Source organism: Methanocaldococcus infernus ME, assembly GCF_000092305.1.
Lineage (GTDB): Archaea > AGJL01 > Methanococci > Methanococcales > Methanocaldococcaceae > Methanocaldococcus > Methanocaldococcus infernus.
Window position 1 is genome coordinate 568195 of the sequence record NC_014122.1, and the last position, 115343, is coordinate 683537.

At 34.6% G+C, this 115343-nt stretch carries 122 protein-coding genes, 5 tRNA genes and 1 CRISPR repeat array (2 of these 128 only partly in view); of the genes, 48 read left to right on the forward strand and 79 right to left on the reverse strand.

Annotation, left to right across the window (positions count from 1 at the left end; translation table 11 throughout):
- Window positions 1–251 carry the 5' portion of a cation:proton antiporter subunit C gene (locus METIN_RS03175; protein WP_013100053.1) on the reverse strand. Its footprint begins 103 nt before the window's first position, so the window shows 251 of its 354 coding nt (coding positions 1–251); its start codon is at window positions 249–251; its stop codon lies off the left edge, out of view.
- Between the two features lie 129 nt (window positions 252–380).
- Here METIN_RS03175 and METIN_RS03180 point away from each other — a divergent pair, with 129 nt between their 5' ends.
- Genes METIN_RS03180 through moaA form a run of 3 tightly spaced genes read left to right on the forward strand, consistent with a single transcriptional unit; the run spans window position 381 to window position 3448 of the window.
- The gene (locus METIN_RS03180) at window positions 381–1634 is read left to right on the forward strand and encodes an ABC transporter substrate-binding protein (RefSeq protein ID WP_013100054.1); all 1254 of its coding nucleotides are present in this window, start codon (window positions 381–383) and stop codon (window positions 1632–1634) included.
- 57 nt (window positions 1635–1691) lie between these two features.
- A complete protein-coding gene (locus METIN_RS03185; RefSeq protein ID WP_013100055.1) occupies window positions 1692–2567 on the forward strand; it encodes an MraY family glycosyltransferase in 876 nt (291 codons plus the stop codon).
- Window positions 2564–3448: a GTP 3',8-cyclase MoaA gene (moaA, locus tag METIN_RS03190; RefSeq protein WP_013100056.1), complete on the forward strand. Its 885-nt coding sequence runs from the start codon at window positions 2564–2566 to the stop codon at window positions 3446–3448. Before METIN_RS03185 ends, moaA begins: the two co-directional genes overlap by 4 nt.
- On the opposite strand, the gene METIN_RS03195 is transcribed toward moaA, so the two are convergent.
- The 16 genes from METIN_RS03195 to leuB form a co-directional block, all read right to left on the reverse strand.
- Window positions 3435–4157: an ATP-binding protein gene (locus METIN_RS03195; protein ID WP_013100057.1), complete on the reverse strand. Its 723-nt coding sequence runs from the start codon at window positions 4155–4157 to the stop codon at window positions 3435–3437. The genes moaA and METIN_RS03195 overlap by 14 nt on opposite strands.
- A 5-nt stretch (window positions 4158–4162) precedes the next feature.
- Window positions 4163–4465 (reverse strand): DNA-directed RNA polymerase subunit L, encoded by a 303-nt coding sequence (locus METIN_RS03200; protein WP_013100058.1) that lies wholly within the window; start codon window positions 4463–4465, stop codon window positions 4163–4165.
- A complete protein-coding gene (locus METIN_RS03205) occupies window positions 4434–5057 on the reverse strand; it encodes a DUF2067 family protein (protein WP_048203521.1) in 624 nt (207 codons plus the stop codon). The genes METIN_RS03200 and METIN_RS03205 overlap by 32 nt, the downstream gene beginning before the upstream one ends.
- Complete coding sequence (locus tag METIN_RS03210) at window positions 5057–5527, reverse strand: YqaA family protein (protein WP_013100060.1); 471 nt, start codon at window positions 5525–5527, stop codon at window positions 5057–5059. Before METIN_RS03210 ends, METIN_RS03205 begins: the two co-directional genes overlap by 1 nt.
- Window positions 5524–7992: a DNA-directed RNA polymerase subunit A'' gene (locus tag METIN_RS03215; RefSeq protein WP_013100061.1), complete on the reverse strand. Its 2469-nt coding sequence runs from the start codon at window positions 7990–7992 to the stop codon at window positions 5524–5526. Before METIN_RS03215 ends, METIN_RS03210 begins: the two co-directional genes overlap by 4 nt.
- A 12-nt stretch (window positions 7993–8004) precedes the next feature.
- Complete coding sequence (locus METIN_RS03220) at window positions 8005–10665, reverse strand: DNA-directed RNA polymerase subunit A' (protein ID WP_013100062.1); 2661 nt, start codon at window positions 10663–10665, stop codon at window positions 8005–8007.
- Window positions 10666–10670: 5 nt separating this feature from the next.
- On the reverse strand, window positions 10671–12560 hold the full coding sequence (gene rpoB / locus METIN_RS03225; RefSeq protein ID WP_013100063.1) for a DNA-directed RNA polymerase subunit B: 1890 nt from the start codon (window positions 12558–12560) through the stop codon (window positions 10671–10673).
- A gap of 21 nt (window positions 12561–12581) precedes the next feature.
- The gene (locus METIN_RS03230) at window positions 12582–14078 is read right to left on the reverse strand and encodes a DNA-directed RNA polymerase subunit B'' (RefSeq protein WP_013100064.1); all 1497 of its coding nucleotides are present in this window, start codon (window positions 14076–14078) and stop codon (window positions 12582–12584) included.
- Window positions 14079–14092: 14 nt separating this feature from the next.
- A complete protein-coding gene (locus METIN_RS03235; protein WP_013100065.1) occupies window positions 14093–14329 on the reverse strand; it encodes a DNA-directed RNA polymerase subunit H in 237 nt (78 codons plus the stop codon).
- Window positions 14330–14455: 126 nt separating this feature from the next.
- On the reverse strand, window positions 14456–17530 hold the full coding sequence (gene ileS / locus METIN_RS03240; protein ID WP_013100066.1) for an isoleucine--tRNA ligase: 3075 nt from the start codon (window positions 17528–17530) through the stop codon (window positions 14456–14458).
- An 18-nt stretch (window positions 17531–17548) separates the two neighbouring features.
- Window positions 17549–18055: a hypothetical protein gene (locus METIN_RS03245; RefSeq protein ID WP_013100067.1), complete on the reverse strand. Its 507-nt coding sequence runs from the start codon at window positions 18053–18055 to the stop codon at window positions 17549–17551.
- A 17-nt stretch (window positions 18056–18072) separates the two neighbouring features.
- Entirely contained in the window at window positions 18073–18438 is a 366-nt protein-coding gene (locus tag METIN_RS03250) for a DUF356 domain-containing protein (protein WP_013100068.1), read from the reverse strand.
- A gap of 14 nt (window positions 18439–18452) precedes the next feature.
- The gene (locus tag METIN_RS03255) at window positions 18453–19121 is read right to left on the reverse strand and encodes an RNA ligase partner protein (protein WP_013100069.1); all 669 of its coding nucleotides are present in this window, start codon (window positions 19119–19121) and stop codon (window positions 18453–18455) included.
- Window position 19122: 1 nt separating this feature from the next.
- Window positions 19123–19773, reverse strand: coding sequence for a hydrogenase nickel incorporation protein HypB (gene hypB, locus METIN_RS03260; RefSeq protein WP_013100070.1), 651 nt, complete (start codon window positions 19771–19773; stop codon window positions 19123–19125).
- Between the two features lie 101 nt (window positions 19774–19874).
- Window positions 19875–20708: a shikimate dehydrogenase gene (aroE, locus tag METIN_RS03265; RefSeq protein ID WP_013100071.1), complete on the reverse strand. Its 834-nt coding sequence runs from the start codon at window positions 20706–20708 to the stop codon at window positions 19875–19877.
- Window position 20709: 1 nt separating this feature from the next.
- Entirely contained in the window at window positions 20710–21705 is a 996-nt protein-coding gene (leuB, locus tag METIN_RS03270; RefSeq protein ID WP_013100072.1) for a bifunctional 3-isopropylmalate/3-methylmalate dehydrogenase, read from the reverse strand.
- 70 nt (window positions 21706–21775) lie between these two features.
- Between leuB and METIN_RS03275 the strand changes: the two genes are divergently transcribed.
- Window positions 21776–22843, forward strand: a complete 1068-nt coding sequence (locus tag METIN_RS03275) for a radical SAM protein (protein WP_013100073.1) — start codon at window positions 21776–21778, stop codon at window positions 22841–22843.
- On the opposite strand, the gene ahcY is transcribed toward METIN_RS03275, so the two are convergent.
- The gene (gene ahcY, locus METIN_RS03280) at window positions 22817–24067 is read right to left on the reverse strand and encodes an adenosylhomocysteinase (protein WP_013100074.1); all 1251 of its coding nucleotides are present in this window, start codon (window positions 24065–24067) and stop codon (window positions 22817–22819) included. The two genes, METIN_RS03275 and ahcY, sit on opposite strands and share 27 nt — an antisense overlap.
- Window positions 24068–24158: 91 nt before the next feature.
- Between ahcY and METIN_RS03285 the strand changes: the two genes are divergently transcribed.
- Both METIN_RS03285 and spcS read left to right on the forward strand, forming a co-directional pair.
- Window positions 24159–25079 (forward strand): manganese-dependent inorganic pyrophosphatase, encoded by a 921-nt coding sequence (locus METIN_RS03285; protein WP_013100075.1) that lies wholly within the window; start codon window positions 24159–24161, stop codon window positions 25077–25079.
- Window positions 25080–25084: 5 nt separating this feature from the next.
- Window positions 25085–26365 (forward strand): O-phosphoseryl-tRNA(Sec) selenium transferase, encoded by a 1281-nt coding sequence (gene spcS, locus METIN_RS03290; RefSeq protein ID WP_198002847.1) that lies wholly within the window; start codon window positions 25085–25087, stop codon window positions 26363–26365.
- Here the strand turns inward: spcS and METIN_RS07440 are convergent.
- The 4 genes from METIN_RS07440 to METIN_RS03300 form a co-directional block, all read right to left on the reverse strand.
- The gene (locus METIN_RS07440) at window positions 26358–27962 is read right to left on the reverse strand and encodes a tetratricopeptide repeat protein (RefSeq protein ID WP_013100077.1); all 1605 of its coding nucleotides are present in this window, start codon (window positions 27960–27962) and stop codon (window positions 26358–26360) included. The genes spcS and METIN_RS07440 overlap by 8 nt on opposite strands.
- 69 nt (window positions 27963–28031) lie before the next feature.
- Window positions 28032–28157, reverse strand: a complete 126-nt coding sequence (locus METIN_RS07795) for a hypothetical protein (protein WP_269478998.1) — start codon at window positions 28155–28157, stop codon at window positions 28032–28034.
- 435 nt (window positions 28158–28592) lie between these two features.
- Window positions 28593–28736 (reverse strand): ATP-binding protein, encoded by a 144-nt coding sequence (locus tag METIN_RS07720; RefSeq protein WP_232156309.1) that lies wholly within the window; start codon window positions 28734–28736, stop codon window positions 28593–28595.
- Window positions 28737–28847: 111 nt separating this feature from the next.
- Window positions 28848–29297, reverse strand: a complete 450-nt coding sequence (locus METIN_RS03300; RefSeq protein WP_013100078.1) for an HAD hydrolase family protein — start codon at window positions 29295–29297, stop codon at window positions 28848–28850.
- 89 nt (window positions 29298–29386) lie between these two features.
- On the opposite strand from METIN_RS03300, the gene METIN_RS03305 reads away from it, so the two are divergent.
- The 3 genes from METIN_RS03305 (at window position 29387) to METIN_RS03315 (ending at window position 32236) form a co-directional block, all read left to right on the forward strand.
- On the forward strand, window positions 29387–30049 hold the full coding sequence (locus tag METIN_RS03305; protein WP_048203347.1) for a sugar phosphate isomerase/epimerase family protein: 663 nt from the start codon (window positions 29387–29389) through the stop codon (window positions 30047–30049).
- Between the two features lie 5 nt (window positions 30050–30054).
- Window positions 30055–30861: a hypothetical protein gene (locus METIN_RS03310; protein ID WP_013100080.1), complete on the forward strand. Its 807-nt coding sequence runs from the start codon at window positions 30055–30057 to the stop codon at window positions 30859–30861.
- 88 nt (window positions 30862–30949) lie between these two features.
- Window positions 30950–32236, forward strand: coding sequence for an alkaline phosphatase family protein (locus METIN_RS03315; RefSeq protein ID WP_013100081.1), 1287 nt, complete (start codon window positions 30950–30952; stop codon window positions 32234–32236).
- A gap of 78 nt (window positions 32237–32314) precedes the next feature.
- Here the strand turns inward: METIN_RS03315 and METIN_RS07640 are convergent, their stop codons facing one another.
- Genes METIN_RS07640 through METIN_RS03325 form a run of 4 tightly spaced genes read right to left on the reverse strand, consistent with a single transcriptional unit; the run spans window position 32315 to window position 34755 of the window.
- Entirely contained in the window at window positions 32315–32533 is a 219-nt protein-coding gene (locus METIN_RS07640) for a hypothetical protein (protein WP_157198814.1), read from the reverse strand.
- The gene (locus METIN_RS03320) at window positions 32469–33431 is read right to left on the reverse strand and encodes an RNA-guided pseudouridylation complex pseudouridine synthase subunit Cbf5 (protein ID WP_013100082.1); all 963 of its coding nucleotides are present in this window, start codon (window positions 33429–33431) and stop codon (window positions 32469–32471) included. The genes METIN_RS07640 and METIN_RS03320 overlap by 65 nt, the downstream gene beginning before the upstream one ends.
- On the reverse strand, window positions 33432–33587 hold the full coding sequence (locus METIN_RS07725) for an AtpZ/AtpI family protein (protein ID WP_013100083.1): 156 nt from the start codon (window positions 33585–33587) through the stop codon (window positions 33432–33434).
- A complete protein-coding gene (locus METIN_RS03325; protein WP_013100084.1) occupies window positions 33577–34755 on the reverse strand; it encodes an NAD(P)-binding protein in 1179 nt (392 codons plus the stop codon). The genes METIN_RS07725 and METIN_RS03325 overlap by 11 nt, the downstream gene beginning before the upstream one ends.
- 72 nt (window positions 34756–34827) lie before the next feature.
- Between METIN_RS03325 and hmdB the strand changes: the two genes are divergently transcribed.
- The 5 genes from hmdB to METIN_RS03350 all read left to right on the forward strand — a co-directional run bounded on the left by hmdB (window position 34828) and on the right by METIN_RS03350 (window position 42116).
- The gene (gene hmdB / locus METIN_RS03330; protein ID WP_013100085.1) at window positions 34828–35895 is read left to right on the forward strand and encodes a 5,10-methenyltetrahydromethanopterin hydrogenase cofactor biosynthesis protein HmdB; all 1068 of its coding nucleotides are present in this window, start codon (window positions 34828–34830) and stop codon (window positions 35893–35895) included.
- 453 nt (window positions 35896–36348) lie between these two features.
- Window positions 36349–37570: a CRISPR direct-repeat array (repeat unit 37 nt; unit sequence GTTTCCATCCTTGTTTTAATGGACTGGTGATTCAAAC).
- Between the two features lie 676 nt (window positions 37571–38246).
- Window positions 38247–39860 (forward strand): hydroxylamine reductase, encoded by a 1614-nt coding sequence (gene hcp, locus METIN_RS03335; RefSeq protein ID WP_013100087.1) that lies wholly within the window; start codon window positions 38247–38249, stop codon window positions 39858–39860.
- Window positions 39861–39890: 30 nt separating this feature from the next.
- On the forward strand, window positions 39891–40271 hold the full coding sequence (locus METIN_RS03340) for a hypothetical protein (RefSeq protein ID WP_013100088.1): 381 nt from the start codon (window positions 39891–39893) through the stop codon (window positions 40269–40271).
- A complete protein-coding gene (locus tag METIN_RS03345) occupies window positions 40252–40602 on the forward strand; it encodes a cupin domain-containing protein (protein ID WP_013100089.1) in 351 nt (116 codons plus the stop codon). The genes METIN_RS03340 and METIN_RS03345 overlap by 20 nt, the downstream gene beginning before the upstream one ends.
- Before the next feature lie 110 nt (window positions 40603–40712).
- The gene (locus METIN_RS03350; protein ID WP_013100090.1) at window positions 40713–42116 is read left to right on the forward strand and encodes an aspartate kinase; all 1404 of its coding nucleotides are present in this window, start codon (window positions 40713–40715) and stop codon (window positions 42114–42116) included.
- On the opposite strand, the gene METIN_RS03355 is transcribed toward METIN_RS03350, so the two are convergent.
- Window positions 42072–42263 carry an RNA-protein complex protein Nop10 gene (locus METIN_RS03355; protein ID WP_013100091.1) on the reverse strand — a complete coding sequence of 64 codons (192 nt, stop codon included), beginning with the start codon at window positions 42261–42263 and terminating at the stop codon, window positions 42072–42074. The two genes, METIN_RS03350 and METIN_RS03355, sit on opposite strands and share 45 nt — an antisense overlap.
- Entirely contained in the window at window positions 42260–43048 is a 789-nt protein-coding gene (locus METIN_RS03360) for a translation initiation factor IF-2 subunit alpha (RefSeq protein WP_013100092.1), read from the reverse strand. Before METIN_RS03360 ends, METIN_RS03355 begins: the two co-directional genes overlap by 4 nt.
- 34 nt (window positions 43049–43082) lie before the next feature.
- On the opposite strand from METIN_RS03360, the gene METIN_RS03365 reads away from it, so the two are divergent.
- Window positions 43083–43934, forward strand: coding sequence for a hypothetical protein (locus tag METIN_RS03365; RefSeq protein WP_013100093.1), 852 nt, complete (start codon window positions 43083–43085; stop codon window positions 43932–43934).
- Here the strand turns inward: METIN_RS03365 and rgy are convergent.
- From rgy to carA, 4 genes are all read right to left on the reverse strand, one after another.
- Window positions 43924–47253 (reverse strand): reverse gyrase, encoded by a 3330-nt coding sequence (gene rgy / locus METIN_RS03370; RefSeq protein WP_013100094.1) that lies wholly within the window; start codon window positions 47251–47253, stop codon window positions 43924–43926. The two genes, METIN_RS03365 and rgy, sit on opposite strands and share 11 nt — an antisense overlap.
- 122 nt (window positions 47254–47375) lie before the next feature.
- Entirely contained in the window at window positions 47376–48041 is a 666-nt protein-coding gene (gene rpiA / locus METIN_RS03375; protein WP_013100095.1) for a ribose-5-phosphate isomerase RpiA, read from the reverse strand.
- A gap of 2 nt (window positions 48042–48043) precedes the next feature.
- On the reverse strand, window positions 48044–51220 hold the full coding sequence (gene carB / locus METIN_RS03380; protein ID WP_013100096.1) for a carbamoyl-phosphate synthase large subunit: 3177 nt from the start codon (window positions 51218–51220) through the stop codon (window positions 48044–48046).
- Window positions 51221–51230: 10 nt separating this feature from the next.
- Window positions 51231–52280, reverse strand: coding sequence for a glutamine-hydrolyzing carbamoyl-phosphate synthase small subunit (gene carA / locus METIN_RS03385; RefSeq protein ID WP_013100097.1), 1050 nt, complete (start codon window positions 52278–52280; stop codon window positions 51231–51233).
- A 212-nt stretch (window positions 52281–52492) separates the two neighbouring features.
- Between carA and METIN_RS03390 the strand changes: the two genes are divergently transcribed.
- From METIN_RS03390 to METIN_RS03415, 6 genes are all read left to right on the forward strand, one after another.
- The gene (locus METIN_RS03390; RefSeq protein ID WP_013100098.1) at window positions 52493–53638 is read left to right on the forward strand and encodes an inositol-3-phosphate synthase; all 1146 of its coding nucleotides are present in this window, start codon (window positions 52493–52495) and stop codon (window positions 53636–53638) included.
- A 75-nt stretch (window positions 53639–53713) separates the two neighbouring features.
- Complete coding sequence (locus METIN_RS03395; protein WP_013100099.1) at window positions 53714–54127, forward strand: DUF371 domain-containing protein; 414 nt, start codon at window positions 53714–53716, stop codon at window positions 54125–54127.
- Window positions 54124–55119, forward strand: coding sequence for a tRNA (guanine(37)-N1)-methyltransferase Trm5b (gene trm5b / locus METIN_RS03400; protein ID WP_013100100.1), 996 nt, complete (start codon window positions 54124–54126; stop codon window positions 55117–55119). Before METIN_RS03395 ends, trm5b begins: the two co-directional genes overlap by 4 nt.
- A gap of 4 nt (window positions 55120–55123) precedes the next feature.
- The gene (gene truD, locus METIN_RS03405) at window positions 55124–56410 is read left to right on the forward strand and encodes a tRNA pseudouridine(13) synthase TruD (protein WP_013100101.1); all 1287 of its coding nucleotides are present in this window, start codon (window positions 55124–55126) and stop codon (window positions 56408–56410) included.
- Window positions 56388–57545 carry a bifunctional phosphopantothenoylcysteine decarboxylase/phosphopantothenate--cysteine ligase CoaBC gene (coaBC, locus tag METIN_RS03410; protein WP_013100102.1) on the forward strand — a complete coding sequence of 386 codons (1158 nt, stop codon included), beginning with the start codon at window positions 56388–56390 and terminating at the stop codon, window positions 57543–57545. The genes truD and coaBC overlap by 23 nt, the downstream gene beginning before the upstream one ends.
- A complete protein-coding gene (locus tag METIN_RS03415) occupies window positions 57542–57703 on the forward strand; it encodes a preprotein translocase subunit Sec61beta (RefSeq protein WP_013100103.1) in 162 nt (53 codons plus the stop codon). The genes coaBC and METIN_RS03415 overlap by 4 nt, the downstream gene beginning before the upstream one ends.
- On the opposite strand, the gene pyrE is transcribed toward METIN_RS03415, so the two are convergent.
- From pyrE to METIN_RS03500, 17 genes are all read right to left on the reverse strand, one after another.
- Window positions 57700–58203, reverse strand: a complete 504-nt coding sequence (gene pyrE, locus METIN_RS03420) for an orotate phosphoribosyltransferase (RefSeq protein ID WP_013100104.1) — start codon at window positions 58201–58203, stop codon at window positions 57700–57702. The genes METIN_RS03415 and pyrE overlap by 4 nt on opposite strands.
- Window positions 58204–58205: 2 nt before the next feature.
- Window positions 58206–59141 (reverse strand): hypothetical protein, encoded by a 936-nt coding sequence (locus tag METIN_RS03425; RefSeq protein ID WP_013100105.1) that lies wholly within the window; start codon window positions 59139–59141, stop codon window positions 58206–58208.
- 3 nt (window positions 59142–59144) lie between these two features.
- A complete protein-coding gene (locus tag METIN_RS03430) occupies window positions 59145–59312 on the reverse strand; it encodes a DNA-directed RNA polymerase subunit K (RefSeq protein WP_013100106.1) in 168 nt (55 codons plus the stop codon).
- Window positions 59313–59348: 36 nt separating this feature from the next.
- Window positions 59349–59425: transfer RNA gene (locus METIN_RS03435), tRNA-Pro, on the reverse strand.
- Between the two features lie 24 nt (window positions 59426–59449).
- Window positions 59450–59671, reverse strand: coding sequence for a DNA-directed RNA polymerase subunit N (locus METIN_RS03440; protein WP_013100107.1), 222 nt, complete (start codon window positions 59669–59671; stop codon window positions 59450–59452).
- Window positions 59672–59700: 29 nt separating this feature from the next.
- Window positions 59701–60111, reverse strand: a complete 411-nt coding sequence (locus METIN_RS03445; protein WP_048203349.1) for a 30S ribosomal protein S9 — start codon at window positions 60109–60111, stop codon at window positions 59701–59703.
- Window positions 60112–60121: 10 nt separating this feature from the next.
- Entirely contained in the window at window positions 60122–60538 is a 417-nt protein-coding gene (locus tag METIN_RS03450) for a 50S ribosomal protein L13 (RefSeq protein ID WP_013100109.1), read from the reverse strand.
- Between the two features lie 6 nt (window positions 60539–60544).
- Window positions 60545–60910, reverse strand: a complete 366-nt coding sequence (locus tag METIN_RS03455) for a 50S ribosomal protein L18e (protein WP_013100110.1) — start codon at window positions 60908–60910, stop codon at window positions 60545–60547.
- Window positions 60900–61487 carry a DNA-directed RNA polymerase subunit D gene (locus tag METIN_RS03460; RefSeq protein WP_013100111.1) on the reverse strand — a complete coding sequence of 196 codons (588 nt, stop codon included), beginning with the start codon at window positions 61485–61487 and terminating at the stop codon, window positions 60900–60902. Before METIN_RS03460 ends, METIN_RS03455 begins: the two co-directional genes overlap by 11 nt.
- 20 nt (window positions 61488–61507) lie before the next feature.
- The gene (locus tag METIN_RS03465; protein WP_013100112.1) at window positions 61508–61894 is read right to left on the reverse strand and encodes a 30S ribosomal protein S11; all 387 of its coding nucleotides are present in this window, start codon (window positions 61892–61894) and stop codon (window positions 61508–61510) included.
- A 23-nt stretch (window positions 61895–61917) separates the two neighbouring features.
- Window positions 61918–62469: a 30S ribosomal protein S4 gene (locus METIN_RS03470; protein WP_013100113.1), complete on the reverse strand. Its 552-nt coding sequence runs from the start codon at window positions 62467–62469 to the stop codon at window positions 61918–61920.
- 9 nt (window positions 62470–62478) lie between these two features.
- On the reverse strand, window positions 62479–62940 hold the full coding sequence (locus METIN_RS03475; RefSeq protein WP_013100114.1) for a 30S ribosomal protein S13: 462 nt from the start codon (window positions 62938–62940) through the stop codon (window positions 62479–62481).
- Between the two features lie 59 nt (window positions 62941–62999).
- Window positions 63000–63088, reverse strand: a tRNA-Ser gene (locus METIN_RS03480).
- A 57-nt stretch (window positions 63089–63145) separates the two neighbouring features.
- On the reverse strand, window positions 63146–64333 hold the full coding sequence (locus METIN_RS03485) for a phosphoadenosine phosphosulfate reductase domain-containing protein (protein WP_013100115.1): 1188 nt from the start codon (window positions 64331–64333) through the stop codon (window positions 63146–63148).
- A gap of 55 nt (window positions 64334–64388) precedes the next feature.
- Entirely contained in the window at window positions 64389–66098 is a 1710-nt protein-coding gene (locus METIN_RS03490; protein WP_013100116.1) for a DUF505 family protein, read from the reverse strand.
- A complete protein-coding gene (locus METIN_RS03495) occupies window positions 66099–66509 on the reverse strand; it encodes a hypothetical protein (protein WP_013100117.1) in 411 nt (136 codons plus the stop codon).
- A 154-nt stretch (window positions 66510–66663) separates the two neighbouring features.
- Window positions 66664–66742 (reverse strand) — tRNA-Met (locus tag METIN_RS03500).
- Window positions 66743–66808: 66 nt separating this feature from the next.
- On the opposite strand from METIN_RS03500, the gene larE reads away from it, so the two are divergent.
- Window positions 66809–67516 (forward strand): ATP-dependent sacrificial sulfur transferase LarE, encoded by a 708-nt coding sequence (gene larE / locus METIN_RS03505; protein ID WP_048203350.1) that lies wholly within the window; start codon window positions 66809–66811, stop codon window positions 67514–67516.
- 8 nt (window positions 67517–67524) lie between these two features.
- Here the strand turns inward: larE and mtxX are convergent, their stop codons facing one another.
- Both mtxX and METIN_RS03515 read right to left on the reverse strand, forming a co-directional pair.
- On the reverse strand, window positions 67525–68223 hold the full coding sequence (gene mtxX, locus METIN_RS03510) for a methanogenesis marker protein Mmp4/MtxX (RefSeq protein WP_013100119.1): 699 nt from the start codon (window positions 68221–68223) through the stop codon (window positions 67525–67527).
- Window positions 68204–69190 carry a methanogenesis marker 12 protein gene (locus METIN_RS03515; RefSeq protein WP_013100120.1) on the reverse strand — a complete coding sequence of 329 codons (987 nt, stop codon included), beginning with the start codon at window positions 69188–69190 and terminating at the stop codon, window positions 68204–68206. The genes mtxX and METIN_RS03515 overlap by 20 nt, the downstream gene beginning before the upstream one ends.
- A gap of 75 nt (window positions 69191–69265) precedes the next feature.
- On the opposite strand from METIN_RS03515, the gene ilvD reads away from it, so the two are divergent.
- From ilvD to METIN_RS03540, 5 genes are all read left to right on the forward strand, one after another.
- Window positions 69266–70921, forward strand: a complete 1656-nt coding sequence (gene ilvD / locus METIN_RS03520) for a dihydroxy-acid dehydratase (RefSeq protein WP_013100121.1) — start codon at window positions 69266–69268, stop codon at window positions 70919–70921.
- Window positions 70922–70941: 20 nt separating this feature from the next.
- Window positions 70942–72132, forward strand: coding sequence for an aconitase X (locus METIN_RS03525; protein WP_013100122.1), 1191 nt, complete (start codon window positions 70942–70944; stop codon window positions 72130–72132).
- A gap of 92 nt (window positions 72133–72224) precedes the next feature.
- Window positions 72225–72476 (forward strand): MTH895/ArsE family thioredoxin-like protein, encoded by a 252-nt coding sequence (locus METIN_RS03530; protein WP_232156310.1) that lies wholly within the window; start codon window positions 72225–72227, stop codon window positions 72474–72476.
- Entirely contained in the window at window positions 72473–72853 is a 381-nt protein-coding gene (locus METIN_RS03535; protein WP_013100124.1) for a CGGC domain-containing protein, read from the forward strand. The genes METIN_RS03530 and METIN_RS03535 overlap by 4 nt, the downstream gene beginning before the upstream one ends.
- A 52-nt stretch (window positions 72854–72905) precedes the next feature.
- Window positions 72906–73976 (forward strand): permease, encoded by a 1071-nt coding sequence (locus METIN_RS03540; RefSeq protein WP_013100125.1) that lies wholly within the window; start codon window positions 72906–72908, stop codon window positions 73974–73976.
- Here the strand turns inward: METIN_RS03540 and dapB are convergent.
- Genes dapB through METIN_RS03555 form a run of 3 tightly spaced genes read right to left on the reverse strand, consistent with a single transcriptional unit; the run spans window position 73962 to window position 76291 of the window.
- The gene (gene dapB / locus METIN_RS03545) at window positions 73962–74774 is read right to left on the reverse strand and encodes a 4-hydroxy-tetrahydrodipicolinate reductase (RefSeq protein WP_013100126.1); all 813 of its coding nucleotides are present in this window, start codon (window positions 74772–74774) and stop codon (window positions 73962–73964) included. The genes METIN_RS03540 and dapB overlap by 15 nt on opposite strands.
- The gene (locus tag METIN_RS03550) at window positions 74771–75547 is read right to left on the reverse strand and encodes an ABC transporter ATP-binding protein (protein WP_013100127.1); all 777 of its coding nucleotides are present in this window, start codon (window positions 75545–75547) and stop codon (window positions 74771–74773) included. Before METIN_RS03550 ends, dapB begins: the two co-directional genes overlap by 4 nt.
- A 6-nt stretch (window positions 75548–75553) precedes the next feature.
- Window positions 75554–76291, reverse strand: a complete 738-nt coding sequence (locus tag METIN_RS03555) for an ABC transporter permease (protein ID WP_394295974.1) — start codon at window positions 76289–76291, stop codon at window positions 75554–75556.
- Between the two features lie 205 nt (window positions 76292–76496).
- On the opposite strand from METIN_RS03555, the gene METIN_RS03560 reads away from it, so the two are divergent.
- Together METIN_RS03560 and eif1A are read left to right on the forward strand one after the other, a co-directional pair.
- Window positions 76497–76570: transfer RNA gene (locus METIN_RS03560), tRNA-Val, on the forward strand.
- A gap of 144 nt (window positions 76571–76714) precedes the next feature.
- Window positions 76715–77014, forward strand: a complete 300-nt coding sequence (eif1A, locus tag METIN_RS03565; protein ID WP_013100129.1) for a translation initiation factor eIF-1A — start codon at window positions 76715–76717, stop codon at window positions 77012–77014.
- On the opposite strand, the gene METIN_RS03570 is transcribed toward eif1A, so the two are convergent.
- From METIN_RS03570 to METIN_RS03580, 3 genes are read right to left on the reverse strand one after another with little or no spacing between them, the layout of a single operon-like run.
- Window positions 77009–77770, reverse strand: a complete 762-nt coding sequence (locus METIN_RS03570; protein ID WP_013100130.1) for an ABC transporter ATP-binding protein — start codon at window positions 77768–77770, stop codon at window positions 77009–77011. The genes eif1A and METIN_RS03570 overlap by 6 nt on opposite strands.
- Before the next feature lie 4 nt (window positions 77771–77774).
- Window positions 77775–78797: a FecCD family ABC transporter permease gene (locus METIN_RS03575; protein WP_013100131.1), complete on the reverse strand. Its 1023-nt coding sequence runs from the start codon at window positions 78795–78797 to the stop codon at window positions 77775–77777.
- A 38-nt stretch (window positions 78798–78835) separates the two neighbouring features.
- Entirely contained in the window at window positions 78836–79981 is a 1146-nt protein-coding gene (locus METIN_RS03580) for an ABC transporter substrate-binding protein (RefSeq protein ID WP_013100132.1), read from the reverse strand.
- A 158-nt stretch (window positions 79982–80139) separates the two neighbouring features.
- Between METIN_RS03580 and METIN_RS03585 the strand changes: the two genes are divergently transcribed.
- The 4 genes from METIN_RS03585 to aroC are packed head-to-tail and all read left to right on the forward strand — an operon-like array spanning window position 80140 to window position 83498.
- Entirely contained in the window at window positions 80140–80973 is an 834-nt protein-coding gene (locus METIN_RS03585; protein ID WP_013100133.1) for a serine protein kinase RIO, read from the forward strand.
- A gap of 10 nt (window positions 80974–80983) precedes the next feature.
- Complete coding sequence (locus METIN_RS03590; RefSeq protein WP_013100134.1) at window positions 80984–81610, forward strand: KH domain-containing protein; 627 nt, start codon at window positions 80984–80986, stop codon at window positions 81608–81610.
- Window positions 81607–82362: a TatD family hydrolase gene (locus tag METIN_RS03595; protein ID WP_013100135.1), complete on the forward strand. Its 756-nt coding sequence runs from the start codon at window positions 81607–81609 to the stop codon at window positions 82360–82362. The genes METIN_RS03590 and METIN_RS03595 overlap by 4 nt, the downstream gene beginning before the upstream one ends.
- An 11-nt stretch (window positions 82363–82373) precedes the next feature.
- Entirely contained in the window at window positions 82374–83498 is a 1125-nt protein-coding gene (gene aroC / locus METIN_RS03600) for a chorismate synthase (RefSeq protein WP_013100136.1), read from the forward strand.
- On the opposite strand, the gene METIN_RS03605 is transcribed toward aroC, so the two are convergent.
- Window positions 83476–83964 (reverse strand): CD3072 family TudS-related putative desulfidase, encoded by a 489-nt coding sequence (locus METIN_RS03605; RefSeq protein WP_013100137.1) that lies wholly within the window; start codon window positions 83962–83964, stop codon window positions 83476–83478. The two genes, aroC and METIN_RS03605, sit on opposite strands and share 23 nt — an antisense overlap.
- Window positions 83961–84710: an acyl-CoA dehydratase activase gene (locus METIN_RS03610; RefSeq protein WP_013100138.1), complete on the reverse strand. Its 750-nt coding sequence runs from the start codon at window positions 84708–84710 to the stop codon at window positions 83961–83963. Before METIN_RS03610 ends, METIN_RS03605 begins: the two co-directional genes overlap by 4 nt.
- A gap of 101 nt (window positions 84711–84811) precedes the next feature.
- On the opposite strand from METIN_RS03610, the gene METIN_RS03615 reads away from it, so the two are divergent.
- On the forward strand, window positions 84812–85930 hold the full coding sequence (locus METIN_RS03615; protein WP_013100139.1) for a double-cubane-cluster-containing anaerobic reductase: 1119 nt from the start codon (window positions 84812–84814) through the stop codon (window positions 85928–85930).
- 28 nt (window positions 85931–85958) lie between these two features.
- Here the strand turns inward: METIN_RS03615 and METIN_RS03620 are convergent, their stop codons facing one another.
- Window positions 85959–86516: a hypothetical protein gene (locus METIN_RS03620; protein WP_013100140.1), complete on the reverse strand. Its 558-nt coding sequence runs from the start codon at window positions 86514–86516 to the stop codon at window positions 85959–85961.
- A gap of 101 nt (window positions 86517–86617) precedes the next feature.
- Here METIN_RS03620 and METIN_RS03625 point away from each other — a divergent pair, with 101 nt between their 5' ends.
- Window positions 86618–87088 (forward strand): methanogenesis marker 9 domain-containing protein, encoded by a 471-nt coding sequence (locus tag METIN_RS03625; RefSeq protein WP_013100141.1) that lies wholly within the window; start codon window positions 86618–86620, stop codon window positions 87086–87088.
- Here the strand turns inward: METIN_RS03625 and METIN_RS03630 are convergent.
- Genes METIN_RS03630 through METIN_RS03640 form a run of 3 tightly spaced genes read right to left on the reverse strand, consistent with a single transcriptional unit; the run spans window position 87060 to window position 90617 of the window.
- Entirely contained in the window at window positions 87060–88103 is a 1044-nt protein-coding gene (locus METIN_RS03630; protein WP_013100142.1) for a M42 family metallopeptidase, read from the reverse strand. The genes METIN_RS03625 and METIN_RS03630 overlap by 29 nt on opposite strands.
- Complete coding sequence (gene hflX, locus METIN_RS03635) at window positions 88084–89322, reverse strand: GTPase HflX (protein ID WP_269479003.1); 1239 nt, start codon at window positions 89320–89322, stop codon at window positions 88084–88086. Before hflX ends, METIN_RS03630 begins: the two co-directional genes overlap by 20 nt.
- A gap of 29 nt (window positions 89323–89351) precedes the next feature.
- Window positions 89352–90617, reverse strand: a complete 1266-nt coding sequence (locus tag METIN_RS03640; protein WP_013100144.1) for a proteasome-activating nucleotidase — start codon at window positions 90615–90617, stop codon at window positions 89352–89354.
- Window positions 90618–90725: 108 nt separating this feature from the next.
- On the opposite strand from METIN_RS03640, the gene METIN_RS03645 reads away from it, so the two are divergent.
- A complete protein-coding gene (locus METIN_RS03645) occupies window positions 90726–91007 on the forward strand; it encodes a DUF2098 family protein (RefSeq protein ID WP_013100145.1) in 282 nt (93 codons plus the stop codon).
- Window positions 91007–92080, forward strand: coding sequence for a TIGR03576 family pyridoxal phosphate-dependent enzyme (locus tag METIN_RS03650; protein ID WP_013100146.1), 1074 nt, complete (start codon window positions 91007–91009; stop codon window positions 92078–92080). Before METIN_RS03645 ends, METIN_RS03650 begins: the two co-directional genes overlap by 1 nt.
- Here METIN_RS03650 and METIN_RS03655 read toward each other — a convergent pair.
- Window positions 92059–92146, reverse strand: a tRNA-Leu gene (locus tag METIN_RS03655). The genes METIN_RS03650 and METIN_RS03655 overlap by 22 nt on opposite strands.
- An 88-nt stretch (window positions 92147–92234) precedes the next feature.
- On the opposite strand from METIN_RS03655, the gene gatA reads away from it, so the two are divergent.
- The 4 genes from gatA to METIN_RS03675 are packed head-to-tail and all read left to right on the forward strand — an operon-like array spanning window position 92235 to window position 95391.
- Window positions 92235–93536 carry an Asp-tRNA(Asn)/Glu-tRNA(Gln) amidotransferase subunit GatA gene (gatA, locus tag METIN_RS03660; RefSeq protein WP_013100147.1) on the forward strand — a complete coding sequence of 434 codons (1302 nt, stop codon included), beginning with the start codon at window positions 92235–92237 and terminating at the stop codon, window positions 93534–93536.
- 14 nt (window positions 93537–93550) lie between these two features.
- Complete coding sequence (gene purS / locus METIN_RS03665; protein WP_013100148.1) at window positions 93551–93799, forward strand: phosphoribosylformylglycinamidine synthase subunit PurS; 249 nt, start codon at window positions 93551–93553, stop codon at window positions 93797–93799.
- Complete coding sequence (gene serB, locus METIN_RS03670; protein WP_013100149.1) at window positions 93796–94416, forward strand: phosphoserine phosphatase SerB; 621 nt, start codon at window positions 93796–93798, stop codon at window positions 94414–94416. Before purS ends, serB begins: the two co-directional genes overlap by 4 nt.
- Window positions 94417–94422: 6 nt before the next feature.
- Window positions 94423–95391, forward strand: coding sequence for a methanogenesis marker 2 protein (locus METIN_RS03675; RefSeq protein ID WP_013100150.1), 969 nt, complete (start codon window positions 94423–94425; stop codon window positions 95389–95391).
- Here METIN_RS03675 and METIN_RS03680 read toward each other — a convergent pair.
- Window positions 95375–96190 (reverse strand): SDH family Clp fold serine proteinase, encoded by an 816-nt coding sequence (locus METIN_RS03680; RefSeq protein ID WP_013100151.1) that lies wholly within the window; start codon window positions 96188–96190, stop codon window positions 95375–95377. The genes METIN_RS03675 and METIN_RS03680 overlap by 17 nt on opposite strands.
- Window positions 96191–96194: 4 nt before the next feature.
- Window positions 96195–96686: a multiprotein bridging factor aMBF1 gene (locus tag METIN_RS03685; RefSeq protein WP_013100152.1), complete on the reverse strand. Its 492-nt coding sequence runs from the start codon at window positions 96684–96686 to the stop codon at window positions 96195–96197.
- 78 nt (window positions 96687–96764) lie between these two features.
- Here METIN_RS03685 and METIN_RS03690 point away from each other — a divergent pair, with 78 nt between their 5' ends.
- Genes METIN_RS03690 through METIN_RS03700 form a run of 3 tightly spaced genes read left to right on the forward strand, consistent with a single transcriptional unit; the run spans window position 96765 to window position 98525 of the window.
- Window positions 96765–97499 carry a geranylgeranylglyceryl/heptaprenylglyceryl phosphate synthase gene (locus tag METIN_RS03690; protein ID WP_013100153.1) on the forward strand — a complete coding sequence of 245 codons (735 nt, stop codon included), beginning with the start codon at window positions 96765–96767 and terminating at the stop codon, window positions 97497–97499.
- Window positions 97490–98209: a 1-(5-phosphoribosyl)-5-[(5-phosphoribosylamino)methylideneamino]imidazole-4-carboxamide isomerase gene (hisA, locus tag METIN_RS03695; RefSeq protein ID WP_013100154.1), complete on the forward strand. Its 720-nt coding sequence runs from the start codon at window positions 97490–97492 to the stop codon at window positions 98207–98209. The genes METIN_RS03690 and hisA overlap by 10 nt, the downstream gene beginning before the upstream one ends.
- The gene (locus METIN_RS03700; protein ID WP_013100155.1) at window positions 98199–98525 is read left to right on the forward strand and encodes a DUF192 domain-containing protein; all 327 of its coding nucleotides are present in this window, start codon (window positions 98199–98201) and stop codon (window positions 98523–98525) included. Before hisA ends, METIN_RS03700 begins: the two co-directional genes overlap by 11 nt.
- Here the strand turns inward: METIN_RS03700 and METIN_RS03705 are convergent.
- From METIN_RS03705 to METIN_RS03745, 9 genes are read right to left on the reverse strand one after another with little or no spacing between them, the layout of a single operon-like run.
- Window positions 98518–99864: an RNase J family beta-CASP ribonuclease gene (locus METIN_RS03705; protein WP_013100156.1), complete on the reverse strand. Its 1347-nt coding sequence runs from the start codon at window positions 99862–99864 to the stop codon at window positions 98518–98520. The genes METIN_RS03700 and METIN_RS03705 overlap by 8 nt on opposite strands.
- On the reverse strand, window positions 99861–100925 hold the full coding sequence (fni, locus tag METIN_RS03710; RefSeq protein ID WP_013100157.1) for a type 2 isopentenyl-diphosphate Delta-isomerase: 1065 nt from the start codon (window positions 100923–100925) through the stop codon (window positions 99861–99863). The genes METIN_RS03705 and fni overlap by 4 nt, the downstream gene beginning before the upstream one ends.
- Complete coding sequence (gene mtnA, locus METIN_RS07645) at window positions 100910–101905, reverse strand: S-methyl-5-thioribose-1-phosphate isomerase (protein WP_013100158.1); 996 nt, start codon at window positions 101903–101905, stop codon at window positions 100910–100912. Before mtnA ends, fni begins: the two co-directional genes overlap by 16 nt.
- Window positions 101906–102481 (reverse strand): HemK2/MTQ2 family protein methyltransferase, encoded by a 576-nt coding sequence (locus METIN_RS07650; RefSeq protein ID WP_013100159.1) that lies wholly within the window; start codon window positions 102479–102481, stop codon window positions 101906–101908.
- Window positions 102478–103278 carry a polyprenyl diphosphate synthase gene (uppS, locus tag METIN_RS03725; protein ID WP_013100160.1) on the reverse strand — a complete coding sequence of 267 codons (801 nt, stop codon included), beginning with the start codon at window positions 103276–103278 and terminating at the stop codon, window positions 102478–102480. Before uppS ends, METIN_RS07650 begins: the two co-directional genes overlap by 4 nt.
- Before the next feature lie 5 nt (window positions 103279–103283).
- A complete protein-coding gene (locus METIN_RS03730; protein ID WP_013100161.1) occupies window positions 103284–104150 on the reverse strand; it encodes a damage-control phosphatase ARMT1 family protein in 867 nt (288 codons plus the stop codon).
- Window positions 104147–104935, reverse strand: a complete 789-nt coding sequence (locus METIN_RS03735; RefSeq protein ID WP_013100162.1) for an SAM hydrolase/SAM-dependent halogenase family protein — start codon at window positions 104933–104935, stop codon at window positions 104147–104149. Before METIN_RS03735 ends, METIN_RS03730 begins: the two co-directional genes overlap by 4 nt.
- Window positions 104881–106329: a methanogenesis marker 14 protein gene (locus METIN_RS03740; RefSeq protein WP_013100163.1), complete on the reverse strand. Its 1449-nt coding sequence runs from the start codon at window positions 106327–106329 to the stop codon at window positions 104881–104883. The genes METIN_RS03735 and METIN_RS03740 overlap by 55 nt, the downstream gene beginning before the upstream one ends.
- A 10-nt stretch (window positions 106330–106339) precedes the next feature.
- Complete coding sequence (locus tag METIN_RS03745) at window positions 106340–107845, reverse strand: AMP phosphorylase (RefSeq protein ID WP_013100164.1); 1506 nt, start codon at window positions 107843–107845, stop codon at window positions 106340–106342.
- A 28-nt stretch (window positions 107846–107873) separates the two neighbouring features.
- On the opposite strand from METIN_RS03745, the gene METIN_RS03750 reads away from it, so the two are divergent.
- Both METIN_RS03750 and METIN_RS03755 read left to right on the forward strand, forming a co-directional pair.
- The gene (locus METIN_RS03750) at window positions 107874–108992 is read left to right on the forward strand and encodes a radical SAM protein (protein ID WP_013100165.1); all 1119 of its coding nucleotides are present in this window, start codon (window positions 107874–107876) and stop codon (window positions 108990–108992) included.
- Window positions 108993–108996: 4 nt separating this feature from the next.
- Window positions 108997–109932: an archaeosine biosynthesis radical SAM protein RaSEA gene (locus METIN_RS03755; protein WP_083771772.1), complete on the forward strand. Its 936-nt coding sequence runs from the start codon at window positions 108997–108999 to the stop codon at window positions 109930–109932.
- Here the strand turns inward: METIN_RS03755 and larC are convergent.
- Window positions 109913–111031, reverse strand: coding sequence for a nickel pincer cofactor biosynthesis protein LarC (larC, locus tag METIN_RS03760; RefSeq protein WP_013100167.1), 1119 nt, complete (start codon window positions 111029–111031; stop codon window positions 109913–109915). The genes METIN_RS03755 and larC overlap by 20 nt on opposite strands.
- A 1-nt stretch (window position 111032) precedes the next feature.
- Window positions 111033–111974: an L-threonylcarbamoyladenylate synthase gene (locus METIN_RS03765; protein ID WP_013100168.1), complete on the reverse strand. Its 942-nt coding sequence runs from the start codon at window positions 111972–111974 to the stop codon at window positions 111033–111035.
- Between the two features lie 79 nt (window positions 111975–112053).
- On the opposite strand from METIN_RS03765, the gene METIN_RS03770 reads away from it, so the two are divergent.
- Window positions 112054–112431, forward strand: a complete 378-nt coding sequence (locus tag METIN_RS03770) for a DUF5518 domain-containing protein (RefSeq protein ID WP_013100169.1) — start codon at window positions 112054–112056, stop codon at window positions 112429–112431.
- Window positions 112432–112534: 103 nt separating this feature from the next.
- Window positions 112535–113080, forward strand: coding sequence for an XTP/dITP diphosphatase (locus METIN_RS03775; RefSeq protein ID WP_013100170.1), 546 nt, complete (start codon window positions 112535–112537; stop codon window positions 113078–113080).
- Here the strand turns inward: METIN_RS03775 and METIN_RS03780 are convergent.
- Together METIN_RS03780 and METIN_RS03785 are read right to left on the reverse strand one after the other, a co-directional pair.
- Entirely contained in the window at window positions 113077–114687 is a 1611-nt protein-coding gene (locus tag METIN_RS03780; protein ID WP_013100171.1) for a DUF128 domain-containing protein, read from the reverse strand. The two genes, METIN_RS03775 and METIN_RS03780, sit on opposite strands and share 4 nt — an antisense overlap.
- Window positions 114678–115343: the 3' portion of an APC family permease gene (locus METIN_RS03785; RefSeq protein ID WP_013100172.1), read on the reverse strand. The gene runs 417 nt beyond the window's last position; only the last 666 of its 1083 coding nucleotides appear in the window; its start codon lies off the right edge, out of view; it ends in the stop codon at window positions 114678–114680. Before METIN_RS03785 ends, METIN_RS03780 begins: the two co-directional genes overlap by 10 nt.

Below are 115343 nucleotides of genomic sequence, written 5' to 3' on the forward strand. Positions count from 1 at the left end.
ATATTTGTCAAGACAAGAGCATGGGTTAGAGGATAAGCAGAATTTTTTATGAAAAAGCTTTCTGATATGCCAGGCAACTTTATAGGGATAATTTTATTGTAGCCAATGGTTATTAACATTAGATTAACACCATTACCCAAAATTTCCAAAGCTATAATTTTTTTTATAATATTATCTACAAAAAAGACTCCATAAAGGCCAATAATAACCAAGATTCCTGACACTATAAAGCTTGCAGTTTGAAAGTCCATAGGAATCACATGAATAATTTATCATTATTTTTAATGATAAATTTTATATATAAAATTTAAAGATAAAGTTTATATACTACTATCCTATTAAAATATGAAGGAAATCCATTTCCTACTGAGGTGAGATGAATGAAGAAGTTATTTGTTATTTTCCTCTCTCTTTTTATAGTTTTAGCAACTTTCCTATCAGGTTGTACAGGAACAGGAGAAAGTGGAGAGAAGGTTATTAAAGTTGGGGTTTTAACAGATCTCTCTGGAGATTTATCAACAGATGGTAGGCAAATAAATAATATATTGAAGATAGCTAAGGACAATGTTGAGCAATACTTAAAGGAGAAAGGCTTAAACTACAAAGTTGAGCTTTATGTTGAAGATACACAAACAAATCCATCCCTATGTTTACAGAAGGTACAAAACTTAAAGGCTCAGGGTTGTAACTTAATTATTGGTCCTTTATCAAGTTCTGAAGTTAAGAACATAAAGAACTTTGTTATGTCAAATAAGTTAGTAATTATTTCCCCAAGTTCAACAGCTATCCCACAACTCTTAGGATTTGCCAGCCCAGAGGATAAGAAATATATCTTTAGAATAGTTCCTAATGACAACTTCCAAGGAAAGGCTATAGCTGGAGAGTTAAAAGATATGGGTATAAAAAATGTTGTTGTCCTCTATAGAGATGATGCTTGGGGACAAGGATTAGAATCTGCAGCAGTTACAAACATGAAAAATTTAGGAATAAATGTTATAGCAGAGATCAAATATCCAAGTCAGCCAACTCCAAGTGATTGGAGCCCATACATACAAAAGTTATTAGACTATACAAAAGGAAAAGATGCTAAGGATACTGGAATCTTAGCCATAGGCTTTGGAGAGTTAGCTACACTAATGTCACAAATTCCTGACAATTCACCACTCTTAAACTATAAGTGGTTTGGATCAGATGGATTTGCAATGAATGAGAATATATTAAAGGTTGCTAAAGCCAAGGGAGAGAAGGTTGGGTTCTATTCAACAGTGTTCTATGGAAAAAGTAAAGAAGCTGAGAAGATTGTTGAAGAATATAGAAAGAGAGGATATGGAGAAGAAGTTGGACAATATGCCCTCTGTGCCTATGATGCCTTTATGTTAGGAGTTATCTCCTATGCAGAGATGTTAAAAGAGAAGGGAAGTTATGATCCAGACTTACTAAGTAAGTTAATAAAAGAGAATGCTGTTAAATACTCAAATGGAGACTTTGGCTTCAAACCAGTTACTGGTTACATAGAGTTTAATGAGTGGAATGATAGAGCTACAGGAGACTACGGAATCTATGCAATAACCAAAGATGGCTGGAAGTTAGTAGGAATTTGGCACTATAAGGATGGTAAGATAGAGTGGCTCTAAAAGTTTATAAATCTCTTTTTTCTATTTTTTATCTTAAAGATAATTTGGTGGTAATTCTTGCTCTATCTTCCAATACTATCATTTATGTTTTCATTTAAATTTACAAAATTTTTAATTAACAAATTTATTAATTACAAGTTTGGCTATGACTTACACAAAAAAGAGAAGGTAAAGGTTCCTGAGATGTGTGGATTAGCTCCAGTTCTTTCCTCTTCTCTTTTCATCTCTCTTTTAAATCCAATCTATTCATCTATAATTCTTTTATCCTCCATGGTTGGAGTTTTAGATGATCTAACTAATTTATCTCCAAAGGAGAAGCTCTTCTTGCTATTTATTATTTCTACTGCTCTCTCTCTTTATTTTTATCATAACTTTACCCCTGATCTATTAATCTTTATTTTCTCTCTACCAATATTCTCAAACTTCACAAATATGTTAGCTGGCTTCAATGGCTTAGAGATAGGGTTAGGGGTTCTCTCCTCTTTATTTTTATCTCTTATTTTCTTGTTAGATCATAATATTTCAGCTTTTTTAATAGCTCTAACTTTTTCATCCTCTTATTTAGCTTTCCTATACTTTAATAAGTATCCAGCAAGAGCATTCCCAGGAGATTGTGGAACCCTACCAATAGGAGCTTTTTTATCAGCTTTAAGTATAGTTAATAATGAATTCCTATATTTTGTTGTAATTATGATCCCTTACTTTATAGATGCCTCCTTAAAGTATTTATCTGCTGGTGTTATGAGTAGAGATAAGCATAAGCCAACAGTGTTAGGTGAGGATGGAAAACTATACTACAAAGGAGGCTATCTTTCTCTACCAAGGTTAATATTGAAATATAAACCAATGTCAGAGAAAAGCTTAGTCTTAACCCTTTGGAGTATTGAAGTGCTCTTTGGAATGTTGGCTATCTTGATTAAGGTGACTCTATGAAAGATAGATTTGGAAGAGATATTAAATCTCTAAGAATTAGTGTTAATTGTGAGTGTAACTTAAGATGTTTCTACTGTCATAAAGAAGGGCATAAAAGTAGTGAAAGATACCTAACTCCTGAAGACTTTGAAAAGATTGTCAAAACAGCTATGAAGTTTGGGATTGAGAAGGTTAAGATCTCTGGAGGAGAGCCACTATTAAGAGAGGATATAGTTGAAATTGTAAGGAGAATAAAAAATTTAGGGATAAAAGATTTATCTTTAACTACAAATGGAACCTTGTTAAAAGATTTAGCTTATGAACTAAAAGAGGCTGGATTAGATAGGATAAATATAAGTCTATTCTCCCTAAATAAGGAAAGATTTGGTAAGTTCATTGGTGGAAACTTAGATGATGTCATTGAAGGGATAAGGATAGCTACAAAACTATTTTATCCTGTGAAAATAAACTATGTTGTGACAACAGTTAATATAGATGAGTTCAATGAAATGCTAAAATTCTGTAAAGAGGTTAAAGCTATCTTACAAGTTATTGAACTCATCCCTACAACTGAGCCATTAAAAAAATTTTACTATAGTATTAATACTTTAGAAGAGAAGATAAAGGAGAGAGCTAACAAGGTATTTGTAAGAAAATTCCAAAATAGGAAAAAGTATTTTTTAGATGGCTTAGAGGTTGAGTTTGTAAAGCCTATGGATAACACTGAGTTTTGTGCAAACTGTTCAAGGATAAGGGTTACCCATGATGGACACTTAAAACCTTGCCTCCTAAGAGATGATAATCTAATTGATATCTACAATGCTTTAAAAAAGAATGAAGACTTAGAGAAATATTTTTTAGAGTGTATATATAGAAGAGAACCCTATTTTAGGAAGAAATAATCTTTTTGAAGATTTCTTCTATAGCTTCTAAAGCCTTTCCCTCTTTTATCTCCTCTCCCTTCAACTCAGCCTCTAAAACAGCTTCATCATATGGGATAAAGCCATAGATCTCAGCATCTAACTCTAACTCCATCTTATCCCTAACTTTATTAACAATGACTCCAATCTTCTTTATTCCTAACTCTTTCCCTAACTTTATCATCCTCTTAGCTGTAACTATTGACTTCTTTGTAGGTTCAACAACAATTAACATTAAGTCTATTCCCTCTAAGGTTTTTCTACCAAAGTGCTCTAACCCAGCTTCCATATCTAAGATGACAACATCCTTTTCTTTTAAAATTAGGTGTCTTAAAAACTTTCTAAGTAGTGTGGAGGCTGGACAAACACAGCCCTCTCCACTCTTCTCAATAGTTCCCATAACAATTAAGGTTACATTTCCAACTCTATAGCCAATTTTATCAATTAAATCATCAACCTTAGGATTTATATTATAGACTCCTCCTTCTAAGACAACCCTCTCATTAATTATATCTTCTCTCTTAGATAGTGGCTTTATCTCCTCCTCTATGCCAAAGGATAGAGCTAAGGTAGGATTTGGGTCACAATCTACAGCTATAACTCTATACCCATTCTTTTCAAAGAGTTTTATCAGGTTAGAGGCTATAAATGTCTTTCCTACACCTCCCTTACCAACAATAGCTATTTTCATGATTTTTAACCTTTATATTTTTGTATATCTTCTAAAAGGGTGTCACACATCTTTATAACATCTCTTAAGCTCTCTTTTAAAACTTCTACTGGATCTGTACCTTCCTCAGTTATGATAACAAACTTTGGATTTGAAATATATCTCCCAGTCTCAGGGTTTAAGAGAGGATGCTCAATATGGTAAGATGCCATCTTTACTCCTTTTTTTGTTAACAATATATCTTTTAAAAGGTTTGGTAGAGAATGATCTTCTCCAACCAATTCAACCTCTAATAAGTTATCTTTCCTCTCCAGTATCTTTACCTCCATCTTCTCCCTCCAGGAAATATTTTTTAGCCAACTCTATACTTTTATTTAGAACTATTCTTCCTTCCTCAACTCTAAAGAAGCCCTTTTCTAAGGCTTCCTCTATAACATCCTCTGGTGGAACTCCATTTATATAGGAGACTAAGACAACCAAGTTTTTAACAGGCTTAGAGCCAAGCCTTGAAAATCTAAGCTCATTACTTATATTAAAGAGATTCTCTAAAATGCTGTTAAAAGTGTCTATATCTACATCTGTTTTTATATAGCTTTCATCCTCATTATAGATAACCTTATAGCCTAAAGCTTTTAAGGTTTCCATTACCAACTCTTTATTAACAGGATACTTTAACTCTGAAAGATAATACTTATATAACCCTCTTTTGTCAGGATTATACTTATTCTTAATTTTATAAATTAAGCTCATCACATTTCTATAGTTCTCTTTTAAGGATTCTTTATCATAGCCATAGATGGAAACCTTAACCCTTCTATCTTTAGACTCAACTGTACAATTTAAACCCATCTTTTCCAGTGCTCTACAAAGTTCTAAAATTTCCTCATCTCTTTTTACTCTAAAGGCTACATCTCTCTTTATCATGCTGTAACACCCTTATAAAGTAAATATAGTAATATAACTGTCCCATGCCTTATTAACCTTGAAATAAAAACAGCTATCATATACTTATTAAAAGGCATCTCAAAGAGGCCACAAACCCAACAGATGGCTTCAAAAGGAATAGGGGTGAAGCTAACTATTAAAACCCCTAAGATTCCATACTTCTCTAAGAACTCTGAAGCCTTTTTAAAATTATCTTCACCAACCAACTTTATTATTAAACCTTCTCCAAACCTCTTAGCTAAGAAATATGTAACCATAGCTCCTAAGTTACTTGCTACAGTTGAGATAATCAAAACTAAAAACCAGTTTAAGCCAAGTAAAAGAGCTATTGTTATAAAAATTTCAACAGGAAAGGGTTGAAAGATAGGTTCAGAGAATCCAATAATAAATATTCCCAAGTAGCCATATTCCTTAACTAAATTTAGAAAGATTTCTTTTAAATTCATTCTTTTTTACCTTCTTCATATTCCCTATCTATCTCTAACCTAACACAACCTGTTCCTAAGAATATTGGCTTTCCAACAATGACATTCTCTATAACTCCTTTTAACTTATCAACCTCTCCCTTTTCAGAGGCTGAGTATAAGTGCTTAACAGTCTCTTCAAATGCTGCCCTTGCTAAGACACTTCCCTTTTCTCCAGCCACTCCATGCCTACCTATTGGCTTAACCTCACCATCAGCTGTCATCATGTCAGCAACTAACATTAGATGCCTTATATCAACCTCTAACCCTTGCTGTTCTAAAGTATTCTTCATCTCATTTATTATAGCATTCCTTGCAGCCTCTATTCCTAAAACTTCTTGAATTTCAATAATATTATTTGTTATGGTTCTTCTTGTATCTACTCCCTCTATTTTAAACACTTCTCTTAAGTTAGATCCTTGAGTATGTATTACATACTCTCCAGTTTTGTCATCCTTTTTAACTAAAACCCTTGTTATTCCTGGGATTCCCTTTAGTAATATATTCTTAATCTTAGGAATTCTCTTTCTCAATGACTTAACTGAAGGAGTCTTTACTTTTAAGTATAGAATATTTCCTTCTCTTTCAATCTTCACTCTAACCTTCTTTCTAATGGCTTCTTCAATTTCCTCTATATCTAAGCCTCTATCCTCTATAACTTTCTCATCCAACTCAACTTTTATAGACTGTGTCCATAGATCTATTCCTATAGACTTGGCTACATCTTGTAAGGTTAAGCTCTCTATCCTCTTGGCCACTTCTTCAGCCTTCTCTTTATCATACTTATATTCATCTGTTAGATAAACCTCCATAATTGGAGTTGAAGGCTCTTTCCTTGCATCAACTATTTCTATCATCCTTGGCAAACCTAAGGTAACGTTAAGCTCAGCAACCCCTGCATAGTGGAAGGTTCTCATTGTGTTATGAGTTATTAAACCTTCAGCTGTTGTAAATGTTTCTAAACCTTCAACACTTAAGTCATAGACATAGTTGTTGCAATCAACTTCTTCAATAGAAACTATTTCATCCCAAACTACATCTGATTCTACAGCTTTTTTAAGAACTTTTAACTCTTCAACTTCAAACCCTCTCTCCTTAGCAAGTTTTTCAAGGTTTAAGAGATGCCTCTGTAAAGTTAACCTTCCTATCTTCTGATTTTTAATAAATTTCTCTACTTTACATGATGGATATCCTAACTTCTTTGATATATCTAAGAGTATTGTGCCTATTGAAGGAATCATATCTATAGGATCATAGGTAACTTTAGATTCTAAAGACTTAACCAACTTGTTAAGTTCTTCAGCTCTTTTAGGTAGAGAAGAATTAATTTCCTCTGCAAACTTCTTAGCATATATGTGAGAGATTTCAATACCATTTTCTCTCTTAACACAGAATATCCCAAATCTTGTTAGTAATAGTGAGATTCCATCAATAAGTTCTTTAAATTGTGAATAAATCTTAATTTTCTTTTTTTCAACATCCACTTTTCCATTTCCATCAAAGTATCCTTGTAATAATCCTCTAACAAATTCCTTTTCAGAGCTAAATACAAAATCAGGAATTCTCTTCTCTTTTTTATCAAAGTTTTGGATAAGTTCACTTAATACTGGAGAGTAAAGTTTTATTTCATAACCTACTTCTAACCTAATTCCAAGCTTTTCTGCAAGTCTCTTAACTATTTTAACAACTTCTCTATTTTTATTGGGTATAGATATGAAATACTTTGTTGAGTAACCATCTGCAAGATACAAGCCTAAGAAGTATCCAAAATCAAAGTCTAACTTAAGAGTTCTATTTGTTGAGTAGTTAGTGAATTCACCAAGATCAATTTCAGAGATACAGTTTAGTGGCATATATCTTATTGCTGGAATTCTGTCTCCAATTTTAAGTTCTCTACCCTCAATAGGAACTACTCTATTATCCTTCCTAACAACAAAGGAATGGTATGGAGTTGCTACTATTGTCCTTCCTGATCTTGTTTTAATCTTTATAAGCTTTCCATTGAATTTATGCCTTATAACACTTATAATTCTCTTCCAATGAACCTTTTCATCTTGGTCTAAGCTTAGTGCATAGATCTCTACAGGTAGATCGCAGATCTCATGAACTCCTTGTTTAATGAACCCAAATTTATCTATACATTCATCAACAAATTTACCTATCTCAACTATTCTAACATTCTCTCCTTCTTTAACTATTATCTTCTCATCATAAGGTAGAGACATCTGTGTACCTGGCTCTCCAATGGATTGAGCAGCTACAATTCCAACAGCTTCATAAGGTTCTATTAGAGCATTTTTATAGGATTTTACAACTTCATCAATTATCTCCTCTATCATCTCTTCAGTTAAGCCCTCTTCCTTAGAAAGTTTTTCAAAAAGTTTATTTTTTAAAGAGTCTGGGATATCTAAGCTGTAAATTCTTTCCCTTAGCTTCTCTATATCCATCATTATCCCTCTCTACTGGCTGTATTTCATCTTAACCTTATCTATAATTCTATCTATATTGACAGCCTCCCCTCTATCTGCTAACATTGGATCTACTCCATCCTCTCCATATCTAAATTGAACCACTATTCCCCTTGAATCTCTAACTGTAAAGTCAAACTCAGACTTTAAGTCTTGTAGAGCATTAATTAACCTTCTCTGCATATAACCAGACTGAGCTGTTCTAACTGCTTGGTCAACTAACCCTTCTCTTCCTCCAATAGCATGGAAGAAGAATTCAGTTGGAGATAACCCTTTCTTATAACTACTTCTAACAAATCCATGAGCCCTTGCTCCTAAGTCTCCTTTTTCAAAGTGTGGTAACACTCTATCCTTATAACCTCTGAAAATTCTCTTTCCTCTAACTGACTGTTGTCCTATACAAGCTGCCATCTGGGTTATGTTTAAAATCTTCCCTCTTGCTCCAGTTATGGCCATAATTACAGCATGGTTGTCTAAACCAAGATATCTCTCAGCAATCTCTCCAGCTTTATCTCTTGCTTCTCTTAAGACTCTCATAATATGAGCTTCCCTTGACTCCTCTGGGCTCATCCCTGGGAGTAGTTCAAGCTCTCCCTTTTCATACTGCTCTATAATTTCATCAACCTTCCTCTCAGCTTCATCTAAAACCTTCTCAATTTCTCTTAAAGCCTCTTCTGGGAGATCTTCATCATCTATTCCAGTTGTGAATCCTCTTAACATCAATGTCCTTATAGCCATCTTTGTAGAGGAATCTAAGAACTTCCTTCCAGCTTCAGGACCAAATTCTTTAACAATTGTATGCAATATTAACCCTGACTCTGCTCCATAACCTTTTTTGTCAATAACTCCTTTAACAAGCTCTCCATCCTTTATAATTACATAGGCATCATATTCACAGTTCTCCTTCTTACAAGAGTCACATTTTCTACAGATATTAGCCTTATATCTTAAATTAAGTCCTTTTGGTAAAGCTTTACTAAAGATCTTCTTCCCTGAATAGAGAGGAATACCATTCTCTACCTTATCAGGCTCCCAGAGCTCATCCTTAATTCCACCACTTCTTAATATTAAGGTGGCTTCATCCTTTGTGAAGTAGTTAGATGTCAATATATAAGCTCCTGAGATGAAGTCATGGATAGCTCCAATTATTGGCCCTCCAAATCTTGGAGAGAGGATATGTTTCTCAACAAGCATTAGGGTTTCTGCCTCAGCCCTTGCCTCTTCAGTTTGAGGAGCATGTAAGTTCATCTCATCTCCATCAAAGTCAGCATTGTAAGGAGGACAGACACAGAGGTTATGTCTAAATGTTCTATAAGGAAGAACTCTAACCTTATGCCCCATAATAGACATTCTGTGGAGAGAAGGCTGTCTGTTGTATAAAACTATATCTCCATCCATCAAGTGCCTCTCTACTATATCCCCCTCTTTTATATTCTCTACCCAAAAGTCTTTATTATTCTCATCTAACTTTATTCTATACTCATGAACCATTCCATCTCTTCCTACAATTTGCCTTATTATATACTTAGCCCCTGGGTGCTTATTTGGCCCATTCTTTATTAGCTCTTTAATCTTCTCTATATTGTACTTAGTAACCTTCTCAGGGACAGTTAGTTCCTTAGCAACAACCTCAGGAACTCCAACCTCATTAATACTTAAGCATGGATCTGGAGAAATAACAGTTCTTGAGGAGAAATTAACCCTCTTTCCTGCTAAGTTGTATCTAAATCTTCCTTCTTTTCCTTTTAACCTCTGAGCTAAAGTTTTTAAAGGCCTTCCACTCCTGTGCTTAGCTGGAGAAATTCCTGGAAGCTCATTATCAAAGTAAGTATCTATATGATACTGTAAGAGGCTCCAAACATCTTCAACAACCAAGTTAGGAGCTCCACTTTCAATATGCTCCATCAATCTATTGTTTGTTCTAACTATTTCAACCAACTTATGGGTTAGATCATCTTCACTTCTCTCTCCAGTTTCTAAGGTTATGGATGGCCTAACAGTTACTGGTGGAACAGGAAGGACAGTTAAAACCATCCACTCTGGCCTAGCTACTTTAGGATTTAAGCCAAGTAAAATACAGTCTTCATCTGGAATCTTTTCTAATATCTCCCTAACATCTGCTGGTGACAGCTTAATTTCAGCCCCTTCCTCTATTCTGTAGAAAGATGAAGGTTTTTCAAATTTGATTTCCCACTTAACCTCTCCACAGTATGGACAGACAGAAATTTTAGAAGCCTCTTGATAAGTTTCTTTACAAGCTTCCCACTTGTTTCCTCCTTCTCTCTCCAACTTCTCCATCTTTTCTAAGATCTCTCTCCTCTTATTCTCAGGAATTAATATTCTGCCACAGTGAGGACAGACAGCTTTTAAAATCTTATAGATGGTTTTAGCAAATCCAACATGAATAATAGGTTTAGCTAACTCTATATGCCCAAAGTGTCCAGGACACTCTCCTATCCTTCCTCCACAGGTTTTACATCTTAACCCAGGGTCAATAACCCCTAATCTTGGGTCCATTAAACCTCCTTCTATTGGATAACCATCTTCATCATAAGTATCAGGAGTTACAATCTTAGCTACTGACATCTTTCTAATATAGTCTGGAGAGAGAATTCCAAACATTATTTCCTTTAACTCCTTTGGGAGATCCATAATTTTCACTCCTCATTATTTTTCTTGTTTTTTATCTTTTCTATAAATTCTGGGAAATCTTCAAGCTCAACCTTGTCCTTAACTCTAAACTTAGGACTTATACACATACTCTTTAACTCATCAACTAACAATTTGAAGGCATAAGGAATTCTGATCTTAGCCATCTTTCTATCTACAAATGGGCTTTCCACTTCTCCACAAACAGGACAATATTTAATTTTTCTTCTAAAGTCAAAGATTGCAAAGTCTCCACAGTTTGAGCAAATATAGACATCATAAGGATCAGATTCATCCAATAGCCTCTCCTTTAACAACATAGCTGCTCCATGTCCAATTAAGACATCTCTCTCCATCTCTCCAAATCTTAAACCTCCCTCTCTTGCCCTTCCCTCTGTTGGTTGTCTTGTTAAAACTTGTACTGGCCCCCTGCTTCTTGCATGTATCTTTCCTGCAACCATGTGGTGTAACTTCTGATAGTAGATAACTCCAATGTAAATTTCAACCTCTAACTTCTTTCCAGTCTTACCATCATACATAACTTCTCTTCCATGGTGTTTAAAGCCCAACTTCTCTAAAGCCTCTCTTAAGCTCATCTCTTCTTCTCCATTGAATATAGTCCCATCTATCCTTCTTCCTTCTAAGGATCCAACTTTTCCTCCAATCATCTCTAATAACTGTCCTACTGTCATTCTTGATGGAATACCATGAGGATTAATAATTATATCTGGAACAATTCCACTCTCAGTAAATGGCATATCTTCCTGATTAACCAATAAACCTATAACCCCCTTTTGCCCATGCCTTGAAGCAAATTTATCTCCAAGTTCAGGAACCCTTAAGTCTCTAACCTTAACCTTAACTAACTTATTCCCCTCCTTTGTTTCAGTTATCATAACCTTATCAACATAACCCTCTTCTCCATGCCTAACACAGACAGAAGAATCTCTCCTCTGAGGCTTAATTTGAATTGTAATATCATACTCTTCCAAGAACCTTGGAGGGGATGTTTTTCCAACTAAGACTTCTCCACTCTTAACAAAGCTTTCAACAGAAACTATTCCATCCTCTTCCAAGTTTTTATAGAGCTCATCTGGCTTATTCCCTCTAACTTCCTTACTTGGAATCTCTATTTTATCCATCTGCCCTCCAGGGTATCTTCTTTCACAGGCTTCATAAGTTCTGAAGAAGGTACTTCTTCCTAAGCCTCTATCAACAGCTGATTTGTTGAAGATGATAGCATCTTCCATATTGAAACCTTCATAACTCATAATAGCTACTACAAAATTCTGCCCAGCTGGCCTTTCATCAAATCCTAATATATCTTGATGTTTTGTTTTAACAATTGGAACCTGAGGATAGTGTAAGTAATGCCCTCTTGTATCCATTCTCCACTTAATATTACTCATTGGAAATCCTAAGGATTGCTTACCCATTGCAGCTGCCATTGTAATTCTTGGAGCAGAGTTATGCTCTGGATAAGGAGCAATTCCTGCACCTATTCCTAAGATGGTGAGAGGATTTATCTCTAAGTGTGTGTGTTTCTCATTCAACTCTTCCTCAGAGACTGCAATGTAAGCATTTTCCTCTTCCTCAGCATCTAAATACTCTATAACCCCTTCCTTAACCAAGTCATCAAATGTAATTTCTCCTTTCTTTAATTTCTCTATATGCTCTTCAGTTAGCTTAGGCTTACCATTCTCAACTACAATTAAGGGTCTAACAATCCTACCAGCATCAGTATTAATATGGATATCATTGTTTTCTTCATGATAGGCAACAGTTGTATACTTAGGAATTAACCCCTTTCTTCTTGCCTCTCTAATCTGTTTAACAAACTCCTCTGGCTTATCAGTGGTTCCTATCAATTTACCATTTAGGTAAATATTTACTTCCAAGATTTTCACCTAAAAATTGTTCTATGTAAATTTCATTATTTCTATAGACTTTAAAAATTCAATGACTTCCTTCTCATCCTCTTTCTTGGTTATCTTAGCCATTATAGCAAAGTTCTTAACCAAACCACAGTTTTGCCCCTCAGGAGTTTCAGATGGACAGATCTTTCCCCAGTGTGTTCCATGTAATTCCCTTGCCTCAAAGTGTGGCTGAGACCTTGAGAGTGGAGAAACAATCCTTCTAAGCTGTGAGTTTGTTGCTAAGTAACTTGTTCTATCTAAGAGCTGGCTAACCCCAGTTCTTCCACCTATCCATGTTCCAGTAGCCATGGCTGAGTTAATTCTATCTGTTAATAGATCTCCTCTAACAGCTGCCTTAATTGAAGGCTCTTTATTCCTTGTACATTGCCTCTCCAATTGATATTTCATATCCTTAACAAGAGCTGAGAATGCATCCCTAAACAGATCTTCTAATAGATCTCCAGCTAACTTAACCCTTTTAAATGCTAAGTGATCCTTATCATCCTCAGTTCTGTATCCAAAGTGTAACTCTAAAACATTCCTTGCCATGATGCCAAGGAATTTAATTTTTTTGTAAAAGCTCTCTTCAGTATTTCCTAAGTGAGGCAGGAGATAGTTACAAAGAACAGATTTAGCCCTTGCAATTCTTTTCTCTTTTGTTTGATTTGGAACTATCTTCTTCCCTATAAAGTCAAGAGCTTCCTCCTGTGTATTTATATTATACTCCTCCCTAATCTCCTGAATATTTAAGAGAATTTCCATAACAAACCTTTCATCATTAACAGCTTCAATAATCTCTCTATCTGTCTCTGCTCCTAAGGCTCTCATGAGAATAACAAAAGGAACACTGCCAGTTACCCCTGGGAAGTTGGCATAGATTAAACCATCTGGATACTTCTCCAAGGAACAGAGGGCTCTAAAACCTGATCTTGTTGAGAAGATCTTAGCAACATCAACTAACTTCCCACTCTTCTCAGTTTTCTCACAAATAATTCTATTAGGAATTAAGTCTTCCTGTGAAATTAAAACCTTCTCAGTACCATTTATGATAAAGTAACCAAATCTATCCCTTGGATCCTCACCCATCTTTATAATTTCCTCTTCACTCTTCCCATATAAGAGGCAAATCTTAGAACCAAGCATGACAGGAAGTTCTCCAATATAAACATCTAATGTTTCCCCTTCTCTCTCCTCTCCTTCTTTCCCATAGATAGGAGTCATCTCTAAGTAGATAGGGACAGAGTAAGTTATCTCCCTAATCCTTGCTTCCATTGGTGTTATCTCTCTAATAGAGCCATCAGCTTCTTTTATTATTGGCTTTCCTAACTTTATTTTACCAAATTTAACCTTAAAACCTTCAGGAATATCTGTATCAACATATCCAATTTCATCTACTATCTTTTGTAATCTGTTCTCAACAAAATCATTGTAACTTTCTAATTGATGCTCTACTAAACTGTGTTCTTTAAAATAGGCATCTATCAATGTGTATTTATCCATGGCATCACCAAAAATTAGACAATTCTTTTTATAACTAATCTATATGCCACAAAAGTGCCAGCTGTAGGACTTTCCCTTATGATCTTAACAACATCTCCTTCCTTAGCCCCTATCTCTTGAATAACTGGATCATCCTCATAGATCTTAGGAAGCTGTTGAATTTTAATTCTTAATTTTTTTAATAGCTCTTCAACTTCTTCCTTACTCAAAATTTCATGTTTTGGCACTAATATATGATCAGTGACTTTCATAAATCCTACCTCTCTTTTAGAGATTTCCTAATTAAGAAATAAAAGAGATAAAATAGGAATTCCAAAAATGAAGCATCTAACTAAATAATTTGTTGTTATATATATTTTTTACTATCATTTGTTAATTTAAATTCTTTTTATGTGTATTCTAATCTCATATTTCTCTCCAGTTGGGGTTTTTATCTCCCAATCCTTTGAATAGTCAGAGCTTTCTATATCACTAAGTTCTCCTCTAACCTCTTTTTCAATAATTTTTATATATTTATCCTCAAATTCTAAGCCCTCTATCTTAAACTTAATTCTCTCCTCTATATCTAAGTCTAACTCTTTCCTCATGGCTTGAATTCTCCTTATAACCTCTCTCATTAATCCCTCTTTTAGTAACTCTTCATCTATCTCAGTGTTTATAAAGACTGTTCCCTTACTAAACTCAACTCCAGCTATATTGTCAGGAATCTCTACTTTAATACTTACATACTCAGGCTTAATTTCATAACCATCTATTATAACAGAGCCTTCCTTTAACTTTTCCATCAACTCTTTCCCATCAACCTTCATTAAGGCTTCAACAACCTTTGGAACTTCACTTTTGTATCTCTTACCAAGCTCTCTATAGTTAGGTTTAACAATGTATTTACCTTCAACCTCTCCAAATTTAATTTCCTTTATATTTCCTTGCTCCTTTATTATATAACCATATTTTTCAACAGCTCTCTTAACTTCTTCTCCTCCAGCTATAATAATTTCTTTTAAAGGATATCTTAAGCTATACTTTATTCTATCCCTTCCTCTATAGATGGAATCAACAATATCCCTAACAATCTCCATTTCCTTTTCTAACTCCTCACTGATAAAGTGCTCATCAACATCTATTGAATACATAAATATAGATTCTTCCATATCCTCAGTTTTTAAATTTTGGTAAATAGCCTCTCCTATATGTGGAGCTACTGGAGCTATAATTTTACAGAGCTTCAATAGGACATAGTATAAAGTTTGATAGGCTGACAACTTGTCTATATCCTCTTTTTCCTTCCAAGTTCTCTCTCTTATTAACCTTATATACCATCTACTTAGGTCATTTAATATAAAGTCCTTTATAGCCCATGTATAAGTATGGAAGTGAGGAATTTCCAAGCTTTCAATAGCCTTCTTTGCCAAGCTATTAACTCTACTGATAATCCACTTATCTTCATCTTTTAAGTGTTTAAAGTATTCTTCATTAGGTTTAAAGTTATCTAAAACCATATAATTGACTGAGAACATATAGGCATTCCAAAGGGTGTTAAATAAGCTTAAAACATCTTCAACTTCACTCCAAACAAATTTTAAATCTTCCCAAACCTTGTTAGCACTTAATAAATAGAATCTTAATATATCAGCTCCATACTTCTCAACAACATCATCAGGGTTAACAATATTTCCTAAACTCTTACTCATCTTTTCTCCATGCTCATCCAAGGTGAAGCCATGCATTAAACACTTCTTATATGGAATGTCATTGAATACTATAGCTGAGAGAGCATGCTGAGAATAGAACCACTTAGTTACTTGGTCATGTCCCTCTGTTATGAAATCTGCTTTTTTCAAGGTTTTGGAGCCAATGGAAGCATAAGGAGCTAAACCAGAGTCAAACCAAACATCTAAGACATCTGGAACCCTCCTCATCTCCCCTCCACATTCACATCTTAAAATAACTTTATCAACTGTTGGCTTGTGTAAATCATCTAACTCAATGTTGTTAATCATCCTCTCCTTCAACTCTTCAACACTTCCTATAACAACATAATTTTTACACTTCTCACAAACCCAAATTGGTAGAGGAATTCCCCAGTATCTTTGCCTTGATATGTTCCAATCTCCAACATACTTAACTCCATTAATATACCTCTGCTCAACCCACTCAGGGATCCACTCAACAGTTTTAGCCTGATCAATAATATTCTCCTTAATCTCAGATATCTTTAAGAACCACTGTTCTGTTGCTCTAAATAGTAGAGGGGTTTTACATCTCCAGCAGTGTGGATAACTATGCTTTATCCTTCCAGCATGGACTAAAAGCCCTTTATTTCTTAGAGTTTCTATAATTTCATTATCAGCATCTTTTACAAACCAGCCCTTCCACTTCCCCTCAGTGTATCTTCCCTGGTCATCTATTGGAGAGTAGATAGGAATATTATACTTCTTAGCAACCTCATAATCCTCTTCCCCATGCCCTGGAGCAGTGTGGACTAAACCAGTACCACTTTCTAAGGTTACATGCTCCCCTAAAATAACAGTATGGACATTCTCTAAGTTGTGAAGCTCTCTTAACTTCTCATTCTCCTCTAAAAGAGGAGGCTCATATTTCAACCCTTCTAATTCTCTACCTTTAACTTTCTTAATTATTTTATAGCTCTCAACTTTAGCTTTCTTTAACACATCTTCTAAGAGTTTCTCAGCAACTATCCAAGTCTCTCCTCCAACATCAACATAGACATAGTCATAGTCAGGATGGACAGCAACAGCTAAGTTAGCCATTAATGTCCATGGTGTTGTTGTCCAAATAATTAAATAAGCATTTTCTTCCTTTAACTTAAACTTAACATAAACTGATGGGTCATAAACCTCTTTATACTCCCCCCTAACCTCATGCTCAGCTAAGGCTGTTTCACACCTTGGACACCAATAAACTACCCTCAAGTCTTTAACCAATAATCCCTTTTCATGAGCTCTCTTTAATGTCCACCATCCAATCTCCATATACTCCTTAGTTATTGGCATATATGCATTATCCCAATCTAACCAAACTCCTAAGTTTTTAAATTGATTCTCCATAATTTCCTTATGCTTTAAGGCAAACTCTTTACACTTCTCTATAAACTTATCTACTCCTATCTTCTCAATCTCCTTCTTGCTCTTAATTCCAAATTCTTGCTCAACCTTAACCTCTATTGGTAAGCCATGCATGTCCCAACCAGCTTTATCTAAGACATTAAATCCCTGCATTCTCTTAAATCTTAAATATGTATCCTTAATAATCTTATTCCAAGCTGTTCCTAAGTGTATAGCTCCAGAACAGTATGGAGGACCATCAACAAAGTAAAACTCTTTATTTTCTTTATTTTTTTCTTTAACTTTCTCATATATCCTATTATTTTCCCAAAATTTCTTTATCTCTTTGTCAAGTTCTCTAAAATTTACCTGTTTCACTCTCTCCAAACCTTTCACCTCAGGGGCTTATTCCTTTAAATATTTACTAATCTTCTTAATTCTATTAACCAACTGCTCAATAAACTTATTTTCTTTACATTCCTCACTTTCACAAGTGCCATTTTCTTCAGGGATATTTTCAATCTCTTCCAAAACTTCTTTATCATCTATTTCTAACTTTTTGTAAATCTCAAGCAATGTTTTCTTTAATTTTAGATCATTTTCTAATAACATGTAGATGAGCTCTTCATAGGGAATTAAACCCTCAATTATATTAAAATGTCTCTTAAAGAGCTTAGTATTGTAGATATATTCTAAAGCTTCCAAAATCTTAATTTTATTGTCCAATCTTAAAATATCAGCAACTATTTTTTGCTCTTCCTCTTCTAATTTTTCAACTTCTTCAATATTATTCTTTAATCTTTCAGCTTCTAATTTAACTCTCAAGTTACTCAACTCTCTTAACTTGTCTTCTCCCAAATTTATTAATTCTTCTTTCTCTTTAATAATATCATTAATATCAGGATATTTCATAAATATCACAACTAAAGTTATGAGACTTTCCTCTTCTTTTTAGATTTGTAATAACCTTTTAAAATAGGTAACTTAGGAAAGTCATCAAGTAATTTATAGTATATACTTCCATATCTCTCACTTATAACCACTATATGAGCTGGGGGGTGTATCTTTCTTATCCTATCTATTGCCTTTGGAGCCTTTTCAGCTATCTTAGCTAAGCATGCAGCTTTACAAGGCTTTTTAACCTCTCCAAGTATCTGCCCAAGAATCTCATCAGCAGCCTCTGGCACTATTATCTTTGGCTTCCCTACAATTGTTAGGTTTGCATGCCTATCAACATCAGCTAAGGCATTCTTTAGCTTTTCATAACTATCTCCTCTAATTAAAATTAAGGTCATACTCATCCCATGTTTTAAATTTTGTGTTTTAGATACTCTTCAAGCATGAAAGGGAAGTCTGCAGCATTCACAAACCTTAACCCAAGCCTCTGAGCCCACTTCTCTATTCCTCCATCACTTGCCACAACAGCAGCATCCAACTCCTTAGCTAAGAGAAGGACATCAAGATCAGGAGCACTATCTAAGGTTCCAACCCTTAAAGCTTCCCTATACTTGTTTCTAAAACTACTTATGTTTTTTGTTAAAACTTTATTTATTATTTCCTCCTTCTTCATCTCAGGATGTTTTTTAGTTAAGTCATAAACCATATTTGAAGATTTTATTATATACTCTTCCCCTATCCTTAACCCTTTATTTATTCTCTCCCTTAAGTCTTTAATATACTCATAAAAAATTTCAGAGGGGAGCTTAATCTCATATCTGTTAGGAGTTTTTTTAACAAGCCATGTATCAACCTTAACTATAATATCCCTTGGACATCCCTCATTTTCTAAGAAGCCTATTAGTTCATTATAGACAGATGGATAAGGAATATGGCAAGAGATATTTAACTTAACCCTTGCCTGAGCTATTAGATCTATAATCTTATTTGTTAGCTCAGTTATACTTTCTAAACCTAAAGCCTTCCTAACTGATGGCTCAGTGAAGGCACTGGTGTCTAAGCAAAACCTCTGTCTATGCATTCTATAAACCTCTAACAAATTCTAATATCTCATTAAATCCCTCCATAGTTTTTAAACTTAACTTCACAACCTTAGCATTAGGATTTATTGTTTTTGCATCTCTAACCATCTTTTCTACATCAGCCCCAACATAGTTGGCTAAGTCTATCTTATTTATAGCTACTAAATCTGAAACCCTTACAATGTGAGGATGCTTAGCTATAATATCATCTCCCTCAGTTGTTGAAACTACCAAGATCCTTTTATGTGCTCCAAGGTCAAAGTCTGTAGGACAAATTAAATTACCAACATTCTCAATAAATAAATAATCTATTTCCTCTAAGTTTAACTCTTCCAATGCATGCTTAACAAGGTGAGCATCTAAGTGACACTCCTTTCCAGTATTTAGAGGAACTACCTCAACATCATATTTTTTAAATCTTTCAGCATCATACTTAGCTATTACATCCCCAGCTATGCAAGCTATTCTATATTCATCTTTCAAGTGCTCAATTAACTTCTCAATTAGTAAGGTTTTTCCACTTCCTATAGCTCCCATGAAGTCAATAGCTTTAACATTATACTTATCTAACAATTTTCTATTTTCTTCAGCAAGTCTCTTATTAGCCTTAATTATGTCTTTAGCAATTTCAATAACCCCAATTTTATGCATTAATATCACCTATAGTAATTTTAGGAGATAATAAAAAATTTTAATAGTTTATATTGAGCTTACCTAATTATTTAATCTTTGAGTAAAATAGTTCAAAAAATTTAATTTTTTAAAACTTTTAAAATAGATTCTCTCATCACTTCAATGTTAGGCTCAACTCCAGTCCAAATTTTAAAAGCCTCAGCTCCTTGGTAGATAAGCATGCCTAAGCCATCTATGGTTTTAGCTCCAACCTTCTTAGCTTCCTTTAGTAGTGTTGTTTCAAGCGGGTTATAGACAAGATCCATAACAACCATATCTTTCCTTAACCTCTCTTTACTAACTATTGGTTTTTCATTAACATTTGGATACATTCCAACAGGAGTGGCATTTATCACTATATCAACATCTTCTAAATCAACATTTAAGTCAGAGTAGCCAACTTCCCTATTAAGCTTTTCCTCTATCTCCTTGGCCAACTTTTTAGCCTTCTCAAGGGTTCTATTTGCTATAACTACAAAGTTATCTTTTGCAAGTTCAAAAGCTACTGCCCTTGCAGCCCCTCCAGCACCAAAGATAACTATCTTTTTATCTTTAACTTTCCCTATCTCCTCTTCTAAAGCTCTTCTTGCTCCTATTCCATCAGTGTTATAGCCAATAGCTATATCATCTTCAATCTTTACAGTATTGACAGCACCTATTAGCTTAGCTTCTTCACTCAACTGATCTAAATACTTTATTATCTCCACCTTATGAGGAATGGTTACATTAAAGCCAACCATTCCAAGAGCTTTAGCTCCATCTACAACAAACCTTAACCTCTCTGGCTTAACATCAAAGGCTAAATAAACATAGTTTAGATTTTTATCTTTAAATGCTGCATTGTGCATAACTGGAGAGAGGGAGTGTTCAACAGGATGCCCTATTAAGCCTACAAGCTTGGTTTTAGCATCCATATTATAACCTTTTTATAATTTCTTCAGCCATCTCAAAGGTTTTTAAATTCCCTCCTAAGTCTGGAGTTGTTAGTCCAAGGGCTAAAACTTCTTCTAAAGCCTTCTCTATTCTATTAGCTGTCTCATGCTCTCCAAGATATTTTAGCATAAGGACAGCACTTAATATAGTTGCTGTTGGGTTAGCTATTCCCTTTCCAGCTATGTCTGGAGCTGAGCCATGGACAGGCTCAAATAGCCCATGCTCATCCCCTATATTGGCTGAAGGAGCTAAGCCAAGTCCTCCAACAGTTCCAGCAGCTCCATCTGATAAGATGTCTCCAAATAGGTTAGAGGTAACAACAACATCAAACACATGAGGCTTTGTTATGATATACATGTTCATAGCATCTATATAGTAGTCTTCTACCTTTATGTCCTTATATTCTTGAGCTACTTTATAAAAGACTCTTTTAAATAAACCATCAGTAACCTTTAGAACATTGGCTTTATGGGCACAAGTCACTTTTCCCTCTTTCCCTTCCTTTTTTCTCTCTCTTGCTAATTCAAAGGCAAACTTAAATATTCTCTCAGAGGCTTTCTCTGTTATTACTCTTGTAGCTGTTGTTATTCCCTCATCAATCTCTGCCTCTATTCCCTTATAAAGTCCTTCTGTATTCTCCCTCACAATTACATAGTCTATATCATCCCTTAAGCACTTAACCCCTTTATAGGATTTAACTGGCCTAACATTGGCATATGTATCTAAGATGTGTCTAAGCTTAACTATAACATCAGCAGCTGTTTCTCCAGCAGCTCCAAAGAGAACAGCTTCACTTTCTAAAGCTTTCTCTATGGTTTCCTCTGGAAGAGCCTTCCCAGTTCTTTTATAAACCTCATCTCCAGCTTCAGCATAGATGAATTCAAAATCTAAGCCAGTAGCTTCTAAAACCTTTATTGTTGCAGGAACCACTTCTTTCCCTATCCCATCTCCCTCAATGACACATATCTTATGAGCCATCACTAACCACCAATAACCTTTTACTTCAAAAAAGTAAAAAGTAGGTAATAAAATTTTAGGTTGGTCTATTATGTTCTTCCTTGGAGAAACTGCTCACATCTCTGGTTTGTGTCATAGTATAGTTAGAGGAGAACTTTATAACACTTGCCCCCTATCCTGTAGATATTGTTATGCTAAGTGGTATAGAGAGGAAAAAGAAGGAGAGAATAAAAAGATTTTTAAATTAATCAATTTACTGAAGGATATTGATTTACCAATAACTCCAGTTAGATTTTCAACCCTCTCAGACCCTCTTTTAAAACCAAGATTTTTTAATAAGGTTATAAAGCTCATCTTGAAGTATGAGATTCCAATTATAATAAATACAAAGCTCTATAGAAGAGAGGTAATAGGTACTTTAAAAGAGCTCTCAGATCTCTGTGTCTTACAAGTTAGTATCCCTTCCCTAACCCAAGTAGAGGAGTTAGAGAAAGTTCCAGTAGAGGATAGATTTAAATTGATAGAAGAGCTTTCTGATTATCTACCAATAGCTGTTAGGCTACAGCCCTTTATCCCAGGAATTAGTGATAAAGAGTTAGAGAACTTTTTTAAGAGGATTGAGTTAGCTAATCTATTAATAGTAGAATTTTTAAGGGTTCCTGAAGAAGAGCTAAGTTTTTATAAAAAGTTTGAGCCAAGTGTTAGCTGGGAAAAATATTTACCTAAGGCTAACTTATTAACCCCTTCACTAAGCTACAAGATAAAAATTTTAACTAAAGTTAGAGAGCTTTGTAATGACTATGAAATAAAGCTAACAACCTGTAAAGAGGGATTATTTAACTTTCATGATAATATAGATTGCTGTGGCTTTGAATTTCTAAAAGTTCCCTATAAGAGGAGAGCTACATTATATGATGCTTATGCCCTACTTAAGGAAAAGAAGAGAGTTGAGATAGAGGAGTTTTTCAAATATTGTGAAAAAAGATTTTTGTCTGGGAAAACCTTGGAGGAATATCCTAAGTGGTATGCTAAGCCATTTATAAAGCATGAGAAGAGGTTAAGAAAGCTGTTAATGTCAGAAGTATTAAATTATTTAACTCCACTAATTAAGGTTGAAAACTCTCATCTAACATTAAGTTCCTTCTCTCCAATCTTCTAAATACTTTTTCTGCTCTTCTGTTAGTTCATCTATCTCAATTCCCATAGACCTTAGCTTTAACTTAGCTATCATTAAATCTTGCTCATAAGGAATTCTATAAACCCTTGGCTCCAACTCTTTATAATGCTCTTTTATATACTCTGCTGCCAATGCTTGGTTAGAGAAACTCATATCCATAACTTCACATGGATGCCCATCAGCACAGACTAAGTTAACTAACCTACCATCTCCTAATAAATATAGTTTTTTACCATCCCTTAATTTGTATTCTCTAACTCCATTTCTAACTTCTTTAATTTTTTCAGCCAACTCTTCCAAATCTCTCTTATTTATCTCATTATCAAAGTGGCCAGCATTTGCTAAGATAGCCTTATCCTTCATCTTTACCATATGCTCTTTTCTAATCACATCCTTACAGCCAGTTGTTGTTATAAAGATGTCTCCATACTTAACAGCCTCTTCCATCTTCATAACTCTAAATCCATCCATCCTTGCCTCTAAGGCTCTTATTGGATTAACTTCAGTAACTATAACCTCTGCTCCCAAGCCTTTAGCTCTCATGGCTACTCCTCTACCACACCAACCATAGCCAGCAACAACAACAGTTTTACCAGCAATTAGTAAATTTGTAGCTCTTATTATCCCATCTAAGGCACTCTGTCCTGTCCCATATCTATTATCAAATAAATATTTTGTATAGGCATCATTCACATCCATCACAGGGAACTTTAAAGCTCCTTCTTTTTCCATGGCCTTTAACCTTATAATTCCTGTTGTTGTTTCTTCACAGGCTCCTCTTATCTTCTCTATAAGCTCTGTCCTTTTAGTATGGACTAAAAAGATGAGATCACAGCCATCATCTATTATAATGTCTGGCTCATGGTCTAAAACTCTATTTAAGTTTTCATAATACTCTTCTCTTGTCTCTCCTCTCCATGCATAAACATGCATTCCCTTCTTAGCACATGCAGCTGCTACATCATCTTGAGTAGAGAGAGGGTTACAGCCAGTTATAGCTATCTTTGCCCCACCTTCCATTAAAGTCTCTGCTAAAACAGCTGTCTTAGCCTCAAGGTGTAAAGCCATTCCAATGGTTAATCCTTTAAAAGGCTTCTCTTCCTTAAACCTCTCTCTTATTAGTGAGAGAACAGGCATATGCTCCTTAGCCCACTCTATCTTTCTCTCTCCCTCTTTCCAGAGGTTTATGTCTTTAACCTTATACATAGTAAAGCCCTCCCAAAGTTGTTAAGTTAAAAAATTTATAAAAACTATTTTTCTAAATAATATATAAAAACAAGCATTTTAGGTGAGAGCTATGAGGTTTGTGGTTGGACACAAAAATCCAGATACAGATAGTATAGTATCTTCTATAGTCTTAGCCTATTTCTTAGACTGTTATCCAGCTAAGTTAGGGAAGATAAACCCAGAAACAGAGTTTGTTTTAAGAAAATTTGGAGTTATGGAGCCTGAAACTATTGAGAGTGCCAAAAATAAAGAAATTATTTTAGTTGACCACTCAGAAAGGAGCCAGAGCTTAGATGATTTAGATGAAGGGAAGTTAATAGCTATTATTGACCATCATAAAGTTGGTTTAACAACCTCTGAGCCAATTATATACTATGCTAAGCCTGTAGGAAGTACAGCAACAGTTATAGCTGAGCTTTACTTTAAGAAAGCTCTTGACTTAATAGGAGGAAAGAATAAGGAGCTAACTCCTGACTTAGCTGGCTTACTGTTAAGTGCTATCCTCTCTGATACTGTTCTCTTCAAATCTCCAACAACTACAGAGTTAGACAAGGAGATGGCTAAAAAATTAGCTGAGATAGCTGGAGTTAAGGACATTGAAAGCTTAGGTTTAGAAATCTTAAAGGCTAAATCAGTAGTTAGTAAGATGGAGCCAGAGGAAATTATTAAGATGGACTTCAAGGACTTTAACTTCAATGGTAAGAAGGTTGGAATAGGGCAAGTTGAAATTATAGATATAAGTGAAATAGAGGATAAGAAGAAGAGAATTAAAGAGTTGTTGGAAGAGAAGCTAAAGAGTGAAGGTTATGATCTTATCTTGTTTATGATCACTGACATCATGAAGGAAGGTAGTGAAATTTTGGTTATAGGAAATAAGGAGATGTTTGAGAAGGCATTTAATGTTAAGTTAGAAAACAACTCTATCTTCTTACCAGGAGTTATGTCAAGGAAGAAACAAGTTGTTCCTCCTTTAGAGAGAGCTTATCAGTGATTTTCATGAACTTTTCTAATTTTATCCCTGAGCACATGGAGAGAAGAGGGAAGATAGTCTTAGAGGAAAATTTAAGGATAATAGAAAGAGTTTTAGAACAAAGATCTGTCCCTGAGGAAGGGATTAAAGAAGAGCTAATAGAGTTGTTATTAACCAAGCTCTCTTTAATGGACACTGATAAAGACCCAAGGGCTATAAGGATAGGGGAGAGAGAAGCAAGAGTTTGGAGCAAGTTACAGGAGAGAAGTGTCTTCTATTTTAACCATGGAGTAGGAAGAAGTGGGAATTTAATAGACCCTCAACCTAAGGCTCCAGGAGCAAGTATTATGTATAAGCTAACTAACCAACTTTTAACAAGCTTTTTAAAAAAACTTGGCTTGAAGGTTAAAGCCTTTGCCACACCTGTAGCCACTGGCTTGTCCCTCTCTTTATGCCTCTCAGCTCTGAGAAGGAAGTATGGGATTAGAGAAGTTATTTACCCATTTGCAGGGCATAAGAGTCCAATTAAGGCCATTTCCTTAGCTGGCTTAAGGATGAGGTTAGTAGAAACTAAGATATTTGGAGACACTGTTAAGGCTCCAGTTGAAGATATAGAGAAAGCTATAAAAAAGGATAGATGTGCTGTTCTCTCTACCTTAACTTTTTTCCCACCAAGGGAAGAGGATTTAGTTGAGATTGCTAAGCTTTGTGAAGAGGAAGGAGTTCCTCATATAGTAAATGGAGCCTATGCTATACAAAATAACTTTTATTTAGATAAGTTGAAGAAAGCCTTGAAATATAGAGTTGATGCTATAGTAAGCTCAACAGATAAGAATCTATTCACACCAATAGGAGGAGGAATTATCTATAGTAAGGATGAGAAATTTTTGAAGGAAATTTCTCTATCCTATCCTGGAAGAGCTTCAGCCAACCCTATAGTAAATACTTTAATCTCTCTATTAGCAATTGGCTTTAAGAGATATAAAGAATTAATGAAAGAGCAGAAGGAGAGTAAAGAGCTCTTGGATAAGCTTTTAACTGAGCTTGCTGAGGAAAAAAATGAAAAGCTTTTAGAGGTTAAGAATCCTATAGCTTCAGCCATCACTACAAAAAAAGATCCTATAGAGCTTGCTGGAAAGCTTTACAACTTAAGGGTTACAGGCCCAAGGGGAGTTAGAAAGGATGACAAGTTTGGGACAAGTTACTTAGGAGTTTATAAGTATAACTATATTGTTATTAATGCTTCCATTGGAGTTAGGAGAGATGATATTTATAAGGTTGTGGAGAAGCTTAGGGAGGTTATTTGAAGTTACATTTTGAATATCTGAGTTCTATTTTTTCATATTTTTCAGGATTTATATTTTTGAGATATTCAAAGTATAATTCCCAATGTTCTTTGTTATCCAATCTTGGCCCAAGAGTGATATCTTCAATGTAGTCCCTTAAATCCTTTTCTATTTCAACATATAGCTTTGGTGGAGTATGAGTTTCATCTAATTTTATTTTATCCTTATGGAATTTTAAGTTATAAACCTTTACAACTCTACATTCTTTCTCTTCTTTGTAATATTTGGATTTTACTAAGTATCTAATTTCATCTAATATAGCTCTTACAATTATCTTTACCGTTTCATAGATTTCTGGGTCTTTACCAATAAGATCTTTTAATGACCCTACTAACTTATCTATGTCTTCTAAGGTTTTTAATAACTTTTTAAATCTTTCATCTTTATTGTTTTCATCTTCATAGATTACATAATATAGACAATATATATCTTTAATATTTCTTTCAAACTCAATATTTTTAGAAATTATAATATTTTTATAAACTTCGGAATAGTCATGTTCATAATCAAAAAAATCTTTTTTTATGCCTATACAAACTCCTTTAGCTTCTTCGTTATTCTCATCTTTTCCATAAGTTCTCCATAAGAATAAATTATCTCCCTCGACTACAAAACTTCCGATAAATACTTGAAACTCCATATCTTCCTTAAAATTTTGCACATCTTGTTCATTTTTAATTTCATAAATATCTTTTAAGTTTTTTAAATTTTTATTAACAATTATTCTTAAAAGTGTTTTACCTTCTTCTGGATCATTCATATAAGATACATTGTATAATCTAAAGTAAGAACCATTTAAAAGATTTTTTACAACTGTAGGTTTAGTATAGTGGTAAATTACTCCTTTATCTGAAACAATTAACTCTTTTTTAAGATCTATAATATAAAGTTGTATTTTACATAACAATCCAAAAATTTTTGTAAATATATCTTCATCAATTTTTTCTTTTGAATACAATCTTTGTTTTAAATATTTAAATATGTATATTAAAGGACTATAAAAGTTAGGATCTATTTCTAATACTTTTTTAAAACATTCTATTGCTTCTTTATATTTATCTAATGCTTTTTCATATTTTTTTGATTCCTCCTCGTGTTTACCTAATTTAGCAAGTATAATTCCTTTATAATACCAAGCGGCTGGATTATTTGGATCGAGTTTTATTGCTTTATCAAAACATTCTATCGCTTTTTCATATCTCTCTAATTTATATAACGAATCTGCTTTATAATACCAAGCGGCTGGATTATTTGGATCGAGTTTTATTGCTTTATCAAAACATTCTATCGCTTTTTCATATCTCTCTAATTTATATAACGAATCTGCTTTATAATACCAAGCGGCTGGATTATTTGGATCGAGTTTTATTGCTTTATCAAAACATTCTATCGCTTTTTCATATCTCTCTAATTTATATAACGAATCTGCTTTATAATACCAAGCGGCTGGATTATTTGGATCGAGTTTTATTGCTTTATCAAAACATTCTATCGCTTTTTCATATCTTCCTTCATTATAGTATTTTAAACCTTTTTCATAATATTTTCTTACATCCATATATTCTCACCAAATACGGATAATTAAATATGAAAGTGAAATATACTAATTTATTTAGTCAAATATATATTAAACCTCTGATTTTATTAACCCCTCTAACTTCTCCAAATCAAACAATAAATGGTTTGGCTCTAACCCTACTTCTCCATTAACTCTTTTACAAAAGACACAGTAATATTTATCATAGCCCTTCAACCCAACTAACTCAGATTTCTCTCTAAATCTTTAAAGATGCCATAAATTTCCTTAGCACTTCTCTCTCCACTTAACTTCTACAAATAAGGCTTTATTTTCACTCAACTCTTCTTCAAAATTTTCTTCCTTAAAAAGTCTAAAATACATTGGGGGTATTCCTCCAGTTATGGAGTGGATTTTAACAACTGCTTCTATATCAACATTTTCAAATATTTTCTAACATGTAAAAACTTCAATGGAGACAAACTTTAACTGAGCTATCCTTCTTCCATAGAGAGAACTTTTGTAAAACATTATACTCTTCATAAGCCCAACAAGGGAGCCACAGAGATTATAAAAAATCTGTCATCTAATATTTCATCAATCACATGCTGAAAACTGCTGAAGTATTTTTATCCTCTAACAAGAGAACTCATCAATAACCACTTTTATCAGCTAAAAAATTGAACCAATAGTTTTCATAAACTGTTTTATAAGCTCAGTCTTTCCTACTCTTCTTCTACCATATAAGATCAAAACCTCTTTTTTATCTGACTCATAAAGCTTTTTTAATAGAGCTTCTTCTCTATTTACAAACATTAGGACCACCAAGATTATCTTAGCTAAGATTATCTTGAGCAAGATAATATTTTGTAGAATATATAGAATAAATTAAAATCTTTTTTCTAAAATTTTAAAAGATTTAATGTTTTATTCCCTTATCGTTGCCTTTAATCTTTTTTCCTTTAAAATTAAATCTAAGCCGTCATCAATATTTTTAACAACAATATCAGAGTTTAAAAGTGTTTTTGTCCAAGTTCCTTCATCTCCCAAGACACATATTCCCAAATCAGCATTTTTTAATAATAGTTCGTCATTCGCCCCATTTCCAAAGGCAATGATTTTTTCATTTTTGTATTTTTTCCTAATTTCTTTCAAGATTTCATTTTTTGCTATTTTTTCACTTCCATACTTTTCTTTATCAACTTTAATTCCCTTAATACCAAGCTCATTTTCTATATCTTTTAATGTTCCAAAGGTATCTGCGGAGAGGATAAAAATTTCATGATATTTTCTTAGTTCTTTTATTCGCTTTTTTGTCGAGTCCTTTATAACTCCATCTGTTGCTATTGTTCCGTTTAGGTCTAATATAATTATCATACTCTCACCATGCTATTAGATTTTCTAATAATTATGTTTATATATTCTAATTAAGTACGTTTATATATATGGCACATAAAGGTGATTGTTTGCTTGGGGTGTGTGTTAGAATTAAAAACACGAATCTCATTGAAAAATTTAAACAATTTGAACTCATAGATTGGGGCTTACATTTCTGCCCATACAATAAAAAAATGGAAAATATCATTGGTTTTCACGCCCCAATCGTAGATTTAGGAGATCCAAATAGCAAAGCTCTAAGCGTTTTAAAACATATTGTTGATATAATTTCAGATCATGACTACTTAACACTTCATATAACCAATGGGAAAGACCCAAATATTGATGTTTTAATTTCCAACTTATCTGAATTAGTTGATTATGCAAGAAAAAAGGATGTAAAGATTTGCATTGAAAATTTAAGAACTGGATTTTCATCAAATCCGAATAATTTAATTGAGATAGCTGACGTTACTGGCTGCTTAATAACTTACGATATTGGACATGTTGATTATGAGAACAGAGTTAAATATATAGAGATATTTTCAGATAAGATATATAATGTCCATGTTTATGAATTAGAGATTCCAAAGATTGGACATGTTGCCCCAAAAAATCTTGAAAAACTAAGGCCAACATTAGACAAACTTTTGGATGTTGGTTGTGATTTCTGGCTTATTGAACTGATGGATATTGAGGAAATAATAAGGACTAAAAAGCTGTGTGAGGAATATCTAAAGGAACATAGGTGATTATAATGTATTATATAGATTTTAAAACGTCTTTTAATAAGTTGGAACTCTCAGAGGAAACATTTAAAATTATAGGTGAATTTGGAATAAATTTAAAAGATATTGCAATTGGGGAATTTGCTGGGAAAGATAGTGTTGCTGCAATAATAGAGGCATTTAAGGAATTTGATGCTATACTGCCAGTGGTTGCATTTACTGGGACAGACTATGGAGATAAAAATATATTTTACAAAAATTGGGAGACATTAAATAATAGGATAAAAAATCTCCATAAAGATAAAGTTCTATTACCTTTGCATTTTATGTTTGAACCCAAACTATGGAATGCATTAAATGGGAGATTTGTCTCATTAATTATTAAAAAATTTGGCTTTTACACACCATGCATAGGATGCCATGCATATTTGAGGATTTTGAGGATTCCGTTATCAAAGCATTTGGGAAGAGTGATAATAGGAGGAGAGAGGGTTTATCACAACAGTGATTTTAAGATTGACCAGTTGGAGATGGTTTTGGAAGTGTATGAAAAAATATGTAATACATTTGGTGTTAAATTAGAACTTCCAATAAAATATGTTAAAGAAAACAGTAAAATAAGGGAAATTATTGGAGAGGATTGGAAACAGGGGGAGAGACAATTTTCATGTGTATTCAGTGGAAATTACAGAGATAAAGATGGAAAAATTATATTTGAAGAGGAAAAGGTTAAGAAATTTTTAGATGAATTCATATATCCAGTTTCTGTTGAGATTATTAAAAGAGGATATGAAGGAGATTTTAGATATATTGAAATTGTTAAGGAGTTTATTTAATTTTATTTGTATTTGTTTAAATAAAACTTTGATTACGATTTTTCATTTTTTATTATTTTTTGCCAAAACATTAAATTAAAGTGGTATTATGAGGGCAATACTGGTTTTATTAGATGGTTTAGGAGACAGACCTTCGGAAATCTTAGGCAATAAAACGCCATTAGAAGCAGCATACACGCCAAATTTGGATGAATTTGCAAAAAGAGGGATAACGGGATTAATGGTTCCATATAAAGAGGGGATTCCATTAGGTTCTGAAGTGGCTCACCTTTTACTTTGGGGATACAGTTTAAATGACTTCCCAGGTAGAGGGTTGATTGAAGCACTTGGGGAAGGTATAGAGGTTAAAGATAACGAGATTTATTTAAGAGCAACGTTTGGTTTTGTTGAAAAACATAATGGAGAACTACTTATAAAAGATAGAAGAACAAAAGACATAACAAAAGAAGAGATTGAGGAGCTTATAGACAGTCTACCAACTTACGTTAATGGTTATGAATTTGAACTAAAATATACCCATGATGCACACTGTATTTTAATAATAAGGGAAGAAAATGGATGGATTTCAGATAAAATTTCAGATAGTGACCCATTTTATATGAACAGGCATGTTCTGCAAATCTGTCCAATAAAAAAACTCTGCAAAAGTAGGATGGAATATAACAAAGCAAAATCTACTGCTAAAGCATTAAACGAATATCTAAAAAAGTGCTTTAAAGAATTGGATAACCACGAAATAAATAGAAAAAGGGCAGAAATGGGGAAACAAAAAGCAAACATGCTATTAACAAAATGGGCAGGAAAATACAAAAAAGTAGAACCATTTAGTGAAAGATGGGGGATGAGAGGGGTTGTCATTGGTAATAGTGCAGTGTTCTGTGGTTTAGCGAAGTTTTTAGGATTGGATTATATCAAATGTGGAGATTTTAAAAAGGCAATTGAGATGGCAGTTAACTTAGATTATGATTTCATCCATATCCATACAAAAGAGATAGATGAGGCAGCCCATACAAAAAATCCAGAACTTAAAAAGAAAGTTATTGAAAAGATTGATGCATGTTTGGAACCTCTCTTAAACTTAGAGAATGATTTAATTATTATTACAGGAGATCACTCAACACCATCAGTTGGAAATTTAATTCACTCTGGAGAGAGTGTTCCTATAACAATAGTAGGAAAGAATGTTAGGAGAGATGATGTTAAGGAATTTAATGAGAGAGCATGTGCAAAGGGAAGTTTATATATAAGAGCATGTGATTTAATGAATATCATCTTAAACTACACAGATAAGGCTTTGTTATTTGGATTAAGACCAAACAGAATTTTAAGATATATTCCAGATGACAATAAAACAAAGCATTTAAAAATTGACTAATTTTTACTTTTTTTGATTATCTCCTGCAACAACAATTAGTTTATCAATCTTAAATTTATCCTTTAAAACAAAATCTCTTCAAACTCCTGTCCAAGCACATAATTTGTTTTTAGGATATATAGTTGATTGTGGAACAAGGTTATTTAAGTCTAAAGGTGTAATGTCTTGCTGAGTAAATAATTTCTGGTGGTACTTGTTGTAATCTCTACTTTCATACTCATTAGTATCAACATTAACCTCTCTTTTTCCACATTCTTGGATATGTCCCTCTCTCCATGAAAACCCTTTCCATATCAACAGCTTCCCCCTTATCCTTCTCTAAAATTTCCTTTGTGCTCATTAAAGCCTTTCCTATTCCAATAGCCTCTCCCTTCAAGGTTTCAACAACTACTAAGTCCCCTCTATTTATGTCCTTACTTAGCTTAGATATCCCCTTAACATAAACATTAGCCCCATGACAGATGGCATCAACAGCAGAGTCTTTAACAACAATCTTTTTTAAATGCTCTAACCCCTTCTCCATTGGCTTTATTATCTTTCTTAACTCTTCCTCATCCTTATCCTCTTTCCAAAAGATATAGGCATCTAATAAATCTTGTAAATAGACACAATCTTTTTCCTCAAAGTTCCCACTCTTTGTTCTCCTAAGCTCTTGCATGTGGGCAGAAACACCTAATGCCTCTCCAATGTCCTCACAGAGCTTCCTTATGTAAGTTCCTGACTGACATTTAACCCTAAAGAGAACATCTTTTCCATCTTTCTCTAAGAGTTCAAGCTCATGTATCTTTCTAATCCTAACCCTCTTCTTAACTGCAGACTTTAAAGGAGGCCTCTGATAAATCTTTCCAGTAAATTCTTTAAAAATTTCCCTAACTTTGTCTTCATCTATATCTCTATGTAAATGCATTAAACAAACATATTCCTTAGGTGGGATGTGCCAAAGGTCTATAGTTCTAACAGCTCTCTCAAGGGCTACAGGAAGGACACCAGTAACCTTAGGATCAAGGGTTCCACCATGGCCACTCTTATTAATGTTTAAAATTTTCCTAACCCAGCTTGACACCTCATGAGATGTTGGTCCTCTTGGTTTGTCAATAACTACAATTCCATACTTTATTAAATCCTCTATCTTCCTCTTCTCTGGGTAAGAACCATATTTTTCATCAGTTTCAGCTTCTTCTCTAACAACTAACATTTAAGTCCTCCTCATCAATTTAATTAATCTTAAATAAGCTACAACAATAGAGAATAGAATAAAGATAATTAAAAAAGCTACATTATTGGTTTTCTCATAAATTAAATAGCCAATTAAAAAGCCAGTGAAAATTATGATTAAGAAGTCAATAACCAATATGGTTAACCACCTTTAACACTCCCATAGCTATCCCTTCAACCTCAATTCCACCCTTTCCCTTAGCCCCATCTCCAACTAATAAGAGTTTGTCATTAACTATATTTTCTATATATATGCCACTCTTAGCATGATTCACAGGAATTCCATCCCTATATGATTGGATGTGCAAAATCTTATAATCTATTCCCTTAAATAGATTTTCAATATCCTCTAAGCCTAAGTCTATCTCTTTCTTTATGTTGTTTGTTATCTGGGCTTGGTGAGTCATAATTAGATGATAACCCTCAGGAGCTAAGCTTTTATCAACATTTGTAACCTGGTTAAGTCCATTGATCCTTTCACACTCAGGAGTGAAGAGAACACCAGAGTGTTTAATTAAACCTCTCTTAGAGGCTATACTTATCTTTATCCCTTTAGCCTCTTCAATCTTCTTATCTAAAAATTTTATATTGCTAATTCTCTCTGTTTCTTTGGGAGAGATATTACTTATAACCTTATCAAACTCCTCTCCATCAACATAAGCCTTTTCATCTATTTCAATCTTTTTAACCTCATACTCTTTAATAATCTTCCCTCCCCTACTTAAAATAATCCTTTCAAGCTCATCTATAACTCCTTTACATCCTCCAATTGGAACCCCTGGCCCTCCAAATTTATAGTAGTTCTTGGCTATCTCATAGATCTCTTCCATCTTAACATCATAGGCTGATAAGGATAAAGCCCAGCCAGTGAAAGAATTTCCAACCTTTAAAGCTAAATCTACATCTTCTAAAAATTCTCCAAAGCTCATATCTTTGTCAAAGTTCCCAATTTTTAAATTTGTAGCCATCTTTAAAGCTTTAAGCTTCTCTCTAACCCCCAAAAGAGAAAACAGTTCTTTGTATAAATATTCTTTCCCACCTATAAGAAATGTGCCATCTGGCTTAGAGTCTATAATCTTTACATTGGCTCCAGCCAACTTTAAAGCCTTGGCTAAATATCCTCTACTTCCATGAGGAATCATATGCAAAGCTCCAGTTGTTAGTTGAAAACCTTCCATCTCTATATTTGTAAATCTCCCTCCAATAAAGGGAAGTTTTTCATAGATTGTTATTTGGTGTTTCCTACTTAATATAGCTCCAGCTAATAAGCCACCTAAGCCAGAACCAACAATAGCTATTTTCAAGATCAACACCTCTAAACCTTTATAAGTGATGAGGATTAGAAATTTAATATTAAAACTAAATTTAGGATAGCTATGATAGATGAAATTTATAGAAGATTGGAAGATAAGTATTTTTTAGAGAAGGGGTTAATAGATAGAGAAGAAGCTCTAAAACTTTTTTCAATTGATAAGGTTAGAGATTATTTAGAATTATTTAAGATTTCTTCCCTTGTTAGAGATAAATTTAAAGAGAAGATAGAGATAACTTCTACTATACATATAACTAATATTTGTAAGATAAGCCCTAAATGCCTATACTGTGGCTTTGCAGCAGGAACTTCTGAAGAAGGCTACTATAAAGGGTTTAGGCTAAGTGATGAAGAGATAAAGAGATGTGCCTTAGCCATAGAGGAGAGTGGGATTAGAAGGGTTAGCTGTTCCTCAGCCCATACTGAGAGAGGAGAGGTTGTTAGAGCAGCAAGGATAGTTAAGGAGAACACTAACTTAGAGGTTTTAGTTAATGCTGGCTCTGATTTAACTGAAGAGCATATAAAAGAGCTAAAAAAGTTAAGAGTTGAAACAGTTTGCTGTAACTTGGAAACAATAAATGAAGAAATATTTAAAAGAGTTAAACCTGGAGAAGAGTTAGAAGATAGAATTAAGGTTTGTAAGTTGGTTAATAAGTATGGAATAGAGTTATCTTCTGGCCTACTTATTGGTATAGGAGAGAGTTATGAAGATAGAGTTGACCACCTATTCTTTTTAAAGGAGAACTTTGAGATTGGGGAGATCCCAATAATGGGCTTTAATCCCTACAAAGGGACACCTATGGAGCATTTTGAAAAGTGCCATCCATTAGAGCAGGGTAAGACAATAGCTATAACAAGGCTAATTTTTCCAAAGATTAGGATAACTTCTCCATCTCCAACTATTGGAGCTGAAAACATCTATCTCCCTTTAATGGCTGGAGCCAGTAATATAGCTACAGTGATCCCTAAGAACTATCCTCTATTGGTTAAAGGTGTTGGAAATCCTAAGACAGCAAACTTAGAAGAGGTTGTTAAAACCATAGAGATGTTAAACCTAAAACCAAAACTTGACCTTGAAAGGTTTAGGAGATACTATGATAGGTATAACAGAGATGTACAAAGATATTGGTGAGATGATAGGAGTTAAGTATAGAGTGGTTAACCCCTACAAGGAAAAGGTGAATTGCTCTATTTTAATAATTTCTAAGGGTTATAAGGAGAGAGTTAAAAAGTTAAATCCTGAGGCTAAGATATTTGAGGTTAGAGCAGCAACTTTTAGAGATTTAATAGAAAGCTTGGAAATGCTAAAAGAGATAGGGGATGAGAAAAAAATTGAAGAAAGTATAAGAAAAATAAGGGAGAGGGAAAGAGAAGTTAAAAAGCTCTTAAAAAGAAAAGCTAAAGTTAATCCAAAGTCTAAATTTTTGGAAAGAATAGCTTTAGATCTAAATTTAGAAATCTCTGAGGATGGGATTGAGTTAGTGCCAGACTACTTAGGGGGGAATATAAGAACTCATAGATATGACTTAGGACTAATTGAAAGAATTGAGGATAGATATAGGCAAGTTATTGAAATCATTAATTCGTTTCCATCCTTGTTTTAATGGACTGGTGATTCAAACTCAAGCCGTCCTCAATTTTTATTTTTTGATCAACAATGTTTCCATCCTTGTTTTAATGGACTGGTGATTCAAACGATACTCAAGAGAACTATATCTTGAATATGAGAAAGGTTTCCATCCTTGTTTTAATGGACTGGTGATTCAAACTTCTGGTAAGTCTTCTAATTCATTAATTATCTTTTCGTTTCCATCCTTGTTTTAATGGACTGGTGATTCAAACCAGGGCTATTACAGTTCCTACAGCTCTATCTATGTTTCCATCCTTGTTTTAATGGACTGGTGATTCAAACATAAAGAGAAAACATGAAGAGATTAAAGAAACAAAGGTTTCCATCCTTGTTTTAATGGACTGGTGATTCAAACTGATACCCCTAAAAGAGTATTCCTAAGAAAAATAAGAAGATGTTTCCATCCTTGTTTTAATGGACTGGTGATTCAAACTGAAAAGGCATTAATGAGTAGAATTATTCAATATACGTTTCCATCCTTGTTTTAATGGACTGGTGATTCAAACAAATGAATGAAATAGAATTAAGTGGGGGCATAAAAAGTTTCCATCCTTGTTTTAATGGACTGGTGATTCAAACAATGTATAGAGGAAAATTTGGTGTTAGTGGGTCAATGACAGTGTTGGGTTTCCATCCTTGTTTTAATGGACTGGTGATTCAAACAATCCGGGGAGTATCGTCCAATATCCAGAACAGGATGTTTCCATCCTTGTTTTAATGGACTGGTGATTCAAACGGAAAAAATAGAATGGTTAGAAAAAGAACAAGAAGAGAGTTTCCATCCTTGTTTTAATGGACTGGTGATTCAAACAAATGGTGATCCAATCACATACATAGATGAGTATAGCAGTTTCCATCCTTGTTTTAATGGACTGGTGATTCAAACTTATTATATGAAATAATAAGTGAAGTTGAAAAATGTTTCCATCCTTGTTTTAATGGACTGGTGATTCAAACGTGTTTTGTGGAAAGTGACAAATGATTCAGAATATTGTTTCCATCCTTGTTTTAATGGACTGGTGATTCAAACGACAGAGGGGAAGACTACTACGACATGTTGCCAAAAGGTTTCCATCCTTGTTTTAATGGACTGGTGATTCAAACGACAAAAAAGAAGTTTGAAGAGACAAGAGAAATTTTGTTTCCATCCTTGTTTTAATGGACTGGTGATTCAAACCCTTAATGTCTGCCCTTATTTTATATCAAAACTCCTATAAAAAACTTTCTTTTTAAACCCGAGTTTTCTTACTGGTTGGTTATTGAACCCCTATATAAAAGTAAGAAAGATTGTTCCCTCCATTTAAAAATACTATGCACAACCGTTAAAACAAAGCTCAACAATTAACCCATATTTCACTAAAAATAAAGTCTAACTAAACCTAAAACCTACAAAATAACAGCAAACAAGCCAAAAAACTAAAAAATCACAATTCTCCAACGAAAAAATCAGTATTACTTTTTCCCAATTTTCTCGTACCAATTTCCAACAACCCCTATATAAAAGCAAGAAAACTTAATTAAAAACATTAATAACGATATCTAAATAACTAATAACAAAAAAATAAAAACCCATCAAACTAATTCCTTTTGATGAAACTTTTTCTAAAAGTTTCAAAGAAAAACTTAATTAAAAACTTTAATAACCACAATAAACTTATTAATAACAAAAAATAAAACCTATTAAATCCACAAATAAATATTAACAAAAAGAAAATTTTTCATAATCTTTACATCCAGCTTTTTAAACCTCAAAGTTAAAAATTGGCTATTTTTCCTTTTTTAAAAAATTAAAAACTTTTATATATCCTATTTTACAAGAAGATTTATTAGAAACTCTAAAAAGGTGAAAAAGAATGTTCTGTTTCCAATGCCAAGAGGCTGCAAGAAATGAAGGCTGTACAGTAAGAGGAGTCTGTGGGAAGGATGAAGAAACTGCAAACCTTCAGGATTTATTAGTTTATACTATAAAAGGTTTAGCCTATGTTTGCAATAAGGGCTATTTAGATGAAGAAATTACAGATTATATACCAAAAGCTCTCTTCACAACAATAACAAATGTCAATTTTGATAAAAATGACATTATAAGCTATATAAAGAGAGGGGTTGAGCTAAGAGAGAAGGTTATAGAGAAGTTAAACTTAAATAGGGAAGAGCTTCCTAAGCAAGCCACTTGGACTTATGAGAGTGATGAAGATATAATAAAGATGGCTAACTCTGATGAAGTCAGAATCTTAGCTGAAAAAAATGAAGATATTAGAAGTTTAAAGGAACTTATCACCTATGGAATTAAAGGGATTGGTGCTTATCTAACCCATGCCATGAGGTTAGGATACAACAATGAGGAGATACATAAATTTATAATTAGAGCTTTCTCAAGGCTAATTGAAAGTGAAGATGTTGATGAGCTCTTTAACTTAGCCTTAGAAACTGGAAAGTATGCAGTTGAAACCCTTGCATTATTGGATAAGGCAAACACTGAAACTTATGGACATCCAGAGATAACAGAGGTTAGCTTAGAAGTGAGAGATAGGCCAGGAATATTAATAAGTGGTCATGATTTAAAAGACTTGGAAGAGTTGTTAGAGCAGAGTAAGGGGCAAGGTGTAGATATCTATACACACTCTGAAATGTTGCCAGCTCACTATTACCCATTCTTTAAGAAGTATGAGCACTTTGCTGGAAACTATGGAGGATCTTGGTGGAGACAGACAGAGGAGTTTGAAAAGTTCAATGGGCCAATAGTGATGACAACAAACTGTTTAGTACCTCCTAAGGATAGTTATAAAGATAGAGTCTATGTCACTAATGAAGTTGGCTATCCAGGATTAAAGAGAATTCCTGAGAAGAATGGGAAGAAAGACTTTAGTGAAGTTATTGAGCATGCTAAAAAGTGTAAGCCACCAACACCTTTAGAGAAGGGTAAGATAGTTGGAGGCTTTGCCCACAACCAAGTTTTAGCCTTAGCAGATAAGATAATAGAGGCTGTGAAAAGTGGAAAGATTAGAAAGTTTGTTGTCATGGCTGGATGTGATGGAAGACATAAAACAAGGGAATACTATACTGAATTTGCCAAGAAGTTGCCAAAGGATACAGTTATCTTAACCTGTGGATGTGCAAAGTATAGGTTTATAAAATTAGACTTAGGAGAGATTGATGGGATCCCAAGAGTTTTAGATGCTGGGCAATGTAATGACAGTTACTCATTAGTTAAGATAGCCTTAGCCTTAAAGGATGCCTTTGGATTAGAAGATATTAATGATCTCCCTATAGCCTATAATATAGCTTGGTATGAGCAGAAGGCTGTGGCTGTGTTATTAGCACTACTATACTTAGGAGTTAAGAACATAGTCTTAGGCCCTACATTGCCAGCATTCTTATCTGAGAATGTAGCTAAGGTTTTAGTTGAGAAATTTGGAATCTCTCAAATAACTACTGTAGATGAAGATATTAAAAGGCTGGTTGGCTAAACCCACTTAAAAATTTTTTTGTGATTTACTATGAAAAAGTTAGATGAGATAAAGGAGAAGGTTGAGAGAATTATAAATTTAAAGGCTAAGCTTACTCTATTGGCTAAATTTGAGAATATAAAAAGATATGATAGTAAGATTATCTCTGACTTAGCAAAAAATCAGGAGGAAGCTTTACTCTTACTATATAAGAAGTTCTTGATCTACTACAATGAAGAGCCAAAAATAACTATAGAAATTGAAGGGAAAATAAAAGAGATTTTAGAGGAATTGGTTAAATTAGAAAGAGAGTTAGCTAAAACCTGTGGGCCAAATTTTGGAATAAGACAGCCAATAATCCACTGTCTAAATGATGATGAGGAATTTTTATTTTATATAGAAGGTGGTAATAGTGATAGAGAAGGTTTATAACTTTACAACCAATGCTAATAAGAAGTTAATTGAGAAGATAGTTAATACTGAGCATGTTATTATAAATCATATGGTCTTACCAAAGGGAGAGAAGATTCCTAAGCATATATCTAACTCCTATGTCCATCTAATTATAATTAAAGGAGAGATGACACTAACTTTAGAGGATCAGGAACCTAATCTTTATAAAGAAGGAAGTATAGTTTATGTCCCATTCAATACAAAGATGCTAATTGAAAATAAAACCTCTGATTTGCTGGAGTTTTTTGTTATAAAGGCTCCACATCCTAAAAAGTTAGGGGCTCCAGAAGAGGCTATAAAGTGTGAATAAACTTTTTTATTTTTCTATTTTATCATAAAATTTAAATCTTTAACAAACAAATTTATAAAGTCTAATTTTTATTTATATCTCTTTTAAACTTCTAAATGAGGGAAACACCTATGAGAGTTTTAAAATTTGGTGGAACTTCTGTAGGCTCTGGAGAGATGATTAGGAGAGTAGCAAACATCATAAAAGAGAGGAAAGAAAATGATCAAGTTGTAGCTGTAGTTTCAGCTATGAGTGAAGTGACAAATGCCTTAATAGACATTTCTCAGAAGGCTCTTAATATTAGAGACTTGAATAAGATTGATGACTTTATAAGGTTTGTTAAAAAGAAGCACTATGATGCTATAAACATGGCTATAAAAGATGAGAGAATAAGAGAGCATGTAAAGAAAATTATAGACAATAGAATAGAAGAGTTGGAGAAGGTTTTAATTGGGGTAGCCTACTTAGGAGAGCTCTCTCCAAAGTCAAGGGACTATATCTTATCATTTGGAGAGAGGCTATCAGCTCCAATTGTTGCAGGCTCTTTAAGGGATTTAGGGTTAAAAGCTATAGCCTTAGAGGGAGGAGAGGCTGGAATAATAACTGATAAAAACTTTGGGAATGCTAAAGTGATAAAGCTAAGGGTTAAAGAATTTTTAAGCCCACTGTTGGAGAATGACATAGTTCCAGTGGTTACAGGATTCATAGGAGTTACTGAAGATGGGGAGATAACAACCTTAGGAAGGGGAGGAAGTGATTACTCAGCTGCTCTTATAGGTTATGGCTTAGATGCTGACTTAATAGAGATATGGACAGATGTTTCAGGGGTTTATACAACTGACCCAAAGTTGGTTAAGGAGGCTAAGAGAATTCCAAGGTTAAGTTACATTGAAGCTATGGAGTTGGCTTACTTTGGAGCTAAGGTTTTACATCCAAGAACAATAGAGCCAGCCATGGAGAAGGGAATTCCAATTTTGGTTAAGAATACATTCAAGCCAGAGGAGGAAGGGACAATAATAAGTAATGATGTTGAATACAGTAATAATGTGGTTAAAGCAATAACAACAATAAAGAATGTAGCCCTCATAAATATCTTTGGAGCTGGAATGGTGGGAGTTAGTGGCACAGCAGCAAGAATTTTTAAAGCCTTAGGAGAAGAGGGGGTTAATGTCATCTTAATAAGTCAGGGTTCTTCTGAAACCAACATATCAATAGTGGTTAGTGAGGAAGATGTTGAAAAGGCAATTAACAGCTTAAAAAGAGAGTTTGGGTCCTTTGGAAAGAGAAGCTTCTTAGAGAGTAGTATAATTAGAGATGTTGAAGTTGACCATGATGTCTCTGTTGTATCTGTAGTTGGTGCTGGGATGAGGGGAGCTAAGGGAATAGCTGGGGAGATCTTTACAACAGTCTCTGAGAGTGGAGCTAACATAAAGATGATAGCTCAAGGTTCTTCAGAGGTTAATATTTCTTTTGTCATAGACAAAAAAGACTTAATTAACTGTGTCAGAGCTTTGCATAGGAAGTTTATTTCTTAGAGCTCTTTTTAGCTTTCTTCTATACTCTCCCCATCTATCCTCCAAGGAAAATTTTGGAGGTTTTGGATAGAAGGTTTTTCCTCCACAGACTGGACAAATCTCTTTTAGAGTGTATCTTCCACACCTTTCACACTTCCTTATCTTCATGATTCTACCCTATAGTACTTTCCTTCTCCACCATACTTTTTAATGAACTTTATAGCTCTCTCACAAACCTTTTTAAACACTTCCTCCCCACTCTTATAGTCTGGAGCTATAACCTCAACCCTATACTTAGGAGCTCCAACATAAGTTATTTTAACCTCAACATCCTCATAAGGATTAGCCTTTAAAGCATTTGTTAGGGCTCTTTTTATCTTCTTAATTCCATCTGGCTCAAAGCATGTCATCTCTATGATTCCTTCAACCTCAACATTTGTTAGCTCTATACTCTCCTTAGCCACTTCATAGAGAGTCTCTTTCCACTCATCACTTATCTCTAAGTCATCTAAGGCTTCTTTACCCTCTATAACCAAGGTTTCAAAGGCATTATATAGCTCTCCAAACTCATCCTCTAACAAGTAGCCAACCTCATCCCAAGCTTGCTCTAAACTTTTCCCAAGCTTTTCAGCTGCTCTTTCAAGCATCTTCACTGCTCTCTGGAACCTCTTCCACTCCTGAACCTTCTCTCTCCTTTGTTGATCACTAACTCTCTTAAGGGATAAGTCTATATGCCCCTTCTCCTTATTTACCCTTAAAACCTTAGCTACAACCCTCTGGCCAACCTTGACATGATCCCTTATATTCCTAACCCATCCTGAAGTAACCTCTGAGATATGAATTAACCCTTCTTTCCCAGGATACTCTAAAAGCTCAACAAATGCTCCATAAGGTTTAACCTCTTTCACAGTTCCTATAACTATGTCTCCCTCTTCAGGGAAATCCTTTCTCATGTTTCTCACCTTAAATTTGTTTTTGGTGTTCCTCATGTTAGTTATTAAAAAGCTTGGAAATGTTAAAAGTTTAAAGGAAATTGTTGATGAGCTAATAGACTTTACTGGAGTTATTGAGGTTGATAAGTATCTACTAATCTATAGAAACTCAAAGTTAATAAAGGTAATTGATGAGACTGGGGAGAAAGATTTACTATATGTTATTAAAGAGTTAAAAAGTAAGGATAGCTTTTATATAAAGGTGTTTGAGTTAGAGAAGGATCTCTCAAACTTAAGCTATAATAAAATCTTAGAGTATTTAAATCATTTAGAGGTTGGAGATTATATAATCTTAAACTCTTACTCTAACCTCCTCTCCTTGGACGGATTCTTTGAAATAGTTCCAAAGAGATTTAAGGATGAAAAAGGATATGTTGGAGTTAAAGATAAAAATATAATTTTTTGTGTCTATAAAACAAAGAGAAAGTTATACTTTAAAGAGAAGGCTTTAACCAAGATAAAAACTTTATTTGCAGTTAGCTTAGTCTATGCTAAAAAAATTTCTGATGAGATTGTTAATGAGTATAAGGAAGGAAAGCTTTATAATGTTTTATCTTTTGAAGAGCTTATAAAGAATATTGAAAAGAGAGAATTTAAAACTTTTTATGGACCATTAAGTGAGGCTCTAACTGAAGAGCCTTCTTTAATTAAGATTGATGAAGGCTATATAGTTTCAAGAGCTAAGAAACCAATCTATGCCTTCTATAAGGAGTATGATGGAAATAAAGCATATAGATATCTAAAGAACTTGTGTATTGTTAATGACATAGAGTTTAAGATCTATCCAATAACAGAAGAAGAGTATAAAAATTTTAGCTTATTTTCAAAAAATAGGGTTAAGTTATAGAGAGAATTTCCTTGTAGAGTTCATTTAGAACTTCTATGTAGTCAATTTCTCCATTCTCTATCTTATCCATAATTTCCTCTAACTCCCTTGTCCTCTTCTCTGATATAAGCTCAGGATAGTTTGTTATTAAATAGTTATAAACCTCTATTCCTAACTTTGTTGGAACCAACTTACCCTTATCCTTACTCTTTATTACATATCCCCTATCCAGTAACTTTTTAATAATTTGAGCATAGGTTGATGGCCTTCCTATCTTCCTCTCTTTCATGAGTTTAACAACCTCTCCCTCATCATACAGTGGAACCTTTGGAATTCTTCTAACACTCTTCTCTAAAACTTTTAACTTATCTTTCTCAACCCTTGGCAATTTTTTTAACTTCAGCCAATAAAGCTTAGACCATCCATCAAACTTAACCTCTATATATCCTTCAATTTTCTCATCTAACTCTTTAATATATATTTCTTCATACTCCACTAAAACCTCTTTCATCTGAGAGGCCATAAATCTCCTAAATATTAAGTCATAAACCTTAATATGATTCTTTGTTAACCTAATGTTGTTCTCTTTTATGAACTCTATTAGCTCTTCAGTATCCATAGGCTTTGTTGGTCTAATACACTCATGAGCTCCTTCCATGAAGAACTCTCTATTTTTTAGATAATCTTCTAAGCCATTTAATTTTAAATATTCCTTAGCTACTCTCATCCCATCTAAAGAGACCCTTGTTGATGAAGTTCTATGATATGTACAGAGACCAAGCTCAAACAAGTCTTGAGCTATGCTCATAACCTCATCAACACTTAGGTTAAACCTCTTTGTAGCCTCTTCTAATAAAGTGTCTGTGGTAAATGGAGGCTGTGGCTCTATCTTCCTCTCATAAATTTTAACTTCTATATTAACCTCTTCCCTGTCAAACTCTCCATCAAAAACCTTTGACACATAGATATCTTCTTCCAATCTTAGGGAAAGTAAGTTAACTTTCTCCCTGTGCTCATTATATCTCTCTATAATCCAACCTAAAACAGGAGTTTGAACCCTTCCAGCAGATAGGTAGTTTTTCCCAAACACTTCCCAAAGTTTTTGGCTCAATCTAAAGCCTATCCATCTATCCTCAATTCTTCTAACCACCTGTCCCTTAACCTTGTTCTCATCAAGCTCCAACTTCTCCTTATTTTTAAAGGCTTCAACAGCCCTTAAGATAGCTCTCTTGGTAATTTCATTGAACCCTACCCTATATATAGAGTTGTTAAAAGGCATTACATTTAGAGCTATGTCATAACCTATCTTCTCTCCCTCTGTATCTATATCAGTGGCTATAAAGATGGCATCAACTTCATCAGCTATCTCTCTAATTATCTCTATATTCTCCTTAGAATCCATGAAATTGACATTTTCTTTTATAAGCTCTTCAATATCCTTCTGGTCAGTGAATTGCTCTCCATCAACCTTTTTTATTGAGCAATAAATTGGAATATATAAATTGTCTTCAATCTTAACCCCATAAAACCCTTCCTTTGTAACAAGATCAAAGACATGCCCTCCACTTGCAGTTATAATTAAGTTTAAATCTCCAACACAAACCTCATAGATATTCCTATTATTTATCTTCCTAACTGAGGGCTTACCAAAGAAGCTGGCTATAGTTCTTGCTTTATTAGGACTTTCAACAACCATTAACACAGACTTCAATAAATCAGGAACCTCTTTCTTCCTCTTCTCTCTCCTTAACCTCTCTCTATCTTCATCAATCTCTTTAATAATTTCTTCTAAATTAACCTCTGAAACATGTTTAAACTCACTCTCATACATGAAAATCATATATTTACTCAAATATTCCAATAACTTTTTATCATCACTCAACACTATAGATAAACCCTTGGTTAAGCCAAACTCTGTCATCCTTGAGGTTCTACCTGATGCTTGGATATAGGTTTTAACATCAGGAAGTAAGAGATAGATATCATCTTCCTCTCTTAAAGAGAAGTTTCTTATCTTTAATTTCTCTCTAACAATATTCTCAATTTCCTCTAAGCTCTTCCCCTCTATCTCTATCTCTTCCTTTAACTTCCCCTCCTCAACTAACTTCCTAACATACTCCCTTAACTTAATCTTAAACTTTGGAATTCCATAAAATAGAGAGTATCTAACTCTCTCAGGCATGTCTAAGCCTCTAACTAAGACACCATAGTAAGAGGCTACCCCTATTAAAACTTCTAACTTACCCTCTTTAAAGTCTTCAAATCCTTTCTTATCCTTTGAATGTATAAGCTTAGCCTTAACTCCCTCTTCTAATAATCTTTCCTCTATTTCCTTAGCCTTCTCAACCCCATAATCCATAGAGACAAAGATTAAGCCACCATCTCCCAACTTTTTAACATATCTAACTATTTCTTCTACACTCAGTTTATCATCATAGAGATCTGTAACATCCCTCAACTTGTTCATCCCAAAGCCAACCTCAAAGTTTAAAAGCTCTCTGTAGAGCTTAACCCTATCCCCATAACTCTTCCCTGTGGCTGAGGCTATAACTAAACAGCCATGCTTAACATCTTTAATTTTCTCCTTTAATTCCTCTCTAAGTTTCATAGCATCTTCAAATTTCCCAATCCTTATAAGGAAAACAATTTTTGAAGCTAAGTTAATATGCTCCTCTGAAAATCCTAAGAGCATTAAAGTCCTATCTATATTTTTTGAAGATTTTAAGAGAGCATCAACATCATCAACAAAGATAAAGTCAAATTTAGCCTTTGGCATGTTTTTTGTTAAATAACTTGAAGTAGTTATTAAGATGTCAAACTCATTATTCTCTATCTTCTCCTTAGCCTCTCTCTTTTCCCTATTCTTTAGCTCAGAGTGGTAAGCAACTACATTAATCTTTAAATTCTTCTCTTCTATGATCTTTGTTATTCTCTCATATGTTTGCTTAACTAAGAGTGTTGTTGGTAGAATGATATAGCATCTTTTTCCCTTACTTGCTAAGTATAGAGAGATGAGAACTCCAAAGAAGCTTTTCCCTACACCAGTTGGAGCCACTATAGAAAAACTTTTATTCTTTAAAACCCTCTTAGCCCACATCTTTTGAATACTTAATAACTTATAACCTAAACTCTTAACAAAATCTTCAAACTCTTTAAATTCTCTCCAAACCTTACAGTAGTTCTTTAAATTCTTAACCTCTATTTTTTTACAGAGCTCTAACTTCTCTAACCTTATATCCTCTGGAAGACAGTTTTCACAAACTCCTATAGTTAGTCTTTCACTACTTATTTCTCCCCCACAGTTTGGACACATCTCTTTAAATATCATTGGAACTGGCATTCTATCACATTTTAAATTTTAAATTAATTCAATTATTCCATAAAAAAGAGTTTAAAAAGTTTGTGGTTAGTATCAAAGTTTTAAATATTTAAATCCCTATTGATATAAAAAAATAAAAAATTTTATTTTTTAAGAGCCTTAACTCCCTTCTTTGTACCAACTAAAACTTTATCAACTCTACTGAAGATTCCATTCTCTACAACTCCAGGGATATTATTTATCTTTTCCTCTAACTCTTCAGCATTCTCAACTTTTATATTAACATCTAAGATAAAGTTCCCATTGTCAGTTATCACTGGCCCCCTTTTCCTCTCCCCAAGCCTTATAACTGATTCTCCACCAAGCTCTTTTAGCCTTTTCATCACAACCCTGTAAGAGTGAGGAATTACTTCAACAGGGACAGGGAAGGAGAGAGAGTCTTTAACCTTGCTCTCATCAACTATAACAACAAATTCCTTAGCATTGTAATCAACTATCTTCTCCCAAGTGTGGCATCCTCCTCCTCCTTTAATTAAGGCTAAGTCTTTTTTTCTAACCTCATCAGCTCCATCTACAGCTATGTCAACATCATAATCCTCTATACTTACTATAGGGATTCCATAGTGAGAGGCTAAAAGCTTAGCCTCATAAGAGGTTGGCACTCCAAAGATGGCTATATCCTCATTTTCCATCCTTTTGGCAAGCTCTTCTATAAATAAAGCTGCTGTTGATCCACTTCCCAAGCCAACAACAGAGCCATCTTTGATTAACTTAGCTGCTTCCTTAGCTACAGCTCTCTTTAAATCCATTTTTATCCCTCAAAGAAATCATTTATGCAATAGACATCAATATCCTTCTCCCTTATACTCCTTATAGCCTCTAAGGCTGCTCTTGCTCCTGCTACAGTGGTTATATAAGGAATTCTTAAGTCTATGGCTGTCTTTCTAATTAATTGCTCTGCTTCCTTAGCCTCTTTACCCTTAGAAATATTTATAATTAAGTCTATCTTCCCAGATTTCATTAGGTCTATGATGTTAGGCCTACCTTCAAAAACCTTATATACTCTCTCAGCATCAATTCCATGATTTTTTAACACCCTATAGGTTCCTTCAGTGGCTAAAATTTTAAACCCTAACTCTTTAAACCCTTTAGCTATATCAACAATTTTCTCCTTATCCCTTCCAACTGTAAATAGCACTGTCCCCTCGGTTGGCAATTTATAACCAGCTGCTAACTGAGCTTTATAATAGGCTAATCCAAAGTTTTTATCTATTCCCATAACTTCTCCAGTAGACTTCATCTCTGGAGATAGCTCAATCTCAACCCCTGGCCACTTTTCAAATGAGAACACAGCCTCTTTAACACAAACCATTTTTGGCTCTCTCTCTTTAACATTTAACTCTTTTAACTTCTTTCCTAACATGACCTTAGCAGCTATCTTAGCAAGAGGTAAGCCTATAGCCTTACTTAAGAATGGGACAGTTCTTGAAGCTCTTGGGTTAGCCTCTAACACATAAACCTTGTCATCCTTAATAGCATATTGAATATTTATTAACCCTTTAACATTCAACTTTAGAGCTATCTTTCTTGTATAGTCTTTAATTATTTCAATAACTTCCTTTGACAATGTTTGAGGAGGGATAACACAGGCTGAGTCTCCACTATGAACCCCAGCTTCTTCAATGTGCTCCATAATTCCTCCTATTAGTACAGATTCCCCATCGCAGATGGCATCAACATCAACCTCTGTAGCATCTTCTAAGAACTTATCTATTAAGACAGGATGCTCTTCAGAGACTTCAACAGCCTCTTTTATATATTCTTTTAACTCCTCTTCATTGTACACTATTCTCATTGCCCTTCCTCCTAAGACATAGGAAGGCCTAACCAAAACTGGGTAGCCAATTTCCTTAGCTATCTTTAAAGCCTCTTCCTCATTGTATGCTATCCCATTTGGGGGCTGAGGAATATTTAACTCCTCTAAGATCTTAGCAAACTTCTCCCTATCCTCAGCTAAGTCTATAGACTCCTTAGAAGTCCCTATAATATAGTTCTCTAAGTACTTTGCCAAGTTTAATGGTGTCTGTCCACCAACTTGAACTATAACCCCATCAGGCTTTTCATTCTCAACAATATTTAGGACATCTTCCCAGTATAGTGGATCAAAGTAAAGCTTATCAGCTGTGTCATAGTCTGTTGAAACTGTTTCAGGGTTACAATTAACCATTATAGCCTCATAACCTTCCTCTTGAACAGCCTTTATAGTATGGACACAACAGTAATCAAACTCTATCCCTTGTCCAATCCTATTTGGCCCAGAACCAAGGATGATAATTTTCTTTCTCTTTGAAACTCTTGACTCATCCTCTCTATCTGTGTAAGTTGAATAATAGTAAGGTGTTTTAGCCTCAAACTCTGCTGCACAAGTATCAACAAACTTATATTTAGCTTTCACTACCTCTTTTCTAAACTTTCTAAAGGTTAGGGGCTCTATATTATAAATATTGGCTATCTGTGTGTCAGAGAAGCCATAGTATTTAGCCTCTCTAATTATGTCTTCACTTAACCTACTTCTCTTCATCTTTTCTTCCATATCTACAATATTCTTAATTTTTCTGATAAACCACTTGTCTATCTTTGTCAGCTCAGCTATTTCTTCAACACTAAAGCCATTCTGTAAAGCATACTTTATATAAAAGATTCTCTCAGGTGTTGGAATTCTTAGTTTCTTCTCTATCTCCTTCTTCTCCAACTTTCTATATCCATCTAACCCATGAACCCCTATTTCCAAACCTCTTAAGGCTTTTTGTAAAGCTTCTTCAAATGTTCTACCAATAGCCATTACCTCTCCAACACTCTTCATCTGTGTAGTTAGTGTTGGATCAGCTCCTCTCAACTTTTTAAAGTCCCATCTTGGAACCTTAACAACAACATAGTCAATAGTTGGCTCAAATGCTGCTGATGTCCCAGTTATCTCATTCTCTATCTCATCAAGTGTTAGACCAACAGCCAACTGAGCAGCAACCTTAGCTATTGGATAACCAGTAGCTTTACTTGCCAAGGCTGAGCTTCTTGAAACTCTTGGGTTCATCTCTATAGCTACAATTCTTCCATCCTTTGGATTGAGGGCAAACTGAATATTACTTCCTCCAGTTTCAACACCAACAGCTCTAATAATCTTTATTGAGTAATCTCTCATCTTCTGATATTCTTCATCACTTAAAGTTTGAGCTGGAGCTACAGTTATAGAGTCTCCTGTGTGAACACCCATAGGATCCATATTTTCAATGGTACAGATGATAATGACATTGTCATTTTTATCTCTAATAACTTCATACTCAAACTCTTTCCATCCTAAGACAGATTCTTCAATTAGAACTTGATTCTTTAAACTGTACTCTAAACCCTTACTTACAATCTCCTTTAACTCCTCTGGATTGTAGGCAATTCCTCCACCAGTCCCTCCTAAGGTGAAGGCTGGCCTAACAACTATAGGGTAGCCAATCTCTTCAGCAAACTCTAAGGCTTCATCAACACTAAAGACTGTTTTACTTCTTAAAACCTCAACTCCAGCCTTTTTACAGCACTCTTTAAATAACTCTCTATCCTCTCCTCTCTTTATAGCCTCTAAGTTAGCTCCTATAAGTTCAACATCATACTTATCCAAGATTCCCTTTTCAGCTAACTCAACAGCTAAGTTTAAGGCTGTCTGTCCTCCTAAGGTTGGTAGAATAGCATCAGGCCTTTCTTTTTCTATAATCTTTTCCAACACTTCAGAAGTTAATGGCTCAATATAAACCCTATCAGCCATGTCTGTATCAGTCATAATTGTAGCTGGGTTAGAATTTACTAAGACAACTTCATAACCTAACTTCCTTAAAGCTTTACAGGCCTGAGAGCCAGAGTAGTCAAATTCACAGGCTTGACCAACAACTATAGGCCCAGAACCAATAATCAATATTTTTTTAATGTCTTCTCTTTTTGGCATTCTCTTCACCTTAGTACTCTCTAACAATCTTTTTAAACTCTTCAAAATAGCTTAATGTATCATGTGGCCCAGGTCTTGCCTCTGGGTGGTATTGAACCCCTTTTATTGGCAGTTCCTTATGCTTAATTCCCTCAATGCTCTTATCATTTAGATTTATCTGAGTCACTTCTAAACAGTCAGGGATTTCATAAACAGCATAGTTGTGGTTTTGTGAGGTTATATAAACTCTTCCAGTCTCAAAGTCTTTAACTGGCTGATTTATTCCATGATGACCAAACTTTAACTTCTTTATCTTTGCTCCTAAGGCTAAGGAGAGGAGTTGATGCCCTAAACAGATTCCATAGATTGGTAGCTCATTGATAAGTTTCTTAATGTTCTCTATAATTTCTTTTAAAACCCTTGGATCTCCAGGACCATTGGAGATAAAGAGGCCATTTGGATCATAGTCCAAGATCTCCTTATAGGAAGTGTTGTAAGGAACTATGATAAGTTCAATATTATTATCTAACAAGTTATTGACTATCCCTCTCTTAACTCCACAGTCTAATAAAACCACTCTTCTCTTCCCCTTCCCTATAACCTTTGGCTCTTTTATGCTAACTTCCTCAACAAGGTTAAGCTCTGAGATGTCTTTATGTTTCTTAACCTTCTCCAACAACTCCTCTTTATCCTCCCCTATCCCAGCCTTCATGGCTCCATAAACTCTTATCCTCTTAGTTAGCTCTCTTGTATCAACTCCATAAATCCCTGGAACATCATACTCTTTAAGTAAGTCATCAAGCTCTTTCTTACCCTTGTGATGAGAGGTAAAGTTAAGCTCTTTTATCACTACTCCCTCACACTTAACTCCATCAGATTCAAACCATTCCTCAGAGACTCCATAGTTTCCTATTAAAGGATAGGTGAAGGTTAAAATTTGTCCCTTGTATGATGGGTCTGTTATAGCTTCAACATAGCCAACCATGGCTGTACAAAAAACAATTTCTCCTAAGCATTCTTTTTCAGAGCCAAATCTCTTGCCTTCAAAAATAGTTCCATCTTCTAAAACAAGATAAACCATTTTATACACCTATTTATTTAAATATTTGATTATAAACTTTCAAAATTTTTTAATTCTGGGCTTGTGCTAACATCTAAATGCTCCTGAGGGTATTTAAAATTTTGTTATATTAAGTGTTTCCAAATTTATTAATCTTAGAAAAATATAAATATAGGATGTTTATATAATAGACATCAAAGAACTTTTTTAAACAAATTTTTTTAGGTGGGAGGATGAAAGTAGCTATTTTAGGACAGGGGTATGTTGGAAGTATCTTCTCTATAGGGTTGGAGAGAATAAAAAATGGAGAGATAGAGCCTTATGGAGTACCTCTTTCTAATGAGTTACCTATAAAAATTGAAGATATAGAAATAGTTGCAAGCTATGATGTTGATAAGAGTAAGATAGGAAAGACAGTTTATGAAGTTTGTAAAAGATATTATGACAAAGTTCCAGAGAGCTTAAAAGATATTGTTGTAGAGAAGGGAATTCACTTAAGAAGCTTAAGAAACTTGCCAATAGAGGCTGAGGGATTAGAGGACAATTTAAGCTTATCAGAGGCTGTTGATAAATTAATAGAGAGCTGGAAAGAGAAAGGAGTTGAAGTTATTGTCAATGTCTGTACCACAGAGTCTTTTGTCCCATTCAATGATAAAGAGGAGTTAATAAAGGCTATTGAGGAAGATAAGAAGGAGAGGGTAACAGCTACTCAAGTCTATGCCTATGCAGCTTGTAAGTATGCTAAAGAGGTTGGAGGAGCAGCATTTATAAATGCCATCCCAACTTTAATAGCCAATGATAAAGCCTTTGTAGAGCTTGCTAAGGAAAGTAACTTAGTTATCTTTGGAGATGATGGAGCCACTGGAGCTACTCCATTAACAGCTGATGTTATAACCCACTTATGCCAAAGAAATAGGCATATAAAATATATTGTTCAGTTCAACATAGGAGGAAACACTGACTTCTTAGCTCTAACTGATGAAGAGAGAAATAAGAGTAAGGAATATACAAAGTCAAGTATTGTTAAAGATATACTTGGCTATGAGCCTCCTCACTATATAAAGCCAACTGGTTACTTAGAGCCAATAGGAGATAGGAAGTTTATATCTATGGATATTGAATATATTTCCTTCAATGGAGCTATTGATGAACTAATTATAAATGGAAGGATAAATGATAGTCCAGCCTTAGCTGGTTTATTGGTAGATTTAGTTAGACTTGGTAAGATGGCTATTGAGAGAAAAGAGTTTGGAACTGTTTATGAGGTTAATGCCTTCTATATGAAAAATCCAGGACCAATAGAGAAGAAGAATATCCCAAGAATAATAGCCTATGAAAAACTAAGAATGTGGGCAGGCTTAAAGCCAAGATGGTTATAACTCTTTTTTTTTAGCAAAGTTTTTATTTTTTATAGACTTTAAAAATATTTTAAAAATCTCTTTTTGTAGATAACCATGGAGTTCATAATAAAGGCTAAGGGGCATAGGAATGTTTCAGCAAGGCATAAGGGAACTATTGAAATAACTAAAGAAGATTATTTAACTCCAACAGGAGACTGTATTATTGGGATCTCTGCAGATAAGTCTATGTTAGACTTCCCAGAGGAGTTTAAAGAACTATTAAGGAGAGCTAAGAAGATAGTGGTTGAGATTGAAGTTGATGGGATTAAAGAGAGAATAGAGGGAGAAGGGCATAAAGAATTAATTTTAGAGCATCCTACTGATATAGTTATAAGAAAGAGCTCATATATTTGTCCAAGAACATTAATGATTAAAGCCAATAAGGGAGCTAAGGATATAAATAGAGAGATAGTTAAAAAATTAAAAAAGGGGAAAGAGCTAATTTTTAAAATAAAGGTAGAACCATGACTAAGTGCATAAAGGTAGAGAAAAAGAGAGGAGAGGAAGTTAGAAAAATCTTAGTTAGTAATGACTTACTTAATAAGGAGTATAAGATAGATAGGGATGAAAAATATTTATACATTCCAATAAAGGAAGTGAATGAAGATTTATTAAACAGCTTAATTAAGGATGTTGAAGTTGTTGAGAGAGAACTTGAGAAGGTTAAGAAAAAGAAGAGTTTTAGAGATGTGATAGAGGAGAGATATAGAGAGTTGGTAGATAAAAAATTATTGGCTCTTGGTTATGATATAATAGGAGACCTTGTCATTTTACAAATTTCTGATGAAGTTCCATACAACATAAGGAAAGAGATAGGAGAGCTTGCTTACAAGTTGATCCCATGTAAAGGAGTCTTTAGAAAAAAGAGTGAAGTTAAGGGAGAGTATAGAGTTAGAGAGCTTGAACACTTAGCTGGAGAGAATAGAACTTTAACTATTCATAGAGAGAATAACTATAGGTTGTATGTAGATATAGCCAAGGTTTATTTCTCTCCAAGGCTTAGTGGAGAGAGAAAGAGGATAGGAGAGTTAGTTAATATTAATGATGTTGTCATAGATATGTTTGCTGGAGTTGGACCATTCTCAATAGCCTGTAAGATGGCCAAAAAAATTTATTCTATAGATATTAATCCTTATGCTATTGAGCTATTGAAGAAGAATATTGAGCTAAACAAGGTTTATAAAATTGAGCCTATTCTGGATGATGTTAGAAATGTTAATTTAGAGGGCTCAAGGGTTATAATGAACCTTCCTAAGTATTCATATAAGTTTGTTGATAAAGCCTTAGAGCTTGTTAAAAGAGGAGGGGTTATACATTACTACACAATAGGGAAAGATTTTAATGAAGCTATAAAGTTATTTGAAAGTAAGTGTAACTGTTCTTTATTGTTTAAGAGAGTTGTTAAGAGCTATTCTCCTAAGGAATATGTTTTAGCCTTAGATTTTTTAATTGAAGAGTGAAATAATGAAATTCTTAGAAAAGATTAGAAAAGAGGAGAGCTTAAAAAACTTAATTGAGAGAAGAAAGAGAATTTTTAAGAGAGTTAGGGATGAAGTTATTAAAGAGTATTTAAGGGAGATGCCCTTAAATCTAAATAAATTTTTATATAACTATTATACAGGAGGAATTATAAAGAAGTATCCTGAGGACTTTATAGTTGAGGAGATAACTCCTGACAAGAAAATTTTAGAGGTTGGGAAGAGTATAGAGTTTAAAGATGTTGATAACTGGAAAGGAAGCTTTATACACTTCACCTTAGAAAAGAAAAATTGGACTACCTTAGATGCTATAAGGGAGATAGCCAACAGGTTAGGGGTTCCAAGGAAACACTTTGGCTTTGCTGGGAATAAGGATAAGTATGCTGTAACCACTCAAAGAGTTGGCTGTTTTAACATAAAGTTGGAGAAGTTGAAGAGCTTAAAAATAAAGAATATAGTGTTAAGGGACTTTCAAAAGGTTAATTGGAAAATCAAGTTAGGAGATTTATGGGGAAACAGATTTACAATAAGGGTTAGAGAGCCTGAAAAGGATTTAGAAAATTTAGAGATGAGCTATTTTTTAAACTACTATGGAATTCAAAGGTTTGGGACAACAAGGCCTATAACCCATGTTGTAGGCAAATTTATCATTGAGAGAGATTGGGAGAGAGCTTTTTATTTGTACTGTGGAACTCCATTAAGATTTGATGATGAGAAGTCAAGGATAGCAAGGGAGTTAGTTGATGAAGGAGAATTTAAAGAAGCTTATAAACTTTTCCCAAGATGCTTTTTTTATGAGAGGAAGATGATTAAGAGGGTTATAGAAACTGGAGATTACAAAAAAGCTTTTCTAATCTTACCTCCATATCTTAGGTGTATGTTTGTTAATGCCTACCAATCTTATTTATTCAATGAGTTAATAAATAGAAGATATGAATATGGCTTCTCCCCCTATGAAGGGGATATTTTAATTAATAATATTCCCACTGGAGCCTTATTTGGCTATAAATTTGAGTTTGCCTCTGGCTTACAGGGGGAGCTTGAGAGAGAGCTATTTGAAGAAGAGAACTTAAGCAGGGAGAAGTTTAAAATAGAGGACTTTGGCTATTTCCAAGGTGGAAGGAGGAAGATGTTAGAGAAAATATATAACTTAACTTACAAGGTAGAAGAGAATTCATATATTTTAAGATTTTGCTTAAAGAGAGGTTGCTATGCCACCTCTGTTTTGAGGGAACTGTTGAGGGAAGACTATGCATCCTACAAAGTTGCTTAGGGGAAGTAAGACAAGATACTTAGAAAATAAAAAAATATTGGTTGGCTTAACCTCTTCTATAGCCATCATTGAAGCTCCTAAGCTTATGAGAGAGCTAATAAGACATGGAGCTGAAGTTTACTGCATAGCCACAGAGGAAACTAAAAAGATCATTGGAGAGGAAGCTCTAAAATTTGGATGTGGAAATAAAGTTTATTATGAAATTACTGGAGATTTAGAACATATTTCTCTTTATAATGAGTGCGACCTCTACTTAATAATTGCTACAGCCAATACTATAAGCAAGTTGGCAAATAAAATAGCTGATAATATTGTAACTACCACATATTTAATGTTTAAAGATAAGCCTGTATTAGTGGTTCCTGTAATGCATATAAACATGTATGAGAGCATAAAAGAAAACTTGGATAAGTTGAAGTATATTACTCCTAAAATAGAGGAGGGAAAAATAAAGATAGATATTGAGAGAATTGTTAAAGAAGTGATAGATAAAATTGGGAATAAATTTGAAAAGAAGGTTTTAATCTTGAATGGCTCAACTGTAGAATTTATTGATGATGTTAGAGTTATAACCAACCTCTCCTCTGGGAAGATGGGAATAGCTTTAGCTGAAGCCTTTTTAAGAGAAGGTTATGAGGTTTATATAATCATGGGCTTAGGAGAGGAGGTTCCTTACTATATAAAGAGCTTCAAGGTTTTAACATCTGAGGAAATGTTGAAAAAAGCTTTAGAGCTTGGGGAGGAAGTAGATATTATAATTTCTTGTGCTGCAATCTCTGACTTTGTGCCAGAGAAAAAAGAGGGGAAGATAAGTTCAGATGTTGAAGAGATAACTATAAAACTAAGGAGAAATATAAAAGTTTTGAAGAAGTTGAGAGAGAGGTTTAAAGATAAAATAATAGTTGGCTTTAAGGCAGAGTATAATGTTGATGAGAAAGAATTAATAGAGAGGGCTAAGAGAAGGTTAGAGGAGTATGGCTTAGATATAATTATAGCCAATGACTTATCAAAAAACTACTTTGGTAGTGACAATATAGAGGCTTACATTATTAAGAAATATGGTGAAGTTAAAAAGTGCCATGGATCTAAAAAAGAGGTTGCTAAACTTATAGTTAGTGAGGTGAAACAGTTATGAGTAGAAGAGAAGAGAGAGGCTTAGCCACAAGTGCAGGTTTAATAAGATATATGGATGAGAGCTTATCAAAAATAAGAGTTAAGCCAGAGCATGTTATTGGAGTTACTGTTGGAATAATAGTGTTAGAGGTTATCTTAACCTATGGAAGATTTTTCTAATCTTTTATCTCACTAACCCTAACCAATGGCTCTAACTTAACTCCAATCTTTTTTAAATTTTCTTCAGCTCCTTCCTCTCTATCAACAACAACTATAACCCTCTCAACTATCCCTCCAGCCTCTCTAACCTCATTGATAGCTTTTATAACACTGTTTCCTGTTGTTGTAACATCCTCAACAATTAAAACCTTCTCTCCCTCTTTTATCTCTCCCTCTATCTTGCTCATAGTTCCATAATCCTTAGGTTTCTTTCTAATAATAACTAAAGGTTTCTTGGCAAGGACAGAAACTACTGAAGCTATAGGAACTGAGCCAAGCTCTATCCCAGCTATCTTATCTTCATAAACTCTCTTAGCTATCTCCTTCCCAATCATTTCCAAAACTTCAGGGTTTGTTATAGCCTTCTTTATATCAACATAATAGCTACTTCTCTTCCCAGAGGATAAAATAAAGTCTCCAAATTTTATACATCCTATTTCCTTCAATAGCTTTGATAACATGGCTAAAACCTTGTTATACTTGGGTTAGCTATATTTCTCTCAATATTCCAAAGCTCATTTAAGATATTTGACATTATTGAAGTTCTTACTATTGGAACCTTAAATCCAGCTGCTATGTGTGAGATAGAAGAGTTTTCTCCTGAGATGATTGGGCTTAGCTCTTTTTCATTTATATAATTTATATAGTAAGATAACTCTGAAATGGTGCCTAACTCATAGGGATTTACCTTAATGAAGTCACTTTCTTCATAGAAGCCTTCAGTGCATAAGAAGCCATCAAAGTCCAAAGGCTCATTAGTCTCTAAGAAATCTATATTTTCTAAATTTTTTCCTTCAATCTTATCTTTTTCAGCCTTTAACCCTAAAAGAATCTCTAAATCTTCATCTTCCTTAATTTTGTTTATTATTTCACTAACTTTACTGATCTCATTGAAGATATTGTCACAGAGATATGAGTCATAGGCTAAGATGTAGTTATTTTTTAACTCTTCTCTTATCCTTAAATAGAACTCAACAATTTCCTCTATGGATTCTGCTGAAATTATTGGGAATAGAGAATTGTTTTCTTTATCCTTTAAGATGTCACAGGCTACTGTTGGGAGATCAGAGATAAAAGAGCCCCCAATAAATTTAAAGAGAGGCATATCTAAAGCATTAGATGCAGCCCTTGCCACACTAACAGAGATTGGCATAGTTATAGAAGAGCTTAAATTTAACTCTGAGAGAATAGTATCTATAACCTCTATATCCTTAGCAGAATAGCCAATAATCTCAGGAGCTACAACATTCTCTATCTCTGCTATAGTGTCTCTTGGCTCCTTAACCTTAACTATATCATAACCAACAGATAAATTAGTTATAATAGAAACCATTATCTTTAGCTCTCCTCTTTTAAAAACCTCTTTTGCATTAACTTGCTCTATGATAACATCTATCATTTTTTACCTCTCTCTAATAGGTTTTAAAGGAATTTTTCCTCTCTTAAACTCTTCAAAGGCTATCTTTAAAGAGCTTAACTCCTCTATATCAATGGTTGAGTAAGCTCCATCTGCTATCTGTAAGCTTCTTGCTCCTATAATTCTTGCAACTTCAAACTTTGTTAGCTTCATCTCCCCTCACTTATTTAAAGTTTTAAAATAAAAAATTGGTGGGGCCGCCGGGACTTGAACCCGGGTCGCACGCCCCCCAAGCGCACAGGATAACCAGGCTACCCCACGGCCCCTTGGAAAAAGGTTAAGAAAGATAGTTATAGATAAGTTTCATCATGTTTTATCATTTCATCTATTATCTCTTCTCCATTCTTTCCAATTCTGTATGAGATGAACATCCTTCTACAGCAGTATTTTTTAATTCCTAAGTCATCTAAAACCTTTCCTGGATCTTCTCCTTTTAACACTCTCTCTTTATACTCTTCAAAAACTTCAGCAATAACATTACCACAAGAAAAACATCTTATAGGAAACATCATAAAAATCACATAAAAAAGTTTTTAAGAATTTATCTATAGGATTTTTGTCTCTTAGCTCTTGGTCCTTTTGTAGACCTACTTGGCTTGTGTGGTTCAGTCCTTCTTGCATCACTAACTAATAGAGTTCTGTCATAGGCTAAGAACTTATCCCTTAACTCCTTACTTCCAGTGAATTCAACTATTGCCTTTCCTATAGCTGTTCTTGCAGCATCCATTTGCCCCATTACTCCTCCTCCTTTAACAGTAACATCTATATCCATCTTGCTAATAACCTCCTCTCCAGCCAATAAGATTGGCTCCATTAATTTCATTCTCTTATATTTTGGTTCTATTAACTCAATTGGGATCTTATTTATTCTTATTCTCCCTTTCCCCTCTCTTGCTACAGCCCTTGCTATAGCTCTCTTCCTTTTCCCTACAGTCATCACTATCTTACTCACACCAATCACCTTAGAACTTTGCTCCTAAGTGTTTGCTAAGCTCTCCTAAGGTTATGTATTTAACTGACTTAAGCTCTCTTTTCATTGTTTCATCAGGTTCTAAATTTAAAGGATTTCCAACATAAACCTTAACTCTCTTAAATGCCTCTCTTCCCTTAGCTTTCTTGTAAGGAAGCATCTTTCTTATGGTTCTTCTTAATATATCATCAGGTCTTCTTGGAAACTTAGGCCCAAATCTTCTTGGGTTGGCTACATTTTTCTTAGCTCTCTCTTCTTGGTAGTGTTTTATAACCCACTGCTTGTTTCCTGTTATAATAGCTTTCTCAGCATTTATAATAATTATTTCCTCTCCTCTTAAAACTCTCTTAGCAACATTAGAGGCTAACCTTCCTAATATTGCTCCCTCAGCATCTATTACTGTTGGCAAAGTGTTTCACCTCATAATTTTTACATTACTTCCCTTAGGATTTCTTTTTATAAGCTCTTCTATTGTAATAGCCTCTCCTCCTGCAGCCTCTATTAATTTCTTAGCTGTTTCACTGAAGGAGAAGGCTGCAACAACAACCTTATGCTCTAACTTCCCAGCTCCTAAGACTTTCCCAGGAACTACAACAATATCTCCTTCTTTTGTATATCTGTTAATTTTACTTATATTAACCTCAGCTCTTCTTCTCCTTGGCTTAGCTAACCTTCTTGCTAAATCCTTCCAGATCTTAGCATTGTTTTTATAGCTCTCATACTTAAGTGTTTCAATCAGCTTAACCAATCTTGGGTCTGTTGCTCTTGTTTTAATTGCCATCCTCTCCCTCCAACTCTTCCAGTTGTTTCAGAAACTCTTGAGCCTTATTTTTTAAAATTTTTGTAGCCTCTTCTAAAATTTCTAAGCTATCCATTTGCCCAAAACTCTCTACAAGAAACTCAACTTCATCCTCAGATAGTTGTTTATAAACAGCATTACAGGGTTGCCACTTGGCATGAACCTTTCCAATCCCAGGAACAGCTTCACACTCAATTTTTATCCTTTGTTTTTCTCCCAATTTTACAATAGGGATATTTTTAAAAGCTACTTCTCCATTATCAGACTTTAAATCTGAGGAATAGACTACACAAGGACCTTCTTTTTCTAAGGTAAATAAGATGGTTTCATTTTCAAATGCAGGCTTTCCCTTAATTGGAATTAAACCAAGTCTATGGGCTAAGATTTCATCATCCATAGATGAAGAGTTCTCATATATAAAAACATCTTCAATAGCAAAAGTTGGGACTTCAGAGATCATAATTCTTCTTATGGCATTAGAAAAAGAAATAGGGGCTTTTAGGGAGAAGATAAACTCTTCCCCTATTCTTGTTTTTTTCTTCTCTTTAATATTTAACAAAGAAAATCCCCCTTTACAAATTATTTCTTGAATCTCTTCTTTGGAGTGGTTCCATCATGAGGAATTGGTGTAACATCTTCAATTCTTCCAATTCTTAGCCCAGCTCTTGCTAAAGCCCTAATTGCTGCCTGTGCTCCTGGTCCAGGATTCTTTTGCCCACTTCCCCCAGGAGCTCTAACCTTTATATGTATGTTGGTAACTCCTCTCTCCTTTAAAATTTCTGCCAATTTAAAAGCTGCCTGCATAGCTGCATAAGGAGATCCTTCATCTCTCTGGTTTCTTGTAACCATACCACCAGAGACTCTTGCTATGGTTTCAGCTCCTGTTATGTCTGTAGCATGTATAATGGTGTTGTTGTATGAAGAATAGATATGAACAATTCCCCACTTCTCTTTTTTCTCTGTCATGAGTGTTTCACCTTAAAATTTTATTATTCTTGTTGCTCTTCCTCAACTAATCCAATAATCTTAGCTCTCTCAGGATGATCTTTATTTACAAATGGAGAGTTTTTATAGTAATCTATACTATCCTCTTCCTCAACTGTAACTAAGTAGCTTGGAACTGTAACCCTTCTACCATTGATAGCTATGTGTCCATGGACTATTAACTGTCTTGCCTGTCTTGGAGTTCTTGCTAACCCCTTTCTGAAAACTAAGGTTTGTAATCTTCTCTCTAAGATATCTTCAACAGTTAAAGCTAAGACATCATCCAATGTTGGGTTATCCTTTCTTAAAATTCCATATCTTCTTAAGACATTGAATAACTGCTGAGCCTCCTTAGCCCCTTGTTCTGTTGTGTCACTAATTAACCTTCTTGCCTGTCTTCTGTACTTTCTTAAGATTGTTTCAGCTTTCCAAACTTCTCTTTTTCTCCTTAAACCATACTTTCTACAAAGTTCTTTTTCTCTCTCAATTCTCTCCTTAATCCATGGGTGGTTAGGTGTTTCATACTTCTTAGGAAATCTTCTCCTTGGGTCTCCCATCTTTTCACCTTACTTTTTCCTTCTTGAAACTCCAACTGTTGGACCTCTTCTAAATGTACTCTTTGTTCTCTGTCCTCTACATGGTAATCCTAATTCGTGTCTAATTCCTCTGTAACACTTGATTCTCTTCAATCTGTTAATATCTTCCTGCTTAACAACAATTAAGTCTCCTTCAATAACGTGTTTATCTTCTCCTGTAACGTAATCTTTCCTTCTATTAAACATCCAAGAAGGAATTCCAAACTTAGCAGGATCTTGTAAAACCTCTTCTATCTTTTTAACCTCTTCATCAGTTAAGTAACCGGCTAACTTGTTTGGGTCGATGTTGGTTACTCTAACGATAGCTCTTGCCATCGCCTCTCCAATTCCGTAGATGTCTTGGAGAGCCATGATCACTTTTTTATTACCATCAATATCGGTTCTTGATATTCTAATTAAATATTTAAATTCAGAATTTTGGACTTCTGCCAAGTTATCCCCCTTTCTCAGTTATCAGAAACACGTGTTTGAAAATAAAATAAAAAAATAAGTGGCGCGGAGGGGGGGATTTGAACCCCCGCGGGGCAAAGCCCCATGGGATCTCCAGTCCCACGCCGTAGCCGGGCTTGGCTACCTCCGCACTTTACAGCATCATTTAATAGTTACCAATGATTATATATTATTTTCGGTTCAAAAATTATAAATTTATCAATCTTTTTATCTCTTTCAACTTCTTAGGTAAGTGTTTCCATCTCCAAAATCCCCTTAATATCTCTTCTTCAGAGTAACCAAAGCTCTTTAAAGCATTTACCCACTTATTGAAGAGTTCAGGATAGAGCTCTCTAACTCTTAAAAACTCAGCATTTAGCATAGCTGGGCATAGATAACAGCCAATCCTTTCAAAGCCTTTATCATAGAGAGGATTGTAAAGGATGTCATTAAGATAGATCCAAGACCAAACATCAACCCCTTTCCAGTCCAAGATTGGGAAGACATTTATCTGATTCTCTATCAGCCCTCTCTTCTCATAACTCAACCTTTCCCTTGAAAAGCTTTCAGCTCTTCTACTTCCATTTATTGTATAAACTAACTTGTATTTTTTTAAGTATTCCCTTAGAGGGTTAAGCTTACAAATAGTGTTACACCACCTATTATCCTTGGTTGGAACTCCTCTTTTATTAAGCTCTTCCCAAAAGTCTCCTCCTTTTAAGATTGTTAAGTTTAAGTCATATTTCTTAGCAAAGTCTTTAACAAACTTTATAGTTTCAGGAAACTCTAAGCCAGTGTCTATAAAGATGACTTCTATATCTTTAATAATTTCATTGGCTAAGAGTGTTGAGACAGAACTATCTTTCCCTCCAGAGAATGAAGCATTTATCTCCTTACCCTTATAATTTTTAATTAAATTTTTAGCTTTTTTTTCTAACTTCTCTATCCTATTTTTATTCTTTTTTATGTAACTATCAAGTTTTTCAAGGAAAACCTCTCTTTTTAGTGTTAAGTCTTTAATTTTAATTTTATCTCCCTTCTTAATCCCAACTCCTACATAATTCCCCATCTCAAAGCCAAAGTATCCCTCTTCTAACTCCTCTGGATTTTCAATTAGCTCTAAATTTATCTTTTTCCCTTTAATTTTTCTTCTTGTTGGCTTTAACCTTATTTTAGGCTTCTCTATTAAGTAGAAGTTGGCTGAGGGGTGAAATTCCCACTGTAGAGTGATTAAATTAAATTCTAATATGCCAATATATAAGTTATCAATATAAACCTTCTTCCTATAATCAAGGCCTCCAATCTTTTCCAAGATGACAGCTAAGTCTTTAAAATCTTTTCCTGTTAACCTTTTTAAAATCTCATTTTCATAGGGAGAGAGGAATTTGTTGTCCATTGTCATCCCTTAATCTAAATCTTTAAATTTAGGTTGAAAATAAAAAATTTTAAAATTAAGCCCAGAAGGTTAGATAAGCTTCAACTAACTTCTTACCAGCATCTGTTAAACCTCTCTTTCCAATGAAGCCAGTGTTTTTAAGTATAACCAAAGATTTTTTAATCTCATCTATTGTTAAAGGTAAGAGCTTAGCCAATAAAATAATCTCATTCTCCTTATGCTCCTTACCCTCCTCTTTCTCCTTCCAAACTCTATCAAACTCCTCTCTATTCTCATAGATAGCTCTTAGTATATTAAAGGTTGTTGGGGTTACAGCAAATTTAGTATTTAAAAGTTCTGGGACTCTTGCCTCTTCTACAGCATCTTTAACATCTTCTCCTAACTTGGTTAGCTTTATCATCTTGTTCTGTAGCTCAACTATAAACCCTTTAGATTCAGCCTCATTGATAGCTCTTATAATCTCTTCTTCCTCTCCTCCAACATGCTCCATAATTAATTTAACAAGCTCATCTCTGTGGATATATTTCTTCTTAGGAACCTTTACTAAGGCTGAAACATCATACTTTGTTAAGTATGGCTTTCTCTTAATAGTTTTAGATAGGTTCATATAGAACTTTCCTTTCTCAGTGATTCCTCTCTTCACTGTCCCCTCTTCCTTTCCAACCATTACCCACTCAGCTATTGGCACATCTCCAGCTTCTGGGTAGGTTATAGCTTTCATTCCATCAGTTGTTACCTTTCCAAACTCTTTAGCCTTCTCTCCAAATTCTGTCATCCAGTAAGTATCTTTATTATCAACAACTTTCCTCTCAATTAACTCCTTAGACTCTAAGATGTGTAAAGTCTCTCCTAAGTCTTTAATATTAACTCTCTTTTCAATCTCTTTATATGTTGGTATAACCTTTGGATTGGTTTCATATATCTTCTTAATCTCTTCTATAGCCTTTAAAACCTCTAACTCATCCTCTAAAACATATATTGGCAGGGTTTTCTCTTCAACCTTCCCCAACCCTTTATAGGTTTCCATCATCTCCTTACCTAACTCTGTAACCCCTTCCTTATAGAAGCCACTTTCCTCTAAGCTCTCACTACCCTTTCCACTCTCTAACAATTCAAAGTCCTCCTTTCTCAAAATTAAAGCTCTTGATATATTTGGAACCATGTTTGCTATCTTAATAACATTGGCTAAGGTTTTTGTTGTTGAAAAGGCTTTATCAGATGTCTTTGGAGAGATCATCAATAATCTCATAGCCTGTAGAGCATTTATTATGTAGTCCCCAAAATTCTTAGAATTTTTGTAAGTTATGAGTTCATCATACAATCCTATCTTTGGCATGTTTCTAACAAAGCTTAATATTTGTGGAGTTAAATAAACTATTGGGTGTGTTTCTCTGTAGATCTTTAATATCTCTTTCCCTATCTCATTTAATCCATTGTCATCAGCTAACTGTCTCTCCTTTAGTAAGGCAAGCCAATCCTCTGGAACCTGTCCAGTCTCTTCAAGTAACTCCATAATTTTTATAATTTCACTGTCAATAAAGATTTCTGGCAAGTTCTCAATGTCTAACTTTTCAACAAGCTCTAACAACCTCTTCCCAGCTTCAGTAAATCTTATGCTATCTCCTTCAAGCTCAACAAATCCTAAGATGTAAAGCTCAACTACTCTATTTTTAAAATCTTCTGGTAAAGCTTTTTCAATCTCTTTCTGACTCTCTGTCTCTTTCATCTTTTTTAATATCTCTAAATGTCTCTTTTTCAAGAACATCTATTCCACCTCTACAAGTTTTTGAAACTCCCTTATAGCTTTAAACTTATAATACCAAAGGATTAGCATAAAGAGAGTAGCTCCAAAGAATGGAGACCAAACAAGTAATGATAGCTTAGGGACTATAAATAATGTTACACTAATAATAAATAGAACCATATAACCAACTTCTAAAGCATACCTTAACCTCTCAATCTCAAATAAAAAGGTTGATGCCACTATCAACTTTGTTAATTTTTCTACCCCTTTTAGTAAGATACTCCTCTCTAAGATCTTGCTCTCTAACCTTTTATATTCTTCATCTTCAGCCTTTAGGAAGGCTATAACTAACTTGTATCCTAAAACTATGTGCCAACCTAAGGCTAAGAATATAAAGAATCCTGTGAATATTAAGAAAATATATAGGAACATTTATTCACCTTAAGAGTTTCTTATAATATGACTTAGAGGTTCTATAAAAACTTTACTATAATTAGTATATTTAAATCTTTTGATTAAATGAATAAAAAATTATTAAAAAAGATAAAAAATAAAAAAAATTAAGATCAAAAAAAGAAGAGAAAAATGGTAGCGGGGGGAGGATTTGAACCTCCGATCTCCGGGTTATGAGCCCGGCGGGATGGACCTGGCTACCCCACCCCGCTTCCCAAAACAGGCATAAGTTAGATATAGGTAAGTTATATATAAAAGTTATGGAGTTGTGCATAAACATGGAACATATTGAGAAACTCTTACAAACTTACAAAGGAAAGAAAGTGATTCTGGCATTTTCTGGAGGAGTTGATAGCTTAATCTTAGCAATATTGTTAAGTAGAGTAGCTAAGGTTAAGTGTGTCTTTATAAAAACTCCATACATTCATAAATATAAAGAAGAAGATGCCAAGGCTTTAGCTAAGAAGTTTAACTTAGATCTTGAAATTCTTTATGTTGATAAGATTGTTGAAAATAGTAAGTTAAGATGCTACCATTGTAAAAAGATGTTTTTCTCAATTTTAAATAAGATGAAAGAGGAGTTAAGTTATGACTTAGTAGTTGATGGAACACACTATGATGATCTCTTTGAGGATAGACCTGGACTAAAAGCTTTAGAAGAGCTTAATATCTCTTCTCCTTTTGCAGAGTTTAAGGTTAGAAAAGGGGATATTTTAAAATTAGCTAAAGATTTAAATATAAATATTCCAAAAGAAACCTGTTTATTAACAAGATTTGATAGAGATGTTGATGAAAAAGAGCTTAGAAAAGTTGAAGCCTTGGAAGAGTTTCTAAGAAAGTTTCTTAAGGGATCAATAAGGTTAAGGGATCGTGGAGATAAAGCTATATTGGAAATTGAGGACATAAAAAACTTTGAACATAATAGAGAAGTAATTTTAAGTGAGTTGAGGAAGTATTATGATGATATATTGGTTATAAAAAAATAGTTCTTGCTTTACTTAAAGTTTCCTAAAAGTAGCTTGGCAGCATTATAGTATCTTCTCCAATCCCCACTCCTTGAGGTGTCAATATAATTAACCTTCTTTTCTGAGAGTAAGATGGCCCCATAGCCTTCTAATTTACAAACCAAGGCTAAGCATCTAAATATTAAATTTCCACTTATCCCATCTGGAGCCACTATTAAATTAAAATCTTCTTTTAAATACTCTTCAATCACTATCCCCCTATGCTCCACAATATAAGAGACTCTCTTTTTTACTTCCTCAGCTTCTTTTATTGTTCTATCAACTCTCTCATCCCTTCCTAAGTCCTCTAACCTACCTCCTGAGAGTAAGGCTATTTTTGGCTCAATCTTAAGCTCTTCCAAAAATTTGGCTCCATAGTTTATAATATTAATTTTATCCTCTAAACCCTTAACCTCATCTATGCCAACAGGAGATAGTAAAAAAATGTTCTTTGTAAAAGGGTTCTTCAATATTGAGGCTCTATAAAATTTCCCTAACCTTTCTCTAAGTAATGGAATAACTTCTGAAGAAGGTAGAGAGCCTCTTATAACTCCTTTAACATCCTTATCAAAGAGATAACTTATAAGTTCCTCTGGATCCTTAACAATTTTAACCTCTATCCCTTCCTCTTTTAATTTTTCATAGGCTTTTAACACTTCTTCATTCCCTCTATATCCTATTATTATCATAGCAAATTCCCAAAAAGTCTTTTTTTCCTCTTAGTATATCTTCAGCTATCATAGCTAAGCCTATAGAAGCACTTTCTCCTTCTAAGATATACAAATTAACATTTGGAAGAAGCTCTTTTATCATCTCTCCTATATTTGGCTCTTTTAATGAACCAATGGAGCCTGCTAAAACCACATTCTTCTCCTTAGTTAAAATTAAGAGAGAAGAGATTTCCATAGCTACACTTAGCACTAAGCTATCTATTGCCAATTTACAATTTTCATTAGTATAGTAATTTTTAATAATCTCCTCCTTGGTTTCCTCTGGTCCTTTATAGATCTTAGCTATCTTCACAGCTCCAGCTCTGGAGAAGGCCTCATTTGCTGTCATCTTTTTCATGTCAATAGCTCTAATAAACTCTAAGTCTAATGGGCCATGTAACATACCAATAGCTCCAATACAGGCATCAAAGCCCCCAACTATTTTTTTATCTTTAATTAAGAGTGTGACAGTATTTGATGAAATGTCTGAGAGTATAAAATTATCTAAATTAAATAATTTATGGGCATAGTAAGCTATTCCAATCTTCTCAGGGGAAGAGATGTGAGAATATAAAGCTCTAAATCTCTTGTCTAAGCATTCTGTCTCTCTATGTAAGCCAGGGATAACAACAGTTGGAATTCCACTATCCTTAATCTCATCATAAACCTTAGTTCCTCCTCCTATCTTCTCTCCAGCTCCTTCTAAGCTCTTAACTCCTCTATTTTTAACCTTCTCAATTGGCATTATCTTGTTAATCCCATCCCCCATAGAATAGGTTAGAGCTATTAAATCTATTTTTTCAAGATCAACATGTTTTTTAAGCTCTTCTAAGTAAGATTTCTTTAACAATTCTTTCCTCCTTAGCTTAAATATCCTATTTTTTCCATTCTCTCTTATACATGTAACAATGCCAGAGGTTCCATGATCTATGCCTATGGTTATCATCTCAACACCAAAACAGAGAAACTATATTTAATGATGATGACATTCTATATTTTAAAATTTGTTGGAGGGACATAAATGATAAGTGATAGTGTCAAAAAAGGGATTGAAAGAGCTCCACATAGGAGTTTATTAAAAGCCTGTGGTTATAGTGATGAAGATCTTGAAAAGCCCTTTATTGGAGTTGCTAATAGCTTCACTGAAGTGGTTCCAGGACATATACATCTAAGAGAGATAGCTAAGGCTGTTAAAGAAGGAATTTACTCAAATGGTGGGACAGCCTTTGAGTTCAACACCATGGCTATCTGTGATGGTATAGCTATGGGACATGAGGGGATGAGATATTCACTACCTTCAAGGGAGATAATAGCTGACACTGTAGAAAGCATGGCTAAAGCTCATGGATTTGATGGCTTAGTTTTAATTCCAAGTTGTGATAAAGTTGTCCCTGGAATGCTAATGGGAGCTATAAGAACAGGCCTACCTTTCATAGTGGTTACTGGAGGAGCCATGCCTCCTGGAGAGATTAGAGGGAGAAGAATAGATTTAATAAGTGTCTTTGAGGCTGTTGGAGAATATAAGGTTGGAAAGATCTCAGAGGAAGAGCTTAGAGAACTTGAAAATCATGCTTGCCCTGGAGCTGGAAGTTGTGCTGGGCTATTTACAGCCAACACTATGGCATGTGTAACAGAGGCCTTAGGCTTATCTCTTCCATATTGTGCCACTTCCTTAGCAAAAACTGCAGAGAAGATAAGGATAGCAAGGAGAAGTGGAAGGAGGATAGTTGATTTAGTTAAAAATAATATAACTCCTGACAAAATACTAAGCAAGGAAAGTTTTGAAAATGCTATTTTAGTAGATTTAGCCCTTGGAGGTTCTACAAACACAACCTTACACATTCCAGCTATAGCCCATGAGTTGGAAGAGAAGTTAATAACCTTAGATGACTTTGATAGGCTCTCTGATAAGGTTCCTCACATAGCTTCACTCAGACCTGGAGGAAAATACTTTATAGAGGATTTACACAAAGCTGGAGGAATTCCTGGAGTATTGAAAGTTTTAGAAGGAGTGATTAATAAAGACTGTCTAACAGTTAGTGGCAAAACCATAGGAGAAATAATAAGTGAAGTTAAATATATAGATTATGAGGTTATTAGGCCAATAGATAATCCTGTACATGAAACTGCTGGAATAAGAATTTTAAGGGGAAGCTTAGCTCCTAATGGAGCTGTTGTTAAAATCTCAGCAGTGAAGCCAGAGATGTATAAATTTGAAGGAGAGGCAAGAGTTTTTAACAGTGAGGAAGAGGCTGTTAAAGCTATACTAAATGGAGAGATAGAGGGAGGGGAGGTTGTAGTTATAAGATATGAGGGCCCTGCAGGGGGGCCAGGGATGAGGGAAATGTTAGCTCCAACCTCAGCCATCTGTGGGATGGGGTTGGATGATAAAGTGGCATTAGTAACAGATGGTAGATTTAGTGGAGGTAGTAGAGGGCCATGTATTGGCCATGTATCTCCAGAAGCCATGGCTGGAGGGCCAATAGCTATAGTTGAGGATGGAGATCTTATAAAGATAGACATGATCAATAAGAGGTTAGACCTTTCCCTCTCAAAGGAGGAGATTGAAGAAAGATTAAAGAAGTGGAAAAAGCCAGAGTTGAAGGTTAAGAAGGGATGGTTAGCAAGATATGCTAAGTTGGTTAGCTCAGCTGATGAAGGAGCTATCTTAAAATAAAAAATTTTTTGGTGTCTAACTTGTATTTAACAAAGGAAGAGGAGAAAATTTTAGATGGAGAGAGAGGGGAGATTTTAAGAAGGTGTTTGAATCTCTTAGTTTCCCTTGGAGAGATCTATGGAGCTGAGAGGTTAATAGAGATAAGGTCAGCTCAGATCTCAGGAGTTTCTTACAAAACTATTAGAGATGTTGGCTTAGAGTTCATTGAAGACTTAGCCAGGGAAAATGTTAAAGTTAAGGTTATCTCTACCCTAAACCCAGCAGGGATGGACTTAGATAGATGGAGAGATCTTGAAATAAGTGAAGAGTTTGCTGAAAAGCAATTAAGGATTATAAAAGCCTTTGAAAAACTTGGGGTTGAGCTTAGCTGTACTTGCACTCCCTATTTAACTGGCAACATTCCAACCTTTGGAGACCATATAGCTTGGGCTGAAAGCTCAGCTGTAGCCTTTGCCAACTCTGTCTTAGGAGCCAAAACCAACAGAGAAGGAGGCCCATCAGCACTGGCAGCAGCTATATTGGGGAAAACTCCTTACTATGGCTATCACTTAGATGAGAATAGGAAAGCTAACTATATAGTGAAGTTAGAGCTTTCAAAAAATTGGGGAGAAAGCCTTTATGGAGCTTTAGGTTATCTTATAGGAAAGATGGTTAAGAATGGAATCCCTTATTTTGAAAATCTTTATAAGCTTAAGCCAAGCTTAGACAGCTTAAAAAGCTTAGGAGCTTCAATGGCAGCCTCTGGAGGAATAGCTCTATTTCATGCTAAGCATCTAACAGCTGAGGCTAAAGTGAGAGATGTTATTGGAGAGGCTGAGAGGATAGAGATTGATGATAAGGAGATAGAAGAAGCTTACAGTTCTCTCAACTCAACTGAAGATTATGAGCTAATTTGCTTAGGCTGTCCCCACTGTAGCTTAGAAGAGATAAAGAAAGTGGCTAACTTATTAAAAGATAAAAAATTAGATAGGGAACTTTGGGTCTGTACCTCTCTACAAGTAAAGGCTATTGCTGATAGAATGGGATACACCAAAATTATAGAAAAAGCTGGGGGAAAGGTTATAAAAGATACTTGTATGGTTGTAGCTCCAATAGAAGAGCTTGGCTATAAAAGTGTGGCAACAAACTCTGGAAAGGCTTCTGTCTATTTACCAAGCTTCTGTAAAAGTAAGGTTTATTTTTCAGATGTAGAAGATATCCTTAAGCATTAAAATATTTAAAATCTTTTGAAATATATTAAAATTAATTGATTAATCAAAAACTATAAATATTAGTTGAGCCATGTTAAATGTTTGGTGATAACTTGGTAGTAATAAGAGTGTTTGGAACTGGCTGTCAGAAATGTCAAGAAGTTTATGAGAATGTTAAGAAAGCTGTTGAAGAACTTGGAATAGATGCTGAAATTATAAAGGTTACTGATGTTGATGAGATAGCCAACTGGATCTATGTAACCCCTGGAGTAGCTTTTGATGACTATATTATCTTTGAGGGAAAGGTTCCAACAGTTGAGGAAATTAAGGAAGAGTTAAAAAGCTATTTGGAGGAGAAAGAATGAAGGTAGCAATAATAGCATGTGAAAAGATGGTTTTATCAGGATGTCCTGGAAAAGAAGCTTGTGTCTCCTGCTTTAAAGCTATAAATGAGAAGAGTGGAGCCTTTGAGAGATATAAAGATGTTGAGTTAGTTGCCTTTACAACCTGTGGAGGCTGTCCAGGGAAGAGATTTACAAGTAGAGTTAAGCTATTAAAAAATGCTGTTGGAGCTGAGGCTATACACATAGCTAACTGTACCTTCTTAGAGCCAAAATGTCCATACTTAAACTTTGAAGAGCTTAGTAAGAAGTTAATGGAAGAGCTTGAAATCCCCATAGTCTTTGGAACCCATAAGTTAATTAAAGGCTTAGAGCTTGTTTGCACCTGTGATAAAAAATAAATCCTAAAATTTTTTTAGATATTTAGATTAATAAACTTAAATAGGTGAGAATTTGGATTTTATAATGATTATAATCAATACAGTTATTGATTATTTAACCCCAAATAGGGTTATAGCCTTACTAACAGCCTTCCTTATGGCTGGAGGGATATCTGCTTTAATAGACAAGGAAATAATATTAAGGTACTTTAGCTCAGAGAATAGGGTAGTTTCTTACTTAGTGGCTTCAGTGAGTGGAGCCATCTTAACAGTTTGCTCCTGTACAGTTATCCCTCTCTTTGCCTCCATATATAAAAAAGGAGCTAATATAGGGCCAGCAGTAACACTTCTCTACTCCGCTCCAGCTATTAATATCTTAGCCATCTTCTACTCAGCAGCTGTTCTTGGCTGGGACATTGGGATATTAAGGGCTGTATTTGCTATTGTTATTTCAATAGTTATAGGCTTAATTATGGAATTTATATTTAGGGAGAAGAAAGAAGAGAAAAGAAGAGTTAAGAGGTTATCAAGAAAGAGAAAGATGGAAATGAAAAAGTTATTAATTTTCTTTGCTCTACTGTTGTTAATGCTACTTGATATAACAGCATCTCCTAAGTTCTTCCCTCAACTTTCCTATTCCATATATGGCTCTTTCTTAGTGAAGCATTTAATATTTGTTATATTAGCCATAATCTTCTCTATCTATGTGAAATTAAACTTTGACAAAAGAGAGATAAAGAGCTGGCTCTTAGAAACTAAGATTTTACTTAAAATTATCTTCCCTCTCCTAATCTTAGGGATTGCTATAGCAGGAGTTATTAAAGCTCTAATTCCTCCTGAGTATGTAGCCAACTATGTTGGGCAAAATACAATATTCTCTAACCTTATAGCCTCTCTAATTGGAGCTACTATGTACTTTGCCACCCTAACAGAGGTTCCAATAGTTAAGTCTCTTATGGATCTTGGAATGAATGTAGGCCCAGCTATGGCCTTACTACTTGCTGGACCAAGTTTAAGCATTCCAACAGTCTTGGCTGTATCTAAAATTATGGGATATAAGAAAGCTCTAACATACTTCTCCTTAGTTGTTATCTTTTCAGCCCTCTGTGGTTATCTCACAGGATTTATATTATCTCAACCCTAAAACATCAAAGGTGTCATAAATCCCTTCTTCTTTATCTTTGATAAACCTTATAGCTAAGATAACCCCATTAACAAAGGCTTGCCTACTACTTGCTTTATGGGTTATTTCCAACCTCTCCCCATCTCCAGCAAAGATAACTGTATGCTCTCCAACAACATCTCCACATCTAACTGCATGTATCCCTATCTCCTCTTTTTTCCTCTCTCCAACTAATCCCTTCCTTCCATAGATAAAATAGCTCTCTCTACTTCTGTTACTCTTTATTATCTCAGCAGCCTTAAGGGCTGTTCCAGATGGAGCATCTTTTTTATATCTGTGATGAATCTCTATAATTTCAATGTCATAGTCTCCCAACTTCTTAGCCAAAATTTCTAAAATTTTGAAGAAGATATTTACTCCAATGGCAAAGTTCTCTGAAATAACAGCTGGAACTTTATTCTCTTCTATGGACTTTAACATCTCTTTCCTCTGCTCTTCAGTAAAGCCTGTAGTTCCAATAACCAACTTAACCTTATTTCTTGCAGCTATCTTAACATTCTCAACACATGCATGGGCTATAGTGAAATCAACTAAAACATCTGGTTTAACTTCCTTTAAAACCTTGTCTAAGTTTTCAGCACTCTCTAACTTAATGTTTAGTTTTCCTAAGCCTAATAACTCTCCTACATCCTTCCCTATATTTGGATTGTTTGGAGCTTCAAAGGCAGCCACTAATTTCATATCCTCTTGCTGTAAGATAGTTTTTATAATATTGCTCCCCATCCTTCCTAAGGCTCCAGTTACTACTACTTTTATCATGCTACCCCTCTTTTAATTGTCTTTAAAACCTCTTCTTTTAATATTTCAACTATCTTCTTTCTATATTTTAAGAATTCTACACTATTCTTATCCCTTGGCCTCTCCAAGTCTATCTCAACAATCTCCTTTATCCTTCCAGGCCTTGCTGTCATTATAGCCACTCTGTCAGAGAGGTAGATGGCTTCATCAATACTATGTGTAACAAAGAAAACAGTCTTCTTATCTTTCTCCCAAATCTTTAATAACTCATTCTGTAATATAGCCCTTGTCTGAGCATCTAAGGCAGCAAAAGGCTCATCCATTAAAACAATCTCTGGATTGTTGGCTAAGGTTCTTGCTATTGCCACCCTCTGCTGCATTCCCCCACTTAGCTGGTGAGGATAAGCATTTTCAAATCCTTTTAGCCCAACAAGTTCTATAAACTTCTTAGCTATTCTCTCCCTCTCCTCTTTAGGAAGGCCTTTAAGCTCTAATCCAAAGGTAACATTTTTCAAAACAGTTCTCCAAGGCATTAATGTATACTGTTGAAATACAACCCCTCTATCAGCCCCTGGTCCTTTAACTTCCTTTCCATCCAATAAAACCTTTCCAGAGCTTGGCTTTTCCAAGCCTGCTATAATTCTTAATAAAGTTGTCTTTCCACAGCCAGAGGGGCCCATGACAGTGAAAAACTCATTCTCCTTAATTTCTAAGTTTATGTTATCTAAGGCTTTAACCTCCTTATCTTCTAACTTAAACACTTTACTAACATTCTCTATAATTAACTTTGACATGAAGAATCACTTCATTGCTGTTCTCCAGAAGAAATATTTCTTTTCAATGTATCTTAACCCTCTATCTAAGATAAGGCCAATTAACCCTATAACAATCATTGCAGCAATAACTATATCCATTCTACTTAATGAGTAGGCATAGGTTATAAGATAACCAAGCCCTGAATTACTCCCTGGAAGCATCTCAGCAGCAACCACACACATCCAAGCTATTCCTATTCCCACCCTTAAGCCAGTTAAGATGGATGGAGAAGATGCTGGAATAACAACCTTAATTAAGATGTCTCTTTTCTTAGCCCCTAAGGTTAGAGCAGCTTCAATTAATGGCTTAGGAACCCCTTTAACTCCTGAGATAGTGTTAATTAAGATAGGGAAGAATGCTCCAATGAAGATAATGAAAACCATGGACACTTCTCCAATCCCAAACCATGCAAGTGAGAGAGGAACCCATGCAAGTGGAGGAATTGGTCTAAAGAGTTCTATAACAGTGTCAAATAAAGCATTAATAACAGTGAAGTAACCCATCAGTATCCCTAAGGGGACAGCTAAGAGAGAGGCTATAATAAAACCTGAGAGAACTCTCTTTATACTAATGAGGGCATTACTAACCAAACTTCCAGTTCCTAAGAGATCTACAGTAGGATGAAGAAGAATTTTTAGAACATCTTCAACCCTTGGAAGGATAACAGGGTTATTAATATAGATAGCTAAAAGCTCCCAAATAACTAATAGGGTTAAGGGCATGGCTAACTTTATTAAGATACTAACTACACTATCTTTTAATCTCAACTCCATTCCCCTGTTTTCATTTTTTGGTAAAATTCTGTGAATATAGAGTTTAAAATAAGGCTATAGCTAATATATAATTTTCCTTTTAATGTTAATGGTTTATGTAAATTCATAAAATCATAAGCTTTATATACCAAAAGAAATTTTTTATAATTCCCGAGGGCCCATAGTCTAGCTGGCTATGACGCCGCCCTTACAAGGCGGAGGTCGCCGGTTCGAATCCGGCTGGGCCCACTATTTTTTACTTTCAAATTAATGAAATTTGATAATACTGACTTTTACTATTAATTTATATTTTTAAATTAATGAAAATTTCACTCAAAGCTTATATAAGATAAGCTATTAATTGTATTAAAAAACTTGAAAAAAGGTGAGAGGTTGGAAGAAGAGCAACAAATTAGGGTAAGAATACCAAAAAAAGAAGAAAATGAAATTTTGGGAATTATAGAGCAGATGTTAGGAGCAAGTAGAGTTAGAGTTAGATGTATGGATGGGAAAACAAGGTTAGGAAGAATTCCAGGAAGATTGAAGCATAGAATATGGATAAAAGAGGGAGATGTGGTTATAGTTAAACCCTGGGAAGTTCAGGGAGATGAAAAATGTGACATTATTTGGAGATACACAAAGACACAGGTTGAGTGGTTGAGGAGGAAAGGATACTTAGATGAGATCTTATAATTTTGGGACTACTATTTTAAATTTATCAATATTCTTAATCTCACAGATATCTCCATATAGTGATTTTAGAACTTCCTCAGTTAAAGTTTCCTGAGGGTTTCCATAAGCAAGTATTCTCTTTTTATGCAACACAATAACCTTATCACAGAACCACATCATTAGGTTAGGGTCATGAACACTAACAATAATTGACATCCCACTCTTAGCCAACTTCTTTAAAATATTCCAAATCTTTAATTGATTTCTAAAGTCCAATGCTGAGGTAGGCTCATCTAAAACCATAACCTCAGTTTCCTGAGCCAATGCTCTGGCTAATAAAACTAACTGTCTCTGGCCACCACTTAAGTCAGTGTATGGTTTATCAGCAAGGTTTATAACACCAATGGCTTCCATAGCCTTAATAGCCTTATCAACATCTTCCTTTTTTGGTCCAAATATTCCATTTAAGTGGGGAGTCCTTCCCATTAAAACTACTTCTTTAACTAAGTAGGGAAAAGGAGGTTTATGCTCTTGAGGGACATAAGCTATTAACTTAGCAATCTTCTCTATAGGCATTTTTGTAATATCTTGCCCATTAACATGTATTTCTCCTCTATTTGGCTTTAAAAAGCCAATTATGCACTTAAATAAAGTTGATTTTCCAGCTCCATTGGGGCCAAATATAGCACACAGTTCTCCTTTATTCACTACAAAGGATATATCTTTTAAAACTTCATGCTCTCCATAGCTATAGCTTAAATTTTTAACTTCTAACATATCATTAATCTCCTCCAAAAAATTGGGTTTTCTTTGATCTCAACAAGTATATTAAATAAGGAGCTCCTAAAATAGAGGTTACAATCCCTAAAGGAACTTCTCCAGTAGTTATGGTTCTTGCTATGGTGTCACAAATTATTAGAAAGATTCCTCCAAGTATTGCAGACATTGGTAGCAAAAATCTATGATCTGGCCCAAGTATTAAACGAGAAGCATGAGGGATCATTAATCCTACCCATCCAATAATCCCAGCAACAGAAACAGCTAATGAAGTTATAAATGTTGATAAAATAATTAAAATTATCTTTAGCCTTTCAGTATTTATTCCCAAAGCTCTTGCTTCCTCATCTCCAAGAGATAAAATATTTAATTTCCAAGAGTAGGACATTATTGCCAAAATTCCAAGAGGGATTAGTAGGCCCACACTATAAACATCCTTCCAACCAACATGGTAGAGCCCTCCCATTATCCAAAATACTATAGCCTTTAGTTGGGCCTCACTTGCAAAATATTGGAAGATAGCTACAAGTGCATTAAAGAATGATCCTAAGATGACTCCAGCAAGTAGTAAGGTTACTAATGGAGTTCTTCCTCTAACCCTTGCTAATGAATAAGTGGCAAAGACTGCAATCATTCCAAATATAAAGGCTGAAATCTGTGCTGATAGTGGAATAAAAGAGTACATAATGGATAAAGCTGCCCCAAAGGCTGCTCCAGCTGAAACTCCAAGTATAAAAGGGCTAACTAATGGGTTTCTAAAAACTCCCTGATAAGTAGCTCCTGAAGTGGCTAAAGCCATTCCTATTAACATTCCAACAATAACCCTTGGTACTCTAATGTCCCAGACTATTGTATTGTAAATTCCTGTAATTTCCTTACCAAAAATATGGGCTATTAAAACTTTAAATACTTCATTTATTGGGACATTATAAGCTCCAACACTTATGGAAATTAACATAGTTGCAAATAAAAGAAAAGCTGAGAAACCAATTATAAAAATTTTTGATCTGTAACTAAAATCAACCATTCTATGTCACCAAAAAAGATTTTTTTGAAAAAAAGAGATTAGTGAGGATTTCCTCTATATCTTTGAGCTTTTATAGCCTCTTGTAATGTATTATCATCCAGCTTATAGAGCTCTTTATATAGCTTAATCTCCTCTTTATCAGGGTCTATATCTGTAAATCTCTCTGGGTAGAGAGTTTTAGCTTCTCTTAATAAGCCTATAGGGAACTCTATTGTTGCTCTCCATTCAGTGATTCCTAAGCTACCAACTTTCCTATTTTTAATAGCATTTATATCCTGAACTAATTTCCAGTTAAATCCAGTATCTTTACCTTCATAAACTTCTTCTGGACTTACATATCCAGCATGGCCTAAGATAATTAAAGCATCAGGGTTTAATTTTAAAACTTGCTCAGGAGATGTTTTTAACCATCTACCCTCTTTTAGAACATTCTTCCCATGAACTATTTCCTCTAAGAAATAGGACTGGATAGTTCCAGGTCCTAACATGTAGTCAGGAGTTGCAAATAGCAAGACCCTTGGTCTTTTGTCTTCAGGAATATCCTTTGTTCTGTCAGATATTAGCTTAACATAATTGTTTAAATAGTTGATTAGATCATCAGCTTCTTTCTCTTTGTTAAAGATTTGTCCCAATATTCTTATCTCTTCCCACATGGTTTTTACATCTGGCTTGTCAAATGATGTTGGATGGAGTAATATAACAACTGGAATATTCATTTCATCCAACTTCTGAATCATATCTTTGTATCTATCTTCCCTTTCCTTATTGGTGACAAATGCTCTAATTATTACAACATCAGGCTTTGTAGAAGCTAAGGTTTCATAATTTATCTCTTTTGAACTTCCAACATCAACTATATTTTCAATTCTTGGACAAATAACTCTTAAAAATTCATTTTTCTTTTGTGAGTGATCAACAGCTACAACTCTGTCATCCATATCCCAGATCTTTAAAACCTTAATATATGTTCCTGTGAAGTCAATTAGAGCTACCCTTTCCACATTATTTTTAATTTTAACATCTCTTCCCCACATGTCTTTAACAACTTTGTAATTCTCCATCTCTACCTTATTTCCAACTTGTTCTTTAGTATCTATAGCCTCTTTTTCTTGGGTTGTGCATCCACATAACATACCTATAAGAGCTCCACATAGTAATAATATTATTAATGCTCTTATGCTCAAAAATCTCACCTTTCTCTCATATTATAAGAAAAAGTATGAGAAAATTAATGATTATTATTAAATATAAACCTTACTATTTAGTTTAAATAATAATTAGTTATTTTAAATTCATCAGTATAGATTTTTATACTTCAAAAGAGATTTAATTATTAATAATATTGGAGGATGATAAGATAGAAGAAGAATTTAAATTAGATGGAAAGGAAGAGCTTAAATTAGATAGAGAATATCAAAAGAAGATTATTGAGAGGGAAAGAAAATTTTTTGAAGAATTTAAGACTTTTAATGAAGTGTTTGATCAGAGGACTTTAAAAACTCTCTTCAGTTTATTAGCTGGGAAGCACTTAACAGAGTTTATAGGGGTTGTTAGCTCTGGGAAAGAGGCTGTAGTTTTTAAAGCAAGGAAGGGAAAATTTTACAGGGCTGTTAAGGTTTATAGGGTAGCTACTTGTGACTTTAAAACTATGATCAAGTATTTACAAGGGGATCCAAGGATACATGTTAGGAGAAGTAGTAGAAGAATGATAGTTCATGCCTGGGTTGAGAAGGAATTTAGAAATTTAAAGAGAGCTTCAGAAATTATAAATGCTCCTAAGGCAAGGTTAAGGAGAGAGAATGTCTTAGTTATGGACTTTGTTGGCTATAGAGGAGAGCCAGCTCCTAAGTTGAAGGATGTAACTCTTGAGTGGGAGGGATGTTTTAAAGAGATTAGGGAGAGTATGAAAAAGCTATATGAAGAGGGGGAGTTAGTCCATGGGGATTTAAGTGAGTATAACATTTTAGTTAAAGATAACTCTCCTGTCTTCATAGACTTCTCTCAGAGTGTTACTATTCAACATCCTTTAGCTCAGCCCTTACTAATTAGAGATTGTATAAATATCTGTAGCTTTTTCAAGAAAAAGGGAGTTTCTTGTAACTATAAAGAGCTATATAAATATATAACTGGGAAGGACATAAATCCTGTAGATGAGATGATGATTAAACAACTTTAAGGTGATTTTTATGGTTTTTAATAGAGTTGGTGAAGCTACAAATGTTGAAATTATTAAAGTTCCTAAGGATAGGATAGGGGTTTTAATAGGAAAGGGTGGAGAGGTTAAAAAAAGAATTGAAGATGAGCTAAAGGTTAAAATAAAGATTGATGCTGATGGCACTGTTACTATTTACTCTAAAAATAATGAAGATCCCTTAGCCCTTTGGAAGGCTAAAGATATTGTTAAGGCTATAGCAAGAGGCTTTAATCCAGAGATAGCCTTAAGGTTGTTAAGTGATGACTATGTCTTAGAGATTATAAATATTGAAGACTATGCTAAGTCAGAGAATAGCTTAAGGAGGTTAAAGGGAAGGGTTATAGGAAAGGAGGGAAAGTCAAGGAGATACATAGAAGAGCTAACTGGAGCAAGTGTTTCAGTCTATGGGAAAACTGTTTCTATTGTAGGGGAAGCTGATCAGGTTCAGATAGCTAAAGAAGCTGTAGAGATGCTCTTAAGAGGGGCCTCTCATTCAAGAACTTACAAGTTCTTAGAGAGAGAAAGACAGAAGTTGAAAGAAGCTAACTTCAAGCTCTGGAAGAAAAAGAGTGAAGTAGATGAATTATATGAAAAGCTTTACAAGGGTGAGGAGGAATGATTGATACACATACACACTTAGACACAAGAGGGTTAGAGGATTTGGAGTTAATGGCTCTAACCTTAGAGAAAGTTGTTACTTTAGCCCATGATCCCTTTGAGATGAAAACCTTGGATGTTTGGGAAGTTCATTTAAATAAAGTTTTGAGTGAGATAAAGAGAGGGGGAAAGGTTGGCTTAGATGTCTATGTATGCTTAGGGATACATCCAAGGGCTATTCCTCCAAGTGTTGATGAAGCTATAAAGCTCTTGGAGAAGTATATAAAGTTGGATAAAGTTGTAGCCATTGGAGAGATAGGCTTAGAGAAAGGGGATAAGAAAGAGGAGGAAGCCTTTATAAAGCAGGTAGAGTTTGCTAACAAAGTTGGCTATCCTATAGTTGTCCATACTCCAAGAAGAAATAAGGAAGAGATAACAAAGAAGATTTTAGAGCTTCTACAAACTTTTAATTTAAAGGTTGATGTTGTCATTGATCATTGTAACAAGGAGATAATAAATAGTGTATTAGACCAAGGATACTATGCTGGCTTAACAGTCCAGCCAGGGAAATTAACAGCTGATGAAGCCCTTAACTTAATAAAGGATAATTTAGATTTCTCAGATAAGATTATGTTGAACTCTGACACTTCCTCAAACTATTCAGATGTCTTAGCTGTTCCTAAAACAGTGTTAAAGATGAAGTTAGAGGGGATAGATAAAGAGGTTATAGAAAAAATAGCTAAGAAAAATGCTGAATCATTCTTCAAATTTTAGAGTGGGAAATTATGAACACCTATGGAGATATGTTTAGAGTTACAGTCTTTGGAGAGAGTCATGGAAAAGCTGTTGGAGCTGTTGTAGATGGCTGTCCAGCTAACTTACCTTTAAGTAAGGAGGATATACAGAAAGAGCTCAACAAAAGAAGGCCTGGGCAGAGTATATTTACAACTCCAAGGAAGGAAGAGGATGAGGTTGAAATTCTTTCTGGCCTATTTGAAGGGAAAACTACAGGCTCTCCAATCTGTGCTTTAGTTTATAATAAACATATGAGGCCAAAGGACTATGAAAAATTAAAAGATACTCCAAGACCAGGACATGCTGACCTAACTTACAAATTAAAATATAAAAATTATGACTACAGAGGTGGAGGTAGAGCAAGTGGAAGGGTTACAGTTGGACATGTCATTGGTGGAGCTATAGCTAAGAAGCTCTTACAATACACTTACAACATAAAGATATTGGCTTACACCATAAAGGTGGGTAAGATAGAGGGAGACTTTAGTTATTACAAAAAGCCAGAGATCTTTGAAAATCAGGAATCTTTAAAGAGTTTGGAAAGTAAGATATGGGAAAATCCTTTAAGATGTCCAAGCTCTAACTATAAGGAGATGGAAGAGTATGTTTTAAAAGCTATGGAAGAGAAGGATAGTGTCGGAGGAGTTGTAGAAATTGTTGCTTTAAATGTGCCTATTGGAGTTGGAAACCCTATTTTCAATAAGTTAAATGGAGAGTTAGCAAGAGGATTAATGAGTATAAATGCTGTGAAGGGAGTAGAGATAGGAGTAGGATTTAAATGCTCTGAACTCTATGGTAGTGAGATGAATGATGAAATGTACTTTGATGATGAAAAAAATATTAGATTTAGAAGTAATAACTGTGGTGGAACCTTAGGAGGAATAAGTTGTGGAACTCCAATAGTGTTAAGAATTGCTGTTAAACCAACCCCATCTATTGGAAAAAAGCAGAGAACTATCAATTTAAAAAGCTTTGAGAATACTGAGATAGAGATTGAAGGAAGGCATGACCCTATTATAGTCCCAAGGATTGTTCCAATAGCTGAGGCTATGGTTGCTGTAACACTGGCTGATCTAATGATAAAGGGAGGCTTTATTCATCCATGCTGCTTATAATTCTCTCAAGCTCTTTTAAGAAATCTTTATAATTATTTATCCCTACAGGAATCTCAATTTTATGCTTAATATTAACATATTTTAAGAGCTCTTCCATTAATATTCCTCTTCCCTCTCTTAATCCATCCTTTGTTTCAGTTTTAAAGATCCCACAGGTTGGAGAGCCTTCAATTCCTATTAATAGGAATTTATAGCCATCTTTCTCATATTCTCTTATATACTTAAATATATTTTTTAGTAATTCTCTACACAGCTCTCTATACTCTTCAGTATCATACTCCTCTTTAACCCTTCCCTCTCTATTGATTCCTAAGTATATAAGTTCAGGACAGGGTAATTGAATAATTCCAAAATCATTTTTTATTAATAGGCTAACAACTTCCTTAAAAGAGCCTTTAACTCTTCTTAGGGATTTTACTACACTATTTTGGTTTAATATGCAGTGTGAAACTATAGCTATCCTCATCTTATCCCTTTTTTAGCTTCTAAGATGGCTCCAACACAACAAACTATTTGTGGCTCTTCTGGGATTAAAAGATGTCTATCTAACTTCTCCTCAAGAAGCTCAGCTAAAACCTTATTCTTTGCCACTCCTCCACTAAATACTATATTATTTATCTTTAATTTCTTAACCATAGGAACTATCCTATTACAAATACTTTCATAAACTCCCATTAGTATCTCTTCCTTAGGAACATTCTTAGCCAATAAGGAGATAATTTCACTCTCTGCAAAGACTGCACACATTGAAGAGATCTTAGCTACATTTTTAGATTTGTATTTATTTATATTGTCTATATCTATTTTTAAAATCTCTAAGACTTTCTCTAAAAACTTCCCTGTGCCAGCTGCACACTTGTCAGAGAGGATAAAGTCTTTAACACTTCCATCCTTGTCAATTTTTATAACCTTACTGTCCTGTCCTCCTATGTCAATAACTCCATCAGCTTCCTTAAAAAAATAGTTAGCCCCTCTTCCTAAGGCAATAACTTCAGGAACAACCTTATCAGCAAACTCTACCTTATGCCTTCCATAACCAGTAGCTACTACCTTTTTAACATTATATTTAGCTTTAAATTTATTAACTTCTTTTAAAAGTTCTTCTTCATTGAGGGAAACACCAAAATTCTCTATTTTATAGTCAACAATTTTATTGTTATCCATAACTACCATCTTTGTGGTTGTAGAGCCAACATCCACTCCTAAGATCATTATAACCACCTTGGATATTAGAAAATCTAATAGCAAAATTTAAAAATATTGCTAACATTTATCAATATAGAAGTTACTTAAAAATTTTTTGTGTGATAGTGATGGAGCTAAATGCAATCAAAAAATTGATGGAAAAATTTTCCAAAAGAAAGGAACAGTTATATAAGCAAAAAGAAGAAGGAAAAAAAGTTTTTGGAATGTTCTGTGCTTATGTACCCATTGAGCTAATCTTAGCCTCTAATGCTATTCCTGTTGGACTATGTGGAGGGAAAAATGACACAATTCCAATAGCTGAAGAAGACCTTCCAAGAAACCTCTGTCCTCTAATAAAATCTTCCTATGGATTTAAGAAAGCTAAGTCTTGTCCTTATTTTGAAGCTGCTGATGTCATTATTGGAGAAACTACATGTGATGGGAAAAAGAAAATGTTTGAACTTTTAGGAAGAATGGTTAAAATGCATGTTATGTTCCTCCCATGCATGAAAACAGAGAAGGCTAAAGAATTGTGGGTTGAAGAAGTAAAAAAATTAAAGGAACTAATTGAAAAAGAAACTAAAAATACAATTACTGAAGAAAAATTAAAAGAAGCTGTTGAGAAAGTAAATAAAATGAGGAAGCTCTTTTATAGGCTATATGAGTTAAGGGCTAATGTGCCTACACCAATTAGAGGATTAGACACTTTAAAATTATTCCAATTTGCCTACCTCTTAGATATAGATGACACTATTGAAATCTTAGAAGAGCTTATAGAAGAGTTAGAGGAGAGAGTTAAGAGAGGAGAAGGATATAGTGGTAAAAGAATCTTAATAACTGGCTGTCCTATGGTTGCTGGGAATAGTAAGATAGTTGAGATCATAGAAGAGGTTGGTGGAGTGGTTGTTGGAGAAGAGAGTTGTACAGGAACAAGATTCTTTGAGAATTTAGTTGAAGAGCCAACTATTGAAGGTATAGCAGAGAGATATTTAAAAATCCCATGTGCTTGTATGTATAACAATGATGAGAGAATAGAAAATATTAAAAGGCTGGTTAAGGAGCTAAAAGTTGATGGAGTTGTTTATTACACCTTACAGTATTGTCATACCTTCAATATTGAGGGAGCAAGAGTTGAAGAAGAGCTTAAGAAGGAGGGAATCCCTATTATTAGGATAGAAACAGACTACTCTGAAAGTGACAGAGAGCAGTTAAAAACAAGATTAGAGGCATTCATTGAGATGATCTAATTTTTATTTTTTATAAAAAATAAAAAATTTATCCAAAAATTCCTGAAGCTTTTAAAGATAAGAATAAATTTATTATTCCCATAATCAAAGTGGCATAAATCAACAACTTTAGTTTAAAAACTTCTTTAGTAATTAATTCTTGATTCTTTGATAAGGTTTTTAAGGATGTAAATAGAGTTTCTATTTTTTTACTATTGTTTTTTAAAGTGGTTTCAAGTATGTTATATTTATTATTTATGCTCTTTGATGTAAGGTCAAAGTTGTTCTTTAAGTTGTTGAACTCATTTTTTATCATTAGGACATCATCTTTAGTATTTTCCAAAGAGTTTTTAACCTCATCTAAGATAGAGAGATAATAATTTAATTTTTTTGAGAGAGAATTTATTTCATTCATTGATATATCTATCTTTTCATTAGTTATCTTTAAACCATAGTGAATTTCATTAATATATGAATTCAAATCTGAAATAAGACTATCTAATTTTGATATTATATCATCTAAAATAAACTCTGTTTCAGACACCTTTCTTTTGTTATCAATTTCTTCTAACAACTTTGATATCCAATCCACATCTTTTTGAGCCATACAACAACCCCCTTAAACAAGCAGTACAAAAAAGTAAATTTAAATAATTGTTCAATAACTCAAATTGTTCAAACAAATATATATTTTTTAAGGTGAAACCTATGGGTTGGGATAATGCTCCATCTCACATCTGTAGAGGAGGAGATCTAAGAGGTTTAGCTTTCTGTTGCCCTCCTATAAAGTATTGTCCAATACACCAAGCTCTTCAGATACTAAAGATAAGCCCTGAAGAGTTTATAAAGATAAAGGAAGAGTTTGGGAAGAGAACAAAATTAGGAGTTGGAGAGAACACTTGTTTCCACTCTTTGGTTTGGTGTTGTAAGATAACAAAGCCATGCCCATATAGAGATTATGAGTTAAAGAGAAATAATATCTCTCCAGATGAGTATATGGAGTTAAAGAAGAAGTTGGCTGAAGAAATTTTAAGAAATAGTAGATTCTTTAAAGAGGCTGTTGAAGCCTTTGTTAAGAGAGGAGTTAGTAGGGAGTTAGCTGAAAAAGCCTTATTAGAAACAGGAGATTTAAAAAAAGCTTATGAGTTAATTAAAAGAAGTTTGGGAACTCAAGAATAGTTTTTAAGACTAACTCAGATGTCTTCTTTAAATCTCTTTTGTCAATAACTTCAACTGGAGTATGTATATACCTTGCTGGCACTGAAATAACTCCTGTAGGAATTCCCTCCCTTGCTAAATGTATGGCTGTAGCGTCAGTTGTTCCTCCCTCTCCAACTTCCCACTGAACCTCTATATTATACTTTAAAGAAACCTCTTCTATAAGCTCTAAAACCCTTGGATGAGCTATTAAACCTCTTCCAGAGGCATCAACTATGCCAACAACTGGCCCCTTGCCAAGCTCAACAGGAGCATCTTCTTTTTTAATCCCTGGATGATCCCCAGATATAGTAACATCTAAAGCTATAGCCATGTCTGGATTAAGCTTAAAGGCTGAAACCTTGGCTCCCTTTAGTCCAACCTCTTCCTGAACTGTTCCAACAGCATAGACTTTAAAGTCTAAGTCATCAGGTAAGTTTCTCATAACATCAAGTAAGATTGAGCATCCAACTCTGTCATCAAAGGCTTTCCCTGTTAACCTATGCTTTCCAAGCTCATGAACCTCAGTTAAGAAGGAAACCCATGTTCCTATTCTAACCCCCATCTCCATGGCTTCCTCTCTACTCTCTGCACCAATGTCTATGAACATGTCTTCATATTTTATTAATTTATTTCTCTCTTCCTCTTTCATTCTATGAGGAGGCTTAGAGCCAAGAACCCCTATTATATCTCCTTTCCTTCCATGAACTACAACCTTCTGGTTTAGAATTGTTGGATCATAGATTCCTCCTATCTTGGTGAACTTTAAAAATCCATTGTCATCAATATACTTAACCATTAATCCAATCTCATCCATGTGTGCAGCAAGCATTAAGCTCTTCTCTCCTTCTCCCTTCTTAGCTATTAAATTTCCAAACTTATCTATTTCAACTTCACAATATTTTTCAAGCTCTTCCTTCATGAACTCTCTAACACTGTCCTCTCTTCCAGAGATCCCATGAAGCTCTGAAAGTTTTTTAAGATACTCTATAACCATCCTCTCTCACCACCCTATGAATCTTTAAAATTCTATTAACTTCCCTCTCCTTGGCTCTAAATGTTATTATCCTCTTCCCCTCTTCCTCAATATCTTCAATTATCTCAGTATTTTGATATAAGAAGGAAACAACCTTAGGATTGTTTGTTTCAATAACTCCAATTGATAAGTTCAATTTATCTAAAATAAGGTTCTTTAACCTCTCAATTCCCTCTCCAGTCTTAGCTGAAACAAAGATAGGATTAACTATATATCTTTCTAATTTAGTTAATATCTCTTCCCTCTTCTCCTCAGTTATTAAGTCACACTTGTTAAAAACTGTGATTATTGGAGATTTACAATTAACCTTCTCTAAGATTTCATGGTTAACCTTTAACTTCCTCTCTATCTCTTCAATGTCTTCAGAGGCATCAATAACCAATAAGATTAAGTCAGAGTCTGAACTCTCTTCAATTGTGGATAAAAAAGCCTCTATCATGAATGGAGGTAGGTCATCCATAAACCCAACTGTATCAGTAACTAATATCTTCCTCTTTATTCCTCTTATTCTCCTTGTTGTTGTAGACAGTGTAGTAAATACTTGATTTTTAGCCTCTTTTTTTTCTCCACATAGTATATTTAATAAAGAGGTTTTCCCTGCATTTGTATATCCCACTAAGCCAACAGAGTCAAACTTTTCCCTTCCCTTTCTTGCTATCCTTCTATGCTCTCTAAGCTTTTCCAACTTCTTTTTTATACTTGCTATTTCTCTCTTAACCTTTTGGTAGTATCTCTCAACTTCATAATCCCCATATCCCATAAACCCTGGCTGTTCTCCTTTCTTAGCTAACCTAACCTTTTCCTTAGCCCTTGGAAGTTCATACTGTAGCTCAGCTAACTTAACCTGAAGCTGAGCCTCTTTAGTCCTTGCATGCTTCTGGAAGATTTGTAAAACTAACTCTATCTTATCAATAACTTCAACTTTAAACTCCTTAGCCAAATTATATTTCTGAGTTGGAGACAGTTGGTTACCAAACACAACTATGTCAATGTTGTTCTCTCTAACATAATTTTTAATTTTCTCCACCAAACCCTTACCAATCTGAAACTTAGCATCAGGCTTTCTTATCTGAACAAAGCTCTTAACAGGATTGTAGAGAACTTTAACCAACTCTTCTAACTCCTCTAAACTCTTCTTATCCATCTTATTATCTTTCCTTAAAACAATGACTGCTTTAATAAGCTGATCACCTCAAAAAATAATATTATTTATCTGTAAAGCACTTCTAAGTGCTTTGGCTCCTTCTTCTCCTTCTTCTTGCCCATAACCTTATCAATAGCCTTTAAGAAGTCTTCCATTGTAACATAGTCCCTTAACTCTCTAATAGCATTCATCCCTGCCTCTGTACAGATAGCCTTTAACTCAGCTCCAACACATCCCTCTGTCAGCTTAGCTATCTTCTCTAAATCAACATCCTTCAAGTTCATCTTTCTTGTATGTATCTTTAAGATTTCTAACCTTCCTTTCTCATCTGGTGGAGGCACTTCTATAATTCTATCAAACCTTCCAGGTCTTAAGATAGCTGGATCTAAGATATCTAACCTATTAGTTGCTGCTATAACCTTAACATCTCCTCTTGGGTCAAAACCATCCATCTCTGCCAAGAGTTGCATTAGGGTTCTTTGAACCTCTCTATCTCCTCCAGTTAAAGCCTCAGTTCTCTTAGCAGCTATAGCATCAATTTCATCAATGAAGATGATGGAAGGAGCTTTCTCCTTAGCCAACTTAAAGATATCTTTAACTAAACTTGCTCCCTCTCCAATGAACTTTTTAACCAGCTCTGAACCAACTACTCTTATAAATGTGGCATTTGTTTCCCTTGCTACAGCTTTAGCTAATAAAGTCTTCCCTGTTCCTGGTGGACCATAGAGGAGAACTCCTTTAGGTGGCTCAATTCCAATCTTTTCAAAGAGTTCAGGATGTTTTAATGGTAGCTCAACAACTTCCCTAATCTCTTGAATTTGCTTATCTAAACCTCCAATATCTTCATATCTAACATTTGGCCTCTCTTCTATCTCCATAGCCTTAGCTCTATAATCCTTAGTCTCTGGAAGAACGTCAACTATTGTCAATGTCTGCTGATTTAAAGCTACCCTTGTTCCTGGTGTAAGGTCATCAGGATTTACAAAGTGAGAAATATTAACTAAAAAGCTTGGCCCTGAGGAACTTTTAACTATAGCCTTCCTCTCACCAATTTTATCAACAATTGTCCCTACCAATAAAGGAGGAACTCTCATTCTATCTAATTCTCTTCTTAAAATTTCAACTTCCTTAGAAAGTTGGATGTTCTCTCTCTCTAATTCTCTCTTTTCAATCTCTAATTTTAAAATTTTACTTTCCAGCTCAGCAATTTTTGCCTTTTCATGTAAGTCTTCAACATCCTTTTTAATCCTATCCTCTAATTCTTTAAATTCCTCTTCTCTAAATTCTTTTTTCTCCTTCTTATCTAAATTTAGTATTTCATCAAAAACCATCTACAACACCAGAAAATCTTTTAAAGCTGTTCCATGTAATTTAAATGTAGTTTGTCTTAATATAAATAGATTAAAATTAAATTATAAATTTAAATTGAGTGATAAGGGATGATAGTTAGGGATGCTGAAGGCAAGGAGATAAAGATAGGAGACTATGTTATTTATATAAATACTGGTAGTAAGGGAAGGGTTGTAGATATTGTTGAGAGAGAAGGCTATGATAACAATATCTGGGTTCTCTTAGACAATGATCTATTATATAAGCCCTCTCTTTTAAGGGTTATTGAGGTTAAGGAAGAGAAGGAGAAGAAAGAAGAGGAGAAGATTGAGATTGAGGAAGAGATTAAGATAGATTCAACTGATCTCTCCGAAGCTGGAGGGGCTGGATAATGGAAATTGATAGGATTAGGAAGGCTCAAGAGTTGGTTTTAAAAATTTTACATGAAAAGGGTAGAGAACATTTATATGACTTAAGTGGCCTCTCTGGAGGGTTCTTAATAGAGGATGAGGATAAAGATTTACTAAATACTTATATAGGCTCATCTTACTTCTCTAAGAAGGTTGATGAGCTTGGAAGGGAACATTTAAAAGGAGAGAGATGTGTAGCATTTAATAGAACAACATCAGCTATATTAAGTACAATACTAACCTTAAAGCCTAAGAAAGTTATTCACTACCTCCCAGAGCTTCCAGGACATCCATCTATAAGGAGAGCTTCCTCCCTTGTAGATGCTCAATACATGGAAGACAATAACTTAGAAATACTTGAAAATTTAGATAAAGGAGATTTGTTAGTTATCACTGGCACAACTATGGATTTAGAGGTTATAAATCTTAAAGACTTTAAGGAAGCTATAAGGATTGGGAAAGAGAGAGAGGCCATAATATTAGTTGATGATGCCTCTGGAGCAAGGGTTAGGCTTCTCTATAACCAACCTCCAGCCCTTGAGCTTGGAGCTGACCTTGTTGTTACAAGCACTGACAAACTAATGGATGGACCAAGAGGAGGCTTATTAGCTGGAAATGATATAGAGTTAGTTGAAAAAATCTATGAGACTGGATTAAAATATGGGTTAGAGGCTCAGCCTCCAGCATTGGCTGGCATCTATAGAGCTTTACAAAACTTTAGCTTGGAAAGGTTAAGGAAAGTTTTTGAGAGAGCTAAGAAGATAAATTTGGATAAGATAAAGTGGGCTAAGAGGACAGCTACAGGTTTTGTTATAAAGAAGGTTGTTGATGATGAAAAGAGGAATAGGGAGATATTAGAAGAAGCTGCCTTTTACTTGCTAAAGAAGTATGGGATCTTAACCATAACTGCCTTAGGGTCTCCAGGAGCAAGTAGAAGTTTAAGAATTGACTTATCATCAAGAGATGCTGAGAGGTTAAGTGATGAAAAAATCGTTGATGCTGTTTATGATAGCTTAACCTACGCCTTAAAAAATGGTGCGGGGGACGGGATTTGAACCCGCGAACCCCTACGGGACCAGACCCTCAATCTGGCGCCTTTGGCCAGGCTTGGCGACCCCCGCACGGCAAAGCATTTTTTATATTTGTTGCAAGGTATTTAAAATTTACGCACTTTAAATTAAATAATCAAATAATTAAATAGGTGAGATTTTGATAGTTGAGAAGGCTGAAGAATACTTAGAGAGGATAGAGAAGAATAAAGATTTAAATGCCTTCATTGAGGTTCAAAAGGAGAGGGTTTTAAAAGAAGCTGAAAGGTTAGAGAAGGATGAGGAGGCTAAGAAAAAGCCTTTATATGGAAAAATAGTAGCTGTAAAGGCTAATATAAATGTTGAAGGCTACACTATTTCCTGTGCTTCCAAAACTTTAGAGAACTATGTAGCTCCTTACAATGCCACTGTTATAGAAAAGCTTTTAGATGCTGGAGCCTTAATTATTGGAATTACAAATATGGATGAATTTGCCTGTGGAAGTTCTGGGGAAACCTCTTACTATGGACCAACAAAAAACCCTGTAGCTAAGGATAGAATCCCTGGAGGTTCTTCCTCTGGCTCAGCTGCAGCTGTTTCAGCTGAGTTATGTGACATAGCCTTAGGTAGTGACACTGGGGGAAGTATAAGAAATCCCTCATCCCACTGTGGAGTCTCTGGGTTTAAGCCAAGCTATGGAGTTGTAAGTAGACATGGGCTATGTGACTTAGCCATGAGTTTTGATCAAATAGGGCCAATAGCTAAGAGAGCTGAAGATCTCTTATTGGTTATGAACATCATTAAAGGGAAAGATGTAAGGGATACAACAACAGTAGAAACTCCAGAATTTAAGAAGTTAGATGTCTCAAAGTTTAAGGTTGGAGTTGTTGAAGAGTTTATGGAAGCTGCAGATGAAAAAATAAGGAAGGAGATTGAGAAAGGAATAGAAGTTTTTAAAGATATGGGATGTGAAATAGTTCATTTAAACTATAAATATTTAGATTTAGCTCTACCAACTTACTATTTAATAAACTATGTTGAGTTCTTCTCAGCCACAAGGAGATATGATGGTAGAAGATATGGTTATAGGATAGAAGAGGTTTGTGGAGAAGAGGTTTTAAGAAGAATAACTATAGGGTCAATGATAAGTCAGAAAGAATATAGTGGAAAGTATTACAAGAAAGCTTTAAAGGCAAGAAACTTGTTAAGGAAGGAGATGATAAAGTTAATGAAAGATATTGACATTATTGTCTCTCCAACTGTTCCTAAACTTCCTCATAAGTTAGGGGAGAAGTTATCTCCTATGGACATGTATAACTATGATGTCTTAACAGTCTTAGCTAACATCTGTGGAGTTCCAGCTGGAACTGTTCCATGCTCAGCCATCAATGGCATTCCAATTGGGCTACAGATAATGGCTAAGCCCTTTGAAGATGAGAAGGTTTTAAGTGCAATGATTGAGTTTGAGAACTTAAATAAATAACAAAGAGGGAGAGCTTGAAATATAAGGCTACAGTCACAATAAAGTTAAAAAAAGGAGTTCTAAATCCTGAGGGAAGGACAATAAAGAGAGCTTTAGAATTTTTAGGCTATGAGGTTGAGGATGTAAATACTTACAAGATGATAGATCTTATCTTAAATGGGGAGAGTGAGGAAGAAGTTTATAAGAAAGTTGAAGAGATGTGTCAAAAACTCTTAGCCAACCCTGTTATACATGACTATAGGATTAAGGTAGAAAGGCTATGAGGAAAAAAATTATCTTTTTTGATTTTGACAGTACATTAATTAACAATGAAACCATAGATGAGCTTGCTAAAGAGGCTGGAGTTGAGAGAGAGGTTAAAGAGATCACCAAGAAGGCAATGAGAGGAGAAATAGATTTCAAGGAAGCTTTAAAGGAGAGGGTTAAGCTCTTAAAAGGCTTACCTTTAGAGAAGGTTAATGAAGCTATTGAAAGATTAACCTTAACTGAAGGGGCTGAAGAAACCATTAAAGAGCTTAAAAAGAAAGGTTATATAGTGGCTGTAATTAGTGGAGGCTTTGACATAGCTCTCAACAAGTTTAAGGATAAGCTAAATATAGATTACTCTTTTGGTAATACTTTAATAGTGAAAGATAATAAGCTAACAGGAGAGGTTGAGGAGAAGGTTATTGACAAGGGAGAGGTTGTAGAGAACTTAGTTAAAGAGTTAAAGATTCCCAAGGAGAATATTGTAGTTGTGGGGGATGGAGCTAATGACATAGCTATGTTTGAAAAAGCTGGGTTAAGGATAGCTTTCTGTGCCAAACCAATATTAAAGGAGAAGGCAGACATCTGTATAGAGAAGAGAGATTTAAAGGAGATTTTAAAATATGTTAAGTGATAAACCATGTTAAAAGGGATAGTGGAAGAAATAAAGAATTTTGAAGGGCTTTTAAGGAAAAAGGCTATAAAGGATGTTATTGGAAACTTCACATTTGATGAAGACTATGAGTTTGAAATCATAGAAGACTTTGGAGATGATGCAGCTGTTATAGGGATAGATGGAGAGAATGCTATTTTACTTGCAGCTGATGGGATCTGGGGAAAGCTTTTAGAAAAAGACCCTTGGTGGGCTGGCTATTGTTCAGTGTTGGTTAACTGTAATGACATTGCTGCCATGGGAGGAAAGTGCTTAGGGATGACCAATATCATAAGTATGAAGGATAAAGATGTTTGTAGAGAGGTTTTAAAGGGAGTTAAGGATGGAATTAAGAAGTTTGGAGTCCCTATGGTTGGTGGGCATACGCATCCAGATGCTCAGTGCAATGTGTTAGATGTAGCCATAACAGGAATTGCTAAGAAGGATAAATTATTATTAAGTAGAAATGCAAAAGTTGGAGATAAAATAATCTTTGCCTATGACTTAGATGGAAAGTTATATGAGAATTTCCCACTAAATTGGGATACTACAACTATGAAACCAAAGAAGTTAGTTAAGGCTCAACTCCTCTCACTTGTGGAAATTGCTGAGAATAACTTGGCTAACTCATGTAAAGATATCAGCAACCCTGGAGCTATAGGAACACTTGGCATGCTTTTAGAGTTAGCCAAGAAGGGAGGAATTGTAGATATAACAAAAATTCCTAAGCCTGAGGAGATAGAGTTAGTCCATTGGCTTAAGGTTTATCCTGGCTCTGGCTTTGTTTTAACAGCCAAGGAGGAAAATGTAAAAGAGATCAAAAGAATTTTTGAGGATGTTAATATCACTGCTGAAGTCTGTGGAGAGGTTAAAAGAGAAAGAAAGTTATATATAACAGATGGAAAAGAAAAAGAGCTTGTCTTTGACTTTGAAAAAGAGTTTATTTGTGGTTGCTAACTGTCTGATATTCAACTGTTCCTCTCTCCCTTACTGGCTGTTTGTAAAGTTCCATCAATAAGTAAATCTCTTCAGGAACATCAGTATCTACTTTTAAACCTAACTTTATAGCTTCATCTACAGTAATAGGATAGTCATGTGTCCATCTTCCCTCAGTTAAGATCTTAGCCAACTCTTTAGCCTTCTCTTCTCCATACTTATCTTTTAAAAGCCAATAGACAAAGTTTTCAACTTGTTTTATAGCTTTCTTAGCAACATCAGCTAAAATTAAAGTTTTATCTTCAACATTCTCCTTTCCTTTCTCTTCTACAGCTTTAACAATACTTGGAGCTGGATATTGGCCGAGTTGAGGATCAACTGGGCCAAGGACAGCATTTTTATCCATAATTATCTTATCAGCAGCTAAAGCTATTAATGTCCCTCCACTCATGGCATAGTGTGGAACTATAACCCTTGTCTCTGCAGGATGATTTTTTAAAGCCCTTGCTATCTGTGAAGCTGCTAAAACTAAGCCTCCTGGAGTATGTATAATTAGATCTATTGGCTTATCCTTAGGAGCTGATCTTATAGCCCTTAAAATTTCTTCACTATCCTCTATAGAGATAAATTTATAAATTGGAATTCCAAATAGGCCTATACTCTCCTGCCTGTGAATTAAGGTTATGACTGTTGAACCTCTCTTATTGGCTATCTCTTTCAATAATCTATTTCTTGCAGCTCTCAAATTCCAAAAGTGAAATTGAGGAGCCATTAAAAGATAAAAAAAGAAAAGCCACCAAATTAACCCTATAATGTCCATGGTCTCACTTCTTTATTTTTAAAAAGTGTCCCAAGGTTAAGCTGTCATCTTCACTTGAGATATTATAAAATTCAAAGCCTTCAGAGCTTTCAGTTAGCTTAACCTTTAAAAACTTCTCCAACTTTTTAATTTCTTCATCACTTGGCTCTAACTCATATCTCTCAAACTTATGGAGAACTGTAGCTTTCATTTTAAGCTTTTCAGCAAGTTCCTCTATTGACAAACCAAGTTTTTCCCTTGCCTTTCTAATAACATCTCCATAATCCTCTCTAAGTGAAGGCAGAGAGTCAAAAATATCTCTCCTTCTTGGCTTTTTAACTCCTTTATTACCTTTATAGCTACCAATAGCCATTTTTTTAACTTTCTTAACCCTTGAGTAGGTTTTAGGAGCCTTACCAAATTTTAAACACTCTTTACAGACATACATTTCAGAACCTTCAATCATAACCTTGTAGAGTTTATCTACAAGTTTTCCACATAATTCACACATCTGCATAGCTGCACCTTTAGAAAAATATGTTTTATAAGTTAAGTTTAATAAATTAAGTATAAAAGTATTTTGGGTTGGGTTGAGATGAAAGTTGAAGAGAGAATAAATAAGATAATTGAAGAGGATGGATCAGCTTATTTTATCCTCTTAGATCCTGAAGAAAATATTATTGATATTGCTGAGCAAGTCTATAGCTATGTTGATGCCTTCCTTGTTGGGGGTAGTATAGGAATCTCTAATTTAGATGAGAAGGTTAAAGAGCTTAGGAAGTTTAAGAAGCCAATCATCTTATTCCCTGGTAATGTTGATGGGCTAACAAGATATGCTGATGCTGTCCTTTACATGAGTTTAATGAACTCCCTAAATCCTTACTGGATAGTTACAGCTCCAACCTTGGGAGCCTTAAAAATTTTAGAATATAAATTAGAGCCAATACCAACAGCTTATCTATGCATAGAGCCTGCTAAGAAAACATCAGTTGGTTTTGTTGGGGATATAAAAGAGATTCCAAGAGATAAGCCAAAGATAGCAGCTCTCTATTGTTTATCAGCTAAGTTCTTTGGAATGAGATGGGCTTACTTAGAAGCTGGAAGTGGGGCTGAGAAGCCAGTTAGTGATGAGATGATAAAGCTCTGTAAAAAGTTGTCAGGAATTAACCTAATAGTTGGTGGAGGCATTAAAAAACCTGAAATAGCTTATAACAAAGTACTGGCTGGGGCTGATGTTATAGTAACTGGTAATATACTTGAGAAAGACACTAACTTAGCAGAGAAATTTTATGATTCAATAAAAAAGGCAGGTAGAGAGAAATGGAAATAATTCCAGCAGTAGATATAAAGGAGGGAAGGTGTGTTCAACTTGTTCAAGGAGATCCAAATAAAAAGCTGTTAGAGATAGAAGATCCTGTTGAAGTTGCTAAGAGATGGGTTAATAAGGGAGCTAATTACTTACATCTTATAGACTTAGATGCAGCTCTTGGGGAGGGAGATAACTTAGAAGTTATTAAAAGGATTGTTGAAGAGGTTAATGTTCCTGTAGAGGTTGGAGGAGGAATTAGAGATATAGAGAGAGCTTTAGAGTTAATTGAGTTAGGAGTGGATAGAATAATTGTAGGAACTAAGGCAATAACTGATAGCAAATTTTTGGATGAGTTAAATGGTTACATAGAGAAAGATAGAATTGTCTTAGCTGTTGAGAGTAAAGAGGGAAAGGTTGTTATAAAGGGCTGGAAAGAGAAGCTAAATTTAAAGCCTATTGATGTGATAGAGAAATTTAAGGATAAAGTTGGCTACATACTCTACACAAATGTAGATGTTGAAGGCTTAATGAAGGGAATAAAGATAGAGGAAATTAAAAATCTTATAAAAAACTCTCCCCTACCAGTTATATACTCAGGAGGAGTTACTAAGATTGATGACATAATAACATTAAAAGAGCTTGGAGCTTATGGAGTTGTGATAGGCTCAGCTCTCTATAAGGGAAAGATTAGCCTTAGAGAAGCTTTAAAGGTTTTAGAGAATGAAGGTTAAAATTAAAGATTTAGAGTTTGAAGTAGAGTTAGCTGACAACTTTATAAAAAGAGCCTTTGGCTTAATGCTGAGGGATATTAAAGATAAGGCTATGCTCTTCAAATATGGGAAGAGAAAGGTTAGGGTTCATACTTACTTTATGCTCTATCCCATAGATATCTTATTCATTTATAATAATAAAGTGGTAGATGCTGTTAGACTAAAACCTTGGAAGGGTTATAAGAGTAAGGTTTATTCCAACATGATGTTGGAGTTTAAGAGTTTAGAGGATAGGGATGTTAAAGAGTTCATAGGAGAAGAAGTTATCTTTAAATAACCCTCTCAAAGCTTAGGCATTGTCCATTCCTCAATAGATGGACATCCTCTCCTAATCTGTAACCCTCTTCTTCAGCCAACTTTGTATATTCTGCTGTTAGGTTAAAGTCTCCATGAGATGGAATAATATGCTCAGGGTTCAGCCATCTTAGCATATCCCTATGATCTTCCTTAGAGGCATGACCAGAAACATGAGCTCCTTTAAAGATTCTAACCCCTAAGAGTTTTAATCTTGACTCTAACATATATCTCTGAGCTGCATTCATTGGGTTAGGGATAGGGTCAGCTGAGAATACAACACAGTCATATCTATCAAACTTATATGATGTCTTATTTGTAGCCATCCTTGATAGAACAGCTCCTTCTTCTCCTTGATGCCCTGTAGCCACTATTAAGTAATTCTCTTTTCCTTCCTTCATAATCATCTTTAAAGCCATCTCTATAGAGCTTGGATCCCCATAAATTCTTAAGTCATCTGGAAACTTAACTAAGCCAATATCTTGAGCTATTCCACAGTATCTCATCATACTCCTCCCTAAGAGTACTGGAGTTCTATTCATCTTTTCAGCAATCTCAACTATTGACTTAATTCTTGCTATGTGGGAGGAGAAGGTTGTAACTATAACTCCATTCTTCTCATTGTCAGTTGCTAAGAGATCATTCTTCAGCAAGCCAGAGGCTATAATCTCTGGTGGAGTCTTTCCCTCATGGTTTATCCTTGTTGTCTCTGAGATAAAGCAGAGAACTCCATTCTTTCCAACTCTTTTTATTGCTCTATAGTCTGGCCTCTCCCCAACAACTGGGAAGTTGTCAAACTTAAAATCATTTCCATAAACTATAGCTCCATAGGGAGTGTGTAGAACAGGTAAAACAGAGTCTGGAATACTGTGGGTTATTCTAATAAACTCTAAGGTTATGTTTGGGGTTAAATCTATAGATTCTCCAGCATTTAAAACAACCAGTGGATTTCTAACATCAAATTTTTTCTCACTTAATATTTCCCTTTTAACAAGCTCTATAGTATATGGAGTTCCTATAATTGGAGCATTGTATCTATGGGCTAACTTAGGAACAGCCCCTATGTGATCAAGATGCCCATGGGAGAGGACTATAGCTTTAACCTCTCCCTCAATGTTTTTCATAACTGTATCATTTGGAATAATTCCTTTCTCTATTAACTCTAAGCTGTGTAACTTAGATATGTCAGTATCTTCATGAATTAAAACTCTATCTAACCTAACCCCCATGTCCATAATGATGATTTCTCCATCTACATTAATAGCTGTCATGTTTCTACCAACTTCCTCATAACCACCAATAGCAACAATCTCCAATTTCATACTTTACACCCTCTTTCAACTAAGATACTTTTTAGTGGCTCTTTTAAGATATAGGGAATTCTCCTTAATTCCTCAATGTTTTCAGCACCAACTAAGAACATGGTAATCTTTAGCTCCTCTATATACTTACTTAAAAGCTCTACAACCTTCTCATAGCCTTTTAAAGCTGCTCTCAATACAGGAAGAGCTACAGCTGTACAAGAACAGCCAAGAGCTAAGCATTTAGCTATGTCAATTCCAGACCTTAAGCCTCCAGAGCCAATAATGATTTTATTATAAGAGCTCTTAACCTCTAAAATAGACTGAGCTGTAGGAATTCCCCAATTTAGGAAATTTTTTAAGATTTCTCTTTTTTCTTTATCTTTAACTCTATAATATTCAACCTTAGCCCAGGAAGTTCCACCACTTCCTTGGACATCAATAGCATCAAAATATTCAAGTTCTTTAGCATCCTCTTTGCTAAAGCCCTCACCAACCTGCTTAGCAATGAAAGGAACATCTCTATGCTTTTTATACTCAGAGATAATATCTTTTAGCTTCTCACTAATGTTTTTAAAATTTACATCCCCCTCTGGCTGAATAATCTCTTGAAGAGGGTTGAAATGGATAGCTAAGGCATCAGCATCTATCATTTCTATAGCTCTGTCAATAACTTCCAAATCCCAGCCATCTTTAATAAAATTTACAGCTCCTAAGTTTCCTATAACCAAGCTTTCAGTGTAGTCTCTGACAACTCTGTAAGTGTCTTCCAGCTCTTTATTTACTATAGCAGCTCTCTGAGAGCCTAAGCCCATTCCTAAGTTTAGCTCTTCAACAGCCTTAGCTATATTTTTATTAATTTCCTCAGCTCCTCTAAACCCTCCAGTCATTCCAGAGACAATAATAGGAGCTGACAACCTCTTCCCAAAAAGTTTAACCTCAGTGTTTATATCATCAAAATTAATATTAGATGTCCCTTTATGGATAAGCTCAATACACTCTAATAGAGTAGATCTATCATACTCAACATTACAGTGGCTACATAGGAAGATATGCTCTAACTTCCTTATTGAGATTTCCATTTTATCCCTTTAAATAATTTTATTATCTCCTCTTCCTTAGGCTTGATAATCCCTTTCTCTGTTATAATTCCTGTTATTAACTCAGCTGGAGTTTTATCAAAGGCATAGTTTATACATGAAACTCCTTCTGGAACAATCCTTATATTTTCAATGTAAGCCACTTCCCTCTCATCCCTCTCCTCAATCTTAACATCTTCTTCAGAACTCTCTAAGTCAAAGGTTGATAGTGGAGCAGCTACATAGAATGGAATATTATGATACTTTGCCAAGATAGCTAAAGAATAGGTTCCAATTTTGTTATAGGTAGTTCCATCCCTTAAGATTCTGTCAGCTCCAACTATAACCTTGTTAATCTCCCCCCTCTGCATTAAAAAGCCAGCTGAGCTATCAACAATAACCTTAACAGGAATTCCCTCATAGTTGAGTTCAAAGGCTGTTAACTTAGCCCCTTGTAATCTTGGCCTTGTTTCATCAGCTATAACTCTAATCCTTTTCCCACTGTAGTGGGCAAACCTTATAACACTTAGAGCTGTTCCATACTTAGATGTAGCCAAGGCTCCAGCATTACAGTGAGTTAAGATAGTATCTCCATCATCAACTATCTTCTCCCCTATCTCCCCTATCCTCTTACAAACCTCTTCCTCCTCTCTTTGTATCCTCTTAGCCTCTTCCACTATACTCTTTCCTTCTTTGTAAGCTTTTAAACATCTATTTAATGCCCAAAATAGATTTACTGCTGTGGGCCTTGTATTTTTTAAGGTTTTGTAAGCCTCTTCAATATTCTCATTATTAATCTCAGCTAAAGCCATTCCATAAGCTGCAGCTATCCCTATGGCTGGAGCTCCTCTAACAACCATCTCCTTTATGGCATAGGCAACATCCCTATAATCTTTACAAATAAAATATTCTAACTTATTTGGCAGTTTTCTTTGATCAATTAGGCTTAACCTATCTTCCTCCCAAACTATTGGCTCTAACATTTAATCTCCCCTTTTATAAGCATTTATTACAACTAAGTATTCAAATGGAACCTTTAATTTATCAACAACCTCTACAGAGAATCCTTTAAGCTTGAAAGCCTTCAGTGTTTTTTCAATGTCTGTTAAAGAGCTTTGAACCAGTTGAACTACTCCACCCTCTTTTAAATAGTTAGGAACTTGATCAATAAATCTATCTAAGATCTCTCTTCCCTCCTTTCCTCCATCAAAGGCATAGTTTAAGTAACCCTCTATTTTATCATCTTCCTCTGTTGGAAGATATGGAGGGTTAAAAAGAATGACATCATACTTTCCTTTAACATTTTCAAATAGATTACTAAGATAGAACTTTACTTTAACCCCATTTAACTTAGCATTCTTCTTGGCCAACTCTATAGCCTTTGGATTTATATCTATTCCTTCAACTATTCCTCCCTTTAGAGCAGAGGCTATAGCTAAAATCCCTGTACCTGTTCCAACATCTAAAACTCTCTTTCCCTTAACATCAACAATATTTTTTAAGAGTAAGTAAGAGTCTTCAGCTGGTTCATAAACATCTTTATCATAAATTAGCTTCATCTTCCAAATCTTCTCTCCCTCCTCTGATATTCCCTTATGGCCCTAAGTAAGTCTATCCTTCTAAATAGTGGCCAATAGACATCACAGAAGTATAGCTCTGAATAAGAGCTTTGCCAGATTAAAAAGTTACTTATTCTTTCTTCTCCAGAGGTTCTTATAATGAGATCAGGGTAAGGATAGGGAAGATGAGCAGTATAGAGATGCTTATCAATCAACTCCTTGTTTATTTCCTCTGGCTCTATCTCTCCCCTCTTAACCTTCTCAGCTATCTTTCTTACAGCATCAACAATCTCCTGCTGTCCTCCATAGGCTATGGCTACATTAATATAGTAGTTAGAATAATGCTTAGTCTTCTCCTCAGCATACCTTATAGCTTCCCTAACATCCTCTGGTAATAAATCTAACCTACCAATAGCTTTAATCCTAACTTTATACTTATGTATATCCCTATTCTCAGCAGCCTCATAAAATTTCTCTTTAAATAGGTTCATTAAAGCTTCAACTTCATCCTTAGGCCTATTAAAATTTTCTATGGAGAAGGAGTAGAGAGTGACAACTTTAACTCCTAACTCTAAACACCATCTTAAAACTTCTTTAACCTTCTTAGCCCCTAACTTATGCCCCTCTATCTTGTTTCCTAAAATTTGTCCCAGCCTTCTATTTCCATCCATTATTATGCCTATATGTTTTGGAATCTTGTTCTTATCAATCTCCATCTCTAAGAGTTTTTCGTAAATTTTAAAGCCAATGAAATTATTTGTAAATTTATATCCTTTTAAAATTAACTTTTTTAGCAAGTGTTTCACCTTTTTAGTATAACATTATCCCCTCTCTTAACTCCAATATTTTGAGCAACAGGGTTACATTTAGCCTTTAAAATAAAGAATATTGGCTTCTCTATGTTATATTCAGTTAAACTCTCATAATTTCCCATTCCTTTAGCAATAATGATATCAGAGCTATCAAGCTCTTTTAAAAACTCTTCTGAGCATTCCTCTAAAATGATTCCAATAATGTCTGAGCCAGTTGTTACTATCTTAGCTACTTCATCAATCTTAGCCACCTTAGCATCCTCAATTGTAGCATCATTTAGAATAGGCTTTCCCTTAACAACAGCTATAACCTCTTTCCCATAGCTCTTTATAAGTTCCATTAATAGTTTGTCAAAAACTATCTCTCCAGCATTGTCACAGATATATAAAACTTTTTTAATATTTTTATCTTTTAAGTATTTTAATAGCTCTTCAGAGTCGTCTATCTTCAACTCTTCATTTAAGGTTTTTAATAAAACCTCCTCTATATTTAAATTTGTGCTATATGCTCCATAGTCAATGGTGTTTCCAGCAATTGTAGCTAAGACACTCTTCCTTAACCTTTCCCTTTCATCCCCTTTAATTAAATTTTTAACATAGTCATAGTATTTTAAAGCTATCTCATTGGCTTTCTCTTTCAACCTCTTGTATGGGTCTTCACAGCCACTTATCTCTTTAAAATATCTATGTACATTAGTTCCCATAACAGCTGGTACTACATCCTTTCCATAGTTCTCTTCAATGACTTTAAAGCATTTCTTTATTAAATTAAATTGCTCTTCTTCATCAGCCACCTCTTTAGAGATGTCAACAATTTGCCTAACTATACAGATGGCACACTCTGGCTTTATCTTCATAGACTCACCTCTACCCTATCCCCATGCTTAACATTTAAATATTTATTTGCACTATCCATAAACTTAGCCACTTCTAAAAACCCTTCAGAGTTTCTAAGACAGATAAATCCTTCTTTCCCTTGATAGTAGCTTTCTACAAATTTAGCCACTATCTTTTTCTCTCCATTGAACACTATCTCAACTTCATCCCCTGGCCTGAGGTTGAAGTCTCTAATGCCTAAAATGATGTTTCCAAACCTATCTATGTGTATTACTCTATTTTTATAGTCTAATTTAACAATCTCCTTAATCCTCTCTCCTTCAAATTTGAAGTCATTTATGAAAATTTCAGCTCCAACTACAGCATAGACATCTCTCCCATGGAATGTTTTTGAAGGACAATATTGAGATTCATCAATTTTATAGATATTTTTAACCTTAAAATCTTCAATTAAATAGGTGAAGAGGCCATTATCAGGCCCAACTAAGAAGAAGTTTTCAGTTTCAACTACTATTGATCTCCTCTCACTTCCAACAGTTGGGTCAACAACAGCTATGTGAATAGCTTTAGGAAAGTAAGGGACAGAGGTTTTTAGAACATAAGCTCCATGCCAAATATTGAATGGCTCAATCTCATGGCTTATATCTACAACTTCACAGCCTTTATTGTACTTCTTTAATAAGCTGTAAATTCTTCCCTTCATAGCCCCTACATAGCCCTCAGATAAGCCAAAATCTGTAGTTAGGGTTATCATCTTATCATTCCTCTCTCTCTTTGCCACTTCATTCTCAACCCTAAGATACATGGGCCTCCTCTAACTCCTCCAATAGGAACCTTAGGAGTTCCTAAGCAGTTCATACATCTCGCCATGACACTGGCTCCTAAGGCTAAGCCATCCTCAACAAAAACAACATTATCCTCAACTTTATCCCAAATTTTTAGCTCATCTAAGTACTCTAAAATTATCTCTGGCTTCTTTCCAGTAATTCCAGCTCTTCCTGTAACTCCTATGGCTGTTTTCTCATCAATTAAGTTTTTGTTATGGGCTAACTCAACCAATCTTTTAACAACCTTTGCCATAGTATAATCTAAGGTTCTTAAAAGTGTTCCCATTCCATAATTCTCATAAATCTCCTTTCCAATCTCCTTAAGCTTCTCTAAATCTGAACCATTTTCTCCAACATCACAGCCTAAAAGAGTGGTTCCAGCCTTCTCAGCAGATTTTGGATCAACTGGGACAGTTCCAAATCTATTAACATTCTTTGGAACTTCCTTTATAATGATATACTTATGAATCTCCTCACTATACTCCTTAGCCTTCTCTTCATTAACCTTACCATCCTCTTTAATATCTAACACAGCTCCAGTTTTTGGGTCAACCTTTCCTGAACCTCTGACAATGGAATCAGCTATAGCTCCAGCTAAGCCACAGAGGTTACCTATAACATTAGAATATGGAAGTTTTTCATCAGTTATCCTTCCTGCTAATGTTGTCCCAAAGTCTATACTCATACATGGGTTTCTAAAATCAACATGTGTCCATTTACTTCCTACTTTAATTCCAGCTGTAACTAATTCCCCTTCCATCTCATTAGCCACTACTTCCTTCCCTGTAGGTGGTAGCACTCCAGTAACAGCTCCATCAAAGATAATCTTGTCCAAGAATGAGTATTTATCAAAAGGCTTTGGCAACTGTTCCTTACTCATAGCTGGAGTCATCTTTGCAGGAGGAACACCAGCCAACATACAGCCCTGGGCTAAGGCTATGATTACTTCAGAAACCTCCTCTGGAGAGGCAAAACCAGCTGTAACCCCTGTACTTCTAACAACAAAGTGTAAGTCATCAATTGTTAAGTTAGCCTTCTTCAAACTTTCCAATAAAACATCTCTAACCATCTCAGCCACAGCTTCCCTTGAAAGCTCAACCCCCCAGAGTGTTTTACCAAAAACCTTTTCCCCCTTCTTAGGCTTCCTAACCTCTCTTGTCATCCTGACAGCTTTACTTATTATATAGGTTTTCCCAGTATCCATGTTGGTAGCTGTTACTATAGACTTTGTTGTTGTATTCCCAAGTTCTACTGAAGCAACAATATAGTAAGGGTTTTTCTTTAACTCTATCAGATCAACACTCTGACTTTTTGCATAGGCTATATTTCTCTTCTTTTTGAAAATATTTAATATGCTATCTAAGAATCCCATTATCTCCCTCTTAAAATCTTACAATTCTTTTTATTAAGATACCTTCAACCTTTATAGGATATAAAGTTCTTGCCAGCTTTATAGCATTCTTTAACCTATCTTCGGAGCTTGAGTAAATGGTAAATAAAAGGTCTCCTTTCTCTACTTTATCTCCAACCTTCACATTTAAATAAACACCAGCCTTTTTATCATTTGGAGCTCCAGCCTCTTTAGCTATCTTTGTTATCTTATTATTTGATAATTCAATTACATAACCATCCTTTGGAGAGACAATATCTATAAAATACTTCCCTACTTCAATCTCTTCACTTCTTACCTCCTTTCCACCCTGAGCCACTATTATGTCCATAAACTTGTCATGAGCCTTTCTAAATAATAGCTCTTCAGCCACTTCTTTCCCTTCTCCAGCTGGAGCTATCCCTCCCATCTCTAATAGGATGCCAGCTAAGTGGGTAGCTTTATCAACTAAGCTATTTGCACCTTTATAAGGATCTTCTAAGGTTTCTAAAGCCTCTTTTGCCTCTAAAGCTGGCCCTATGGCTCTGCCAATTGGTTGGTTTCCATAGGTTAAGGCACATTCAGTAGTAATATTTAACCTCTCCCCAAGCTCTATAAACTCTCTTGCTAACTTGTTCCCCTCTTTCTCATCCTTAACCTTAACCTCTCTTCCAATAGGGATGTCTATCAATAATTTACTAACTCCCATAGCCAATTTTTTAGCCATGACACTTGATAATAATAGAGGCTTAGGGTCTATCCCAAGAGGTCTTTCAACATTTATGGTTATGTCATCAGCTGGAGCCAAGTTTAAAGCTCCACCCCAAACTAAACATCCATTAGTTTCTTTCACAACATTTTTAATTTCTTCTATACTTAAATCAACCCTTGTTAGAACTTCCATAACATCAGCTGTTCCTGCTGCTGAAGTAATAGCTCTTGAAGAAGTTTTAGGAATCTTCAGCCCAGCTGAAGCTACAATAGGGACTGTTAGAAGAGCATACTTATTCCCAGGAACTCCTCCTATGGAGTGGACATCAAAAACCAAGCTTTCCCATTCAACCATCTCTCCAGTCTCAGCCATCCTTATGGTTAAAGCTTCAATCTCATCCATATCCATGCCATTTATGTAGAGAGAGGTGACAAAGGCAGAGATCTCAATATTTGTTAGCTTATTATTAACCATTTCATCAACAATTAAGAATATCTCTTCCTTACTTAACTTATTCTTATCCATCTTTTTCTTTATGTAGGCTAAGCTTCTTGGCTTGTCAGCATGTTTTATAGTTATTAACTCCCCTTCCTTAACCTTTAAACTCTTAGCCAACTCTTTAGTTATCCCTATCTCTCCCCTATTAACTAATGTAGAGGAATAAATAGTTCCTATCTCTTCCTTATTTTTGTATATTAAGACAACCCTATCTCCTGGAAAATATTGAGAAGCTTTAATATCCTCAGGATTTATTAATACTAAGTCTAATAAATCTATATCTAATAACCTAACCTTTAGGAATAACAAGGAATACCACCATAGAAAGTTGATAGTTATGGATGTGAAAAAAATAGAGGAGTACATAAATAAAAATTTTGATAAATTACCTGAAGGTTGTAAGCAGTGTGTTAGAGGAGAGAAGTTAGTTCTCTTCATCACAGGGACCTGTAAAAATAATTGTTATTATTGTCCTCTCTCAGAGAAGAGGAAGGATAAAGATGTCATTTATGCAAATGAGAGACTTATTAGTAGTGTAGAAGAAGCTATAGAGGAGGCTAAGCTCTGTAGTAGCAGAGGAGTTGGAATTACTGGGGGTAACCCTTTATTAAGAGTGGATAGAACAAAAAAGTATTTAGAGGCTTTAAAGAAAGAGTTTAAAGACTTTCATGCTCACCTCTATACAACTCCTGAAACCATAACCACTGAAAATTTGGAGAAGATAAAGGAGTTGGATGAGCTAAGGATCCATCCAACAAAGATTTTTAATATTGGTTATAAGGAAGAGTTTGTTGATGAGCTAATTAAAAAGATTAGGTTAGCTAAGAAATATATTCCAAAGGTTGGGGTGGAAATTCCTTCAATTCCTGGGATGGATGAAGAAATTTTAAACTTAGCCTATGAAATAGATGGAGTAGCAGACTTTTTAAATATAAATGAGCTTGAGTTTTCTGATGAGAACTATGAAAACTTGGAGAAGAGAGGATTCTATCCTAAGGATGATGTTAGCAATGCTATAGCTGGAAGTGAAGAGACTGCTTTAAATGTGATAAAGAACTTTAAAGGCTCTCTCTTTATTCACTATTGCCCTTCCATATTAAAAGATGCCATACAGATGAAAAATAGGTTAATAAGAAGAGCTAAGAATATAGCTAAGCCTTATGAAGTGGTTACTGATGAAGGCCTCTTATTGAGAGGGATAATGATCTTTGATAGAGAGGAAGACTTAAATGAAATAGTTGAAATCTTGGAAGATAATGAGGTTGAATTTGAGATAGATGGAAATAAGATTTACTTAAATCCCTTTATCTTAGAAGACCTCTTAGACCTAATGAAGAGGGAGAGGTTTCCTATAAAGTTCTCTGCTTACATCTCTGAGTATTATCCAACAGTTGATAAGTTAGAGGTTGAGAGAATTCCACTTCATATTAAAAAGAGAAAACTTAGATTTAAGTGAAATTATGATCTGGATAGAAGATGAGATAACCAACAACTTGGAGAGAGTTAAGGCACTAACCATAATTCTAAAAACTAAGGGTTGTAGTTATAGAGAGTGTGTTATGTGCTCTTACTACTTAGACTCTCATAAAGAAGTGAAAGATAAAGAAATTATAGAGCAGTTTGAATATGCTATAAATAAATTTAAAGATTTTGATATGGTTAAAATTTTCACCTCAGGAAGCTTCTTAGATGATAAAGAGATTTCTAAGGATGTTAGAGACTATATATTAAAAAGATTGTCTGAGCTAAACTTAAAGGAGATTCATATAGAGTCAAGGGTAGAGTTTATAACTGAAGATAGGTTAGAGGAGCTTAAGGATTATAATGTGGTGATTGGCTTAGGAATAGAGAGCTTTAATGAAAGAGTTAGAGAAGTCTTAAATAAAGGAGTTAGTAATGAGGAAATTGTAAGAGCTATAAGCTTAATAAAAAAATATAAGTTAACTCCTAAGGCTTACCTCTTAATAAAGCCTCCATTTCTAACTGAGAGTGATGCTATAAAAGATGCCATTTACTCAGGAAACAAAGCTTTAGAGTTAGGCTGTATAGTTTCCTTTTGTCCTTTAACAGTTCATAAAGATACTTTGGTAGAATACTTTTATAAAAAAGGAGAGTACTCTCCACCATTTTTATGGACTGTCTTAGAGGTTTTAAAAAATGTTAGAGATGGCTTAGTTAGATGTGACACCTCAGGCTTTGGCTCCCTGAGAGGAGCAAGTAATAGGTGTAAATGTGATAGAGAGATCATTGAAAAAATTAAAAAATTTAACTTAACACAGAATAGAGAAGTGTTAGAGCATAGCTGTGAGTGTAAAAAACTCTGGGAAGTATTCTTAGAAACTGAAAAAAGAAATATTGTTCCTCTAAATAGGGAGCTTACTCTAACTTACCAATAACCTCTAAGTAAAGGTCTTTCAAGGGCTTTTTTAATTTTAAAGCCAGTCTTTTTAAATCTTCATATTCAGGCTTTTTCATAATAACTTCATTATCTATCTTCCCTATCTTCACCCTAACCTCTTCTCCATAAACTTTAACTCTCTTCACTTCCCTCTCAGCAACAACCCTCTTATATTTTAAAATCCTCACCCCTAAGGTTCCAGTCTCTCTCATAATTATTTTAGTCACTTCCTTAGGGTTATCTTTAACTATAGCCCTTATTAAATAAGCTGGCCTATTCTTCTTCATGTAAATTGGAATGAAGTGAAGATCTCTAACCTTCTCTCTTAAAACTTCATGTAAGTAACCTAAAACCTCTGGAGAGATGTCATCAACATTAGTCTCAACTATGTAAATATTTTCCTCCTCATTCAACAGTTTAAAAACCCTTAAAACATTTGGGATTTCCAACTCTTTCTCTCCAGCTCCATAGGAGATGGAAGAGTATTCAAAACTTTCTATAAGCCTTGGATTAATGTACTTTAAAATAGCTCCACCTGTTGGAGTTGTTAGCTCTCCATAGTTTGAGTAAAAGATTCTAAAGCCTTTTAAAAGTTCAGCAGTTGCTGGAGCTGGGATAGGGTAGAGGCCATGAGAAGTTTTAACAAAACCTCCACCAACATTTATAGGCCTGTAGAAACAGTTGTTTTTTAAATTTAGCTTATTTATTATGTAAGAGGCTCCAACAACATCTACTATAGTGTCATAATCAGCTATCTCATGGAAATGAACCTTCTCTATCTCAACTCCATGAACCTTAGCTTCAGCCTCAGCAAGTAGGTGAAGGATTTTTAAACTATCTTCTTTAATTTTATTATTAAGGTTAGAGTTTTTAATGAGCTCTTTAAACTCTTGATATGTTGAGAGAGAAAAATTTTTCCTTAAGCTGATATCAATTTTGTTAGCTAAGATTCCTTTTTTATTTACTTTTTTTATTTCAATATCAACATCAATAACTTTTTTTACAGTTTCTATTAGCTCATCTTTATCAACAAAGTCTAAGAATGCTGAGATAAACATGTCTCCACTAACTCCGGAGAAGGGATCTATAACAAACATCTCACAAACCTTGAGCCTTTCTTAATCTGTCCATAATGGCCCTTCCCAAGCCAACCTCTGGCACAGCTTCAGCTATAATAATATCTAAATTTTGCTTATCTAACCTATGTAAGGAATCATATAAATTTGCTGCAGCCTCTCTTAAGTCTCCTTTCCTTGAAAGTATTTCAACAACTTCAAAACCCTCTCTTGGCTCTTTAAATGCTAATAAGCCACACCTTAAGTTAGGGATAGGCTTAGGTTCTTTCATAATTTTCAGTGGAGTTGTTGGAGAGTAGTGTTTTTTCAACATCCCAGGAGCCTTTATCTTCTTATTCTCCTTGGTTATCTTAACCTCTCCTATAACTTTTTCAATGGCTTCAACATCTAAGCCTCCAAGCCTTAAGATGGTTGGGGGTTCTGTAGTAAGATCAATAATAGTTGATTCAACTCCAACATCACACTTACCACCATCTAAAATAATATCTACCTTATCTCCAAGCTGCTCATAGACATGCTCAGCCCTTGTTGGTGAGAGCTTGCTAAATAAGTTTGCACTTGGAGCAGCTATAAAAGTTTTAGATTCTTCAATTAATTTTAAAGCCACTGGATGGGCTGGCATTCTTATGGCTACAAAGTCTAAGCCAGCTGTAACAATACTTGGCACAACCTCCTTTTTAGGTAGAACCATAGTTAATGGCCCTGGCCAGAAGGCTTTAGCTAACTTATAAGCTAACTCTGTTGGATAAGCCAATTTCTCCAAATCCTCAAATTTTGAGATATGAACTATGACAGGATCAATTAAAGGCCTCTGCTTAACCTCAAAGATCTTAGCTACAGCCTCTTTATTTAAAGCATCAGCCCCTAAGCCATAAACTGTTTCTGTAGGAAAAGCTACTAAGCCACCTTTTCTAATCACTTCAGCAGCCTTTTTTATATTTTCTTCAGTTGCCTTTAGAATCATTTTTATGACACCTAAAGCCTTATATAGGAGAAACTTTAAAAATTCATTATTATATTTAATAATTGTGAGGTTTTAGCTTATGAACATAAACAAAGATAAAATTATAACTCCTGTTCTCATTGGTGGAGTTGTTGGAGGGATTTTAGGAGTTTTTTGCTGTTTAATGTATATTGTTGCTGGAGCCTTGGCAACATATTTATATAGTAAAGAGGAGTTTATAGAGTTGGAAAGTTCAGCTGTGGTTGGAGCCATTGCTGGTGTAATAGCTGGTGTTATTGAATTTATAATAAACTTCATCTTAAATATGGTTTTTCTAATTCATATGTCTAACACTCCTCCAATGTTCTCAGGATTTTATAGTATTGCTTTAGCCATTGGGTTCATCTTTTCCATTATCTTTGGAGCCATCTTAGGGGCTATAGGAGGAGTTTTATATCACTACATAGCTAATAGATAATCCCCAGGGTGGGTTAGCCTCCCTGACTTGGCTCTGCTTAGGATGATGGGAGTGTGTTAATCCCTGGGGACATCATCTCTTTTAAAGTTTTAAGGGTGGGAAATTGGAGATCTATTTTATTACAGGGAACATAAATAAGGTTAGGGAAGCTGAAACTATTTTAAAAGATATTAAGATTAAGAATATAAAAATAGAGTATCCTGAACTTCAGGGAACCCTTGAAGAAGTTGCTGAGTTTGGAGCTAAGTACTGTTATGAAAGATTAAAAAAGCCTTTAATAGTTGAAGATAGCGGCTTTTTTGTTGAAGCCTTAAAAGGATTTCCTGGGACATACTCAAGGTTTGTTTATGAAACTATAGGAAATGAAGGGATATTAAAATTACTAAAAGGAGTAAGTGATAGGAGAGCTTACTTTAAATCTGTTATTGGCTACTGTGATGAAAATGGAGTTCAACTATTTTCAGGAGTAGTTAAAGGTTATGTATCCAGTGAAATAAGGGGAGATAAAGGATTTGGCTATGATCCTATCTTTATTCCAGAGGGTTATGATAAAACATTTGGAGAGCTTGGGATTGAGGAGAAGAGTAAAGTGTCCCACAGAAGGAAGGCTTTTGAGAAGTTAAGAGAGTTCTTACTAAAGAAAATTTAAATATCTTTATAACTAATAAGCTCTGAAAATTTGGTAATTTCATGCATAGCCTTAATTTCAACAGAGATCTCATTTTCATTTAAGAAGGATAGAGGGTTAGCTCCACCAATGGTTATAACTCCACACATATCTTTATTAACCTTAACTCCAGCAAGCTCATTATTTGGCTCTCCTATGCATTTAATTCCATTCCACTCTAATAATTCAATAATTCTCTCTAACTCCTCTCTACAAATTCTATGTATCTCTCTAAAGCCTGCTAAGAATGTAGTTTCACAATCAACCTTATTAAAGAAGATCTCATGAGGGTCTAAAGAGGTTCCACTATACTTAATGATGTCTATAAATCTCATCTCCTCTTCTTTAACTTCTAAGATTCCTCCATACTTAGGAATAATTGGAACTCCTAAGTTATTTATTATCCCATCTAAAGTTACTGCACAGATTGTTTTTATCTTAACCTTATCCTTTAAAACCTCATAACCAAACCTATCTGAGATTCCTAAGCCCTTACTGTAAGCCTCTTTTAAGATGTCAAGGGCTTCATCTAAATATTTCTTATCTATATAACCAATGTTAACTATAACATCTCCATCCTTCTCATAGATATCATAATTTACATGAGCCATTAGGTTGATCATCTTAGATAGAGCTGTTTTTATCCTTACATTTGCCTTTTTAGTAGAAATTTTTAAGCTCTTTTTTTCCAACTTATGGAGAGAGCTTAACCTAACAATTGATGACATAGGGATAATTTCAGTTGGAATATCTTTCTCAACAAATGGAGCTATTGGAGATAGGCCACCAATCATAACTATTCCTATATGCTCTTCACCAACATCCAAGCCTAAGACATTCTCAGAGCCATAAGAAATAATTCCATCCAACTTTTTAATGATTCTCTCAAACCTCTCCCTATAGTTGGCTCCAATAACCCTAAAGTTTGCTGGTAGGTAGCCTTCACCATTCTCAATAATCCCTAAGACATCAGTTTTTTTCCTTTCTATAAATGCCAGTAGAGGATCAATTGAGGTAGCCTTATACTTTATGATCTCTTTAAACTCAACTGGCTCATAGTTTTCATATTTAACAATTCCTCCACAGATGTGATAAACTGGAATTCCATTTTTAACTAAGAGACCATCAAGGTTTAGTGAGCATAAAGTATAGAGCTCTATATACTTCTCCCTATCTACTATCCCAACTCTATCTCCAATAGCTAACCCATTTTCATAAACCTTCTTTATTAAGGAAAGAGCCTTTTCATAATCTGTATAAACTATTGATCTATTCACAACCACTAAACCAGCTTGATAGTCTGAGAGGATAACCTTCTCTAAGATATTTGAGTAAATATTTCCTAATCTATATGAGATATTAGCCTTCTCTAACTCCTCTAACCCTTTTTCAGTTATAATTCTTCCTAAATAGCCTACTTTTTTAGTTAAGCCCATGCTGTCTAAGAGCTTTAAATGATATCTTACAGCCCTCTCTCCTATCTTATATCCTCTCTTGCTAAGCTCTTTAGCTATTATCTTTGCTCCCACTGGTTCATTATACTTAGACAATATATCCAAGATTTCAATTAACTTCCTATCTAAATCCATACTACCATCCTTAAAAGAATTAATGAGCCTGTCACAATTAAGGAAAGAAAGGTTAAGAACTTAATTTTTTTAGTTCCTACTTTAAATACTGATAAGTAGAGAATAAAGTATGCCACTAAGGTTAAGAACATACTTATATCCACTAATACTTTAACATTAAGGGTTATTAAAACTATTGTCAGAAGGGCATTTAAAAGAACTCCATAAATAGGAACTCCTCTATAGAGGGTTTCAAAGAACTTAGGAAAAATCTTATCCTTTGAAAAGCCATAGGGCATATATGAGAGTGTGAAGAGGACACTGAAGGCACAGCTTCCTATAATAGTAAGGATACAAATATACAAAAAGATATTTTCTCCAATTAAAGCCTTTAAAATTTCCTCTATACTGTTACTCTTTAAATTTAGTGAAACCACTGTTAGAGCAAAGAGAAGATAAAGAATTCCAATTATTAGAGTTCCTATAATTAAGCCTAAAGATATAGCCCTTTGATCCTTAAAAGCTGAGAGGGGCATGGTAACCCCTTCCCAGCCTGTAGTTGACCACAGGGAATAATAAACTGAAAAGATAGCCTCTTTTAAATTAAATTTATAGAGCTCTAAGTTAAATCCATTTTTGAAGCATATATATAAGATGGTTAAAATAGTTGTTAAACC

Bases quoted from the DNA above. Each gene is read 5' to 3' on its own strand.
- METIN_RS03415 (WP_013100103.1), top strand. From the start codon at position 57,542: ATGAGTAGAAGAGAAGAGAGAGGCTTAGCCACAAGTGCAGGTTTAATA.
- METIN_RS03570 (WP_013100130.1), bottom strand. From the start codon at position 77,770: ATGTTAGAAGTTAAAAATTTAAGCTATAGCTATGGAGAGCATGAAGTT.
- METIN_RS03755 (WP_083771772.1), top strand. From the start codon at position 108,997: ATGATCTGGATAGAAGATGAGATAACCAACAACTTGGAGAGAGTTAAG.
- METIN_RS03625 (WP_013100141.1), top strand. From the start codon at position 86,618: ATGGGTTGGGATAATGCTCCATCTCACATCTGTAGAGGAGGAGATCTA.
- METIN_RS03605 (WP_013100137.1), bottom strand. From the start codon at position 83,964: ATGAGGATAGCTATAGTTTCACACTGCATATTAAACCAAAATAGTGTA.
- METIN_RS03210 (WP_013100060.1), bottom strand. From the start codon at position 5,527: ATGAATTTAAAAGAAATCTTTCTAAATTTAGTTAAGGAATATGGCTAC.
- rpiA (WP_013100095.1), bottom strand. From the start codon at position 48,041: ATGGATTTAAAGAGAGCTGTAGCTAAGGAAGCAGCTAAGTTAATCAAA.
- METIN_RS03440 (WP_013100107.1), bottom strand. From the start codon at position 59,671: ATGATGTTTCCTATAAGATGTTTTTCTTGTGGTAATGTTATTGCTGAA.
- METIN_RS03550 (WP_013100127.1), bottom strand. From the start codon at position 75,547: ATGTCAAAGTTAATTATAGAGAATGTTAGTAAAGTGTTTAAGTTAGAA.
- METIN_RS03360 (WP_013100092.1), bottom strand. From the start codon at position 43,048: ATGAGAAAGGATTTCCCTGAAGAGGGAGACATAGTTATAGGAACTGTG.
- METIN_RS03215 (WP_013100061.1), bottom strand. From the start codon at position 7,992: ATGGATATAGAGAAGCTAAGGGAAAGAATTTACAGCTTAGATATCCCA.
- METIN_RS03250 (WP_013100068.1), bottom strand. From the start codon at position 18,438: ATGACCTTAATTTTAATTAGAGGAGATAGTTATGAAAAGCTAAAGAAT.
- METIN_RS03645 (WP_013100145.1), top strand. From the start codon at position 90,726: ATGATAGTTAGGGATGCTGAAGGCAAGGAGATAAAGATAGGAGACTAT.
- METIN_RS03690 (WP_013100153.1), top strand. From the start codon at position 96,765: ATGAAAGTTGAAGAGAGAATAAATAAGATAATTGAAGAGGATGGATCA.
- METIN_RS03275 (WP_013100073.1), top strand. From the start codon at position 21,776: ATGTTCTTCCTTGGAGAAACTGCTCACATCTCTGGTTTGTGTCATAGT.
- METIN_RS03675 (WP_013100150.1), top strand. From the start codon at position 94,423: ATGTTAAAAGGGATAGTGGAAGAAATAAAGAATTTTGAAGGGCTTTTA.
- serB (WP_013100149.1), top strand. From the start codon at position 93,796: ATGAGGAAAAAAATTATCTTTTTTGATTTTGACAGTACATTAATTAAC.
- METIN_RS03750 (WP_013100165.1), top strand. From the start codon at position 107,874: ATGGATGTGAAAAAAATAGAGGAGTACATAAATAAAAATTTTGATAAA.
- METIN_RS03485 (WP_013100115.1), bottom strand. From the start codon at position 64,333: ATGGACAACAAATTCCTCTCTCCCTATGAAAATGAGATTTTAAAAAGG.
- METIN_RS03705 (WP_013100156.1), bottom strand. From the start codon at position 99,864: ATGAAATTGGAGATTGTTGCTATTGGTGGTTATGAGGAAGTTGGTAGA.
- METIN_RS03455 (WP_013100110.1), bottom strand. From the start codon at position 60,910: ATGGCAATTAAAACAAGAGCAACAGACCCAAGATTGGTTAAGCTGATT.
- METIN_RS03350 (WP_013100090.1), top strand. From the start codon at position 40,713: ATGAGAGTTTTAAAATTTGGTGGAACTTCTGTAGGCTCTGGAGAGATG.
- METIN_RS03685 (WP_013100152.1), bottom strand. From the start codon at position 96,686: ATGCAGATGTGTGAATTATGTGGAAAACTTGTAGATAAACTCTACAAG.
- METIN_RS03180 (WP_013100054.1), top strand. From the start codon at position 381: ATGAAGAAGTTATTTGTTATTTTCCTCTCTCTTTTTATAGTTTTAGCA.
- METIN_RS03495 (WP_013100117.1), bottom strand. From the start codon at position 66,509: ATGTTCCTATATATTTTCTTAATATTCACAGGATTCTTTATATTCTTA.
- METIN_RS03620 (WP_013100140.1), bottom strand. From the start codon at position 86,516: ATGGCTCAAAAAGATGTGGATTGGATATCAAAGTTGTTAGAAGAAATT.
- METIN_RS03515 (WP_013100120.1), bottom strand. From the start codon at position 69,190: ATGATAACCATAGGCATAGATCATGGAACCTCTGGCATTGTTACATGT.
- trm5b (WP_013100100.1), top strand. From the start codon at position 54,124: ATGACTAAGTGCATAAAGGTAGAGAAAAAGAGAGGAGAGGAAGTTAGA.
- METIN_RS03575 (WP_013100131.1), bottom strand. From the start codon at position 78,797: ATGGTTGATTTTAGTTACAGATCAAAAATTTTTATAATTGGTTTCTCA.
- METIN_RS07650 (WP_013100159.1), bottom strand. From the start codon at position 102,481: ATGAAGCTAATTTATGATAAAGATGTTTATGAACCAGCTGAAGACTCT.
- METIN_RS03490 (WP_013100116.1), bottom strand. From the start codon at position 66,098: ATGTTCTTGAAAAAGAGACATTTAGAGATATTAAAAAAGATGAAAGAG.
- METIN_RS03590 (WP_013100134.1), top strand. From the start codon at position 80,984: ATGGTTTTTAATAGAGTTGGTGAAGCTACAAATGTTGAAATTATTAAA.
- carA (WP_013100097.1), bottom strand. From the start codon at position 52,280: ATGGTTTATCTTGTTTTAGAAGATGGAACTATTTTTGAAGGCAAGAGA.
- carB (WP_013100096.1), bottom strand. From the start codon at position 51,220: ATGCCAAAAAGAGAAGACATTAAAAAAATATTGATTATTGGTTCTGGG.
- METIN_RS03390 (WP_013100098.1), top strand. From the start codon at position 52,493: ATGAAAGTAGCTATTTTAGGACAGGGGTATGTTGGAAGTATCTTCTCT.
- METIN_RS03220 (WP_013100062.1), bottom strand. From the start codon at position 10,665: ATGGATCTCCCAAAGGAGTTAAAGGAAATAATGTTTGGAATTCTCTCT.
- METIN_RS07440 (WP_013100077.1), bottom strand. From the start codon at position 27,962: ATGGATGTAAGAAAATATTATGAAAAAGGTTTAAAATACTATAATGAA.
- hypB (WP_013100070.1), bottom strand. From the start codon at position 19,773: ATGCATAAAATTGGGGTTATTGAAATTGCTAAAGACATAATTAAGGCT.
- METIN_RS03780 (WP_013100171.1), bottom strand. From the start codon at position 114,687: ATGGATTTAGATAGGAAGTTAATTGAAATCTTGGATATATTGTCTAAG.
- METIN_RS03365 (WP_013100093.1), top strand. From the start codon at position 43,083: ATGTTAGTTATTAAAAAGCTTGGAAATGTTAAAAGTTTAAAGGAAATT.
- METIN_RS03630 (WP_013100142.1), bottom strand. From the start codon at position 88,103: ATGGTTATAGAGTATCTTAAAAAACTTTCAGAGCTTCATGGGATCTCT.
- METIN_RS03735 (WP_013100162.1), bottom strand. From the start codon at position 104,935: ATGTATCTTAGGGTTGAGAATGAAGTGGCAAAGAGAGAGAGGAATGAT.
- METIN_RS03230 (WP_013100064.1), bottom strand. From the start codon at position 14,078: ATGGATAAATACACATTGATAGATGCCTATTTTAAAGAACACAGTTTA.
- METIN_RS03245 (WP_013100067.1), bottom strand. From the start codon at position 18,055: ATGAAATATCCTGATATTAATGATATTATTAAAGAGAAAGAAGAATTA.
- METIN_RS03355 (WP_013100091.1), bottom strand. From the start codon at position 42,263: ATGAAGATAAGGAAGTGTGAAAGGTGTGGAAGATACACTCTAAAAGAG.
- larE (WP_048203350.1), top strand. From the start codon at position 66,809: ATGGAACATATTGAGAAACTCTTACAAACTTACAAAGGAAAGAAAGTG.
- METIN_RS03340 (WP_013100088.1), top strand. From the start codon at position 39,891: ATGAAAAAGTTAGATGAGATAAAGGAGAAGGTTGAGAGAATTATAAAT.
- METIN_RS07720 (WP_232156309.1), bottom strand. From the start codon at position 28,736: ATGTTTGTAAATAGAGAAGAAGCTCTATTAAAAAAGCTTTATGAGTCA.
- mtnA (WP_013100158.1), bottom strand. From the start codon at position 101,905: ATGTTAGAGCCAATAGTTTGGGAGGAAGATAGGTTAAGCCTAATTGAT.
- METIN_RS03595 (WP_013100135.1), top strand. From the start codon at position 81,607: ATGATTGATACACATACACACTTAGACACAAGAGGGTTAGAGGATTTG.
- METIN_RS03235 (WP_013100065.1), bottom strand. From the start codon at position 14,329: ATGAAAGTCACTGATCATATATTAGTGCCAAAACATGAAATTTTGAGT.
- METIN_RS03255 (WP_013100069.1), bottom strand. From the start codon at position 19,121: ATGCATAGACAGAGGTTTTGCTTAGACACCAGTGCCTTCACTGAGCCA.
- METIN_RS03195 (WP_013100057.1), bottom strand. From the start codon at position 4,157: ATGAAAATAGCTATTGTTGGTAAGGGAGGTGTAGGAAAGACATTTATA.
- ilvD (WP_013100121.1), top strand. From the start codon at position 69,266: ATGATAAGTGATAGTGTCAAAAAAGGGATTGAAAGAGCTCCACATAGG.
- METIN_RS03470 (WP_013100113.1), bottom strand. From the start codon at position 62,469: ATGGGAGACCCAAGGAGAAGATTTCCTAAGAAGTATGAAACACCTAAC.
- METIN_RS03465 (WP_013100112.1), bottom strand. From the start codon at position 61,894: ATGACAGAGAAAAAAGAGAAGTGGGGAATTGTTCATATCTATTCTTCA.
- METIN_RS03285 (WP_013100075.1), top strand. From the start codon at position 24,159: ATGAGGTTTGTGGTTGGACACAAAAATCCAGATACAGATAGTATAGTA.
- METIN_RS03555 (WP_394295974.1), bottom strand. From the start codon at position 76,291: ATGCCCTTAACCCTATTAGTTATTTGGGAGCTTTTAGCTATCTATATT.
- METIN_RS03650 (WP_013100146.1), top strand. From the start codon at position 91,007: ATGGAAATTGATAGGATTAGGAAGGCTCAAGAGTTGGTTTTAAAAATT.
- spcS (WP_198002847.1), top strand. From the start codon at position 25,085: ATGAACTTTTCTAATTTTATCCCTGAGCACATGGAGAGAAGAGGGAAG.
- METIN_RS03300 (WP_013100078.1), bottom strand. From the start codon at position 29,297: ATGATAATTATATTAGACCTAAACGGAACAATAGCAACAGATGGAGTT.
- aroE (WP_013100071.1), bottom strand. From the start codon at position 20,708: ATGGATGCTAAAACCAAGCTTGTAGGCTTAATAGGGCATCCTGTTGAA.
- METIN_RS03610 (WP_013100138.1), bottom strand. From the start codon at position 84,710: ATGATCTTAGGAGTGGATGTTGGCTCTACAACCACAAAGATGGTAGTT.
- METIN_RS03640 (WP_013100144.1), bottom strand. From the start codon at position 90,617: ATGGTTTTTGATGAAATACTAAATTTAGATAAGAAGGAGAAAAAAGAA.
- METIN_RS03740 (WP_013100163.1), bottom strand. From the start codon at position 106,329: ATGGGATTCTTAGATAGCATATTAAATATTTTCAAAAAGAAGAGAAAT.
- truD (WP_013100101.1), top strand. From the start codon at position 55,124: ATGAAATTCTTAGAAAAGATTAGAAAAGAGGAGAGCTTAAAAAACTTA.
- moaA (WP_013100056.1), top strand. From the start codon at position 2,564: ATGAAAGATAGATTTGGAAGAGATATTAAATCTCTAAGAATTAGTGTT.
- aroC (WP_013100136.1), top strand. From the start codon at position 82,374: ATGAACACCTATGGAGATATGTTTAGAGTTACAGTCTTTGGAGAGAGT.
- dapB (WP_013100126.1), bottom strand. From the start codon at position 74,774: ATGATAAAAGTAGTAGTAACTGGAGCCTTAGGAAGGATGGGGAGCAAT.
- hisA (WP_013100154.1), top strand. From the start codon at position 97,490: ATGGAAATAATTCCAGCAGTAGATATAAAGGAGGGAAGGTGTGTTCAA.
- METIN_RS03430 (WP_013100106.1), bottom strand. From the start codon at position 59,312: ATGAAGCTAACAAAGTTTGAAGTTGCAAGAATTATAGGAGCAAGAAGC.
- METIN_RS03615 (WP_013100139.1), top strand. From the start codon at position 84,812: ATGGAGCTAAATGCAATCAAAAAATTGATGGAAAAATTTTCCAAAAGA.
- pyrE (WP_013100104.1), bottom strand. From the start codon at position 58,203: ATGTTATCAAAGCTATTGAAGGAAATAGGATGTATAAAATTTGGAGAC.
- METIN_RS03425 (WP_013100105.1), bottom strand. From the start codon at position 59,141: ATGATAGATGTTATCATAGAGCAAGTTAATGCAAAAGAGGTTTTTAAA.
- ahcY (WP_013100074.1), bottom strand. From the start codon at position 24,067: ATGTATAAGGTTAAAGACATAAACCTCTGGAAAGAGGGAGAGAGAAAG.
- coaBC (WP_013100102.1), top strand. From the start codon at position 56,388: ATGCATCCTACAAAGTTGCTTAGGGGAAGTAAGACAAGATACTTAGAA.
- rgy (WP_013100094.1), bottom strand. From the start codon at position 47,253: ATGCCAGTTCCAATGATATTTAAAGAGATGTGTCCAAACTGTGGGGGA.
- METIN_RS03700 (WP_013100155.1), top strand. From the start codon at position 98,199: ATGAAGGTTAAAATTAAAGATTTAGAGTTTGAAGTAGAGTTAGCTGAC.
- METIN_RS03535 (WP_013100124.1), top strand. From the start codon at position 72,473: ATGAAGGTAGCAATAATAGCATGTGAAAAGATGGTTTTATCAGGATGT.
- METIN_RS03320 (WP_013100082.1), bottom strand. From the start codon at position 33,431: ATGTTAGTTGTTAGAGAAGAAGCTGAAACTGATGAAAAATATGGTTCT.
- mtxX (WP_013100119.1), bottom strand. From the start codon at position 68,223: ATGATAATAATAGGATATAGAGGGAATGAAGAAGTGTTAAAAGCCTAT.
- METIN_RS03730 (WP_013100161.1), bottom strand. From the start codon at position 104,150: ATGAAGATAAAGCCAGAGTGTGCCATCTGTATAGTTAGGCAAATTGTT.
- fni (WP_013100157.1), bottom strand. From the start codon at position 100,925: ATGGAAATCTCAATAAGGAAGTTAGAGCATATCTTCCTATGTAGCCAC.
- METIN_RS03395 (WP_013100099.1), top strand. From the start codon at position 53,714: ATGGAGTTCATAATAAAGGCTAAGGGGCATAGGAATGTTTCAGCAAGG.
- METIN_RS03310 (WP_013100080.1), top strand. From the start codon at position 30,055: ATGTATTATATAGATTTTAAAACGTCTTTTAATAAGTTGGAACTCTCA.
- larC (WP_013100167.1), bottom strand. From the start codon at position 111,031: ATGTTTGTTATAGATCCCTTCTCCGGAGTTAGTGGAGACATGTTTATC.
- METIN_RS03765 (WP_013100168.1), bottom strand. From the start codon at position 111,974: ATGATTCTAAAGGCAACTGAAGAAAATATAAAAAAGGCTGCTGAAGTG.
- METIN_RS03770 (WP_013100169.1), top strand. From the start codon at position 112,054: ATGAACATAAACAAAGATAAAATTATAACTCCTGTTCTCATTGGTGGA.
- leuB (WP_013100072.1), bottom strand. From the start codon at position 21,705: ATGGCTCATAAGATATGTGTCATTGAGGGAGATGGGATAGGGAAAGAA.
- METIN_RS03200 (WP_013100058.1), bottom strand. From the start codon at position 4,465: ATGGAGGTAAAGATACTGGAGAGGAAAGATAACTTATTAGAGGTTGAA.
- hmdB (WP_013100085.1), top strand. From the start codon at position 34,828: ATGATAGATGAAATTTATAGAAGATTGGAAGATAAGTATTTTTTAGAG.
- hcp (WP_013100087.1), top strand. From the start codon at position 38,247: ATGTTCTGTTTCCAATGCCAAGAGGCTGCAAGAAATGAAGGCTGTACA.
- METIN_RS03315 (WP_013100081.1), top strand. From the start codon at position 30,950: ATGAGGGCAATACTGGTTTTATTAGATGGTTTAGGAGACAGACCTTCG.
- METIN_RS03680 (WP_013100151.1), bottom strand. From the start codon at position 96,190: ATGGACATTATAGGGTTAATTTGGTGGCTTTTCTTTTTTTATCTTTTA.